Origin of the sequence: Capnocytophaga gingivalis (genome assembly GCF_002302415.1) — a bacterium.
GTDB lineage: Bacteria > Bacteroidota > Bacteroidia > Flavobacteriales > Flavobacteriaceae > Capnocytophaga > Capnocytophaga gingivalis.
On record NZ_CP022386.1, the window covers coordinates 171,662 to 287,004 of the forward strand.

At 39.4% G+C, this 115,343-nt stretch carries 103 protein-coding genes and 1 tRNA gene (2 of these 104 running past the window's edge); 57 read left to right on the forward strand and 47 right to left on the reverse strand.

Annotated features, from left to right (window positions below):
• The 5 genes from CGC50_RS00905 to CGC50_RS00925 all read right to left on the reverse strand — a co-directional run.
• Positions 1-1,033 carry the 5' portion of a sensor histidine kinase gene (locus tag CGC50_RS00905; RefSeq protein ID WP_002670164.1) on the reverse strand. 47 nt of this gene lie to the left of the window's left edge, so only the first 1,033 of its 1,080 coding nucleotides appear in the window; its start codon is at positions 1,031-1,033; its stop codon lies beyond the left edge, outside the window.
• Between the two features lie 20 nt (positions 1,034-1,053).
• Positions 1,054-1,641 (reverse strand): outer membrane beta-barrel protein, encoded by a 588-nt coding sequence (locus CGC50_RS00910; protein WP_002670232.1) that lies wholly within the window; start codon positions 1,639-1,641, stop codon positions 1,054-1,056.
• A gap of 93 nt (positions 1,642-1,734) precedes the next feature.
• The gene (locus CGC50_RS00915; RefSeq protein ID WP_002679268.1) at positions 1,735-2,370 is read right to left on the reverse strand and encodes a porin family protein; all 636 of its coding nucleotides are present in this window, start codon (positions 2,368-2,370) and stop codon (positions 1,735-1,737) included.
• A 259-nt stretch (positions 2,371-2,629) separates the two neighbouring features.
• Positions 2,630-3,220, reverse strand: a complete 591-nt coding sequence (locus CGC50_RS00920) for a porin family protein (protein WP_095909308.1) — start codon at positions 3,218-3,220, stop codon at positions 2,630-2,632.
• A 96-nt stretch (positions 3,221-3,316) separates the two neighbouring features.
• A complete protein-coding gene (locus CGC50_RS00925; protein ID WP_095909309.1) occupies positions 3,317-4,252 on the reverse strand; it encodes a DUF6268 family outer membrane beta-barrel protein in 936 nt (311 codons plus the stop codon).
• Between the two features lie 335 nt (positions 4,253-4,587).
• On the opposite strand from CGC50_RS00925, the gene lon reads away from it, so the two are divergent.
• The 10 genes from lon (at position 4,588) to CGC50_RS00975 (ending at position 16,618) form a co-directional block, all read left to right on the forward strand.
• Positions 4,588-7,071, forward strand: coding sequence for an endopeptidase La (lon, locus tag CGC50_RS00930; protein ID WP_095909310.1), 2,484 nt, complete (start codon positions 4,588-4,590; stop codon positions 7,069-7,071).
• Positions 7,072-7,186: 115 nt separating this feature from the next.
• Positions 7,187-7,483, forward strand: a complete 297-nt coding sequence (locus tag CGC50_RS00935) for a sll1863 family stress response protein (RefSeq protein WP_095909311.1) — start codon at positions 7,187-7,189, stop codon at positions 7,481-7,483.
• A gap of 74 nt (positions 7,484-7,557) precedes the next feature.
• Entirely contained in the window at positions 7,558-8,892 is a 1,335-nt protein-coding gene (gene ffh / locus CGC50_RS00940) for a signal recognition particle protein (RefSeq protein ID WP_095909312.1), read from the forward strand.
• Positions 8,893-8,933: 41 nt separating this feature from the next.
• The gene (locus CGC50_RS00945; RefSeq protein WP_002669717.1) at positions 8,934-9,386 is read left to right on the forward strand and encodes a DUF2750 domain-containing protein; all 453 of its coding nucleotides are present in this window, start codon (positions 8,934-8,936) and stop codon (positions 9,384-9,386) included.
• A gap of 216 nt (positions 9,387-9,602) precedes the next feature.
• A complete protein-coding gene (locus CGC50_RS00950) occupies positions 9,603-10,070 on the forward strand; it encodes a hypothetical protein (RefSeq protein WP_002669750.1) in 468 nt (155 codons plus the stop codon).
• 24 nt (positions 10,071-10,094) lie between these two features.
• Positions 10,095-11,570: an RNA polymerase factor sigma-54 gene (gene rpoN / locus CGC50_RS00955; RefSeq protein WP_095909313.1), complete on the forward strand. Its 1,476-nt coding sequence runs from the start codon at positions 10,095-10,097 to the stop codon at positions 11,568-11,570.
• A gap of 2 nt (positions 11,571-11,572) precedes the next feature.
• Complete coding sequence (locus CGC50_RS00960; protein ID WP_095909314.1) at positions 11,573-13,318, forward strand: ABC transporter ATP-binding protein; 1,746 nt, start codon at positions 11,573-11,575, stop codon at positions 13,316-13,318.
• A 73-nt stretch (positions 13,319-13,391) separates the two neighbouring features.
• On the forward strand, positions 13,392-13,937 hold the full coding sequence (locus CGC50_RS00965) for a hypothetical protein (RefSeq protein WP_095909315.1): 546 nt from the start codon (positions 13,392-13,394) through the stop codon (positions 13,935-13,937).
• A 42-nt stretch (positions 13,938-13,979) separates the two neighbouring features.
• The gene (locus tag CGC50_RS00970) at positions 13,980-14,441 is read left to right on the forward strand and encodes a hypothetical protein (protein WP_095909316.1); all 462 of its coding nucleotides are present in this window, start codon (positions 13,980-13,982) and stop codon (positions 14,439-14,441) included.
• Positions 14,442-14,506: 65 nt separating this feature from the next.
• On the forward strand, positions 14,507-16,618 hold the full coding sequence (locus CGC50_RS00975) for a glycoside hydrolase family 97 protein (protein WP_095909317.1): 2,112 nt from the start codon (positions 14,507-14,509) through the stop codon (positions 16,616-16,618).
• 88 nt (positions 16,619-16,706) lie between these two features.
• Here CGC50_RS00975 and dusB read toward each other — a convergent pair whose 3' ends face one another.
• The 4 genes from dusB to CGC50_RS00995 are packed head-to-tail and all read right to left on the reverse strand — an operon-like array spanning position 16,707 to position 21,458.
• Complete coding sequence (dusB, locus tag CGC50_RS00980) at positions 16,707-17,681, reverse strand: tRNA dihydrouridine synthase DusB (protein ID WP_095909318.1); 975 nt, start codon at positions 17,679-17,681, stop codon at positions 16,707-16,709.
• A 6-nt stretch (positions 17,682-17,687) separates the two neighbouring features.
• Positions 17,688-18,515, reverse strand: a complete 828-nt coding sequence (locus CGC50_RS00985; protein ID WP_095909319.1) for an HAD family hydrolase — start codon at positions 18,513-18,515, stop codon at positions 17,688-17,690.
• A gap of 22 nt (positions 18,516-18,537) precedes the next feature.
• Positions 18,538-19,947, reverse strand: coding sequence for an alkaline phosphatase (locus CGC50_RS00990; RefSeq protein ID WP_095909320.1), 1,410 nt, complete (start codon positions 19,945-19,947; stop codon positions 18,538-18,540).
• A 41-nt stretch (positions 19,948-19,988) separates the two neighbouring features.
• A complete protein-coding gene (locus CGC50_RS00995) occupies positions 19,989-21,458 on the reverse strand; it encodes a sensor histidine kinase (protein ID WP_095909321.1) in 1,470 nt (489 codons plus the stop codon).
• 233 nt (positions 21,459-21,691) lie between these two features.
• Between CGC50_RS00995 and CGC50_RS01000 the strand changes: the two genes are divergently transcribed.
• A complete protein-coding gene (locus CGC50_RS01000; protein WP_095909322.1) occupies positions 21,692-22,813 on the forward strand; it encodes an N-acetyltransferase in 1,122 nt (373 codons plus the stop codon).
• Here the strand turns inward: CGC50_RS01000 and CGC50_RS13725 are convergent.
• Positions 22,803-23,396, reverse strand: a complete 594-nt coding sequence (locus CGC50_RS13725) for a hypothetical protein (protein ID WP_095909323.1) — start codon at positions 23,394-23,396, stop codon at positions 22,803-22,805. The two genes, CGC50_RS01000 and CGC50_RS13725, sit on opposite strands and share 11 nt — an antisense overlap.
• A gap of 7 nt (positions 23,397-23,403) precedes the next feature.
• Positions 23,404-24,924, reverse strand: a complete 1,521-nt coding sequence (locus CGC50_RS01010; protein WP_095909324.1) for a helicase HerA-like domain-containing protein — start codon at positions 24,922-24,924, stop codon at positions 23,404-23,406.
• Positions 24,925-25,140: 216 nt separating this feature from the next.
• On the opposite strand from CGC50_RS01010, the gene thiL reads away from it, so the two are divergent.
• The 6 genes from thiL to guaB all read left to right on the forward strand — a co-directional run bounded on the left by thiL (position 25,141) and on the right by guaB (position 32,413).
• Positions 25,141-26,181, forward strand: coding sequence for a thiamine-phosphate kinase (gene thiL, locus CGC50_RS01015; RefSeq protein ID WP_095909325.1), 1,041 nt, complete (start codon positions 25,141-25,143; stop codon positions 26,179-26,181).
• Between the two features lie 79 nt (positions 26,182-26,260).
• Positions 26,261-27,937, forward strand: coding sequence for an SPOR domain-containing protein (locus tag CGC50_RS01020; RefSeq protein ID WP_095909326.1), 1,677 nt, complete (start codon positions 26,261-26,263; stop codon positions 27,935-27,937).
• Positions 27,938-28,052: 115 nt separating this feature from the next.
• Positions 28,053-28,817, forward strand: a complete 765-nt coding sequence (locus tag CGC50_RS01025; protein ID WP_095909327.1) for an alpha/beta fold hydrolase — start codon at positions 28,053-28,055, stop codon at positions 28,815-28,817.
• Between the two features lies 1 nt (position 28,818).
• On the forward strand, positions 28,819-29,421 hold the full coding sequence (gene yihA / locus CGC50_RS01030; protein ID WP_095909328.1) for a ribosome biogenesis GTP-binding protein YihA/YsxC: 603 nt from the start codon (positions 28,819-28,821) through the stop codon (positions 29,419-29,421).
• 7 nt (positions 29,422-29,428) lie between these two features.
• Entirely contained in the window at positions 29,429-30,733 is a 1,305-nt protein-coding gene (locus CGC50_RS01035) for a phenylacetate--CoA ligase family protein (RefSeq protein WP_095909329.1), read from the forward strand.
• A 201-nt stretch (positions 30,734-30,934) separates the two neighbouring features.
• Positions 30,935-32,413, forward strand: a complete 1,479-nt coding sequence (guaB, locus tag CGC50_RS01040) for an IMP dehydrogenase (protein WP_095909330.1) — start codon at positions 30,935-30,937, stop codon at positions 32,411-32,413.
• A gap of 216 nt (positions 32,414-32,629) precedes the next feature.
• On the opposite strand, the gene CGC50_RS01045 is transcribed toward guaB, so the two are convergent.
• From CGC50_RS01045 to prfB, 6 genes are all read right to left on the reverse strand, one after another.
• Positions 32,630-33,214, reverse strand: coding sequence for a PD-(D/E)XK nuclease family protein (locus CGC50_RS01045; RefSeq protein ID WP_095909331.1), 585 nt, complete (start codon positions 33,212-33,214; stop codon positions 32,630-32,632).
• Positions 33,215-33,235: 21 nt separating this feature from the next.
• Positions 33,236-34,312: a hypothetical protein gene (locus tag CGC50_RS01050; protein WP_095909332.1), complete on the reverse strand. Its 1,077-nt coding sequence runs from the start codon at positions 34,310-34,312 to the stop codon at positions 33,236-33,238.
• A gap of 56 nt (positions 34,313-34,368) precedes the next feature.
• Positions 34,369-35,295, reverse strand: coding sequence for an RHS repeat domain-containing protein (locus CGC50_RS01055; RefSeq protein WP_095909333.1), 927 nt, complete (start codon positions 35,293-35,295; stop codon positions 34,369-34,371).
• 79 nt (positions 35,296-35,374) lie between these two features.
• Positions 35,375-35,701: a DUF805 domain-containing protein gene (locus CGC50_RS13730; protein ID WP_095909334.1), complete on the reverse strand. Its 327-nt coding sequence runs from the start codon at positions 35,699-35,701 to the stop codon at positions 35,375-35,377.
• A 396-nt stretch (positions 35,702-36,097) separates the two neighbouring features.
• Complete coding sequence (gene topA, locus CGC50_RS01065) at positions 36,098-38,638, reverse strand: type I DNA topoisomerase (protein WP_095909335.1); 2,541 nt, start codon at positions 38,636-38,638, stop codon at positions 36,098-36,100.
• A gap of 191 nt (positions 38,639-38,829) precedes the next feature.
• The gene (gene prfB, locus CGC50_RS01070) at positions 38,830-39,930 is read right to left on the reverse strand and encodes a peptide chain release factor 2 (RefSeq protein ID WP_002668128.1); all 1,101 of its coding nucleotides are present in this window, start codon (positions 39,928-39,930) and stop codon (positions 38,830-38,832) included.
• 521 nt (positions 39,931-40,451) lie between these two features.
• Between prfB and CGC50_RS01075 the strand changes: the two genes are divergently transcribed.
• Genes CGC50_RS01075 through dnaG form a run of 4 tightly spaced genes read left to right on the forward strand, consistent with a single transcriptional unit; the run spans position 40,452 to position 44,237 of the window.
• Positions 40,452-41,075: an L-threonylcarbamoyladenylate synthase gene (locus CGC50_RS01075; protein ID WP_002667984.1), complete on the forward strand. Its 624-nt coding sequence runs from the start codon at positions 40,452-40,454 to the stop codon at positions 41,073-41,075.
• Positions 41,076-41,095: 20 nt separating this feature from the next.
• Positions 41,096-41,818, forward strand: a complete 723-nt coding sequence (truA, locus tag CGC50_RS01080; protein WP_095911245.1) for a tRNA pseudouridine(38-40) synthase TruA — start codon at positions 41,096-41,098, stop codon at positions 41,816-41,818.
• A 43-nt stretch (positions 41,819-41,861) separates the two neighbouring features.
• On the forward strand, positions 41,862-42,248 hold the full coding sequence (gene gloA2 / locus CGC50_RS01085; RefSeq protein WP_095911246.1) for an SMU1112c/YaeR family gloxylase I-like metalloprotein: 387 nt from the start codon (positions 41,862-41,864) through the stop codon (positions 42,246-42,248).
• A gap of 21 nt (positions 42,249-42,269) precedes the next feature.
• Positions 42,270-44,237, forward strand: a complete 1,968-nt coding sequence (gene dnaG / locus CGC50_RS01090; protein WP_095909336.1) for a DNA primase — start codon at positions 42,270-42,272, stop codon at positions 44,235-44,237.
• Positions 44,238-44,244: 7 nt separating this feature from the next.
• On the opposite strand, the gene CGC50_RS01095 is transcribed toward dnaG, so the two are convergent.
• The 4 genes from CGC50_RS01095 to CGC50_RS01110 are packed head-to-tail and all read right to left on the reverse strand — an operon-like array spanning position 44,245 to position 49,237.
• Positions 44,245-45,426 carry an aspartate aminotransferase family protein gene (locus tag CGC50_RS01095; RefSeq protein WP_095909337.1) on the reverse strand — a complete coding sequence of 394 codons (1,182 nt, stop codon included), beginning with the start codon at positions 45,424-45,426 and terminating at the stop codon, positions 44,245-44,247.
• Position 45,427: 1 nt separating this feature from the next.
• On the reverse strand, positions 45,428-46,108 hold the full coding sequence (gene aat, locus CGC50_RS01100; protein WP_095909338.1) for a leucyl/phenylalanyl-tRNA--protein transferase: 681 nt from the start codon (positions 46,106-46,108) through the stop codon (positions 45,428-45,430).
• A gap of 44 nt (positions 46,109-46,152) precedes the next feature.
• Positions 46,153-48,087 (reverse strand): putative porin, encoded by a 1,935-nt coding sequence (locus CGC50_RS01105; RefSeq protein WP_095909339.1) that lies wholly within the window; start codon positions 48,085-48,087, stop codon positions 46,153-46,155.
• 46 nt (positions 48,088-48,133) lie between these two features.
• Positions 48,134-49,237 (reverse strand): formimidoylglutamase, encoded by a 1,104-nt coding sequence (locus tag CGC50_RS01110; protein ID WP_095909340.1) that lies wholly within the window; start codon positions 49,235-49,237, stop codon positions 48,134-48,136.
• Positions 49,238-49,478: 241 nt separating this feature from the next.
• Here CGC50_RS01110 and CGC50_RS01115 point away from each other — a divergent pair, with 241 nt between their 5' ends.
• From CGC50_RS01115 to CGC50_RS01130, 4 genes are all read left to right on the forward strand, one after another.
• Positions 49,479-50,300: a universal stress protein gene (locus CGC50_RS01115; protein WP_002668122.1), complete on the forward strand. Its 822-nt coding sequence runs from the start codon at positions 49,479-49,481 to the stop codon at positions 50,298-50,300.
• Positions 50,301-50,455: 155 nt separating this feature from the next.
• Entirely contained in the window at positions 50,456-51,622 is a 1,167-nt protein-coding gene (locus CGC50_RS01120; RefSeq protein WP_095909341.1) for a porin, read from the forward strand.
• Positions 51,623-51,646: 24 nt separating this feature from the next.
• Positions 51,647-52,816: a porin gene (locus tag CGC50_RS01125; protein WP_095909342.1), complete on the forward strand. Its 1,170-nt coding sequence runs from the start codon at positions 51,647-51,649 to the stop codon at positions 52,814-52,816.
• A 22-nt stretch (positions 52,817-52,838) separates the two neighbouring features.
• Positions 52,839-54,002: a THUMP domain-containing class I SAM-dependent RNA methyltransferase gene (locus tag CGC50_RS01130; RefSeq protein WP_198541617.1), complete on the forward strand. Its 1,164-nt coding sequence runs from the start codon at positions 52,839-52,841 to the stop codon at positions 54,000-54,002.
• 2 nt (positions 54,003-54,004) lie between these two features.
• Here CGC50_RS01130 and CGC50_RS01135 read toward each other — a convergent pair whose 3' ends face one another.
• From CGC50_RS01135 to CGC50_RS01145, 3 genes are read right to left on the reverse strand one after another with little or no spacing between them, the layout of a single operon-like run.
• Entirely contained in the window at positions 54,005-54,715 is a 711-nt protein-coding gene (locus tag CGC50_RS01135) for a class I SAM-dependent methyltransferase (protein WP_095909343.1), read from the reverse strand.
• 33 nt (positions 54,716-54,748) lie between these two features.
• Positions 54,749-56,182 (reverse strand): LptF/LptG family permease, encoded by a 1,434-nt coding sequence (locus CGC50_RS01140; RefSeq protein WP_095909344.1) that lies wholly within the window; start codon positions 56,180-56,182, stop codon positions 54,749-54,751.
• Positions 56,183-56,209: 27 nt separating this feature from the next.
• On the reverse strand, positions 56,210-56,851 hold the full coding sequence (locus CGC50_RS01145) for a LolA family protein (protein WP_095911248.1): 642 nt from the start codon (positions 56,849-56,851) through the stop codon (positions 56,210-56,212).
• Positions 56,852-57,090: 239 nt separating this feature from the next.
• Between CGC50_RS01145 and CGC50_RS01150 the strand changes: the two genes are divergently transcribed.
• From CGC50_RS01150 to CGC50_RS01175, 6 genes are all read left to right on the forward strand, one after another.
• Complete coding sequence (locus CGC50_RS01150) at positions 57,091-57,810, forward strand: ABC transporter permease (RefSeq protein ID WP_095909345.1); 720 nt, start codon at positions 57,091-57,093, stop codon at positions 57,808-57,810.
• A complete protein-coding gene (gene gldG, locus CGC50_RS01155) occupies positions 57,807-59,468 on the forward strand; it encodes a gliding motility-associated ABC transporter substrate-binding protein GldG (protein WP_095909346.1) in 1,662 nt (553 codons plus the stop codon). The genes CGC50_RS01150 and gldG overlap by 4 nt, the downstream gene beginning before the upstream one ends.
• 76 nt (positions 59,469-59,544) lie before the next feature.
• Entirely contained in the window at positions 59,545-60,666 is a 1,122-nt protein-coding gene (dnaN, locus tag CGC50_RS01160) for a DNA polymerase III subunit beta (protein WP_040359841.1), read from the forward strand.
• A gap of 81 nt (positions 60,667-60,747) precedes the next feature.
• The gene (locus CGC50_RS01165; protein ID WP_095909347.1) at positions 60,748-62,019 is read left to right on the forward strand and encodes an aspartate kinase; all 1,272 of its coding nucleotides are present in this window, start codon (positions 60,748-60,750) and stop codon (positions 62,017-62,019) included.
• A gap of 158 nt (positions 62,020-62,177) precedes the next feature.
• Positions 62,178-64,688: a DNA gyrase subunit A gene (gene gyrA / locus CGC50_RS01170; protein WP_095909348.1), complete on the forward strand. Its 2,511-nt coding sequence runs from the start codon at positions 62,178-62,180 to the stop codon at positions 64,686-64,688.
• 34 nt (positions 64,689-64,722) lie between these two features.
• A complete protein-coding gene (locus tag CGC50_RS01175) occupies positions 64,723-65,985 on the forward strand; it encodes a tetratricopeptide repeat protein (protein ID WP_095909349.1) in 1,263 nt (420 codons plus the stop codon).
• Positions 65,986-66,141: 156 nt separating this feature from the next.
• Here CGC50_RS01175 and CGC50_RS01180 read toward each other — a convergent pair.
• A tRNA-Ser gene (locus tag CGC50_RS01180) sits at positions 66,142-66,226 on the reverse strand.
• Between the two features lie 226 nt (positions 66,227-66,452).
• Between CGC50_RS01180 and pncB the strand changes: the two genes are divergently transcribed.
• From pncB to CGC50_RS01205, 5 genes are all read left to right on the forward strand, one after another.
• Positions 66,453-67,643, forward strand: coding sequence for a nicotinate phosphoribosyltransferase (gene pncB, locus CGC50_RS01185; protein ID WP_095909350.1), 1,191 nt, complete (start codon positions 66,453-66,455; stop codon positions 67,641-67,643).
• Positions 67,644-67,652: 9 nt separating this feature from the next.
• Entirely contained in the window at positions 67,653-67,844 is a 192-nt protein-coding gene (locus tag CGC50_RS01190; protein ID WP_002668395.1) for a hypothetical protein, read from the forward strand.
• Between the two features lie 35 nt (positions 67,845-67,879).
• A complete protein-coding gene (gene gap, locus CGC50_RS01195) occupies positions 67,880-68,881 on the forward strand; it encodes a type I glyceraldehyde-3-phosphate dehydrogenase (RefSeq protein ID WP_002668264.1) in 1,002 nt (333 codons plus the stop codon).
• An 88-nt stretch (positions 68,882-68,969) separates the two neighbouring features.
• A complete protein-coding gene (locus tag CGC50_RS01200; RefSeq protein WP_095909351.1) occupies positions 68,970-69,830 on the forward strand; it encodes an N-acetylglucosamine kinase in 861 nt (286 codons plus the stop codon).
• 21 nt (positions 69,831-69,851) lie between these two features.
• On the forward strand, positions 69,852-70,901 hold the full coding sequence (locus CGC50_RS01205; RefSeq protein WP_095909352.1) for an NAD(P)/FAD-dependent oxidoreductase: 1,050 nt from the start codon (positions 69,852-69,854) through the stop codon (positions 70,899-70,901).
• 144 nt (positions 70,902-71,045) lie between these two features.
• On the opposite strand, the gene CGC50_RS01210 is transcribed toward CGC50_RS01205, so the two are convergent.
• Positions 71,046-73,088 carry an HD family phosphohydrolase gene (locus CGC50_RS01210; protein ID WP_095909353.1) on the reverse strand — a complete coding sequence of 681 codons (2,043 nt, stop codon included), beginning with the start codon at positions 73,086-73,088 and terminating at the stop codon, positions 71,046-71,048.
• Between the two features lie 27 nt (positions 73,089-73,115).
• The gene (locus CGC50_RS01215) at positions 73,116-74,024 is read right to left on the reverse strand and encodes a dimethylarginine dimethylaminohydrolase family protein (RefSeq protein ID WP_095909354.1); all 909 of its coding nucleotides are present in this window, start codon (positions 74,022-74,024) and stop codon (positions 73,116-73,118) included.
• Positions 74,025-74,130: 106 nt separating this feature from the next.
• Here CGC50_RS01215 and CGC50_RS01220 point away from each other — a divergent pair, with 106 nt between their 5' ends.
• Genes CGC50_RS01220 through CGC50_RS01230 form a run of 3 tightly spaced genes read left to right on the forward strand, consistent with a single transcriptional unit; the run spans position 74,131 to position 77,429 of the window.
• A complete protein-coding gene (locus CGC50_RS01220; RefSeq protein ID WP_095909355.1) occupies positions 74,131-74,835 on the forward strand; it encodes a porin family protein in 705 nt (234 codons plus the stop codon).
• Between the two features lie 9 nt (positions 74,836-74,844).
• Entirely contained in the window at positions 74,845-75,555 is a 711-nt protein-coding gene (locus tag CGC50_RS01225) for a hypothetical protein (RefSeq protein WP_095909356.1), read from the forward strand.
• A gap of 20 nt (positions 75,556-75,575) precedes the next feature.
• Positions 75,576-77,429, forward strand: a complete 1,854-nt coding sequence (locus tag CGC50_RS01230) for a DNA topoisomerase IV subunit B (RefSeq protein WP_095909357.1) — start codon at positions 75,576-75,578, stop codon at positions 77,427-77,429.
• 300 nt (positions 77,430-77,729) lie between these two features.
• On the opposite strand, the gene CGC50_RS01235 is transcribed toward CGC50_RS01230, so the two are convergent.
• The 5 genes from CGC50_RS01235 to CGC50_RS01255 all read right to left on the reverse strand — a co-directional run bounded on the left by CGC50_RS01235 (position 77,730) and on the right by CGC50_RS01255 (position 81,937).
• Positions 77,730-78,260 (reverse strand): hypothetical protein, encoded by a 531-nt coding sequence (locus CGC50_RS01235; RefSeq protein WP_095909358.1) that lies wholly within the window; start codon positions 78,258-78,260, stop codon positions 77,730-77,732.
• 205 nt (positions 78,261-78,465) lie between these two features.
• Positions 78,466-79,257 (reverse strand): leucine-rich repeat domain-containing protein, encoded by a 792-nt coding sequence (locus CGC50_RS01240; RefSeq protein WP_095909359.1) that lies wholly within the window; start codon positions 79,255-79,257, stop codon positions 78,466-78,468.
• 192 nt (positions 79,258-79,449) lie between these two features.
• On the reverse strand, positions 79,450-79,929 hold the full coding sequence (locus tag CGC50_RS01245; protein ID WP_095909360.1) for a hypothetical protein: 480 nt from the start codon (positions 79,927-79,929) through the stop codon (positions 79,450-79,452).
• Positions 79,930-80,100: 171 nt separating this feature from the next.
• On the reverse strand, positions 80,101-80,670 hold the full coding sequence (locus CGC50_RS01250; RefSeq protein ID WP_095909361.1) for a hypothetical protein: 570 nt from the start codon (positions 80,668-80,670) through the stop codon (positions 80,101-80,103).
• Between the two features lie 157 nt (positions 80,671-80,827).
• Positions 80,828-81,937 carry an adenylate kinase gene (locus CGC50_RS01255; RefSeq protein ID WP_002668425.1) on the reverse strand — a complete coding sequence of 370 codons (1,110 nt, stop codon included), beginning with the start codon at positions 81,935-81,937 and terminating at the stop codon, positions 80,828-80,830.
• 136 nt (positions 81,938-82,073) lie between these two features.
• Here CGC50_RS01255 and CGC50_RS01260 point away from each other — a divergent pair, with 136 nt between their 5' ends.
• The 5 genes from CGC50_RS01260 (at position 82,074) to CGC50_RS01280 (ending at position 86,584) form a co-directional block, all read left to right on the forward strand.
• Positions 82,074-83,435 carry an exonuclease domain-containing protein gene (locus CGC50_RS01260; RefSeq protein ID WP_095909362.1) on the forward strand — a complete coding sequence of 454 codons (1,362 nt, stop codon included), beginning with the start codon at positions 82,074-82,076 and terminating at the stop codon, positions 83,433-83,435.
• 61 nt (positions 83,436-83,496) lie between these two features.
• On the forward strand, positions 83,497-84,045 hold the full coding sequence (locus tag CGC50_RS01265; RefSeq protein WP_095909363.1) for a TlpA family protein disulfide reductase: 549 nt from the start codon (positions 83,497-83,499) through the stop codon (positions 84,043-84,045).
• Between the two features lie 31 nt (positions 84,046-84,076).
• A complete protein-coding gene (locus CGC50_RS01270) occupies positions 84,077-84,808 on the forward strand; it encodes a PASTA domain-containing protein (RefSeq protein ID WP_198541619.1) in 732 nt (243 codons plus the stop codon).
• Positions 84,809-84,907: 99 nt separating this feature from the next.
• Positions 84,908-85,399 (forward strand): hypothetical protein, encoded by a 492-nt coding sequence (locus CGC50_RS01275; RefSeq protein ID WP_095909364.1) that lies wholly within the window; start codon positions 84,908-84,910, stop codon positions 85,397-85,399.
• Between the two features lie 6 nt (positions 85,400-85,405).
• Entirely contained in the window at positions 85,406-86,584 is a 1,179-nt protein-coding gene (locus CGC50_RS01280; RefSeq protein WP_095909365.1) for a sigma-54-dependent transcriptional regulator, read from the forward strand.
• A 67-nt stretch (positions 86,585-86,651) separates the two neighbouring features.
• Here the strand turns inward: CGC50_RS01280 and CGC50_RS01285 are convergent, their stop codons facing one another.
• Together CGC50_RS01285 and CGC50_RS01290 are read right to left on the reverse strand one after the other, a co-directional pair.
• A complete protein-coding gene (locus CGC50_RS01285) occupies positions 86,652-88,283 on the reverse strand; it encodes an OmpP1/FadL family transporter (RefSeq protein WP_095909366.1) in 1,632 nt (543 codons plus the stop codon).
• Positions 88,284-88,310: 27 nt separating this feature from the next.
• Complete coding sequence (locus tag CGC50_RS01290) at positions 88,311-89,309, reverse strand: hypothetical protein (protein WP_095909367.1); 999 nt, start codon at positions 89,307-89,309, stop codon at positions 88,311-88,313.
• A 136-nt stretch (positions 89,310-89,445) separates the two neighbouring features.
• Here CGC50_RS01290 and proS point away from each other — a divergent pair, with 136 nt between their 5' ends.
• From proS to CGC50_RS01310, 4 genes are all read left to right on the forward strand, one after another.
• The gene (gene proS, locus CGC50_RS01295; RefSeq protein ID WP_095909368.1) at positions 89,446-90,924 is read left to right on the forward strand and encodes a proline--tRNA ligase; all 1,479 of its coding nucleotides are present in this window, start codon (positions 89,446-89,448) and stop codon (positions 90,922-90,924) included.
• A 181-nt stretch (positions 90,925-91,105) separates the two neighbouring features.
• Complete coding sequence (locus CGC50_RS01300; RefSeq protein ID WP_095909369.1) at positions 91,106-91,858, forward strand: polyprenol monophosphomannose synthase; 753 nt, start codon at positions 91,106-91,108, stop codon at positions 91,856-91,858.
• Between the two features lie 74 nt (positions 91,859-91,932).
• A complete protein-coding gene (locus CGC50_RS01305) occupies positions 91,933-93,024 on the forward strand; it encodes a hypothetical protein (RefSeq protein ID WP_095909370.1) in 1,092 nt (363 codons plus the stop codon).
• A 4-nt stretch (positions 93,025-93,028) separates the two neighbouring features.
• On the forward strand, positions 93,029-93,622 hold the full coding sequence (locus CGC50_RS01310; protein ID WP_095909371.1) for a hypothetical protein: 594 nt from the start codon (positions 93,029-93,031) through the stop codon (positions 93,620-93,622).
• A gap of 22 nt (positions 93,623-93,644) precedes the next feature.
• Here the strand turns inward: CGC50_RS01310 and CGC50_RS01315 are convergent, their stop codons facing one another.
• The 5 genes from CGC50_RS01315 to CGC50_RS01335 form a co-directional block, all read right to left on the reverse strand.
• A complete protein-coding gene (locus CGC50_RS01315; protein WP_095909372.1) occupies positions 93,645-94,076 on the reverse strand; it encodes an RrF2 family transcriptional regulator in 432 nt (143 codons plus the stop codon).
• 38 nt (positions 94,077-94,114) lie between these two features.
• The gene (locus CGC50_RS01320) at positions 94,115-94,462 is read right to left on the reverse strand and encodes a heavy-metal-associated domain-containing protein (RefSeq protein WP_095909373.1); all 348 of its coding nucleotides are present in this window, start codon (positions 94,460-94,462) and stop codon (positions 94,115-94,117) included.
• Between the two features lie 80 nt (positions 94,463-94,542).
• Positions 94,543-94,971 (reverse strand): hypothetical protein, encoded by a 429-nt coding sequence (locus CGC50_RS01325; protein WP_002668108.1) that lies wholly within the window; start codon positions 94,969-94,971, stop codon positions 94,543-94,545.
• Between the two features lie 241 nt (positions 94,972-95,212).
• The gene (locus CGC50_RS01330) at positions 95,213-95,806 is read right to left on the reverse strand and encodes a lipoprotein signal peptidase (RefSeq protein WP_095909374.1); all 594 of its coding nucleotides are present in this window, start codon (positions 95,804-95,806) and stop codon (positions 95,213-95,215) included.
• Between the two features lie 89 nt (positions 95,807-95,895).
• On the reverse strand, positions 95,896-96,336 hold the full coding sequence (locus tag CGC50_RS01335) for a type I restriction enzyme HsdR N-terminal domain-containing protein (RefSeq protein WP_095909375.1): 441 nt from the start codon (positions 96,334-96,336) through the stop codon (positions 95,896-95,898).
• A gap of 32 nt (positions 96,337-96,368) precedes the next feature.
• Here CGC50_RS01335 and holA point away from each other — a divergent pair, with 32 nt between their 5' ends.
• Positions 96,369-97,370 carry a DNA polymerase III subunit delta gene (holA, locus tag CGC50_RS01340; RefSeq protein ID WP_095909376.1) on the forward strand — a complete coding sequence of 334 codons (1,002 nt, stop codon included), beginning with the start codon at positions 96,369-96,371 and terminating at the stop codon, positions 97,368-97,370.
• Positions 97,371-97,419: 49 nt separating this feature from the next.
• On the opposite strand, the gene CGC50_RS01345 is transcribed toward holA, so the two are convergent.
• The 3 genes from CGC50_RS01345 to CGC50_RS01355 all read right to left on the reverse strand — a co-directional run bounded on the left by CGC50_RS01345 (position 97,420) and on the right by CGC50_RS01355 (position 101,441).
• A complete protein-coding gene (locus CGC50_RS01345; protein ID WP_095909377.1) occupies positions 97,420-98,724 on the reverse strand; it encodes a hydroxymethylglutaryl-CoA reductase, degradative in 1,305 nt (434 codons plus the stop codon).
• A 21-nt stretch (positions 98,725-98,745) separates the two neighbouring features.
• Entirely contained in the window at positions 98,746-100,020 is a 1,275-nt protein-coding gene (locus tag CGC50_RS01350) for a M64 family metallopeptidase (protein WP_095909378.1), read from the reverse strand.
• A gap of 164 nt (positions 100,021-100,184) precedes the next feature.
• Entirely contained in the window at positions 100,185-101,441 is a 1,257-nt protein-coding gene (locus CGC50_RS01355; RefSeq protein WP_095909379.1) for a sigma-54 interaction domain-containing protein, read from the reverse strand.
• 131 nt (positions 101,442-101,572) lie between these two features.
• On the opposite strand from CGC50_RS01355, the gene CGC50_RS01360 reads away from it, so the two are divergent.
• The gene (locus tag CGC50_RS01360) at positions 101,573-102,433 is read left to right on the forward strand and encodes a YicC/YloC family endoribonuclease (protein ID WP_198541620.1); all 861 of its coding nucleotides are present in this window, start codon (positions 101,573-101,575) and stop codon (positions 102,431-102,433) included.
• A 114-nt stretch (positions 102,434-102,547) separates the two neighbouring features.
• Here the strand turns inward: CGC50_RS01360 and prfA are convergent, their stop codons facing one another.
• From prfA to CGC50_RS01375, 3 genes are all read right to left on the reverse strand, one after another.
• Positions 102,548-103,621 carry a peptide chain release factor 1 gene (gene prfA, locus CGC50_RS01365; protein WP_095909381.1) on the reverse strand — a complete coding sequence of 358 codons (1,074 nt, stop codon included), beginning with the start codon at positions 103,619-103,621 and terminating at the stop codon, positions 102,548-102,550.
• 687 nt (positions 103,622-104,308) lie between these two features.
• Complete coding sequence (locus CGC50_RS01370; protein WP_095909382.1) at positions 104,309-106,012, reverse strand: PspC domain-containing protein; 1,704 nt, start codon at positions 106,010-106,012, stop codon at positions 104,309-104,311.
• A 2-nt stretch (positions 106,013-106,014) separates the two neighbouring features.
• Entirely contained in the window at positions 106,015-106,347 is a 333-nt protein-coding gene (locus CGC50_RS01375; RefSeq protein WP_002668548.1) for a PadR family transcriptional regulator, read from the reverse strand.
• A 358-nt stretch (positions 106,348-106,705) separates the two neighbouring features.
• On the opposite strand from CGC50_RS01375, the gene CGC50_RS01380 reads away from it, so the two are divergent.
• The 3 genes from CGC50_RS01380 to CGC50_RS01390 all read left to right on the forward strand — a co-directional run bounded on the left by CGC50_RS01380 (position 106,706) and on the right by CGC50_RS01390 (position 109,879).
• Entirely contained in the window at positions 106,706-107,734 is a 1,029-nt protein-coding gene (locus CGC50_RS01380) for an acyl-CoA reductase (protein ID WP_095909383.1), read from the forward strand.
• Between the two features lie 123 nt (positions 107,735-107,857).
• Entirely contained in the window at positions 107,858-108,922 is a 1,065-nt protein-coding gene (gene serC / locus CGC50_RS01385) for a 3-phosphoserine/phosphohydroxythreonine transaminase (protein ID WP_095911250.1), read from the forward strand.
• 9 nt (positions 108,923-108,931) lie between these two features.
• Positions 108,932-109,879 carry a D-2-hydroxyacid dehydrogenase gene (locus CGC50_RS01390; protein WP_095909384.1) on the forward strand — a complete coding sequence of 316 codons (948 nt, stop codon included), beginning with the start codon at positions 108,932-108,934 and terminating at the stop codon, positions 109,877-109,879.
• A 4-nt stretch (positions 109,880-109,883) separates the two neighbouring features.
• Here CGC50_RS01390 and CGC50_RS01395 read toward each other — a convergent pair whose 3' ends face one another.
• Positions 109,884-110,831 carry a sugar transferase gene (locus CGC50_RS01395; protein ID WP_095909385.1) on the reverse strand — a complete coding sequence of 316 codons (948 nt, stop codon included), beginning with the start codon at positions 110,829-110,831 and terminating at the stop codon, positions 109,884-109,886.
• A gap of 240 nt (positions 110,832-111,071) precedes the next feature.
• Between CGC50_RS01395 and lpdA the strand changes: the two genes are divergently transcribed.
• The 4 genes from lpdA (at position 111,072) to CGC50_RS01415 (ending at position 114,720) form a co-directional block, all read left to right on the forward strand.
• Positions 111,072-112,469: a dihydrolipoyl dehydrogenase gene (gene lpdA, locus CGC50_RS01400; RefSeq protein ID WP_095909386.1), complete on the forward strand. Its 1,398-nt coding sequence runs from the start codon at positions 111,072-111,074 to the stop codon at positions 112,467-112,469.
• Positions 112,470-112,606: 137 nt separating this feature from the next.
• On the forward strand, positions 112,607-113,485 hold the full coding sequence (gene folD / locus CGC50_RS01405; protein WP_095909387.1) for a bifunctional methylenetetrahydrofolate dehydrogenase/methenyltetrahydrofolate cyclohydrolase FolD: 879 nt from the start codon (positions 112,607-112,609) through the stop codon (positions 113,483-113,485).
• Between the two features lie 3 nt (positions 113,486-113,488).
• Positions 113,489-113,941 (forward strand): 6-pyruvoyl trahydropterin synthase family protein, encoded by a 453-nt coding sequence (locus CGC50_RS01410; protein WP_095909388.1) that lies wholly within the window; start codon positions 113,489-113,491, stop codon positions 113,939-113,941.
• Positions 113,942-113,958: 17 nt separating this feature from the next.
• Positions 113,959-114,720 (forward strand): type III pantothenate kinase, encoded by a 762-nt coding sequence (locus CGC50_RS01415; protein ID WP_095909389.1) that lies wholly within the window; start codon positions 113,959-113,961, stop codon positions 114,718-114,720.
• A 77-nt stretch (positions 114,721-114,797) separates the two neighbouring features.
• Here the strand turns inward: CGC50_RS01415 and uvrC are convergent, their stop codons facing one another.
• On the reverse strand, positions 114,798-115,343 hold the 3' end of the coding sequence (gene uvrC, locus CGC50_RS01420) for an excinuclease ABC subunit UvrC (protein ID WP_198541621.1). It continues 1,242 nt past the right edge of the window; 546 of the gene's 1,788 nt are visible here — the last part of the coding sequence; the start codon falls outside the window, past its right edge; the stop codon is at positions 114,798-114,800.

Consider the following 115,343-nt stretch of genomic DNA (forward strand, 5'->3'; position numbering starts at 1 on the left):
CTTGCGACAAGCTAAAACGCTCGCCATAGAGCAATTCCAATCGCCGATTTAGGTTGGGTAAGCCTATGCCACTACACTTGTGTTTGCGATGAGGCTCTAAAGGTACCGAATTGCGTACTGAAAAGTGTAGAAGCCCTTCTTTTTCCTCACATTTCATATAAATATAAGTAGGGGAGAGGGTGTCAACACTGTGTTTTACGGCATTTTCAGCTAAGATAAGCAGAATATTAGGGGGGATTTGTATGCCTTGTAGGTTTTTTTCGCTGTAAGTAAGCTCATAAGTAAAATCATCGCGACGCATTGCTTCCAAAGAGAGATAATCGTTTAAAAAACGCAGTTCCGAACTGAGAAAAACCTGTTCTTCGTGCGTTTGATACAGCAAATGTCGCAAGAAATCGGATAGTTTTGTAATGGTATAAGAGGCTTTTTCGGGGTCGATATACAACAACGTGTTGATACTGTTGAGCATATTGAACAAAAAATGCGGTTGTATTTGGCTTCTTAGGGCTTGCAGTTCACTTTCGGTGGCTTGTCGCTCCAATTCTTGCATTCTTTCGCTATCTTTTACCCATACTTGAAAGATTTTGATAAGCGTAGAAGTCATTATAAAGGGTACTATATATACCATACTAGAAAAAATTGCTACAGAAACAGGAATTTCTGATGCTATTTTGATTTCTTTCCCAATCATATAGTCTTTCCATAGTACAAAATTGAGATAATAGGTAGAGCCCAACATAAAAAGTACCCATAGCGTAAGGAGGATGATATAGGTAGCGAGCTTCCCTTTGAAGAAAAAGCGCGGAATGAGCACATACATATTTAGGTAAAAAGTAGCAGTAATCCCCAGCCATTTCTCTATCCAATCCCAATAATCTATCATTCCTTCGTAATCACCCCATTGTCTGCCCAGTATGAAAAATAGCAATAATGAGCTACAAGCCACAATATGCCGATAGATACGAAATCTATCGGCAATAAGGAACTGCAAGAAGAAATTATTCTTTAAAAATATGTATGGATTTTCATTCATTAACCATTAATCATTATTCATTAAAATCTGTATCCTACTCCTATAAGGATAGAGCGTGTGCGCAAATAGTCACTACTGTGGCGAGGATCTTTGGTGAGGAGATTGGCTAATCCTAAATAGAAATTGGTTTCTATAAAGTACTTTTCATTGAAGTTGTATTCCAAACCGAAGAGCGCCCCATAGTCAAATTTTTCAATATCCTTTCTGGTTAATGAACGGTATTTGTTTTCAAAAGAAGTAACCCCAGGTATATAACTCACATAGCCTCCTACTTTAGGACGTAACCCACTGATATCGTATTTGATAGCCAGAGGCACATCAATTCTGTGAAGCATTGTTTTTCCCTTTCCTATAGTGGAATAATTGGTATACATTGCCCCAAGATCTAACAATAATTTCTCAGAAGCAGGGATTTCAACAAAGAAACCACCATAAGAAGAGGTGCTAAAAGGCTCTTTGTCCGTTTTGTTTTGTCCTTCATATCGGTCGTCGTGAACATCTTTGCTCATCAATCCAATTCCAGCACCCGCATGGACGCCAAATTTTACTTGTGCTGTAGCCGTAGCGGTGAGTGCTATTAAGGCTATAATTGTAATAATTTTTTTCATTTTTTATATGTGTTTATTAGTGATGAGAAACTCCGAGAAGCTCAGGGCTTTCAGGGAATCTCCGATTGTTAATTATTCATTGTTTATTGTTCATTAAAATCTGTATCCCACTCCTAAGGTATAAGAAACGTTCAAAAAGTTATTGTTACTGCTTATGTTAAGGTTTCTCACAGAGGAATTAGAGGAATTAAGTGCGTTGACCAATCCTTGATTGAAACGAATATCAATAAGGAAATGGTCGGTTACATTAAATTCAGCTCCTACCACTGCTCCAAAATCAAATTTAGCAAAATCACTTCTGTCGAGTTTTACAGTACGACCGTTGAAAGTGTTTTCAAGAGAAGGTTTGTTTACCAAAATACCCCCTTGAACTCCTGCCAAAATACCTAAATTACCTATTTTAAGGCGCGCCAAGATAGGTAGGTTGATATATTGCGTATGAAGGGTGTTGGAATATTTCTCATTTCCTTGTGTAAATTCCCATTTTGCTCCATAACTACTGAAAAGTAGTTCAGTGCGCAAGTCGAGGAAAGGAAGCAACTGAGAATCACTAAAAATACCTACGTAATACCCTGCTTTGTATTTTACATTGGTATAATTGGCTTCTGTTTTTCCATTGTATCCGGTGATGCTTCCTCCACCACGAATACCAAAACCCATACTTTCATTTTGTGCTGTAGCTGTAGCAGTGAGTGCTATCAAGGCTACAAAGGTAATAATTTTTTTCATTTTTTTATATATTTATTAGTTATGAGAAACTCTGAGAAGCTCAGGGCTTTCAGGGAATTTCTAATTGTTAATTATTTAATTATGACTCTTGAGTTGTGAGAAACTCTGAGAAGCTCAGGGCTTTCAGGGAATCTCCGATTGTTAATTGTTAGTAGCCCCGACTCACTTACTCGGCAATTGCCGACAACCCCGAAGGGGGACTATCCGCAAAAGAGGTACTTATTGTTGCTACACTTTGTTAATTATTCATTGTTCATTGTTAATTGAATCTATATCCTACTCCTACAAGGATAGAGCGTGTGCGCAAATAGTCACTACTGTGGCGTGGGTCTTCTTTTAGGAGATTGGCAAGTCCTAAGTTGAAATTAGCTTCTATAAAAAATCTATCAAAGAAGTTGTATTCCAAACCAAAAGTAGCCCCACAGTCGAATTTTTTAAGGTCGTTTTTAGTAAGTGAACGATGCTCATCTTCAAAAGAAGTAACTCCAGGGATATAGCTGGCGTAGATTCCTACTTTAGGCCGGAAGCCCGAAATATCGTATTTCACTGCAATAGGCAAATTGATATTGTGCAACATAGTACTTCCTTCGCCTATGGTTACTTGATTGATATAGATAAGTCCTATATCTAAGAACCATTTTTCAGAGGCTGACACTTCAGCGGTAAGTCCTGCATAAGCCGACCCACAACTACTCGCTGATTCGCTATGAGCTTGGTTTTCATAACGGTCGGTGTGAATACTTTTACTCACGAGGCTCAAAGTATAGCCTCCACGCACTCCAAATTTCACTTGTGCTGTAGCCGTAGCAGTGAATGCTATTAAGGCTGTTAAGATAATAATTTTTTTCATTTGTTTTTATTTGTTTATTAGTTATGAGAAACTCTGAGAAGCTCAGGGCTTTCAGGGAATCTCTAATTTACTTACTCAATAATTGTTAATTGTTAATTATTTAATTGTGACTCCAGCAGCAAAATACAAAGCAGGATTGAACTGACTGGAGCGAGAACTGCCGTCTTCATTTTTAGCTTCTGAGGCAAACATAGCACTGAGTTTGCGCTCTCTATAACGCCCTGAACGGATAAAACTTCCTCCTACAGTAAGTGGAATACTCACGTGTTTACCTATCTTGAACTCAGGTTGCAATCCTACAACAAAAGTCTGCTGACTGAATATTTCCTTTTCTCCATTGCGCCTGAGGTAAGCGGAATAACCTCCCATATTAGCTATTAATTTAAAGTCGAGGTTTTCGCGGTAGTTATACCCTAAGGCTACTTTTAGCCCATCAATACTCCCCACTTCAATAGTAAATTTATCGCTAAAAGCACCGTTGTATTTAAAATAAAATGCAGGGAACACCATAGGATACCCAAAAGTATTGTTCAGCGCCACCCCACCACCTATTTCGATATTAGGTCGCCAGTGCCATACAAGCACAAAAGCGCCATTAGCTACCACATTTTCACCCATATGAATAGACGAAAGACGATTTTCAGGGGTATAACTTCCTGCACCGAGTGCCATCAGCATAGACCAACGTTCTTTTAACGGACGCAAATGCAGGAATGTAGCCCCAAGGTTCATCACCTGCGAGGGAAGTTCTTTTCCCATAGGGAAGTGATGGTTGTACATCTGTACAAAAGAACCATTAAGCCCTACGCCCCACAGGGTAGGTCGCTGGTAAGGGTCGTCTTCCTCAGGGGCTTTCATCGAAAGGGGCACCAAAGCTCCTACTGAGTAAATCATCGCTGAGCCGTCGCCTATATTGCTATCACTTACCGCATCGTAGAATTTGGAATTGCTGATGTATTCCGTTTTTACGCTAATTTGCGCAAAAGAATTCACTCCCAAAAAGAGGGTTATAAAGGTAAATATTTCTTTCACTGTAATGAAGATTAAAGTATTACAGTGGCAAAAGTATAGAGAAAAGGAGTTATAAGAAGAATAAAAGGTGTTTTCTATACTAAAAGCAGAATTTACTATACCAAAATTGAGTGAAGTACCAAGATATGGAGAATTACTATCTCTTAATTCCAAAAAAGAGGAAACTGTTCACAGCTCATTAATTTTTGGCATACATCTTGCCTATATATCTCAGGTCGGTTTGTCCCGAATACCTACATAACTAAAAACCAATAGGTTAATTTTTTCTTGTAGTAAAAAAAATAGAGAGAGTATGACAAACTGACAGTATTGCATAATAATAAGGAACTAAACTTATGAAAATAGGAAATTTTGACATTTTTTCTTCGGAAGAAGAACCTGAAATACACATGGAAGTAATTCCTATCTCTTTGTCAGAAATGGCTAAGGATGTTTCCAAAGACCAAGAGGAGAGCGAGGAGGAAGAAGATCCTTTCCCAGAGCAGCTCCCGATTCTTCCTGTTAAGAATATGGTACTTTTCCCTGGAGCACTCTCCTCTATCACTATTCGCAGGGATAGTGCTCTTGAGTTGATTAACGATGCCCGTGATTCTCGCTTGATTGGGGTAGTCAGTCAGCGTAGCAATGAGGAAGAAGCCACTCCAGAGAATCTCTATTCTATAGGAGTAGTAGCACATATAATTAAGGTATTGAAAACCCCTGAGGGGACAACCCATATATTGGTACAAGGGCGTGATCGTTTCCAAATAGAATCTTTCACAGCTACCACCCCTTATATAGTAGCTAAGATAAAGGAAGTTCCTGAAATCGTTCCTAAGGAAGATGATCAAGAGTTTCTCTCCTCGGTAGAAGTAGTCAAGGATATTTCCTTAAAATTAGCCAAAGAACTCCCTGAGGGAAATCAGGAGATAGCTTTTACTATACAGAATATAGAAAACAACTACTTTTTACTCAACTATGTAGCCTCTTCCTTTCCTTTATCTGTGACAGAAAAACAGGAAATTTTAGAACAGGATAGTCTACTTACCCGTGCTTGGACTATTATCAAATATCTTGGAGTAGAGCTACAGAAGGCTTCTTTGAGAAAGGAGATACAGAAGAAAGTACATATAGACTTTGACAAACAACAACGGGATTATTTCCTTCACCAGCAGATACAGACCATTCAAAAGGAATTGGGCAATGAGTCTTTTGAGGCAGATATAGAAAAATTCAAACAGCAGGCCAAGGAAAAGAAATGGAATGAGAAAGTACAAAAACATTTTGATAAGGAATTGGCCAAACTTCAGCGCCTAAATCCTCAGATGCCTGACTATGCTATCCAGCGTAACTATATTGATTTACTTTTAGACTTGCCTTGGGGAGTGTACTCCAAGGATAAGTTTGATCTGAAAAAAGCCCAAAAGATCTTGGACAAAGACCATTATGGTTTGGAAGATGTTAAGCGCCGTATCATAGAATATTTGGCAGTACTGAAACTCCGCAATGATATGAAGTCACCTATTCTATGTCTCTATGGACCTCCTGGTGTGGGAAAAACCTCCTTAGGTCGCTCCATTGCCAAGGCTTTAGGTCGTGAGTATGTGCGTATGGCTTTAGGAGGCTTGCGCGATGAAGCTGAGATACGTGGACACCGCAAAACTTATATTGGAGCGATGCCTGGGCGTATCCTCCAGCTAATCAAAAAGGCAGGCACTTCTAATCCAGTTTTTGTCCTTGACGAACTCGACAAGCTTAGCATTGGCTATGGAGGAGATCCCTCTTCAGCTATGCTGGAAGTGCTCGATCCTGAACAAAATAATGAGTTCTACGATAATTTTTTGGAGATTGGTTACGACCTCTCCAAAGTGATGTTTATCGCTACAGCTAATGATCTTAGTACCATACAGCCTGCTCTGAAGGACAGAATGGAGATTATCAATATCTCTGGATATACCATCGAAGAAAAAGTAGAAATAGCCCGACATTTTCTTCTTCCTAAAGTGCTTAAAGAACATGGCATGATAGACAAACATATTCAACTGGGTAAGAAAGAGATAGAACGTATTATCGAGGGATATACCCGAGAGTCGGGGGTGCGTAATCTGGAAAAACAAATCGCTAAGATAGTGCGCTATATAGCCCGTGCCATTGCGATGAAGGAAGAATATAACCCTAAGATATCTCTTGAGGATATCCGTAAGATACTCGGTATCCCTTCCGAACATGACAAGTATGAGGACAATGAAGTAGCAGGAGTAGTTACTGGATTGGCATGGACAAGTGTAGGGGGAGATATTCTCTTTATAGAATCAACTTTCTCCAAAGGTAGTGGAGATCTTTCTATCACGGGAAATATAGGAACTGTGATGAAGGAATCAGCAACAATAGCCTTGGAATATATCAAATCACATGCTCAACAGTTTGGCTTGGATACGCGTATTTTCGAACAATACAAGATACATATGCACATTCCAGAAGGAGCAACACCTAAGGATGGTCCCAGTGCAGGAATCGCGATGCTTACCTCTATTTTCTCTGTACTTACCCAAAGGAAAGTAAAGAAGAACTTGGCCATGACTGGAGAGATTACCCTCAGAGGGAAAGTACTCCCTGTCGGAGGACTCAAGGAGAAAATACTTGCGGCTAAGCGCGCCGGTATCAAGGAAATTATCCTTTGTAAGGAAAACGAAAAAGATATCAATGAGATAAAAACCCAGTACTTGGAAGGACTTACCTTTCACTATGTTACAGACATGCAGGAAGTACTGCAACTGGCTGTGACACAAGAAAAAGTAAAAGATGCTAAGGAATTCAGCTTTGAAAAAGTGAAAAGTTAAGAGTGTCTTCCCTACTCCTTGTTATTGGTATTAACAATTAACAATTATTTGGCGTTTTATTTCGTGAAAACAGTGTATTTTTGCACGTTTTAAAAATATAATATTTAGATAGATTATGGATAAAGAACAATTCCTAAAGGATGCACAAGATAAGATCAGTGCCCTTACCGAGAAAATCAGCTCTTTAACAGAGTCCTTAGGACTACAAAGTGGCGACCTTAAGGCGAAAGCTCAAGAGGAAATTAACAAACTTCTTGAGAACAAAAGTGCGCTTACAGAGAAGTTTGAAGCCCTAAAAAGTGTTCCAGAAGATAAGTGGGAAGAAGCTAAAAAGGCTTTCAATGAACTTCTTTCTGGTAATACAGAAGGTCTCCTTCAAAAAGGTATCGATGCTGTAAAAAATTTATTTTAATTTTAATCTGTAAGGGCGAATAATTATTCGCCCTTACAATAATTAGGAGATTCGTCTCTACAACAATAACTAAAATGTTTGATAACTTAAGTAACAAATTAGAGAAAGCGCTACATGTCCTCAAAGGGCATGGTCAGATTACTGAAATCAATGTCGCTGAGACTCTCAAGGAGGTACGCCGTGCCCTCTTGGATGCCGACGTGAACTATACTATAGCTAAGGAGTTCACAGCCAAGGTGAAAGCCAAAGCCTTGGGGTCCAACGTACTAACTACCCTACAGCCTGGACAGTTGATGGTCAAAATAGTTCATGATGAACTTACTGAACTGATGGGGGGCGACGCTACAGGAGTAAATCTCAGTGGAAATCCCTCTGTGATTCTTATGTCGGGCTTACAGGGGTCTGGTAAGACAACTTTCTCTGGAAAGTTAGCCAATTTTTTCAAAAATAAAAAAAATAAAAAACCTCTGTTGGTAGCCTGTGACGTATATCGTCCAGCAGCGATTGACCAGCTACATATTGTAGGGCAACAAATCGGTGTCGAAGTTTTCTCAGAGAAGGAGAACCGTAACCCAGTGGATATTGCTCAAAAAGGATTGGCTTATGCCAAAAGTAACGGCTACAATGTGGTAATCATAGATACTGCAGGGCGCTTGGCTGTAGATGAGCACATGATGAAGGAGATTGCGGACATACACCATGCTGTAACTCCTCAGGAAACACTCTTCGTGGTTGATGCCATGACTGGACAGGATGCTGTGAATACAGCCAAAGCCTTCAATGATGTTTTGAACTTCGATGGAGTAGTGCTTACCAAGCTCGATGGGGATACTCGTGGAGGGGCAGCCATCTCTATCAAATCGGTAGTGAACAAGCCTATCAAGTTCGTCGGTACTGGGGAGAAAATGGATGCTATTGACATCTTCTATCCCTCACGTATGGCAGATCGTATCTTAGGAATGGGCGACGTGGTTTCCTTGGTAGAGCGAGCTCAAGAGCAGTTTGACGAGGAGCAAGCACGAAAACTACAGAAGAAAATCGCTAAGAACCAATTTGGTTTTGATGACTTCCTTTCTCAGATACAGCAGATTAAGAAAATGGGGAGCATGAAAGACCTCTTGGGAATGATTCCAGGAGTAGGTAAGGCTGTCAAGGATTTGGATATCAGCGATGATGCTTTTAAGTATATTGAGGCGATTATCTATTCGATGACCCCAGAGGAGCGTAGCAACCCTGCTATTATCAATACTTCTCGCAAAAATCGTATTGCTAAGGGAAGTGGACGTAATATAAGTGAGGTAAATCAGCTTCTCAAGCAGTTTGACCAAATGAGTAAAATGATGAAAATGATGCAAGGAGGAGGAGCCAAACAAATGATGCGCATGATGCAATCCATGCCAAGAATGTAAAATTCAAAAGTTAAAACATAAAATTCAAAACGTAATAAAAAATGCAACAAGAATTAATAGATAGTTACTATCATTTTGTAAGAGAGGTAGTAGCCAAAGGTGTTGTCTATTGTCTTAAGGATGAGAAAGAATATGTTGCTTCTTGTATATCCTCTCAGTTTACCACAGAGGATGATGAAGAAGTAGGAGTCCTTGCTTTCTGGTCAGACAAAGAAGGTGCCGAAAACTGCAAACAAGAAGAATGGGAGGGGTATCACCTTAGTGAGATTCCTTTAGCTGAATTTATGGAAAATTGGTGCTTAGGTATGGCTCAGGAGGATATAGTAGCTGGTATAGACTTTGACAGTACTCTGTTTGGCTATGAAGAAGCTCCTTTGCGTCTTTTGAGCTCCCTTATTGAAGAAGTCGAAGCTAATGACGTGAAACTTACCTTTAACAGTTTTTCCTCCCTTGGAGATATTAAAGAGTATATCAAAGAGTTAGAAGAAGAATAGAAAAGTGCTTTATTCATAAAGATTTAAGTTTTTCATAATTATTTGATTTTTCCGATAGGTGTTCCTGATGCCTATCGGATTTTTTGTAGAGCGAATACTCTTGGAAACAAAAGGACATTTAGTCTACTTATTAAGAATGTTAAATTTCACTTTTTTTCTTGTTTATTTAAAAAAAAGCAGTAACTTGCGCATTATTAATCGTAATAGTACTGTTATATGAAAAATTTTTTCACCTTAGTCAGTATATTGTTTTGCTTCGCTCTACAAGCACAAGAAGCTCAGAAAGCCTCAGCTCAACGATTTATAGAGGCTGTGATCAATACCTCCGAGGAAGATTATCCTGTACTATATCCTATGCTCAAGATTTCTAAGATCATACCCCCCGAAGAAGGAGGTATGGCTAAGCTCAGCCAGGTGTTCTCTGTTCTAAAGAATCAGTTGCAAAATCATGATTTTGTAATCTATTCTTCCGAAGAGGCCTTGGATCTCATCAGTCGAGAGACTGGGAATTATAGGGCTTCAGATATACTCACTTCTGAAAAAGGAGTAGTGTTCTATGTGTATTTGCCCCGATACAAGCGTTTTTTAGTGCGTTTTCCTATTGTCGTAAATGATAAAAACGAGATTATAGCTATCAATATAGACTACTGTAAGGACAATACCATCTGTTTACAGTACTTGTAATCTACCGTTTTCTTAAAACAAATTATGTTAAAACAACAGTTACAACTCAAGCTTACCCAAAAACTATCCCCACAACAGATACAGCTCATGAAGCTCGTACAGCTCCCTACTGTAGCTTTTGAACAACGAGTGAAAGAGGAGTTAGATGAGAATCCTGCCTTGGAGCCTTCTGACAACGAGAATTGGGACGAAGAAGAAGATTATGAAGATCCTTTTGACACAGGTGAAGAGGCTTTTGAGGATAGTCAGATCATACAGGCAGACGCTATCAATGTAGATGAGTATCTCAGTGATGATGAGATACCTGATTATCGTCTCTACTCCAATAGTTATAACAATTCTGATGAGGAATATGGGCAGCCCTATCGTGAGGAACTCTCTTTCCATCAGTACCTCTTAGATCAGCTCAGTACTTTCCGTCTGGATGAACGGCAGCATGATATAGCCGAATTCCTTATCGGGAGTATCAATGACAACGGATATATACGCCGTTCTATGCGTGATATAGCTGATGACTTGGCTTTTACCCAAAACTTATATACTACAGAAGAAGAGGTTGAGCGTGTACTGAAGACAGTCATTTTCCAAATGGAACCCGCAGGTATTGGCGCCCGTAGCCTACAAGAATGTCTTATTATTCAGCTCAAGCACAAGCCTCAAACAGCTATTACTGAATTGGCCATTCGTATTCTTGAGGAAAATTTTGATCTCTTCAGTAAGAAGCATTATGATAAGCTCACTCAGCGGTATGATATCTCTGAAGAATACCTCAAAGAGGTTATTCAAGAGATAGAGAAGCTCAATCCCAAGCCCGGGAGTTCTTATTCTGAAGGAGGAAAATATTCTGAACAGATAGTACCTGACTTTACTATTACGGTCAATGATGGTCAATTGGAACTGTCCCTGAATGGTCGTAACACCCCCCAGTTGCATATCTCTCAGGAATATACTGAAATGTTCAAAACTTATCGTGATTCAGCAGAGAAGGACAAACAAAAACAGAAAGAAGCGGTTGAGTTTATCAAACAAAAACTCGATGCAGCTAAGTGGTTTATCGATGCTATCAAGCAACGACAGAATACCCTATTGGTCACTATGAATGCCATCATGCTCCACCAGAAGGAATATTTCCTAACTGGTGATGAGACTAAGATAAAGCCTCTTATTCTCAAAGATATAGCTGAGAGTATAGGTATGGATATATCCACTGTATCACGTGTGGCTAATAGCAAATTTGTCAGTACACCCTATGGTACCAAGCCTGTCAAAGCTTTCTTCTCAGAAGCAATTAAGAATGACGAAGGTGAGGATATCTCTACCCATGAAGTCAAGAAGATTCTCCAAACTATTATTGAAGGAGAGGATAAGCGCAAGCCCTACACCGATGATAAGCTCATGGAGCTACTCAAGCAGGAGGGCTACCCCATCGCACGCCGCACTATTGCCAAGTACCGAGAACAATTGGATATACCGGTGGCGCGTCTTAGAAAAGAACTATAAGAATGAAACACTTAACCTACATAAACAAATATTTTTACAAATACCGCAAGCAGCTTATCTGGGGGGTACTCATTACCATTATTGCGCGACTTTTTTCTTTGGTCATGCCTAAAAGTGTGCAATATGCCATTAAAGCAGTAGAGGATTATCTCGCTTCGCCTACTTCTGAAAAAAGTATAGGGAGTGATCTCCTACTATATTGTTTGGTTATCATAGGAGCTACCCTACTTTCAGGTTTTTTTACCTTTTGGATGAGACAGCTTATTATCAATGTATCTCGTTATATAGAGTATGACATGAAGAATGAGGTATATCAGAAATATCAAGTGCTCTCTCAGCAGTTCTATAAGCAACATCGCACTGGTGATCTGATGAACCGTATCAGTGAAGATGTAGGAAAGGTACGTATGTATACTGGCCCTGCACTGATGTATAGTGTACAGACAATTACTCTCTTTTTATGTAGTATTCCGCTGATGTTCTATACCTCCCCTACTTTGGCTTCTTATGCATTGTTACCTTTGCCTATATTAGCAGTATTGGTATACTTTATTAGCCGAAAAATCAATGTAAAAACCCTTGAGGTACAGCGCTTTCTATCGGATATTTCTTCTTTCTCTCAGGAGACTTTTTCTGGGATTCAGACGATCAAAGCTTTTGCTTTGGAAACTCCTACCCAAGAACGTATGAAAGCACTCAGTAGGGAGGGACGTAAGAAGAATTTGCAACTATTGAGGATACAAGCTTGGTTTTTTCCTATTATGATTTTTCTTATTGGTATTAGTGTCATTTTTGTTATTTTTATAGGAGGACGCTTGTATATCAAGGGAGAGATTGATTCTATCGGGGTTATTACCGAGTTTACCATTTATGTAATGATGCTTACTTGGCCAGTGGCTACGGTAGGTTGGGTAAGTAATATTGTCCAACAAGCGGAAGCCTCACAAGGACGTATCAACGAGTTTCTACAGGAGAAGCCTCATATAGAAAATACTTGCCTCTCTTCTACTCCTATTTTTGGAGATATACGTTTTGATCATGTCACTTTCACTTATCCCGATACCCAAGTGACAGCACTTAAGGATATTTCTTTTCATATTCCTAAGGGAAAAAGTATCGCTATTATAGGGCGTACAGGCTCTGGAAAATCAACTATATTAGAGCTAATTACTCGTATGTATGATGTAGAACAGGGACAGATTCTTATAGATGAAAGAAATATTAAAGAGCTGAATCTTAATGATTTGAGAAAGTCCATCTCTGTCGTTCCTCAGGATTGTTTCCTTTTCTCGGATACGATAGCACACAATATTAAGTTTGGCAAACCTCAAGCAAGTGAAGCCGAAGTTATTCAAGTGGCCAAGCTGGCACAAGTACATGACAATATCATGGATTTTAAGGATAATTACCAAACAGTACTGGGAGAGAGAGGTATTACCCTTAGTGGTGGTCAGCGTCAACGAGTATCCATAGCCAGAGCTTTGCTCAAGGAAGCTCAGATATACCTCTTTGATGACTGTCTCTCAGCGGTAGATACTGATACGGAGGAAAAGATTCTTCAGAATCTCTCACAAGTAGCCCAGCAAACCACTCGTATTATTGTTAGCCACCGTGTATCGGTAGCTCGAAATGCTGATTATATCCTATTTTTAGACCAAGGACAACTCATAGGTGAAGGTACCCATGCCAAACTATACCAAGAGAATGAACAATATCGAAATTACTATGATACCCAAGTAGTTGAGTAAAGGAAAGTGAAGAATGAAAGGTGTCTTCCTCTCATATTCAGTTCCTAACTCCTAACACCTAAATTAAAGTTCAATGAGAAAATACATTATTCTTTTAGTGGCTTTTTTAAGCCTTACGGCTTGCTCTGATGGCAAGCTTACTCCCTCTCAAGCTAAGGACTTGGTAGAGGAATCTCTTGAGGGCAAACCTCTGTATGAAACTGCTTACATCACTCTGGGAGAGGTGAAGCTGCGTACCCAAAAAGATGGAGAGAAAATTAAACAAATTAAACGTTTGGAGGACGAGGACTATCTTTCTCTGGAAGAAATAAAGATGAAAAAGAAATGGCTCTCCAATGATAGCGTGTGGGTAGTCAATATCAAGTGTACAGATAAGGCACTCCCTTACATCATAGAACTGAAAGAAACACGTGCCAAGGTGAAAACCCTTGAGTACACGCTTTCCGACGAGGTGACTGTAGAACAAAAAGGAGAGAAAACAGCTACCATTACGGCTACATTATTGAAAAAAGAAACTCCTTTTAGCTTTCTTAACAAAAAAGCAGGTGGACAGGATTTTATTCAGAAGAAGTATAAAGCCAAATATCGGGAAAAAGAGGGATGGACACTCTCTAAGTAACCCTTTATTCCTAGTAATTTTATAAATCTTTTTCCTTAGAAAATGAAAAAAAGTACCTCCATATTGCTCTTTCAAGGGCTTATTTCGGTAGTCTCTGGTATTCTTATTACCCAAATGTCATTGTTGGGACGTATTGGTATTCATACTATGTACCGACAGTTCTTAGTATTCCGTTCTTGGTGGAAGACTGCCTTATTGCTTTTTGCTGTACAGTGCCTACTTTTAGCACTACTCTATGGAGTACGCAAGGCAATGAGCCTTTCCTCTGCTAAAAAAGTGGCTTGGATATTGCTCCTTGTTGGAATTTTAGGGGCGGGGGCTACCTATTGGGATTTCTCCCACACTATGCACAAAGTGATGAAAGCTAAGTTTCACTTTGGTTTCTATCTCTTCTGGTTGGGATGGGCTGTAAGTTGTCTGTACTTTATCTCTGTTAAAGACGAAGAGAGAAAAGTAACGAACGAAGAGATAGAGAAAATTAAGGAAGTGAAAAATGAAGAGTGAAAAGCAAAAAATGCAACCAAGTGAGGAAACTTGGTTATAGGATAAACGAAAAATTCAAAACTAACATGAAATCATTTATTTTAACTTTGTCTGTATGGCTATTTGCCTATACATTTTCTCCTGTGAAAGCACAGGAGTTGGCTTCTCCCAATGGAAAAGTAGTTCTTTCCTTCTCTCTTACTAAAGAAGGTACTCCTTCTTATAAGATTAGCTATAAGAACAAATCTGTAATCAAGGAAAGCACTTTAGGTTTTCTCTTGAAAAAGGGGGAATCTCTCAACGCTCATTTTAAGGTAGTTGATAGTAAAAGAACTACTTTCAAGGAAACATGGCGCCCCGTGTGGGGGGAGGAAAGTGATATCCTCAATCACTACAATGAGTTATGTGTCTTTCTGGAACAAAACACTACTCACCGAAAGATGAATCTACGCTTTCGTGTATACAATGACGGAGTTGGTTTCCGCTATGAATTTCCTGAGCAAAAGGAGCTCACCTACTTTGTGATTGCTGAGGAACTAAGTCAGTTTGCCATGGCAGGTGACCATACCGCTTGGTGGATTCCAGGAGATTACGATACCCAAGAGTATGACTATACCCAGAGTAAGCTCTCCCAGATACGTAGTCTTATGCCTCAGGCAGTGATTAAGAATGTATGTCAGACTCCCTTCTCCCCTACTGGAGTGCAGACATCACTCATGCTCAAGAGCCAAGATGGTTTGTATATCAACCTACATGAGGCAGCTCTGGTGAATTATCCCTGTATGCACCTGAACTTAGACGAGCAACACCTAATCTTCCAATCACACCTTACCCCTGATGCTAAGGGAGATAAGGGGTATCTGTACACTCCCTGTCATACCCCTTGGCGTACTATAATGGTCAGTGATGATGCTCGTGAGATCTTAGCCTCCCGCCTTATCCTGAACCTCAATGACCCTTGTGCACTCTCCGACACTTCTTGGATAAAACCTGTTAAATATATAGGGGTATGGTGGGAAATGATTACAGGTAAGTCTTCTTGGGCTTATACCAATGATTTTCCTACTATTGATTTAGACAAGGTGAATTACACCAAAGCCCGTCCCAATGGCACCCATGCTGCTAATAATGAGAAAGTACGTCGCTATATTGACTTTGCTTCCCAACATGGGTTTGACCAAGTCCTTGTAGAGGGCTGGAATATAGGTTGGGAGGATTGGTTCGACAATTCCAAGGATTATGTCTTTGACTTTGTGACTCCTTATCCTGACTTCGACCTCAAAGGGCTCAATGCTTATGCTCATAGTAAAGGCGTAAAACTGATGATGCACCATGAAACCTCAGCTTCCTTACGCAACTACGAACGCCACATGGAAAAAGCCTATCAACTCATGAATGATTATGGGTATAATTCTGTAAAAAGTGGTTATGTAGGCAGTATCATCCCTCGTGGAGAATACCACTATGGACAATGGGCTGTAAATCACTACCTTTATGCCATTAAAGAGGCTGCCAAACATAAAATAATGGTCAATGCTCATGAGGCTATACGTCCTACAGGGCTATGCCGTACTTACCCTAACCTCATAGGCAACGAATCCGCTCGTGGTACAGAGTATGAAGCTTTAGAAACTATAAAGCCTTTCCATACAACTATCCTTCCTTTTACTCGTCTGCAAGGAGGCCCTATGGATTATACTCCTGGTATCTTCGAAACAGATATCTCCAAGGTCAATCCCCAAAACCCTCATAAGCTCAGTAGCACTTTGGCTAAGCAATTAGGCTTATATGTAACCATGTATAGTCCCTTACAGATGGCCGCAGATCTTCCTGAAAACTATGAAAAATTCTTAGATGCTTTCGAGTTTATTAAAAAAGTACCTGTAGATTGGCAGAAAAGTCTTTATCTAGAAGCTGAACCAGGACAATATATTACCATTGCTCGTAAGGATAAGCATAGTAATAATTGGTTTGTAGGCAATACTAGTAATGAGAATGGACATACATCTGTAATTTCTTTAGATTTCTTGGACAAAGGACATGTATATGAGGCTACGATCTATGCAGATGCTCCTGAGGCTGACTTCCAAAACAATGCCAAAGCCTATACAATCACTAAGAAAAAAGTTAATGCTAAAACCAAGCTAACCCTGAAAGCCGCTCGTGGTGGAGGATATGCAATAATGATCAATTATTAAAGATTAAAAAATAATGATCAATGATTAATAGATACTTGTGTTAGTATCATCATTAATCATTGATCATTATTTTAAACTATCTTACTCTTCATTCTTCACTTTTCACTTTAATAAGGATTTCTTTGAGAGCTTCGAGATCGTCAAGGGTAACTAATTGTTGTTTGTACTCCTTGAAGTGAGGAATCCCCTTGAAGTAGTTGCTGTAATGACGACGTGTCTCAAGGATTCCCAAGCGCTCTCCCTTCCACTCTACTGCCCAGAGTAGGTGTTGTAGGGCTGCTTCAGCTCTTTCGGATAATGTAAGAGGGGGTAATAGCTCCCTTGTAGCCATGTAGTGCTTGATCTCTTGGAAAATCCAAGGATAGCCTATAGCGGCACGACCTATCATGATACCATCTACTCCATATCGTTCCTTGTACTCTAGGGCTTTCTCGGGAGAATCTATATCTCCATTACCAAAAATAGGAATATGGATACGAGGGTTGTTCTTAACCTTGGCTATATACGACCAGTCGGAATGACCTTTGTACATCTGTACACGAGTACGGGCATGAATAGAGAGGGCTTGTATACCCACATCCTGTAGGCGCTCGGCTACCTCTTCTATGTTAATTGTCTCACTATCCCAACCCAATCGCGTTTTGACTGTTACAGGAAGGTGAGTGCTCTTCACTACCGCTTGCGTAAGGCGTACCATCAGGTCTATGTCCTTGAGCACTGCAGCTCCAGCCCCCTTGGCTACTACTTTCTTGACTGGACAGCCAAAATTAATATCCACTACATCGGGGGAAACAGTCTCCACTATACGAGCCGAAAGTGCCATAGCTTCCTCATCACCACCAAATATTTGTATACCTACTGGGCGCTCATCATCGAAGATATCGAGTTTTTTACGGCTTTTTATTGCATCGCGAATTAGCCCCTCGGAAGAGATAAACTCACTATAAAGCATATCCGCTCCATACTTTTTACACAATCGGCGAAAAGGAGGATCACTTACATCTTCCATAGGAGCCAAAAGTAAGGGAAATTCCCCTAAGGTAACATTACCTATCTTTACCATATATCATTATAATTCTATATCGAACATTTTAGCCAAGTAGCGAGCTACCCCGTCTTCCTTGTGGTGATGGGTAGTATCATTGGCTACAGCTTTTACCTCGTCACGGGCATTGGCTACAGCTACCCCCAGACCAACGGCCTGAAGCATTTCTTGGTCATTATAATTATCCCCAAAAGCAATAGCATCTCCTAGGCTTATTCCCTTTTGGTGAGCTAAAAAAGCCTCTATACCTGTGAGCTTGGAAACACCCTGTAGAGTGATTTCTATATAGGTATTCTTTGCTCTATAGAGCTGGAGTTGTCCTGTCATTTCCCTTTGCAGCACTTGCCACATTGCCTCTACCAACTCCTCTTCGCCCATGAGCATAAGCTTGTGAGCACCTCTGTTCTGGAAACCCCATAAGGAAAGCACCTCTTGGTTGGTTTTTACCATAGGGGTGGTGCAGGTATTTCGCTCTTCACGCTGTGCCCACTGGTCTGCTTTGGGAACATACCACTCATCGAAATGATAGAAACTGATATGTAAATTTCCTCCTGTATATTGTTGGTTGAGTGCCACAATCTGCTGACAAAGAGAAAAAGGTATTTCTGTAGAGCGAAGTACTTTCCTATCTTTATCTATAACTAAGGCACCATTGTAGGCAATCAAGGGCATCCCCAATATACCTGCTTTCTCTTGTAAATAATGCATCTGTATAGGCATACGTGAGGATATCAGCACTATAGGAAACTGATACTTTAGGTGAGAGAGTACCTTAATGGTCTTCTCTGAGAGAGTTCGCTCAGCATCCAGCAGGGTGCCATCTATATCCGAAAAGAGAATTTTATAAGCCATAACCTGATTGATTCGTATGCTATTAATATTTCTCCAACATATCCACCTCTGCGGCTTCGAGTAGGAAGTTGTGCATTTTATAGTTTTCTATAAAAGGAGGCAGGTTTTGGCTTCCAGGACCATACATAGCCAGTTCAGTATAATCAGAGGAGTGATCCATACTGATCCAGCCTACTGAAGTATGTTTCTTCTGTATCTCAGCTAAAAGACGATAAGGGAGTTTCTTGTAGTTGTAGAGTCCATCTTCTTGCTTACCTTCGGTATAGAAAGAGAGGATTTCCTTGGCTTCTTCCTGAGAAAAAGGAATATTTCCAAAATTATGTGTAAGCAAGTCTCTCACTTGTGATACTGAGTCTGTCAGGTTAATACTCTGCAAAGTAAAGTCATTGGTATGGAGAAAATGAGCCAAATTGTCAAAGTTCTTATTACATTCTTTTCCGTAGATAAGCCCAGGGTTTGCATTGCCATGATCGGAGGTAATAACAACCAAAGTGTTGCCATCTTTTTTGGCAAAGTCTATTGCTACACGTACAGCATCATCAAAAGCTAATTGGTCAAAGAGCAAAGCACCTATATCATTGCCATGAGCAGCCCAGTCTACCTTTCCACCTTCTACTTGTAGTACAAAACCTTGTTTGTGGTCTGCCATCATATCAATGGCCTTTTGAGTCATCTGTGCTAAGGTAGGTATGGTTGCATTCTTCGTTGTGTTATTTTCATCAAGGGTATAGGGCAATGCGTCTTTGTCAAACACTCCAAGTAGGGGAACATTCTTAGGGGCGGCATTCATTTGGCTTACATTTTTCACTACAGTAAAGCCTTTTTCCAGATATTTGACATACATATCCTGTTTGTCCTTGCGCTTTCCTGCATTGAAATAGTTATCTCCTCCCCCCATCATGACATCAAAGCGAAGGTCAAGGTAGTTTTCTGCTATTTTAGGCTGTGCTTTTCGCTCTTTGCTATTGGTACAGAAGCCTGCGGGAGTGGCATGGGTGATAGGTACCGTAGTTACACAGCCTACTTTTTTGCCTGCTTTTTTGAATTTCTGTAAGATAGGGGTATATTGTTCTCCATTAACCCCTACATTGATCATACCATTGATGATACGGTGTCCAGATCCCCATGAGGAGCTGGCTGCTGAAGAGTCCGTAACTACAGAACTGGCAGACTGCATATCCATAGAGGCTTTCACTGCCAATTTCTGTTCATAAAGGCTAAACCAAGCACTACTACGCCCTAAAATACGCTTAGAATATAGATCGGCCATTACTAAGGTACCAATACTCATTCCATCACTAACCAAGTAAATGATGTTTTTGGCTCTTTTACGACCAAAAGACTCAGAAGCTTGAGCTTGTGCCACAGAGGGAACCAATAGGGAGCCCAAGCCTGCTAAAAGAGAATTCTTCAAAAAATTTCTTCTTTCCATTGTAATATTTTTAAGTTTTGAATTTGTTAGGTTTTCGGTTTTTAGAGATTAGTTTCTTGTCCAACCCCTGACAGCTTAATTGTGAAAGAGGCTCCTTTTCCTACTTCAGAGCTAAGAGTTATCTTCCCAGCATGAGCACTAACGATATGCTTAACCATCGCTAGACCAAGGCCAGATCCTGCTGTATTCTTAGTGGTAAACTTAGGTTCGAAAATACGTTCCTGAAGTTCTATAGGCACCCCTGAACCATTGTCCTTCACTACAATATAAGCATAATTTCCTTCGATGAAGGAAGTTACTTCTATCAAAGGAGTAGGGGTGCTATCGGTAGCATAAAGTGCATTCTTGAGTAAATTAGTAAGCATGCGATTCATCTGGTTTCTGTCCACACAGAGTTCAATAGTCTCTTGCGAGCTCTCAAAATGGATATAAGGTAGGTCAAAGACCGCTATAGTGCGACGAATAATTGCATTGATGTCGGATAGCTCCTTCTTCTGAGCTGGCATCGAAACAAAAGAGGAAAACGCATCGGATATATCCGAAAGGGTGTCAATGTGCTGTAGGAGCATCTGGGTAAAATTGGCCACTTTTTCCCTACATTGAGGATCCTCAGGGGTGAATCTGCGCTCAAAGTTCTGCACACTCAGTCGCATTGGGGTAAGTGGGTTCTTTATTTCATGAGCGATTTGTTTGGCCATATCCTTCCACATCTTCTCCCGCTCTATTTTAGCCAAGGCTTTCTTGCTCTTCTCTATCTCATCCACCATTTCATTATAGGAAAAGATCAATTCTCCTATCTCAGTAGTGGTATTCTTCACATTTATTTTTTCATTCTTCCCTAAGAAATGAGTGGTTCTTAGCCTATGTTGTATCTCCTTGAGTGATCGGGTGATATAACGAGAAATGACCAAGGCAACTACTATTGTGAGTAATAATATGGCTCCATAGGCACTTCCTAAGTTATACAATGAGTCCTGAAGAAACCCTTCGTTGAAGGTATCATTCTCAAAATGAGGGATATGTACAATAAGCAAAGGCTTATATTGTAGATCATTGACATACGAATAAGAATATTGATAGCTTCCCCCCTCCTCTGGAGCCTGGAAGACCAAGCGCTTATCCACAGATGAGGATAAGGCAGTGAGGATACTATCAGGAATACAATGTAGTTCCTTGTTTTCTCTTAGTCCTGCTTGAGAGCTGATCAGGAATGTACCATTGATAGTATATAGATTGAAATTGATATTCTCTATATCGGCAATACGATATATTTCTTCTCTGAAAATTACTGGGATATACTTATCTTCCACAGGAAAAGTAGTCTGAGAAAATACATATCGCAGTTGCATAGCCAATTGTTGTTCCTTACGTAATAAGCGCTCATTGTGATATATGCGCGACTGATTGCGATATTGGTAGATAGTTACTATCGCTATGGTGATAAAGGATAGTATTGTAATACCAATAAGGCTCACAAAAATACGAAATCTTAAGGAATGAAAAGCGCTCAATTTTAATGATTAATATTATTAAGGAATCCTAACTACTGCTCATTGTTCACTGACAACTGCTTACCGCATTACTATTCTCAGACAACTGTTCACTGAAATAAAGCGCAAATGTACAAAAAAATAGTGATAATCAATCAATTTTATTCCAATCTTTTCTAAAATGTTAATTAATTATTAATCATTCTTTCTTTAGTCTTTATTTCGTATTTTTGCAAGCGATTAACACATCACGAATGATTACTGTAAAAAGAGTAGATAATACCAAGGGAATGCTTGACTTTGTGAAGTTCCCTTTTTTCTTATATAAAGATAGTAAAACTTGGGTACCTCCTTTGATTTCAGAGGAGTTGGCTACCTTTGACCCTAAAAAAAATCCTGCTTTTGAGAATTGTGAAGCCACTTTTTTCTTGGCTTATAACGAAAAAGGAACTATAGTAGGGCGTATTGCTGTCATTATTAATCATTATGAAATCAATCGTGGAGTACGCAAAGTACGTTTTGGATGGTTGGACATGATTGATGATCTGAAGGTTACTGATGCCTTGCTAAAAAAAGCTTTGGACAAAGCACACGAACTGGGACTTTTGTATGTAGAAGGTCCTATGGGCTTTTCTAATATGGATAAGGTAGGGATACAAACTTTCGGTTTTGAGCATATCGGAGGTATGGCTACTTGGACTAACTATCCCTACTATGCACAACATTTAGAAAAACTTGGTTGGGTCAAGGAAAAAGGTTATATAGAATCCTTTTTCTATCTTAAAGATGTTGATTTCGAACCTTATAAAAAGGCAGGTGATGTAGTAGAGCGCCGTTATGGCCTTAGCTATGCTCCTATCAAGACCAATAAGGACATTCTCCCTTATGTAGATGAAATGTTCGATCTTTTCAATACTTCTTATGCGAATCTTTCCTCCTTTATCCCTGTATCAGATAAGCAAAAGGAATACTTTAAGAAAAAATATATCCCTTTTGTCTTGCCTGAATTTATTAAATTCATTTTAGACAAAGAGGGAAAGATTATTTGCTTTGCTATCATGATTCCATCTTTCTCAGAGGCGCTACAGAAGGCCAAAGGAAAACTGTTTCCCTTTGGGTTCTATCACCTATGGAAAGCTCGAAGAAACCCCAAAGTATTAGAGTTCTACCTTATTGGAATCAGTCCTGAATATCAGTCTAAAGGTATTCCTGCTATGCTCTTTAGGGATTGCTATCTGCTCTTCAAAGAGAAAGGAGTTGAGCAGTGTATCATCACTCCCGAGTTGGAGGATAATATCCTAGTACAGAAGCTATGGAAAAACTTCAACCCAACCACTTTCTCCCGTAGAGCTACTTACAAAAAAACTATTGAGTAGGAGAGGTCCCCTCAGCCCAATTGAGCAATAAACGCTTTACCTTAGCCGTATCAGGAATACTCTCTATAGTATAGGTGTCGTCCAGAGCGGGCAAGAGTTCTTTTTGATCAAATGCAAAATAGAGATTGCTCCCTTTTGGCATGACAATAACTGTGGAGAGTAGTTGCTCAAAATCAAATTCTTTGTACACTTTCTTTATATCCCCAAAAGTACTATTGAGAGATATCCCTTCCTTGGTAGTATAGCGATCGTCCAAGACTTGTACTCCCTGTATATACTGAGGGCTTCCATCCAAAGGAATATTGGGTGTTAGCTCCAAAAGTTGCTTTTTCTCCTTACCCCGCTCATAGATAAGGAAACGTTCCTCACTGATATAGCGAAACTCTCCTTCTAAAGAGGTTTTCACCAAGGAATCTTTCTGATAGAGGGAATCCAACTGGGTTATTTTTGTTCCACGGGTAAGTAGCCCTACACTACTATCTGTGATAAGGAATTTTTTATCAACTTGAGAGCATCCTACCAATAAAGAAGTTATACCTGCCAAGAAAAAAGCAGGGGGGAATATATGTTTTTTCAGTTTCATTACATTTCTATTTTTTCATTAGCTTGCTAAGAACTCCAAATACCCCACGTACAAAGGTAGCACTGGTGAGCATCTTTATAATAGGATTTTGTGCGGTACTCTTTTTGGGAGCAGAAGAGGTCTTGGGAGCAGTGCTTTTGGTTTCTGTTTTCTTAGAAGCATCTTCCTTAGGAGCTTCATTTGCAATCTTAGCATTGAGTATCTCATAGGCACTTTCTCGGTCTATGACTTCGTTGTATTTTGCCTTGAGGACGGATTTGTCTAAAAGAGCTTTGATCTCGGTATCTGTAAGAATATCCATACGGCTCATAGGGGCACGCATCATAGTAGCTACCAAAGGGGTAGGGCGTCCCTTACTGTCCAGAGCGGTAACAAAAGCCTCACCTGTACCTAGGGAAGTGAGGTATTCTGGAACATTGTAAAAGCTTGTCTCAGGGTAGTTCTGTGCGGTGAGTTTGATGGCTTGACGGTCTTTGGCTGTAAAGGCACGCAAAGCATGTTGTATCTTGAGTCCCAACTGGGAGAGTACAGCATCAGGAACATCGGTAGGAGTCTGAGTACAGAAGATCAGTCCCACTCCCTTGGAGCGTATGAGCTTGACAATATTCTCCAATTGATTGAGCAAGGCTTTGGAGGCTTGGTTGAATATCAAGTGAGCTTCATCTATGAAAATGACCAACTTAGGTTTCTCCTGGTCTCCTATCTCAGGAAAGGTATTGTATATCTCAGCCAAGAGACAGAGCATGAAGGTAGAGAACATCTTAGGACGATCCTGTATGTCGGTAAGGCGGATGATATTGACCACTCCCCTACCCTTTTCATCAGTGTGAAGGAGGTCTTCGGTTTCAAAACTTCTTTCTCCAAAGAAGAGTTCAGCTCCTTGGTTCTCCAGCTCTACAATCTTGCGCAAAATAGCACTGGTGGAAGAAGCGGCTACACGTCCGTACTCTGATTCGAACTCACTTTTGCCCTCTTCGGTAGCGTATTGTAGTACTTTCTTGAGGTCTTTGAGGTCTAAAAGAGGATATTGGTGGTCATCACAATACTTGAATACTACAGCCAGTACCCCTTCTTGTACATCGGAGAGGTCTAAGATACGAGAGAGCAATACGGATCCAAACTCAGAGACAGTGGCACGCATACGCACTCCATCTTGTTTGGATATGGTCAGAAGCTCCACGGGGAATGCCTCTGGTGTATAAGGTAGGTTCATCTGAGTGTGACGCTCTTTGATAAAAGATTTTTCTTCTCCTATGGCTGCAATTCCACTGAGGTCACCCTTGAGATCCATCAGAAGGGTAGGTACTCCCTCCTTGGAGAGATTCTCGGTGAGGGCTTGTAAGGTCTTGGTTTTCCCTGTTCCCGTTGCTCCTGCAATAAGCCCATGACGGTTAAGATTTTTCAAGGGAATATTGACAAACAAATTAGCAATGGCCTTGCCTTCATACATAGCACCACCTAAGGTGATATATTTTCCAGAAACGGTATATCCCGCCTCTATCACTTCTTTGAATTTCTCTATACTCATATTTCTCTATTTTTCTTGAAAAAGACACTATAAAAATTTATTGGGTGCAAATATACTTCTTTTTAAGCAAAAAACAGGGGATTAACGAAAATTTATTAACTGAAAGAGCCTCCTCCAAAGAAAAGTGAAAAAAGAGGAATTATCCTCTTTGTCAATCTTGATTTTTCTAGATAAAAAATTCGTATCTTTGCGCGGAATTAGTATACCCAACAAAGTATGTTAGAAGATAAAAACACCCATAGAACAGACCTCTCTCAGTTGGGAGAGTTTGGCTTGATAGACCTGCTTACTCGTGATTTTCCGCTTCATAATCCCTCTTCGCTCAAGGGAATAGGTGATGATGCAGCAGTGATAGACTTCGGGGAGGAAAAGGCAGTTGTTTCCACCGATTTGCTTATCGAAGGCGTACACTTCAACTTAGCTTATATGCCTCTAAAGCACTTGGGGTACAAGGCTATCATGGTCAATCTCTCAGACATCTGTGCGATGAATGCCCTTCCTACGCAGGTGACTGTCTCCTTGGCTGTTTCCAACCGTTTTCCGGTAGAGGCTTTACAGGAGCTATACGAAGGCATACGCCTAGCCTGTGATATCTATAAGGTAGACCTTGTCGGGGGCGATACAACCTCTTCCACTCGTGGGCTTATCCTCTCAGTTACAGCTCTAGGCAAGGCTCCCTTAGAGAAAATTGTCTACCGAAATGGCGCCAAAGAGAATGATCTTATTGTCGTTACGGGCGACTTAGGAGCAGCTTATATGGGGCTTCAGATACTTGAAAGAGAAAATGAGGTTTTCAAAGTAAATCCAAACCTTCAGCCCGACTTAGAGCCTTATCAATACCTTATCGAGCGACAGCTCAAGCCTGAAGCACGTAAGGATATTATCTCCCTACTTGAAGCCTTAGAGGTACGTCCTACCTCCATGATGGATATCAGCGATGGCTTATCCTCCGAATTATTACATATATGTAAGCAATCCCATGTAGGATGCCGCCTAATGGAGGACAAAATCCCCTTGGATCCTACCCTAATCAATGTATGTGAGGAATTTGCCCTAAGTAGTACCATGGTAGCCCTCAGCGGAGGTGAGGACTATGAACTGTTGATGACTATTGCTCCGGCTGATTACGATAAGATTAAAGGAAATCCAAACCTCACAGTCATTGGATATATCACCGATGAGAGCTTAGGGTGTAACCTTATCACCCGTGCCAATGAGGCGATCCCCCTAAAAGCACGTGGCTGGAATGCTTTTTAACAAAAATATAGCGCTATTTCTGGGAGAATTTATTTTTTTTCCGTACATTTGCCACCGAAATTTTTATCAAACTAAGCTTATGAGAATTCTTTGTAGCCTACTATTCTCACTCACCTTGGTAAGCCCTCTTATGGCACAAGATAGTGATACGCTAACGACCCGTTACAAGGTACTTTCCAAAGGAAATATCTTTATTACGGGGAATAATATTTTGAGCCGTCAGGAAGGGAAAAACAATTCTAATACTCCCTTTAACGATCTGGTGGGAGGTGACAAGCTCAACGATAGCCAGAATATGCAATATATTGATATTGACAAAGATAAAAAAACATTTTCCTCCAGTAGTGCAGGGGTATCCCTACCTAAGAACAGCAGAATCCTCTTTGCGGGGCTCTACTGGGCAGCTACCTATCCTTTTGAATTGGGAGAGAGCAGCGGAGGCAAGATCGTAGTGAAGGATGACAAACGTGAATCAGTAGAGGAAGTACTTCTAAAGCTCCCTAAGGAAAAGTATGTTCCTATAAAAGGAGAATTTGTCTTTGATGGTAGTACTGATTCCCGCTATATGGGCAAGAATGCTCCCTATGTAATGTTTGCCGATGTGACCAAACTCCTACAAGATGCTAAGCGCAAAGATGGAGAATATACTGTAGCTAATGTAAGAGCTGCAGGAGGTGCTATAGAAGGAGGTTCTTGTGGAGGATGGACTTTGGTGATTGCTTATGAAAACCCTCAGGAACCCTTGCGAAAAATAGATATCAAAGATGGTTTTCTTTCAGTAAAAGGAAGTAAAAATATTAGCTTTACTAACTATAAAATCCCTTCTGTAAAAGAGGCCTTCCCTCGATTAGTAGGTGGCGTACTCGATGCGGATTTTAATCAAGGAGAAAACAAGTTGGGTATCTTCTCTGAAAAAGTAGGCTTCTATGCAGAAACCAAAACCCGAAGTGTAAAGAACTTCTTCAATAGCTCTATCACTTATTTGGAAGACTATGTCAAGGAAAGAAAGCCTAATAGTAAGAATACCTTAGGCTTTGACATCTTCTCTATTGTGGTACCTAACTATGATTTTGAAGTCTTTCCTGTAGGTAATGAGTACTTAAGGGTCAACTTCTCCTCTACTACAGATACTTATTATGCTTTTCTTTTAGGATTGGCGATAAATACCGAAGAAAATACCACCCTTCGCGATGCCGAAGTAGATAAGCTTTTAGGAAAAAAAACAGCAATAAAACCACAAACAGCTGTCACAGGACAAGCTACAACCACTCCTCAGGGACAAGTGGCTGCTACCCAAGGAAAAACAACTACTACACCTGTTCAAAGTGGACAAAATGTGACCACTCCTCAAGGGCAAGTGGCTGCTGCCCAAGGAAAAACAACTACTATACCTATTCAAGGTGGGCAGAATACGACCACTTCACAAGGACAAGTGGCTGCTACACAACCTACTGCTGGAGTACCCGACAATGTGCGTAAGATCAATGCAGAGAATGTCAAAAAAGGATTCTACCTAATTCTAGGAGTATACTCAAACAAGCAAAATGCAGATAAGTATATATTCGGATTACGCCAGAAAGGTATGCGTGCAGAAGGCTCCTTCCTATATCCGGCTAAGAACCTCCACTATGCCTATGCGGCCTATGTAACAGACTATGAAACGGCACTAAAGAAACAGCGTGAAATCAATAGTGCGAAGAGCCAAAACCCTGAATTGCAGAAGGTGAAAGATGTATGGATTCTTATTGTGGAATAACGTACTGTTACTTAATTACTTACAAATAAATAATTTTTCGCAAAAAAAATTAGTGATAATGACTACTATGTGATAAATATTTATTATTTTTGTAGTCGCAAGAATTGGATATAAAATGATAAATCTTTTTCGTAAAAAAGAAGACAAATTTTCCTATATAGAAAAGGGCGAAGGCACTCCTATCATCCTCTTACATGGGCTAATGGGAGCATTGAGCAACTTTGAGAGTACCATTGATTTTTTCTCAAAAAAATACAAAGTGGTGGCTCCCGAGCTCCCTATCTATGATCTTCCTTTGCTCTCCAGTACTGTAAAGAGTCTGACCAATTGGTTGGCGCGCTTTATCACCTACAAAGGATTTGACCAAGTAATTCTCTTGGGAAATTCCTTAGGAGGACACATAGGTCTGCTCTATACCAAGCTTCATCCGAAAAAGGTGAAAGCACTCATCCTTACTGGAAGTTCTGGGTTGTACGAAAGTGCTATGGGGGATAGCTACCCCAAGCGTGGTAGTTATGAGTTCATCGAAAAGAAATGCCAAGATGTATTCTATGACCCTAAGACTGCAACCAAGGAATTGGTCGATGAAGTCTTTGCAATAGTCAATGACCGTACTAAAGTTATCAAGACCCTTGCTATTGCCAAGAGTGCTATCCGCCATAATATGGCCAAGGACTTACCTAAGATGACCCTGCCAGTTTGTCTTATCTGGGGAAAGAACGACCCTGTAACTCCTCCGAGAGTAGCTGAGGAATTCAATGAGTTGTTCCCTAATGCTACTCTGTACTGGATAGATAAGTGTGGGCATGCCCCCATGATGGAACATCCTGAAGAGTTCAACAAAATACTAAATAACTGGCTCACAGACAAAGACTTGTAGCATGGAAATCAAACAAGCCACATTTGTAGTAAGTAATACTCAGGTAGCTAAGTGCCCTACGCACAAGCTACCTGAATACGCTTTTATTGGTCGCTCTAATGTAGGAAAATCTTCCCTAATCAATATGTTGACCAATCACAAAGGATTGGCCAAAACCTCCTCAAAACCAGGGAAAACACAGCTGATCAACCATTTCCTTATCAACAAAGAATGGTACTTGGTAGACCTACCTGGCTATGGCTATGCGAAAGTATCCAAGCAATCCAAAAAAACCTTCCAACAGTTTATCATCGACTATTTCAAAAAGCGTCGAGAGCTTGTCTGTGCCTTTGTCTTGGTGGATATACGTCACGAGCCTCAGAAAATAGATTTAGAGTTCATGCAGTGGTTGGGTGAGAATGCCATTCCTTTTGCTATTGTCTTTACCAAAGCCGATAAGCTTACTGAAAAACAAATTCAAGAGCATGTAGCCTCTTATAGTGAAATCCTCCTACAGCAATGGGAGGAAATGCCCCCTTATTTTATCACTTCTTCAGAAAATAGACTGGGAAAGGAAGACCTCCTCTCCTATATAGAAACTATTAACCAATCCCTGAAAGCCTAATTCTGTTATGTCCTTTCCTATTCCTGTTATAGAAACACAAAGTAAAGATGCTATTCGCCTTTTTCAAGAGGAAAAACTCCGAGAACTCTTGCAATATCTGAAAGAAAAATCCCCTTATTACCAGCGTCTATTTCGAGAAAACAACATAGATATCACACAAATACAGCATCTGGAAGACCTTCAGAGATTGCCAACAACCTCCAAGGATGACCTTCAGCGCTACAATGATGACTTTCTCTGCGTACCTAAGGAAGCGATAGTAGACTATGCCTCTACCTCAGGGACCTTGGGCAAGCCTGTTACCTTTGGGCTTACTGATAGGGACTTAGATCGCTTGGCTTACAACGAGGCAATTTCCCTCTCCTGTGCAGGTATTTCTCAGGGAGATGTAGTACAACTGATGACCACTATAGATCGTCGCTTTATGGCAGGATTGGCCTATTTCTTAGGAATACGCCACTTAGGAGCAAGTATTGTACGTATAGGAGCAGGTATCCCAGAACTACAATGGGACTCTATCCTATCCTATCACCCAACCTACCTCATTGCAGTACCTTCCTTCTTGCTCAAGCTCATAGAATATGCCGAGAAGAATGGCATAGACTACCGCCATTCATCAGTGAAAGGTGTGGTGTGTATAGGAGAGACTCTTCGTCAGCAAGATTTCTCACCTAACTTACTGACTGATAAGATTATGGAAAAATGGCCTGAACTTAGGCTATACTCCACCTATGCCTCTACAGAGATGAGTACCACCTTTACTGAGTGTGATGCTCTGCAGGGGGGGCATCATCATCCGGAGCTCATCATCACTGAGGTATTGGATGATGAGGGGAATCCCCTCCCCTATGGACAATTGGGAGAGCTGACCATTACCACCCTTGGAGTAGAGGGAATGCCTCTGTTGCGCTTCCGTACTGGAGATATGGTGACCCTACATGATACTCCTTGTTCTTGTGGAAGAAATACCCTCAGGGTAAGCCCTGTGGTGGGGAGAAAACAGCAGATGATCAAGTACAAGGGAACTACCCTATATCCACCAGCACTGATGGACTTACTCACCGAATTTGCCCAGGTAGAGAACTATATTATAGAAATTAGTAGCAATGAGATCCTCACTGATGAGATTCTGATCAAGATAGGCACCTGTGAACCCTCTGAAGCACTAAAAGAAGAAATAGCCAATCACTTTCGCGCTAAAATGCGAGTAGTCCCCAAGATAGAGTTTTACCCTGTGGATACTATAGAAGAACAACTCTACCCCAAGGGCAGTCGTAAACCCGTAAAATTCATTGACCGGAGAGGGGAATAATGAACAGAGGGCAGTAAGCAGAGATCAGAGGGCAGTCGTCAGTTGTCAGTCGTTAGTGATCTCTACGCTGGTTTTCTCTGTCTCTTGTTGTCTATTCTTTATCCCTTAATCTCCGTTCTCTAATTAAAAATTAATGTTAAAAATCAGAGATTTTATTTTTAAAAATGTAACTTTGTGTCCTTATTCCAAAACGTATCATTTATGAATTCCCACAATCCAAAAATTATCAGTGAAGGGCTTACCTATGATGATGTATTGCTCGTTCCTCACTACTCAGAAGTGCTTCCCCGCGAAGTCTCTATTCAATCTTTTTTTAGTAGAAATATTCCGCTGAATGTACCTATTGTCTCAGCAGCAATGGATACTGTTACCGAATCGGCTATGGCAATAGCTATCGCACGAGAAGGAGGAATAGGGGTACTACACAAGAATATGACTATAGAGGAACAAGCGCTACAAGTGAGAAAGGTAAAACGTGCTGAAAGTGGTATGATCATAGACCCAGTGACCCTCTCTCTTACCTCTACAGTAGGTGATGCCAAGCACTGTATGAAAGAACACAGTATAGGAGGAATCCCCATTGTAGATGAACAAGGAATTCTCAAAGGGATTGTCACCAACCGCGATTTGCGTTTTGAGCGTGACAACACTCGCCCTATCACCCAAGTGATGACCCATGAGAACTTAGTCACAGCCCCTGAGGGAGTCTCTATGAAAGATGCTGAGAAGATACTGGAAAAAAATAAGATAGAAAAACTTCCTGTGGTAAACAAAGACCACAAACTTGTAGGGCTAATTACCTTCCGCGATATAGCCAACCTACAAAGCAAATCCATTTCCAACAAAGACAACATCGGTCGCCTACGTGTAGCCGCCGCCCTTGGAGTAACGGTTGACGCCGTAGAACGAGCAGAAGCCTTAGTACACGCCGGAGTGGATGCCGTGGTGATAGATACCGCGCATGGACATACCCGAGGGGTAGTTTCCGTACTGAAGAAAGTCAAAGAACACTTCCCTCAGCTTGATGTGGTAGTAGGAAATATAGCCACAGCGGAAGCCGCTTTATATTTGGCAAAAGCAGGAGCCGACGCTGTGAAAGTGGGAATAGGTCCAGGCTCTATCTGTACCACCCGAGTAGTGGCAGGAGTAGGTTATCCTCAGCTTTCTGCCGTGATGCAAGTAGCAGCGGCACTTAAGCAACAAAATATTTCCATCCCAGTGATTGCAGATGGAGGTATCCGATACACAGGAGATATTGTAAAAGCTATAGCGGCAGGAGCTGATTGCGTGATGCTCGGTTCCCTACTGGCAGGTATCAAGGAATCCCCAGGGGAAACGATCATCTTCGAAGGAAGAAAATTCAAGTCCTACCGTGGTATGGGCTCTGTGGAAGCCATGCAACATGGTAGCAAGGATCGCTATTTCCAAGATGTAGAAGACGATATCAAGAAGCTTGTCCCAGAGGGCATCGTAGGGCGTGTACCCTATAAGGGAGAGCTACAGGAAAGTATGCACCAGTTTATCGGAGGCTTACGCGCTGGTATGGGCTATTGTGGTGCTAAGGACATCGCCACACTCAAGGAAACGGGTAAGTTTGTCCGTATCACCGCCAGTGGTATTGCAGAGAGCCATCCACACAATGTGACTATCACTAAAGAAGCTCCGAATTATTCAAGATAATGAGCAATGATCAATAATAAAGAAAGCGAAATTTTTCTCAAAATTTCGCTTTTTTTGTTGCTATAAAAATAATTAGATTTTGGCAATTTATTTGTTTTATTGCCGAAATCTAACTGATTTAATAACTTCTCTTTTCACTATAAAAAGCACCTCTACAAAGACTATAAAATTCATTAGTACTTTATAGAGGTGATATTTTCTATTATTTCATTCTTCCTATCCCCAATTGCTAAGCCAAAACTCATCAAATAAGGCGTTACCTGTAAAATCCCAAGTTTGATCGCCCTGCACTAAGTCAAGAACTTCATTCATAGTATAAGCTCTATAACCAGCGGCAGCACATTGTTCTTTTTCCCAATCACTTAGAGTATCCTTACAAGAGAAATATACATATTCTAAGAAAGTGTCTTCTCCCTCATAATCCTGTTGGAAAAGTTGCTTATAGTTTTCCAATTGATTGTCGTGTATAGAAGTATATACCTTATTTTCCAAAAGAAGTGCATACTTTTCCTCCTTTTGAGTTTCTTTGTTGAGCAAGTAAAATTCCGCACAGAGGTCTACTCGCTTCCATTGGAGCCACGTTTTCACTTGTTGGACTTCATACTGATTAAGTTTCTCTACATCTCCGAAAAGTAATAGGGAGGTTATACGTTTGCAATAAACCTCTAACTTAGGATTTTGGTAATCCCTTTCCTTATGGGTAATACAACGAAGTGTCCAAGAGAGAAAGAAATCCACTAAACTTTCCTTTTTAGAGGTTCCATTCTCATCGTGCATAAAGAATGATTTTTTGATATCCATTTTTATTAGTGTTTAAATAGGTTAATTTTCTTCTATATTCTCTATATGATTATTGTTAAGTTTAAATGTATAATTTTCAGGAAAATATCCAGATAATCCTAAATCCGATGTATTAAAGCCTATTTCTGAGATAAGAGAATATCCTTTTTTATTCAAATTTACTATCTCTATGTCCTCTAGTTCTCCTTTAGCATCGTTATAAGAACCTATTTTAATAGTTATTGGAAAAAAATATCCATCTTTAAGTATCCATTCTTCTATATTTCTTGAAAATTGAGGATTACCATATGCATGAATACTTTCACTATGTTCTTCGCATATTTCTTTTAATTTAATAGCTTTTTCTCTTTCTATTTTAGCTTCAGTTACTATTGAAATTTTTGGATTATTAAAATTATAATCTCCTGTATAGTTTTTATATACTAATTTTTTATAAAGTTCCTCTTCTGTTTTATAACTATAAAATCCAATCTTTTTTTCTATAATCATAGGATATATTTCATTATCCGCATCATACATTCCTAATTTAATATCAAATTTTAATTCATTATCAAATATATAATCAATTTCATAAAAACTAATCTTTTGTAATTGATTTCTACTTTCTTCTGATAGTCTTTTATTAAATTCATTTGTAGTCTCAAATTCTCCTCTCTGAGCCCATTTTATAAAACTATCTTTGATTCTTACTTTTGTTCTAACAATATCAGATGTTTTTTCTATATCTTCCTCTCTCTTTTTCTTTTCCATAATTTCCCTCTGCTGTTTTTCTTTTTTTTGCTGAGCTATTCTTTTTTCGATTTCCTCTTTTTCTTTCTTTAGTTCAGCTGGCGTTTTAAGTTTTTCAGCAGCATTCATCTCTTTTAATATCTTAATTAAAATAAGACCAGCATCTACATTTCCATGAGTTTTACCATAGTTTTGTATCTTTTCGTATAGTAAAGCCTCTACAGCAGCATTTCCTAATTCTTTATCTTTTCTTAATTGGTTGATTCGAGAGAGAGAAACTCCATATTTTTGTAAATATTTATTTTGAATTTCTTCTATCTTTTTTTGATAAGCCGTTTTCTGTTGTGCAAAAATAGGAAAAGAACACAATAGAAATAATAAAAATATTTTCTCATCGTTTTTGATATTTTAATTTTGGTTATACTTTAGTAATATTCTATGGTTCTTAGAGTGATAGATATAGGATCTGTATCTTGAAATCTAATACTTTTTATCCAATTCCCTTTATCATCCGATTCATATCGTATGTATTCTGAATCTATCCATTTCATTTCTCTTTTTGTAGTAGTATATCGTTCTCCAATAAGATTTCCTTTGCTATCGTATTCATAATAAGATATATTTTCTCCTACTTTTACATCAGGGATAGGATCTCCACTATATTCATCACTTATAATAGGCCCTCTAAGTTCTATTAACTGATTCCTATCATTATATTTAAGATATACATTAGCTATATTTTTATATCCATCATATCCTATAACTATAATATTACCTCTTGCATCGTATTCATAATTTTCTTCCGAGAAAATAGCATCTTCTCCACCTATATTTTTTTCTATTCGAATTAGTTGTCCGTTAGAATTGTATTTATAAATAATTTCATCTCTTATTTTTCCATTGGGTAAAATTATTTTTTTCTTAGTTTTGTATCCTTTATTATCATATTCATAAATAAAAGATTTTCTTTTTACAGCTGATTTATTATCTGTATAATATTGTTCATACTCTTCTTTTATAAGCTTTTTTCCATCATATATATAGATAGTTTTAGTGTTAAACTCTCTTCCAGGGAGTGGTTCAGAGGTAGTTATTTCTATCATATTTCCATTTTTGTCAAATAGAATTTTTCCTTTATAACTAAATTTTCTAGTAGCACAGAATTTTCCTTCATTAGCTACAATTTCTCCTGATTTATCTATGGCTTCATAGGTAGCATATTCAAGGGACTTTACATTCCCTTTTAGTTCATATTCTCGCAAATCTTCTGTTTGTTTTCCATTTCCTTGTTGAAAGGATTGTCCACAAGCTATTTGTAATAATAAGCTTGTAAGTAATATTATTTTTTTCATTTTTTTAATATTTTAAGTAAAGTGGAGTATATTAATTGATACTCCACTATATAAAGTAATTTTCAATATCTTTATCAGATTAATCTAAGTATTCACCATATTTATTATTCGCTTTCTCACTCGGAACAAATAGAATAATAAAATTATTAAAAGGAAGAAGAATGAACCATCCAGAATTTCCTATATCGTGATTCCTTTTTGCTCCTTGTGCGAGAGCAAAATATATAGCAGGAATTAAGCTTAATAAAAGTACTAAGAAAGCGGTTCCTACATCTTCAAAAGATTGAAAGAGATAATCAATTAGATAGTTTCTAATCAATAAAAGATAGGCAATATAGATTAAAACACTAATAAAATATTCTAACATACCTATACGTCCTTTAAATGAAAAAGGTGATTTAAACATAATTTAAAAAATTAATCTTCTTCCCTACTCTATTACAGGCTTTTCGGGTTTCGCCTTATATAAACACAGCCCTTCGGATAGCTGTTTTATTTCTGACTGCAAAGTTAAAGTGCAGAGTGGTCAAGCTACGACCGAATTGTTATTTTAACATAACAAAAAAGCAAACCTACTCACGAAAAAATTTCGTAAGCAGGCTTGCTTTTCTCAAATATTTTTATATACGAATTGCTTAAGCTAAGACATAATAAGAGCTTGCGTTGCGTTGCGTTGCGTTGCGTTGCGTTGCGTTGCGTTGCGTTTAACTCTTAAAATATTCATAATTTTATTATCTTATTTGCTACAGCAAAGATAGTAAAAATTATGATAGTACACTAATTCTATTTGTTAAATTTTAAATTATTTCTTCACTGTTTTCTTTGCAACAGTCTTAGAGGCTTTGGCGGGGGCTTTCTTGGCAGTGGTCGCCTTCTTAGTAGCAGGGGCTTTCTTAGGTTTTTCCTTAGTGGCCAAAAGGCTTTGGGCTTCGGCTAAGGTAAAGGCTTCTATATCTGTATCCTTGCTGAGCTCTACTTTGGTCTTTCCTTTAAGGAGGTGGTAGCGCCCCCAGCGGGCTTTTTCTATATGGATACCTTCCTCTGGCCATTCCTTGACTACTTTCTCGGATTCTTTCTTGAGTTTCTCCTCTATCAAAAAGATGATATCACTCTGGGAGAGGTGCTCAAAATCATACTTCTTGCTTACGCTGATGAACATATTGTTCCACTTGATAAAAGGGCCAAAACGCCCTGTTCCCTTGGTAACTTCCTTACCATCGTATACAGAGATGGGGGCATCGGCTTTCTGTTTTTGGTCGATAACTTCCTTAGCCTCGTCAAAGGTTATGGAAAAGACATCCAAGGACTTATCCAAGGAAATAAAGGTATCACCAAAGCGGATATAAGGGCCAAAGCGGCCTATGTTGGATTCTACTTCCTTACCCTGATATACGCCCAACTTACGGGGGAGTTCGAAGAGCTTCATAGCTTCCTCGAAGGTGATACTATCAATGGTCTGGTGAGGCAAGAGGCTAGCAAAGCGTGGTTTTTCCTCATCCTCCACAGTACCAATCTGCACCATAGCACCATAGCGACCAAGGCGTACACTCACAGGCTTACCAGTGGCAGGATCGGTACCTAAGATACGCTCTCCGGTCTCGCGCACTGCATTTTGCTCTACATGGGCTACCGTAGGATGAAAAGTATCGTAAAAACGGCCAACCATTTTTGCCCAGTCTTCTTTGCCTGAGGCAATATCATCGAACTCTTCTTCGACTTTGGCTGTAAAATTGTAATCCACAATGGTAGCAAAGTGGGTGATCAAAAAGTCATTGACGATCATACCTATATCGGTAGGAATGAGTTTACCCTTATCAGCACCTACATTCTCTGTGAGTTTCTTTTCCTTGATTTCATTTTTGATCAAGGAGAGCTGTAAGTAAGGACGGCTTTCGCCCTCCAAGCTACTACGCTCTACATAGCCTCGGTTCTGTATGGTAGAGATGGTAGCCGCATAGGTAGAAGGACGGCCAATACCCAGCTCTTCCAACTTCTTGACCAAGGAGGCTTCTGTATAGCGGAAGGGCGGACGGGTAAAGCGCTGGGTAGCTGTAATATGTTTGCTCGTGAGGGACTCCCCTACTTTCATAGCAGGTAGCATGCCTTCGTCTTCCTCCTCTTCGTCGTCCTTACCCTCGAGATATACCTTGAGGAATCCGTCAAATACGATCACCTCGCCACTACCTATAAAAGGCTCTGTGTGGGTAGAAGCATTGACCTTCACCTGAGTACGTTCCAAAGAGGCATCACTCATCTGAGAGGCAATGGTACGTTTCCATATTAGTTCGTATAGGCGTACTTGATCAGCTTCTGCTCTTACAGTATGCGCGGCCATATCGGTAGGGCGGATAGCCTCATGGGCTTCCTGAGCCCCCTTGGAGTGGGAGGTATATTGGCGGGTCTTACTGTAAGCTTCTCCATAAGACTTGACAATCTCCTGCTTGGCAGCAGAGAGTGCCTCAGGGGATAGATTTACACTATCGGTACGCATATAGGTGATAAGCCCTGATTCGTAAAGGCGTTGTGCCAGTTGCATGGTTTTGGATACAGAGAAGTGGAGCTTGCGGGCGGCTTCCTGCTGTAGGGTAGAGGTAGTAAAGGGAGGTGCTGGAGATTTCTTAGCAGGCTTGGTCTCGAGACTTCCCACAGAAAAAGTAGCACCTATATTCTTCTCTAAGAAAGCTTTGGCTGCCTCTTGGGTAGGAAAGGACTTATGAGTATAGGTCTTGATCAGCTTTCCTTCCTTAGTAAGGAACTCAGCAGTGATCTTATAAGAGACTTCACTTTGGAAATCCTGTATCTCGCGTTCGCGCTCTACAATAAGGCGTACCGATACGGACTGTACACGCCCTGCGGAGAGCCCTTTACGGATTTTCTTCCACAATACAGGGGATAGTTCATACCCTACCAAGCGGTCAAGTACACGGCGTGCCTGCTGGGCATTGACCAAATTATAGTCAATTCCTCGAGGGTTCTTTATAGCATGCTCTATGGCGGACTTAGTAATGGAGTTGAAGACAATACGCTTGGTCTTTTCTTGAGAGAGTTTAAGCTCTTCAGACAAATGCCAAGCTATGGCTTCTCCCTCACGGTCTTCATCGGAAGCCAACCATACAGTATCGGCTTTCTTCACTTCTTCTTTGAGGGCTTTTACAAGGTTTCTTTTATCGACAGCGACCAAGTACTGAGGCTTGAATCCATGTGCTACATCGACCCCTAATTCCTTATCAGGGAGGTCGGCTATATGTCCGTAACTGGACATCACCTTGTAATCACTGCCCAAAAACTTCTCAATAGTTTTTGCCTTGGCAGGAGACTCTACAATTACTAAATTTTTCGCCATCTTTATTAATTGTTAATTGTCAATTGTTAATTATTAATTTTCTAAGTTATCTATGTTTTATATAGTTGATATTTAGTGTTTTAGTTAATTTATTTTTTATTTCCGGACAATCTCGATCCTAATAATACTTATGCCCTTTTTCGAAAAAGAGTATAAGTTAGAAAGACTAACTATTAAGCATTGACAATTGATCATTGATCATTATTTTGTTGTCCCATAAGCATAAGATATGCTTTTAGGAAATCGTCCAATTCACCATTCATAACTGCATCTACATTGGTAGTTTCATAGCCAGAGCGTACGTCTTTGACCAATTTATAAGGATGCATGACATAGTTACGTATCTGACTACCCCATTCTATCTTCATTTTATTAGCCTCAATCTCGTCACGCTTGGCTTGGCGTTTTTTAAGCTCTATTTCATAAAGTTGTGATTTGAGCAATTGGAGAGCCTTATTCTTGTTGTCCAACTGGCTGCGGGTTTCAGAGTTTTCTATGATAATGCCTGTAGGGTGGTGACGGAGACGTACAGCCGTTTCTACCTTATTGACATTCTGTCCTCCAGCCCCACTAGAGCGCATGGTCTCGAAGGAAATATCAGCTGGGTTGATCTCTATCTCTATAGTATCATCTGCCAAGGGGTACACATACACCGAAGCAAAAGAGGTATGTCGCTTAGCATTGCTATCAAAAGGCGAGATACGCACCAAGCGATGTACACCATTCTCCCCCTTGAGATAGCCAAAGGCAAATTCGCCATCTATCTCTAAAGTTACAGTCTTCACCCCTGCTACATCCCCCTCTTGGAAGTTGAGTTCCTTGACAGAAAATCCCTGTCTGTTAGCCCACATCATATACATACGCATAAGCATAGAAGCCCAGTCACAACTCTCAGTACCTCCTGCTCCTGCGGTGATCTGTAGCACAGCACTAAGAGCATCCCCTTCATCAGAAAGCATGTTGCGAAACTCCAAGTTCTCTATATGAAGCAATGTCTGCCCATAGAAATCCTCTACTTCCTCGGCGGAAATAGCATTCTCCTTGTAGAAGTCCAGCATGATCTGGAGTTCTTCGACCATCTCAGCCGATTTTTCGTAATCAGTCACCCATTTTTTCTGGGATTGGAGCTTCTGAACCAATAGCTGTGCCTGCTTAGGACTATCCCAAAAATCAGGAGCCAACGTCTTCTCCTCCTCATTGGCAATCTCTATTTTTTTCTTGTCAATCTGGAGGTATTTCTCTAAATTCTCTACTCGCTGGCTAAGTTCTTTAAGTTGCTCTATAGTTACCATTTACGAAAATTTCGGCAAAAGTACGACTTTTTATCTATTATTCATGACTTCACTATTTATTTTTTATCTAAATATTTCAAGATAATATTAAAATATCATTTTAAAAAATTGATTTACAATAATTTACGGTATACAAAATTTAACTTTTATTAAGAATACATTTTTTTATAGAAGGAAATAGTGTGATTTTCATTATTTTATTGTATTTTTGCGGGCAAAGAGGGAGAAATAAAAAATGAAGAATGTCCTTAATATTTAATATATTTTGAGACACATGTATAGGGGCGAATTGCAATTTGCCCTCATAAAGTATATGAATAATTCACCCTTACGAAGTATATGAATAATTCGTCCTTAAGAAGTTCGCGAACTTTCTAAGATGCAATAAATTGCGTTTCTACCCTAACGCTGACTAAGATAACTACAGATAAGTGTATTCATCCGTAGAGATACAATTTATTACGCCCTAATGAATTAACCCTTAATTCTAATATCTAACCCTTAAAACCTAACACCTAAGAATGGCTAAGTTTATAAAAATATATCCAGAGAACCCTAATGAGAGGGAGATACAGAAAGTGGTAGACTGTCTCAGAGAAGGAGGCGTGATCATCTATCCTACCGATACGGTATATGGTTTGGGCTGCGATATCACCCACAGCAAAGCCTTGGAGCGCATTGCACAGCTCAAGGGAATAAAACTTGACAAAGCCAATTTTTCCTTTATCTGTGCCGATTTGAGCAACCTTTCGGACTATGTAAAACAAATAGATACCACTACCTTCAAGCTCCTTAAGCGAGCCTTGCCGGGAGCTTATACCTTTATCCTACCAGGGAGCAACAACCTACCCAAGGAGTTCAAGAAGAAAAAAACAGTGGGGATTCGTATTCCTGACAATACCATTGCACGTACTTTGGTAGAGAAATTGGGCAACCCTATAGTCTCCTCGTCCATTTATGATGAGGATGAGGTCTTGGAATATACCACTGACCCCGAGCTTATCTTTGAAAAATGGCAAGACAAGGTGGATATAGTCATAGATGGAGGATATGGAGATAATGTAGCCTCCACTGTGATCGACCTTTCCTCAGGAGTGCCTGAGCTTATTCGCCAAGGAAAGGGCAGTATAGAGGGACTTTGGTAGCAAACTATATAGACAGACTCGTGCGTTATTTCATACAACTATCCTATAACGGAAAAAACTACTGTGGCTGGCAGCGGCAGCCCCATTCCCCTTCTGTACAGGAGGAATTAGAGGAAGCTATGTCCATGCTTCTCAAAAAAGAAATAGCTCTGGTAGGAGCAGGACGTACCGATACGGGAGTACACGCTAGGGATTATTATGCCCATTTCGATAGTGATTCTCCCCTACCTGATCGCTTAGTGGAAAAACTCAATTCCTTTCTGCCTAAGGAAATTGCCATAAAGCAGATATTTCCAGTCAAGAACGATGCACATGCGCGGTTTGATGCCTGCTCTCGTACCTATCAGTATTTCATAGCTCTTGAGAAAAATCCTTTTCTATATGAACAGAGTTACTATATACATTTCCCTCTGGATCTCTCCCTGATGAATAAGGCAGGCGAAATACTATTACAACATACAGACTTTCAATGTTTTTCGAAAGTAAATACCGATGTAAAGACCTATAACTGTCAGCTAAAGGAAGCTTATTGGCGGAAGGAAGGGAACTTGCTTATTTTCAGGATTACTGCGGATAGGTTTCTACGCAACATGGTTCGTGCTATTGTTGGAACAATGATAGAGATCGGGCGAGGAAGGTTATCTTTGAAAGACCTTCAACAGATTCTTCTGAGCAAAAACCGTTCTAAAGCAGGCTATTCCGTACCTGGACATGCGCTGTTCTTGGAAGAGATCATTTATTAATGATTAATCCTCAATGATTAATGCTCCCTTATTAAAGTCTAAAATGGAAATAGAAAAAATACATCATATAGCGATTATCTGTAGTAATTATGAGAAATCTAAGTATTTCTACACAGAAATCTTACCTTTTACGGTACAGGCAGAACATTATAGAGCAGAGAGGCAATCCTACAAATTGGATTTGTGTCTCAACGGAGAGTATATCTTGGAATTGTTCTCCTTCCCTACCCCGCCTAAGCGTCTGAGCCATCCTGAGGCTTGTGGAGGAAGGCATCTGGCATTGGCCGTTAAGGATTTAGAAACGTCCATTACTTACTTGGAAAGTCAAGGGGTCGTGTGTGAGCCTATTCGCACCGATGAGTACACCGGTAAGCGCTTTACCTTTTTGGAAGATCCCGATAGCTTTCCGATAGAATTATATGAAATATAGAATAAATAAACAATCAATTAAGTGATTACCAAAGAAAGCATAGACAAAGTATATGATGCCATTCGTGTAGAAGAAGTCATAGGCGATTTTATCCAGCTCAAGCGTTCAGGTTCTGGATACAAAGGCCTAAGCCCCTTCACCAATGAGCGTACCCCGAGCTTTTCCGTATCCCCAGCCAAACAGATTTGGAAGGACTTCAGTAGCGGAAAGGGAGGGAATGCTATTGCTTTTCTTATGGAACACGAACATTTTTCCTATGTGGAGGCCATCCGTTATTTGGCCAAAAAATACAATATAGAATTAGAAGAGACCCAGCAAAGTGAGGAAGAGAAAAGCAAAGCCAATGAAAAAGAAGGATTGTACTTTGTCAGTGAATATGCTCGTGACTATTTCCATAAGACTCTTTTAGAATCCGAAGAGGGCAAGGCCATAGGAGGAACTTACTTCAAGGAACGTGGTTTTACCCCAGAGATGATTGAGGTTTTCCAACTGGGCTACTCTCCCGATAGCTGGAGTGCCTTCACCGATGAAGCCCTAGAAAAAGGGATGAATCTGAGCCATTTAGAAAAAACAGGGCTGACAATTGTAAAGGAAGATAATCGTAAAATAGACCGCTTCAGAGGGCGAGTGATGTTCCCCATTCTCTCCATGAGCGGACGTGTATTGGGTTTCGGTGGGCGTATCCTCTCCAAGGAAAAACAAAAGGAAGCTAAATACCTGAACTCTCCAGAGAGTGATATCTACCATAAGAGCCAGATACTATATGGTATCTTCCAAGCTAAGCCTTTTATCGCCAAGGAAGACAGTTGCTACTTAGTAGAAGGGTATACCGATGTGATACAGCTCTACCAACGAGGTATTAAGAATGTAGTGGCCTCCAGTGGTACAGCCCTCACCCAAGAACAGATACGGCTTATCCGCCGCCTTACCCAAAATATCACCATACTCTACGATGGAGATTCGGCAGGTCTTAGAGCCGCTATTCGAGGTGTGGATATGATCCTTGCCGAAGGAATGAATGTTCGTATCTGTACCTTTCCCGAAGGAGAAGACCCCGATAGCTTTGCCAAAAGCAATTCTTTGGAAGAGATCCAAGAATATTTTAAAACAAACACTCAGGACTTTATCCGCTTTAAGGCTTCCTTGCTCATGTCCGAAACCAAGGATGACCCTCTAAAGCGCGCCGATACCATTCGCGATATGATAGAGAGTATCTCGAAGATCACTGACCCTATCAAGAGCGAAATCTATGTAAGAGAGTGTGCTCAGATCATGGAAATTTCGGAGGATGTACTCTTTGCTTCGCTTTCACAAATCAACCAACGAGAGCTTATCAAAGCACAACAAGAGCTCAAGAAAGCAAAGAAAGAAACAGCCTTAGCCCCAGTACAACCCGTAGAAAGAGTCTCCCCTATCATGGTCTTGGAAAGGGAATTAATCAAGTATCTTCTACTCTATGGTACTAAGGAATGTGTTTTCTATGAAAATTTCTTGTATTATGACAAGGAAACAGGGGAAGAAAAAAACCAAGAGCTCTCCCAAAGGATGAAGGTATATGAAAAGCTCTTTTTGGAGTTGCAAGCCGATGAGATAGAGCTTACCACACCTGAGTTCAAGGAGTTTTACGACTTTTTCATCCGAAAATACCAAGAAGGATTGGAAGATTTTTCGAAGATCGTCCACGAACTTTCCCCACAGATGGCCTCATTGGTAGCGACCTTCCAAGCGGAAGAAGAAAAAATACGTTTGCACAACTGGGGCAGAAAAGATGTGGTTGTCAAAAGCATAGAAGAGGACTTGGCTGTGGCTATCAATTCGCTTATACTGAACTTCCGCAAGATGCTCATCAATAAAAAAATAGAAGAACTTCGTGAAAAAGTAGCCTCCATAGAATCCCAAGGAGAAGATCCTATGGAGGAATTGCAAGAGGTAGTTACCTACAATAGCTTAAAAATTATTATAGGAAAAAAATTAGGTTGGAATCTATAAAAAAAGGTTATTTTTGATAACACTCAATAGCCTCTATAATCATAGCACAAGCCTTTTCTATCTCCTCATAGCTAATGGTCAAAGGAGGAGAGATTCTCACTGCTCTGAGTTCAAAAAGCAACCAAAAGAATATACACCCATGCTCATGAGCATAGAGAATTACATGATTGGCCAAATCTTCATCTTCCATAATGGCTGCCAGCATGAGCCCCTTGCCATGGACAGCTTTTATCTTAGGATGTCTCAAGAGCTTGCGGAAGAGCTGCTCCTTCTCCAGAATCTGTGCCATAAGGTCTGTAGAGAGTAGTTCCCTAAGAGTGGCCAAGGAAGCCGCTGCCACCACTGGATTACCGCCAAAGGTAGTGATATGCGACATCTTAGGCTTATCTGCCAAAAGGTGCATCAGCTCATAAGAAGCCACAAAAGCTCCACAAGGCAAACCACTGGCCATTCCTTTGCCAATGGCAATGATATCGGGGACTACATTGTAGTTTTGGAACCCAAAGAGTGTACCAGTACGTCCAAATCCTGGTTGTATCTCATCCAAGATAAGCAGTGCCCCAACCTCCTCACAGCGCTTTTTTACCTTTGCCAAATAGTCATTCTCTGGAGTGATAAAGCCTGCTCCTCCTTGTATAGTTTCCAGTACAACCCCCGCTGTACGGTGGGTAATCTTCTGTAGCTCTGCCTCATTATTGAATTCAATCCAAGCCACATCAGGTATCAAAGGACGAAAAGGCTGTTTGCGCAGCTCATAGTCCATGATACTCAGTGACCCCTGTGTATTGCCATGATAGGCCTTGCGTGCGGCAATAATCTGAGAGCGGCCTGTAGCACGCTTAGCCAGCTTGATACTTCCCTCAATCGCCTCCGTACCAGAATTGACCAAATAAGTAGTTTCCAGTGGCTTAGGAAGATTTTCGGCCAAGAGCTTGCAATACTCCACAGCTGGAGACTGGGCATACTCCCCATAAACCATCACATGCATATACTTGGCTGCTTGTTCCTGTATAGCCTTGACTACCCTGGGATGACAATGCCCTAAGGTACACGCCGATACACCTGCAACTAAGTCCAAATAAGCCTTGCCCTGAGTGTCGTAAATGTAAGATCCTTCTGCACGAGCAACCTCCAATCCCAAAGGATATAGAGAGGTAGGGGCTTGGTATTGTAAAAAATCTTCTTTCATACTATTTTGTCTGTTTCAATTTTTTTACTCTCAGTGAGATATTTCCTTTCAATAAGATCTGCATAAACTCTGCCCGAGGGATTTCGAAAGCCCCCAAACTGGCTAAGTGGTCATTGTATACCTGACAGTCCAAGAGCAGGTAGTTTTTTTCCTTGAGCTCCTGCAAGAGCGTATAGAAGGCCACCTTGCTTGCGTTGGAAGACTTGGTGAACATACTTTCTCCACAGAAGATGCCATTGCCTATATCTACTCCATAGAGTCCTCCTACAAGCTGGTCGTCCTTCCAAACCTCTACCGAACGAGCCAACCCTAATTCGTACAAACGAGTGTAAGCATCGATAATTTCTTGGGTAATCCAAGTACCCTGCTGGTCCTTACGATAGATATCCTTACAAGCGATTATCACCTGCTGGAAAGCCTTGTTAAAAGTTACTGTATATTTGTGTTGGTTGAATACATTGCGCATACTTTTATGCATACTATAATGTTCGGGGTAGACCACCATACGCTTAGGCGGTGCCCACCATATGATAGGTTCATCCTCATTATACCAAGGAAAGATTCCACTTCTGTAGGCCAAGAGCAGTCTTGGGACAGACAAATCGCCCCCTAGGGCAAGTATCCCTGTTTTGTCAGCTTCTTCTACTGGAGGAAAATAAAGATTTTGGGTTACTAAATACATTGAAAAATTAAGTTGTAAAAAAATAAAATAAAAAAGTAATATTCCTATTTGAAGAAATACCATATAATACCCAATCGTACTTTCCAATCGCGATAAGGTTGGTTGGGTGCAGCGTAATAATTATATTTTCCCAGTAGTGCCTCGAGGTGCTCTACAGTGAAAAAAATACGCATAGTCCTTACTTTGGCATTGAGGAAAAAATCAGTCACTGAATAATTTCCTATTTTCTCCTGAGTTTGTAGCTGAAAGTCCGCCAAGAGAGGGTTATACTCATAAGCATAATAGTTAGTAAAATACTTGAAAGTAAACCCTGTCTGGAGGAACATTGCCTTTTTGAACATAAAGGTAGTAAAGTACAAAGTATTGCGAGTGGTTAGCGAAGGGACATTGAACACATTAGCATTGTCCTGCAATACCTGTTGATACATCAGAGTATTCTCCAATCCCCACTTACCCAAGCGGAATTCTCTTTCCCCTACGAGCTTCAAGTACTGAATATTTCCAGTATACTGCGCTGGCTTGGACTGGTTTTTCTCCCCAGAGGAAGCCGGCTGTAGCTGGAAATAAGTGTAATTATTGATATTGGTAATATCCAAAGAGAGATTTCCCCATTGTGTATAAGCCGATCCATAGATAGTTTGAATATTTTCCTTAGAAAAATCATCTAAGTGATACCAATTATAATTCTTATAATCGCTTTGGTAAAGCAAAAAATTGAAATTAGGCATCTTAGAAGTGACATTCACCCCAGCAATCACCTTGTTTTTCTCATCAAAAGTATAAGAAAGATCTCCTGCTATCTCTGTACCTAAGAGCTTTCCTAAGATCATTTGCTCTCCTTGAGCATTGATAGCAAATCCCTTATAATTCTTCTTCCACTGTACCCCTATACCATAATCCGTATTCTTTATCTGGTGAGGAATAAAGTTTCCATTGTTATCTACGAAAATTCCCTTAGCAAAATAATTGTAGAAATAAGATTTCCCATAGAGAAAAGTCTTCCCTAAATAAGGTAGAGAGAGCTCTGCTCCTAAGCGATTCGTTAGCTCCCTAAGTGAGTGCTTATCCCGAAGACTCTTTAGAGTAAAACTCTGTCCTAAGACCCCATTGGAGGCCATCTCCGACTGAGAGTGATAATAGTTTCTACTCTGGTATTCTACTTGGTGTTTGAGCAATATTTCCGAGCCACCTTCCCGATGAGAAGCAGGCAAAAAATTATACTGATGTTGTAAGAAATAGCGCTTTAGGTTTTCCTCTGAATTGACCCCCGATAGAGCAACATCTAACCTAGCACGATTGCGGAATTGGTCATCCCCTTGGCCAAACTGTTCTGGATAGAGTAAGCCCCCATTCTCCTGACGATTCACTTCCTCATTGGCATAATGTGTCATAGCCAAGTATTTTTTATTCTTTGAATAATAAGAGAATCCCGCTGAAAAGCTCCCCACAGAAGAAAGAATATTCTTATAATCCCCCAGCGAACGCAAAGCATTGTAACGAATAAAGAGATTAAACTCAGGGGTAAGATTGGCTGAGAAAAAAGACTGCAACATCTGTCCTTGAGAGATACCAGACTTAAAGGAAAACTCAATCATAGGTGTAGGCAGATAGAAATAAGGAATCTGCTGTGCCTGAGAAAAATAGAAACGATTCCCCCTCATACCAAAATCAGGAGAAATCCCTACACTTCTATAATCATAGGCTAGCGATGTATAAGTCTGTCCCATATTCTGAAAAGGCACATAAGCGAACATATCCCTTCTGATAGGATTCTGTCGGTACATAGCCTTAAGCGTAAGAGTGGTATCCACCGCTGTGGTATCTCTGAAAATGGAAATACGCTTATAATCTCGGGAAGTGAGGGTAATACTATCCTTTTTCTTAGGCTTAGGTCTTATAGACTTAAAGCTAATACTATCTTGAGCAAAAAGGCCTATTGAGAAGAAAAAAGATAGGAAAAAAAGCAGTTTTCTGAGCATACTTTTAGTTCTTCTATTTTTTGATAATTGTCTGTTATTACGCTTATTAGCTAAGAGATCTTTGATGAAGATTCCACCAGCGAAGAGGGATAGTTCCCTCGAGCGCTTTTTGATAATCTCTTTCTGTACAAGGCAGCATAAATGCTCCTTTGGAAGCCTCACTGGGGAGTATCCACCAGCGACCAGTGCGGTTACTTTTATAGAACTCAATGGTAAAATCATCCAAGAGAACGATATGCTTGGTGTAATTCTTATCCTCTATAGTAGGGAACTCCTTGATACGGTAATTAACCCCTTCGATAAAGTACCAGATCACCTCACCTATAAGCATGCGACCCCTGACAGAAGTAGGTACATTGAATAGCCCCAGTACAGCTGTCTGAGAGCTAAGCCCTGCATAGCGACTAATGGCACAGATCTCACGTGCCGAGAAACCATTGACATACCCTTGAGACATATCAATATCTGCGGCCTGTACTCCAGCCATATCGATACTTACCAAGTCTGTATTGCGCAAGATAGGCTCTACCTGCTCCATATAAGAAGTAATTTCTCCCAAGCGATAGCTCTCGAAAAACATTTTATCCAATAAGTCCTTAGATTCCTGAGGGTTGTAGTAAGTTTGATAACCTATGTTGGAAAAGTGGTTCAGATGTGTAGGCGTCTCCATCAGGATACGGCTCATATAACTATCCTCTGAGAAGATTTCATACTCATCCCCAAAACCAAAAAGTGGGCTCACACAAGCGAGATTGACCATTTGCTCCATGGAGTCAAAGGCACGATAAAGTGCATAAGTATTCTCCACCCCTGAGGCTAAGAAGACAGGAATAATACCCTGTTTCATCAGAAAGGAAACCGTCTCGCGAATAGCTATAAAAGTATCCTCTTGTGTAGTTCCCTCGGGGATATTGCCCAAATCAGCCAACACAAGATCCCAATTTCCATAATAAAGACTGTAGAAATACTCTCTAAAAGAATTTTTGAGTATATTCTCACTATTAGAGAGAGAAAAAACAGCGATTTGTACCCCTTCCAATGAGGGCAATCCTTCCTTGCGGGTATGCTTAAGTATTCTACCGCCAATGGTTTGTGGAATATAGTTTTTTTGAGTAAAGAAATCCTCTATAGGGTATAAAAAATCTAACACGTGTATAAAAATTACTAATTAATAGAGATTAAATCTTGTGCAAAAATACATATTAAAAGCGGCACTCTAACAAAATTGGGATAATTTGTGAGTTATCATCTTTTATTTTTATATTTATTAATATTTATTTTTTTATTATTTAGAAAAAAAGTGTGAGCGAAATTTGTTTTTTGTGAAATAAAAACGTAATTTTACGGCGTAAAATAATTCAAAGATTGTCTAATATAAAACTGTTATTATCATGAAAAACATTCTCGTACCCACTGATTTTTCGGAACATTCTATCTATGCGGTAGATGTGGCTGTAGATTTGGCCAAGAAGAATGGAGCTACCATTTTTCTATTACATTGTGTAGAGCTACCCCAGCGATTCGTTACAGAATCTACTTCTGTACTTCCTGAAGAACTCTTCTTCATGAGAGAGGCTTCGAATAATGTAAAGAAGCTCTCCTTAGAGCTCCAAGCCAAAGGAGTAGAAGTGAAGACTGTGGTAGAAACCAGCACTCTTACCAATTCCGTAAAAACCCTTTTGGAAAAAGAATCCATTGATTTTATCGTCATGGGCTCCACAGGAGCTACTGGATCTAAGGAACTTTTCTTAGGATCTAATGCCGAGAAAATCGTTCGCACTTCTTCTGTACCTGTTTTAGTGATTAAGGACAAGACAAATATCAATGAGGTGAAAAAGATTGTTTTCGCCTGTGATTTCTCTCAGAAATACATAGATGCTTTCCAGAAAGCAATATCTTTTGCCCAAGTATTAGGCGCTAAGATTGATTTTGTATATATTAATACTCCTTACCACTTCAATTCAAGCAGAGAGATAAAAGTACTCATTGACAGTTTTTCTACCGAACACAAGGAAATACTATCCCATAATATCCATATGTACAGTGATTTCTCTATAGAAGAAGGTATTATCCATTTTGCTGAAGATCATCAGAGTGACCTGATCTGTATGTTCCCTGCACGACAGAGTGTGCTTATGCATCTGTTCAATGGAAGTATTAGTGAAGATATAGTGAACCATTCTCAAAAGCCGGTACTCACTATCAAACTATAATTTTTGGTTTCGTTTTTTTAATTTTTTAGGGGACTGCTCTATGGGGCTGTTCGAAGTATCCTGATTTTTAGTAAATGAATAACTCCTATAATGGGACTGAAAAACATCGGACAGCCTCGTAAGGCAGTTTGTTTTTATATTTTTTAATTTTCCTTATGAGGAAGTACTTATTATTTATATTTTTTTTAGTTAGTTTTTTTAGCTTTGCACGAGTCTCCCACACAGAAGAGACAGATACACTTTCCGCTCCTTCGTCTGCTCAAAAACTATTATTCAACTTCTATATCAATAGTAATTTCAGTGCGGAGAAACACACTCATATACCTTCATCGGCCGCTTTTCGTATAGAAGATGCTCGGCTCAACCTACAAGGCTCCTATGATGATAACCTATCCTATCGCATACGTATGCGCCTGAATCGCCCTTTCACTCCTACTTCTTCAGACAACGCCTCTGTAGGATTGGATTTTGCTTTTCTTACCTATACCTTTGGAAAAGAGCATCAATGGGAAATGCGTATAGGAAGAGCCTATGGCATGATAGGTTCTTACGAATTGGATATCAACCCCTTATATGAATATATCTTCTCAGACCATCTGAACTATGTTGTCAATGGTTTTGTAACTGTGCTGCAAGCAGGGTACAGAATCAATAACCGACATCAGATAGGTATACAAGGGCACAATACTCTGAATGAATCCTTTGGCACACACCTTGCCAATAATGGGTTTGTTCCTGGAGATTTCAAGGCCTCAAAGACTCCTTTGGGAGTTTATCTATACTGGATGGGAACTTTCTTCGAGAACAAACTTCACACCTATTACTCTTATGACTTCTCCCAATTTGTCCAAGGATATTACACCCATTCTATTTCCTTAGGCAATCAACTGACAATAGGAAATCACTCAGCATACTTAGACCTTATATACTCACATATGGGAGCTGATTATGCCCTTTTGGGCTCCAAAACCCTAAACCAATTCGAACAGGTAGTCCCTGCGAACTATACCATGCGCAAGAATATGGTATACAAGGGACTCATCTCTCGTTACCAATATCAATTCACGGATCATTGGAGTATAGCAGCCAAGGTAGGAGTAGAGTTCTCTGGCAATCAAAATATCCTAAGTGAACACCATCGTACCAATTATATCTACTCTTGTGCAGGGCAATATGAGCCCTTTAGGACAGAAGATTTCCGCTTCTATGTGGCTTATATAGGCAATACTATTGATTATAAAAAAGAACTCAATATCCCATTAGAACAACTCCATCGTATTGCCTTAGGAATGGCCTATACCCTACCCCTTTATAAGAAATAATAGAAATTAGTATAATACACTATCATGACAAAGAAAATAAGAAACCTGTTCTTTCTTCTATTCCTCTTAGGACAGGTTTTGTTTGCAAAAGAGGAGAAAGACAGTCTCTCTGAGTCTCTTTCTGCAAAAAAACTTAATGTAGAACTTTATTTCAGAGGAGGAGCTATCTCTGATTATCATAGTCAAGAAGCTCTCTCAGGTTCTCATTTCAAGATAGACAATGCTCGGATCAATGTGCAAGGAGACTACAATGAGTTCCTCTCCTATAGAGTACGTTTTCGATTGAACAAAGCCTTTTCTCCGACTTCTCAGGACAATGCTTCCGATGCGTTAGATTATGCATATATAACCTATCGTTTTGATCAGGAGCATCGCTGGGAGGCCACAATAGGGAAACAACTTTCGGTTATGGGCTCCTTCGAACAGGATATCAACCCACTATACGAATACATCTTTACCGACTACCTCAACGGAGTCTATGCCAATATATTCTTGGCTGGCCTACAACTTTCCTATCAGCTTACCCCCCAGCACAAAGTAGGAATACAACTCCACAATACCCTAAATGAGTCTTTTGCTAAGCATTTGGAAAATAACCTCTTCACCACCGAAGGGTTTACTGCTTCCAAAGCACCTATAGGAGGGTATTTGTATTGGAATAGCTCTCTATGGGATGGAAAATTCAAGACCAAGTATTCCTATAACCTGTCCCAGTTTGCCAAAGGATACTATACCCATTCTGTTTCCTTAGGTAACAAGCTACAAATAGGCAAACATACTGCCTATTTGGATTTGGTATATTCGTACATGGGAGCCGATTTTGGACTAACCTCATCAAAATTGTTAAGTATTCACAAAGGCCTCGCAAAAGAAGCATACCTCATGCATAAGAATATAGTCTACAAATGTGCCGTCTCTCGCTATGATTACCAAATCACTGACAGATGGAGTGCTACCACCAAGATAGGAATAGAGACTACAGGAAGCCGAAAAGAACTAAGTGAATCCCTACGTACCAACTATATCTATTTCTTAGCAGGTCAATATGCTCCCCTACTGAGCCAAGACTTACGATTCTATGTGGCCTATGTAGGCAATACCCTTCACTATGACCAAGCCCTAAGGAAGGATAATGAGCAGCTACATCGCATAGCTATTGGCGCCTACTATACTCTACCTATATTTAAAAGATAAAATTGCAAATACCCTATATTTTATGGAAAATTTCCCTATGGTAGCCAAGACTTTCTTTGGCTTTGAAGAGATTTTAGAAAAAGAGCTACAGATCTTGGGTGCCACCCAGATACAAAAAGGAGTACGTAGTGTCTCCTTCTCAGGAGATAAAGGCTTCATGTACAAAGCTAACTTATGCTTACGTACAGCCCTGAAGATACTCAAGCCCATCCATTCGTTCCGTGTACGTAATGAAAAGGATTATTATCAAAAGCTCTATCAGTATGATTGGGAGCAGCTGCTCTCCCCTACCCAGACCTTTGCTGTAGAAGTTACTTTGGCCACTGATCTGTTTCATCATTCCCAATATATGACCCTCAGAGCCAAAGATGCTATAGTAGATAAACTAAGAGCTACCACCGGGAAACGCCCCAATGTAGATACACTACATCCTGATATGCAGTTATTTATACATATACAAAGTGATAACCAAGTGATTGTATCCTTGGATACCTCTGGTGCTTCACTTCACCACAGAGGGTATCGTACCCAAACCAATATTGCTCCTATCAATGAAGTATTGGCTGCTGGCATCTTATTGCTGAGTGGTTGGAAAGGACAGAGTGATTTCTTAGATCCTATGTGTGGTAGTGGAACCTTCCTTATAGAAGCTGCTATGATAGCTTGTAATATACCAGCTTCACTCCACCGAAAAGAATTTGCCTTTGAGAAGTGGGCAGACTATGATGTAGACCTTTTTGAAACTATCTTTGACAGTTCCCTCGCCAAGGCCAAAGAGTTCAACTATCACTTATATGGATACGACAAGGCCCCTTCCGCTGTTACTAAAGCCAAAGAAAATATAAAAAATGCTCGACTTACAGAATATATAACAGTAAGCCAACAGGATTTCTTCAAAACAAAAAAGGAGAAAGAAACTTCTCTATTCATGGCTTTCAACCCGCCTTATGGAGAGCGTCTTGAGATCAACCCTCAACTATTTTACAGTCAAATAGGCAACACCCTCAAGCAACACTATCCTAATACAGAAGCTTGGTTTATCACCTCTAACTTAGAGGCTCTCAAGCATGTAGGGCTACGCCCTTCGCACAAGATAAAACTATTCAATGGGAAGTTAGAGAGTCGCTTGGTGAATTATTCTATCTATGAAGGAAGTAAAAAGGCGAAGCATAATCTTAACCAATAAGGTTATGCCTCCCGCCTAAGGCGAGCTAGATAGTTATAGGCCTCTCCTTCGGCGATAAGTTCACAGAGAAGTCCGTTGTGATGAGCGGCATTTTGCAAGGTATTATAATCTATAAAAAGCCAAGGGAAGGACTCCTTCTCCCCCTTATAAGTAATAGTATAGGTGAGCTCCCCATAGTAATCCGTATCCTCAAAGACAGGTACTAAGTAACTACCATCCTCGTCTTGGTCGAACATATAGATAATATCAGTAGAGGTCAGCAATATTTGTCCGTCAGGAGTTAGTAGTGTCTTTAATTTTTGCAAATATGTATCCAAAAGAGAAAGTTTCTGACATAATCCAATGCCATTCATTAGCATCAGGATAGTATCAGCTTGTCCCTCATACTGCAATATATCACAGCAGATAGCCACCCTCACCCCTCTTTGCTTACATATCTCAATGGCCGAAGGAGAGATATCTAAAGCTATTGCTTCTATTCCCTTCTCTTGTAAGTATAGCACATGAGAGCCTGTACCTGCTCCCACATCCAAAGTACGACCTTGAGAAAGAGTAAGTGCTTGTTGCTCTATAGGAATCATCTGAGAGAAAGAACGAAAAAAATGAGCTCGAGAGAGATACTCTCTATGGGAAATATTTGTTTGTACATATACATCCGAAGATCGATCTCCGTTTTGATAATCTAATAAGGAACGGCCTAATAAATCAAGCATAGTCAGTAACGTGATTAGTTGGTGAAATAATAGCTAACTTTTTCTGAAAACCTTTTGCTTAATCCAATGGAATAATCCAGCGATATTACCTATAGGCTTGTCCTCATTGACAAGAATAGTAAGGTATACCCCCAAAGGCAACAAGAAGAAAGTAGGCACCCAAGGGGCTATATAAGGGTTTATATTCCCATTAGTTGCCATATTTTTAGTCAATAACCCTGAAAAATAGTAAGATAAAAACAAGCCTATGGCCACTACCAAGGGCATACCTATCCCTCCTTTCCTTATGATAGCTCCCAGAGGAGCTGCTACAAAGAAAAGTACAAAACAAGTGATTGCCAAAGCTATCTTATCACTTAGAGTAAGACGATATACATTGATGAGCTTTTGCTGATATTCTACATTATCCTTGTTATTATCCAAACTATTGACCAGCGAAGTAATATTATCCTTAGCTAAGCTATATAGCTGAGGTAGGCTTCCTTTAGTTTTATAAGCCTCTTTTAGTTGCTGCATATCCGTGATAGGAGCTGAGGGAATGACTTCTTTTTCTGGTTTTTCAGCTATATAAGCAATTCCTGTTCGGCGATAAAAGTTTTCCCCAAAATCCTTAGTTTCTTGTTGGTAGTTCTGTACAATAGAATCCAGAGCATGAGAGAGTTGACTGATATTCATTGTCTTATAATAATCCCTCTCTGCATTCTCATCATAAGTAATATCGGCATTGAGAGCACTAATATCTATATTGAGAACATGAGTTTCAAACTTGGCCTTAACAAAAGGAAAAGTGATATCACTTTTATCATTATATACATCTTCATAATAGGACCCATCTTTGAGAATCAGTTGCAGTACATCCGAACCTTTTTTATGTCCTGAGAGTTCTCCATTTTTAGCTTTTATGACCGTACGAGTATCCCCGTTTATCCCTACTTTATGGATAACAATATCGTGTAAATATTGTTCATTCTCCCCTGTTTTCTTAGCTACTTTGATAGAAAAATCCTGTACATTGTTAAAGATTCCCTGACTGATGGCCAGCGAAGGTTGTTTGTTCTTGATACTATCCCTAAGGGCTACAAACTTCCTATTAGACCAAGGTTGTAGATTGTTGAAAGTAAAGAAAACCCCTATACTGAGAAGCACCATGAAAAGAATCAGCATACGGGTAGCCTTGAGCAAAGATACCCCAGAGGCCTTCATAGCAGCCAACTCATAACTCTCCCCAAAGGCACCTAAGGTCATGATAGAAGAAAGTACCACCGTAAGAGGAAGAATTAGCGGAATGAGGTTGGGTAACATCAAGGCGATAAATTTTATCACCACAAGAAAACTCAGCCCTCGCCCCACCAGTTCATCCACATAGAGCCATATCGTCTGGAAGATGAAAATCACCATGATGATAAGGAAAGAACTGATGAAGTTAAAAATAAAACGGGATAATATGTAGCGGTCTAATATCTTCATGTAAGATAGAATTTTTCTATAATAGGACTATTTGTTGATATAGTAACCTAATTTTTTGTATTTAGCTTCATTGAAAATAAACTCATTACCACTCAGAGGCTGATTAGTTTTGAACTCATTGATGGTAATAGTCGTTTTTGCTTCATTTTTCCCTATCTGGATAAGGTTATAAATGTGCTTAGTAGTGGTATCTATTCCTAAAAGAATAAGCTTGATATCAGAGGCCTGTTTGGTAGGCTTAAGCTCTATATACTGGATCTTACGTCCTTTGACCTGCTGTACTATATCCCACTTATAGGAAAAATCCTTTTTGTAAAAAGTCAGCATCTGAGAAGGCATGATCATTTGCTCATCCTTATTCTCAGCTCCCTCTATGGTAACCTCTTCGTTTTCAGGAATGATAGTATATATTTTTTTCCCATCAAAGATTTTGGTCACTCCCATATAGTTCAGTAAATACTTTTCCCCACTGAGGGTTACATTTCCCCGAGTATCCTGTTTGATACGTTCTTTGGAGTTCTCGAACGAATAGCGAAAATCTATATAGATATTCTTATATGAAGTCACTTTTTTATATACCTCATCTAAGTAAGCTTTTGCCTTATCAGCATTCTGTGCTTGAGAAAAAGATATTGTAAAAGCAAAAATAAATAAAAAGATTTTTTTCATTTCCATTGTATATTTAATTATATTTCTTGATTTACAAGTGCTCTGGTATGCAATAATTATGCCAAATTACTCTTTATCACTCACTAAATATATGAATTTTGTAAAAAACTTTTTTGTAAGACCATTCTTCGGGTATTTCTTCCTATAAAAAAGTCATTATATCAAAAAATAGAAAAATCTTTGTCAGGAAAAAAAATAGTTGTACTTTTGACCCAAATTTCGTTAACTCATTTTCAAGAATGAAGGCTTTATTCAAAAAAGAAATTCGATATTTTTTCACCTCTTCCATAGGCTATGTTGTGATAGCTGCCTTTTTGCTTTTCAACAATCTATTTCTATGGATTCTCTCAGGAGATTATAATATCTTTGAGAGTGGGTTTGCCTCCCTGCAACCCTTTTTTCTGCTCTCAGCATGGATATTTGTTTTTCTTACCCCAGCGCTAACCATGCGTATTATCTCCGAGGAGAAGCGCAGTGGGATGCTTCCCTTGCTCTTTACCTATCCTATTTCCACTTGGAAGATTGTACTTGCCAAATACCTTTCTGTACTTTTTTTCATCTTCGTCCTGTTACTTTTTTCAGGTATCTATGTATATATGGTATGGCAATTAGGTATACCCAAAGGCAATATGGATATGGCCAGTACCATAGGGTCTTATATAGCCCTTTTCTTATTAGGAGCTACTTTTGTGGCCGTGGGGATGCTATCCTCTGCCCTAAGCCAAAGCCAGATTATTGCTTTTGTAATTGCTACTTTTCTTAATTTTTTCCTCTTTTTTGGATTGGACGAGATCATAACCCTCTTCAGTGACAACTTACTTTTCTCAGTAGGTTTCAAGGCACATTTTGAAGATATCAGTCGAGGAGTGATTGACACGAGAAATATTCTATATTTTCTCTGTATAACCTTGTTTTTCTTATATGTAACCCAACTCTTTTTACAAGCTGAAAAAAAATGAAATCCCTAAAAAAATATACTCTTTCTCTTTCTTTAGTGGTGATTGTCTTGGCAGCAGTGCTCTTTTTGAGTCAAATTCTCTATAAGAGATTTGACCTCACTGCGGACAAGCGCTATACCCTCTCCCCTACTACCCTACAAGTACTTTCGCAAGTGAAAACCCCAGTGAATATAAAGGTATTACTCAAAGGGAATATTCCTGTAGAATACAAGCGCTTGCAGGTAGAAACATTACAACTATTAGAGGAATACAAGGCAAAAAATAAGAATATCCATTTTGAATTTCTCAACCCTTTGGAAGGAAAAAATCCGGATGAGCAGTTACAAAAGCTAAGTATGGAGGGCTTCACTCCTCTTATGATTACCTCTTCTTCACAAGGAAAAACCTCCGAGGAATATATCCTACCATGGGCAATTCTCACACAAGGAGACAAGCAAGAACGCGTTTCCCTACTGCGCAACAAATTAGGGGCATCTTCTCAAGAGAAAGTACAATTCTCCGTACAAAATCTGGAATATGCCTTCTCCGATGCTCTGTACAAGATACTCTTAGAAAAGCAGAAAAAAATAGCTATTATCCGAAGTAATGGTACCCTACCAGATATACAAATCGCTGACTTTCTTCGTTTTGAGCAAGACTACTACCACATAGCTCCTTTTGTCTTGGACTCTGTGGCTACCTCGCCGGAGAAGACTCTCAAGCAACTATCTGACTTCAACTTGTGTATTATCGCCAAACCTACAGAGAGATTCACTGATGAACAAAAGCAAGTCCTTGACCAATATATCATGAATGGTGGGCGTGTACTTTGGTTATTGGATCCTGTAATTGCCTCCATGGAAGATATCTTCAGGCAACAAGGACATACCATGGCCATGCCACAAGATCTAAACCTGACAGATATACTCTTCAAGTATGGAGTTCGCTTGAACTATGACCTGATCAATGATTGGTACTTTACCCAAATCGTTGTAGCACAAGGTAGTGGAAGCCAGACCCAATATACCCCTATTCCTTGGGTATATTCTCCTATGATACTATCGAGTAATAATCACTTGATCAACAAAAACTTAGATGGTATTCGTATGCAATTTGTCAGCAGTATAGATACCCTAAGCAATGGCATCAAAAAACAGGTACTCTTGAGTTCCTCTCCCCTATCCAAACAAGAAGGAACCCCTAAAGAAATTGTCTTGGACTTTCCCGAGAAAACTACCCAAGGATATGACAAAGGAAATTTCCCTGTAGCAGTACTCTTGGAAGGGAGTTTCACTTCTGTCTACAAAAATAGGGTAAAACCCATTCCACAGCTCAAGGAAAAGGATGAGAGTGTTCCTACTAAAATGATTGTGGTCTCCGATGGCGATATTATCCGTAATGATGTCCAACAGGGAGAACCCATAGAATTGGGATATGACAAGTGGACAAATCAGTTCTTTGACAATAAGGCTTTCTTGCAGAATTGTGTCAATTACCTCTTGGACGATACCGCATTTCTGCAACTGAGAAATAAGAAAGTAACCCTCCCTTTTTTGAACAAAAAAACGTTAGAAAAGGAAATAACTTATTGGAAACTAATAGCTTTCATCGTTCCTCTCGTACTACTCAGTGTTATAGGAATAGGATTGAGATTTTGGTATAGGAAACATTTTTCTTAATATTTCGTGAAAAATTTTATAGTTTGCTTTTTTTGAAATACCTTTGCACATATTTTTACTAACGCAAACAACCATCATGAGATTTATAGTATCGAGTTCGTATTTGTTGAAAAAGCTCCAAATCATAGGCGGGGTTATTAATAGTAATAACACTATGCCCATTTTGGAAAATTTTCTCTTTGAATTATCCGAAAACAAATTAGTTGTATCAGCCTCTGACTTAGAGACAACAATCAAGGGTGTGATAGAGGTAGAAAGTACTGACAGTATCAGTATTGCTGTTCCTTACAAAATCTTGATTGATACTCTTAAGACTTTTTCTGAACAAGCACTTACTTTTATTATCAATGATAACAATACCATTGATATAGTTTCTAACAATGGTAAGTATACTCTTGCCTATTTGGACAGCAATGAATTTCCTTCGGTAGTGGAGATAGAGAACGCCTCACAGGTGACCCTTATGGGGGATATCTTGGCTACTGCTATACAAAGTACCTTCTTTGCTACAGGAAATGACGATCTTCGCCCTATTATGAATGGGGTATTCTTCAATTTTACTGAGGAAGGACTTATTTTTGCGGCTACAGATGCACATAAATTGGTAAAATATGAGCGTCAGGATATCAAATCAGACCAACCTGCCGCTTTCGTAATTCCTAAAAAACCATTGAACTTGCTAAAAGGAATTTTGGCAGGCAGTGAGACACAAGTAACTATCGAATACAACGAAAGCAATGCGAAGTTCTCCTTTGACCAGTTGGATTATGTATGTCGCTTGATTGATGGTACTTACCCTAACTATGAAGCGGTAATCCCTAAGGAAAATCCTAACAAACTGATTGTCAACAGAAACCTAATTCTAAACTCTACCAAACGTATTTCTAACTTTGCCAGCAAGGCAACACATCAGATGCGTATCAAAATTGTTGGGAACTCTCTACAAATCTTTGCTGAAGATATAGAGTACAACAATAGAGCTAATGAGACAATTCCTTGTAATTATGAAGGAGATGATATGGAAATAGGATTCAATTCTAAGTTTTTTATAGAAATGCTAAGCAATCTCTCTTCCGATGAAATTCTTTTAGAAATGTCCTACTCCAACCGACCTGGAATCCTAACTCCTGCCGACGGATTGGATGAAGGTGAAAAAATATACATGCTCGTGATGCCTACTATGCTTTCCAATGCATAATAGCACACTCTTATCATCAAAAGCTGTCTTTGTAAGATAGCTTTTTTTGTCCTTATTCCTAATTATTATAATTCTTTTTTTATGCAGATATACAAATTTGGAGGCGCTTCTGTAAAAGATGCCGATAGTATCCGCAATGTGGCATCCATTCTTGAAAAGAACCCAAGAAAAGATATACTTATTGTCATCTCCGCCATGGGAAAGACTACCAATGCTTTAGAGGAAGTCGTAGAAAATTATTTCCAACAGAATCAGGAAGGTCTTGCTCAAAGTATTGACAAAGTAAAGGATTTCCATTACCAAATCATCAACACACTTTTTGAAAACAAAAATCACCCTATTTACTGGAAAATAGACGGGCTTTTTGGAGAGATTTCCTCTTTTTTGGAGAGAAACAAATCTCCTAAATATAGCTTTGTATATGACCAAATTGTAAGCTTCGGAGAGCTAATCTCCACTCAGATCATCAGCCATTACCTCAATGACAAGGGCATACGTAACACTTGGCTTGATGCGCGTAACCTAGTAAAAACCAATAGTAATTACCAAGAAGGAGAAGTGGATTGGCAAGAGACAGAACGTAGCATTCGAGAGAGCATCAACCCTTCACTGATGTATGTCACCCAAGGATTCATAGGCAGTGACCCCAACTATTTCACCACAACCTTAGGAAGAGAAGGATCTGATTATTCTGCAGCTATCTTTGCCTATTGCCTCAAGGGAGAAAATGTCACTATCTGGAAGGATGTGGCAGGAGTGCTCAATGCCGATCCGAGATACTTTTCACAGACCCAGCTATTGGAGAAAATTCCCTATCAGGAAGCTATAGAACTGGCCTTCTATGGGGCTTCTGTAATTCATCCCAAAACCCTACAACCTCTCCAAAGGTTGGATATTCCGCTGAATGTGCGTTCGTTCCTACACCCTGAGCAAGCAGGGAGTTCTGTATGCAATGTCAAGGAGCTATCTCCTAAGATTCCTTGCTACATTCGCAAGCAGTACCAGCACTTACTATCGCTCTCCTCCTTGGATTTTTCTTTTATCGCAGAAGAGAATATCAGTTTTATTTTCAATCTTTTAGCTACTTATCAGATCAAAGTAAGTCTGTTACAAAACTCAGCTATTAGTTTCAACCTGTGTATAGAAGACAAGTATAAAAATCTTTCCTTCCTATTGGAAGATCTAAGTAAGCGCTTCAAGGTCAGTTGTACTGAGAATGTAGTCCTATACACCGTACGCCATGCCCAGCAAGATAGTTTTGACTTCTTAGGGCAGGACAAAGAAATACTCTTAGAACAGTTTGCCCAAAACACCCAACAGAAGATTGTCCGTGATGAAACCCTCATCCTATAGGGGCAAAGTCCGCATCAGGAGAGTAGATTAGATAATTCGTTTTATAAATTGTAAAATAATGTTAAAAATTTATTTTTAGCATTATTTTCTTGTTTTTATTTTTTCATATCAAAAAAAGGTCGTAAATTAGCACCTTGAAATAAAAAGTAAATTTTACAATGGTTGAAGGAGAAAAACTCATTCCTATTAACATAGAAGACCAGATGAAGACAGCCTACATTGACTATTCAATGTCAGTGATTGTCTCAAGAGCTTTGCCCGATGTACGCGATGGGCTGAAGCCTGTACATCGTCGTGTACTCTTTGGAATGCACGAGCTTGGCGTACGTAGCAACACCGCTCATAAGAAATCAGCCCGTATCGTAGGGGAAGTACTCGGTAAGTACCATCCACACGGCGATTTTTCCGTATATGACACAATGGTACGTATGGCACAATGGTGGAACATGCGCTATATGCTTGTAGATGGGCAAGGTAACTTTGGTTCTATCGATGGAGACTCTCCGGCAGCTATGCGTTATACCGAGGCGAGAATGAGAAAAATGGCCGAGGATATGCTGATAGATATCGAGAAAGAAACAGTAGATCACAGTCTGAACTTTGACGATACCCTACTCGAACCTACTGTATTGCCTACCCGTATCCCTAACCTACTGGTGAATGGGTCTTCGGGTATTGCTGTAGGTATGGCTACTAATATGCCACCTCATAATCTTGCTGAAGTAGTTGATGGTATAATTGCTTATCTTGAAAATCAAGATATTACCATCGATGAACTTATGGAATATATCAAGGCTCCTGACTTCCCTACAGGTGGAATCATCTATGGCTATGATGGAGTAAGAGAAGCCTTCAAGGCCGGACGTGGACGTGTAGTAATCCGCGCCAAGGCTCATTTTGAAGAAGTTAATGGTCGTGACTGTATTGTCGTAACTGAAGTTCCCTATCAAGTGAACCCAGAGACGATGCGTGAACAGACTTCAAACCTTGTCAAAGAAGGCAAACTCGAAGGTCTAGCTGACATCGTAGATCAAACAGGTAAAGGAGGAATGCGCATCGTATATGAACTCAAAAAAGATGCTATTCCCAACGTAGTGCTGAATAACCTCTTCAAACACACAGCATTACAATCCTCCTTCAGTGTCAATAATATCGCCTTGGTCAATGGACGCCCTCAGCAGCTGAACCTCAAGGACTTAATATATCACTTTGTAGAACATCGCCACGATGTAGTATACAGACGTACTGAGTACGAACTCAAAAAAGCCAAAGAACGTATCCATATCTTGGAAGGGTTCATGAAGGTGATGGCCACAGAAGACACTATGGGCAAAGCTATTGAAATCATCCGTTTTCATGACAAGCCCAAAGAGGATTTGATGACCGAGTTTGAGCTTACCGAAATACAAGCTGAAGCTATCTTAGCCTTACAGCTACGTCGTATCAATAAGCTATTAATCCTTCAAACCAAAGAAGAATATGAGCAATTATTAGCACAAATTATTGATTTGGAAGATATCCTTGCTCGCAAAGAACGCCGTACCGAGATTATCAAAGAAGAACTCTTGGAAATAAAATCCAAATATGGAGACGAACGTCGTTCTGTCATAGAATATGCAGGGGGTGATATCTCCATTGAGGATATTATCCCTGATGAGCAAGTGGTTATTACCATTTCCAACGCAGGTTACATAAAGCGTACTTCTGTCAATGAATACAAAACCCAAGCACGTGGTGGTGTAGGACAAAAAGCCTCTGCTACTCGTGATAAGGACTTCATAGAGCATCTGTTCATAGGTACCAACCACCAGTATATGCTGTTCTTTACAGAGAAAGGTAAGTGTTTTTGGCTCAGGGTGTATGAGATTCCAGAAGGAGGTAAAAATACCAAAGGACGCGCCATACAGAACCTTATCAATATCGAACCCGATGACCTTGTTAAGGCAGTCATCTGTACCCATGACCTCAAGGAAAAAGACTATACCAATAGTCACTATGTCATCATGGCTACTAAAAAAGGGATTATTAAGAAAACCAGCTTAGAACAATATTCACGTCCACGCCAGAATGGTATCGTTGCCATCACTATCAAAGAAGATGATGAGCTATTAGAAGCACGTCTTACCTCAGGCAACAGCCAAATCATGCTAGCTGTCAAGTCTGGAAAGGCTATTCGCTTCCCAGAGGACAAGGTGAGAGCTGTAGGGCGTAGTGGCTCTGGAGTACGAGGTATCTCTTTGGATAGTGACAAAGATGAGGTAATCGGAATGATTGCCATAGAAAATCCTTTGGAAGAAACCGTATTGGTAGTTTCCGAGAATGGTTATGGTAAGCGTACCTTTATCGATGAACCAGAGACAGGAGAAGCGGTATATCGTATTACCAACCGTGGAGGAAAAGGAGTCAAGACTATTTCTATCACAGAGAAAACTGGTAATCTGGTTGCGATCAAGTCAGTTTTGGAAGAAGACGATCTGATGATTATCAATAAGTCGGGTATGGCTATTCGCCTCCCTGTAAGTGGACTCCGTGTGATGGGACGTGCTACTCAAGGAGTACGCCTTATCAATATCAAAGGAAATGACTCTATTGCGGCAGTAGCAAAGGTTATGAAAGAAGATGAAGATGAAAATACTACCGAAGAGATAGAAAACCCAACAGAAGAATAAATAATTATAAGTTAAATATAAAAATTAAGTTACAATGAAAAAAAGTGTTTTATTAATAGCATCATCACTTTTGGTGGCTACTTCTTTTGCTCAGAAGAAAGAGCTTAAAGAGATAAAGAAAGCCATTGAAAAGGATAATTTCTCAGAAGCAGAACGCCTATTAGAAAGCAACAAAAGAGTTGCTCTCTCTACTAAAAAAAGCACTGCAGAGTACTATTACTTAAAGGGAGAATTAGGAATCAAAAAAGCGCTTGCTGGAAAAAATGTAGCTACTTCTCTCAAAGAGGCATCCGAGGCTTTGGCTGAAGCAAGAAAGATAGAGAAAAAGACTCCTGCTGAATTAGAAAGCCTAACAGCTAATGTAGCTCGTTTGGCTGCAGATAAAGGGCAAGAATACTACCAAAAGAACGACTTCAAGAATGCAGCTATTGCCTTTGAACAGGTATATCGTTTTAGCCCTAAGGATACCCTATTCCTATACAATGCAGCAGAATATGCTACTCAAGCAAAAGAAAACGAGATGGCTCTACAGTTTTTCTTAGAGCTAAAAGACCTTAAATATGATGGTGCAGAAACACTCTATACAGCTAAAAACAAAGAGACAGGATTGGTAGAAAAATCGGTAGATAAGAACACTCGTGATATGAAGATGAAGACAGGGAACTACACCAATCCATCTCAAGAGAAAGTACCTTCTAAAAAAGGAGAAATTATCCGTAAGATTGCTTACCTATATGTAGAACAAGGCAACAAAGAAGAAGCACTCAAGGCTTTTGCTTTTGCTCGTAAGAACTACCCTAAGGATCCTGAACTAATCATACAGGAGGCCAATGTACACTACCAATTAGGAGATCATGCTAAGTTCGAATCTCTTATGAGAGAAGCTGCTGACCTTCAGCCTGAGAATCCTTATGTACAATATAATATCGGGGTGATGAGTCTACAACAGGGAAAACCTGCTGAGGCAAGAAAATTTTTCCAAAAAACACTCAAATTGGCTCCTGATAATGCCGATGCTGCACTGAACTACGCTTTCACTTATACCGAAGAAGCCAATGGCTTAGTAGACCAAATGAATGCTCTTGGAAATACAGCAGAAGACATCAAGCGATACAATGAGCTGAAGGACAACAAAGACAATCTATTCAGATTAGCAGCTGAATCCCTCAATGAGTATGTCAAGAACAATGCTAAAAATCCTAACAAGGAAGTTTTAGAAAATCTCAAAAATATATACTTAGCTATCAATGATATAGAAAACTATAAGAGAATTAAAAATATCCTTGATAAAAAGTAAAATAAGCTTTACTAAAACTATACAGCCTGAGAAGAGAATCCTCTCAGGCTGTTTTATTTTTAGGGAGTACTAAGTAGCTTAGCCTATCCTAAGGCAATAAAAAAAGAGATTGCTTTTTGGACAACCTCTTTTTGTTACTAAACATTATGCACTATGCGGAGAAAGAGGGATTCGAACCCCCGGAGGTGTTACCCTCAACGGTTTTCAAGACCGCCGCATTCGACCGCTCTGCCATTTCTCCAAATGAACCAACCTGTTGTTGAATTCGGGTGCAAAGATACAACATTTTCTATACACTACAAAGAAAAATCTTACTTTTTTGCATGATTTTTTTACTATTTTATTTATTAAATTGATTTTCAACATATTACAAATGTATAGAAAAAATATTTTAGGAAAATGTTTTTTTATTCAAAAATAAATGCTTAACTTTGTATGGTTTTAAAAGTAAAAAATAATTGACAATTATGGGAGTAACAGACTTTTTCACTATATTCAATTCTATTTTAGATAATGATTTCTACAAGTTCACCATGCAGTGTGCAGTAGTAAAACTTTTTCCTGCAGTAAAAGGGCGGTATGAGTTTATCAATCGAGGAGGGCATGAGTTTCCCGAGGGTTTTGCCAAAGCCATGCAAGAAGCGGTCAATCATATGAGCCAGCTAAAACTCTCTAAGGAAGAAAAAAAATTCTTAAAAGCCTCTTGTCCTTACCTGAATCCTGCTTATATTGACTTTTTGGAAGGATATAGGTATGACCCTTCTGAAGTGCATATTTCACAGGAAGGAACTGAGCTTAAAGTAAGTGTAGAGGGATATTGGTATAGGACTATTCTCTGGGAAGTTCCTCTTTTGGCAACTATCAGTGAGCTCTACTATAAGCTCACTCATGCAGTAGCTTGGGACGATCAGAAGATAGAGGAGGTGACCTCCCACAAGATACATGATTATGAATCCTTGGATGTTATTTTTGCTGAGTTCGGCACGCGAAGAAGGCATTCGTATCATGTACACGATGTAGTGATGCGTACTCTAACCAAATCACACAGACACAACTTTTCCGGAAGTAGCAATGTACACTTTGCTATGAAGTACCAAGTAAAACCTATTGGTACCCACGCCCACGAATGGTTCATGTTCCATGCCGCCGAATATGGCTTCAAAATGTCCAATGCAATGTCCTTAGAGCATTGGGTGGATGTCTACAGAGGAGACTTAGGAGTAGCTCTATCTGATACTTACACTACGGACGTCTTCTTCAAACAATTCGACACTAAGTTCGCCAAGCTCTTCGATGGCGTTCGCCACGATAGTGGAGATCCTATAGAATTTGCCAATAAGACCATAGAGCACTATAAGAAGTTTGGCATCAACCCCCTTTCCAAATATATCATTTTCTCTGATGGACTCACTCCTGAAAAGGTAGAGGCCATCACCAAGGCTTGCCGAGGTAAAATAGGCTTCTCCTTTGGAATAGGCACCAACCTTACCAATGATGTAGGTTTGCGCCCTATGAATATTGTCATGAAGCTGACCGAAGTACTTACCTCCGACCACGAGTGGGTCAAGACCGTTAAGCTATCGGATGAACCCAAGAAACATACTGGAGACCCACGAATGATAGAATTGGCTAAGGAGTTATTACGCATTCACTCATAAGAGAAAAATATGAGCTTTTTAAAGAAAACAAATACCGTTGCTTATACCCTGATGATTATAGGTGTGACACTGCTTTACCTACAGTCCAAAAAGGAATATCGATACTTTCAAGAACAATATGTACTCATGGCAGGGCTTATCCTCGTGGTGATAGGTATCTATATGTTGTCCAAGAAATTATCCTCAAGAGAACACAAATAAGTTAATCGTTTATAATAATTAAAAAACTAAAATTTATGTCAGTATTAAAAATTGGAATCAACGGATTCGGACGTATTGGCCGCTTAGCTTTCAGAGCTATTTCAAAACGTGCCAATGTAGAAGTAGTAGGAATCAATGACCTACAAGAAGTAGATTATATTGCCTATTTGCTTAAGTATGATTCTGTTCATGGTACTTTCCCTTCAGAAGTAAAAACAGAAAATGGAAACCTTGTAGTAGATGGAAAAACCATTCGTATCACTGCTGAAAAAGATCCTAACAACCTAAAATGGAATGAATTAGGAGTAGATGTAGTTCTCGAATGTACAGGACTTTTCACTACATTGGAAAAAGCGCAAGCACACCTGAATGCAGGAGCTAAGAAAGTGGTAATCTCTGCTCCTTCTGCTGATGCACCTATGTTCGTAATGGGAGTAAACCATAAGAGCGCAAAAGCTACCGATACTATCGTATCCAACGCTTCTTGTACTACCAACTGTTTGGCTCCTATTGCCAAAGTTATCAATGACAGTTTTGGTATAGAAGAAGCTCTTATGACTACTGTTCATGCTACTACTGCTACTCAGCTTACTGTAGATGGCCCTTCTAAAAAAGACTGGAGAGGAGGACGCTCTGCTCTTATCAACATTATCCCTTCTTCTACAGGTGCAGCCAAAGCGGTAGGTAAAGTAATCCCTGAACTCAATGGTAAGCTCACTGGTATGGCCTTCCGTGTACCTACTGCCGATGTCTCTGTAGTGGATTTGACCGTGAAGACTAAAAAAGCAACTTCTCTTAAAGAAATCAACGAAGCTATGAAGAAAGCTTCCGAAGGAGAACTTAAAAATATCTTAGGTTATACTGAAGAGCTTGTAGTATCTCAAGATTTTGTAGGCTGTACCAACACCTCTATCTATGATGCAAAAGCAGGTATCGAGCTTAACGATCACTTCTTCAAGGTAGTTTCTTGGTATGATAACGAAGCTGGCTATTCTAACAAATTGGTAGATTTAGCTCAACATGTAGCTTCTCTATAATTTATTAAAAAAGACGTATGCTTTCAAGAAAAAAACATGCGTCTTTTTTTAAATCAAATAAGATATAATTAACTAAATACTTTTAAAAATGATTTTTATAGTAGATAGTGGTGCTACCAAAGCCGATTGGACAGCACTGAACGAAAAAGGAATGAAAGAGTTTGGCACCCAGACTCTTGGTCTTAACCCAGAGGTACTTACCGAGGAAATTGTTATGGAGCGACTCACTACTAATGAGCAACTCAATGATAACCGTAAGCGTGCCCGCCATGTATATTTCTATGGAGCGGGGTGTGGTACAGAGCGCTTGTGTACCTTCCTTCACGCTATTTTACAACGCTTTTTCTCCAATGCTACCATTGTAGTTAAGGAGGATACTTATGCCGCTGTACATGCTACCACTGCTGACGGAGAAAAGGCCATTGTAGGAATCTTAGGAACAGGAGCTAACTGTTCTTACTGGGATGGAAAAAAACTCCACCAAGCAGTGGATTCTTTGGGCTATTCCCTTATGGACGAATGTAGTGGGAACTTCTTTGGAAAGAGGCTAATTGTAGACTATTATTTCAAAATTATGCCAGAGCACCTCAGAAACAAGTTCGAACATGAATATGAGCTCAACTCTGATGTAATCAAGTCTCATCTATACAAATTACCTAATCCTAATAGCTATCTAGCTACTTTTGCACGCTTCTTGGTAGAGAACAAGAATGATGGTTATTGTCAGAAAATTATCCGCGAAGGACTGCAACTCTTCATTGATCACTGGGTGGTACAATATGAAGCTCGTAAGGAAGTACCTATCAATTTTGTAGGAAGTATTGCTTTCTATCTACAAGAAATTGTAAAAGAAGTATTTGCTCAGAACAACCTCAAGATAGGTAAAATACTTCGTAAGCCTATAGACGGATTGGTGGAATATCATCTACTTCACAAAAAAATCAAATAAATACCAACCTCAAAATCAATAATGAAAGATTATATTATTGTAGGATTCGGTTTTGCAGGTAGCTCTTTGGTACACTTGCTTGAGAAAAACCAGAAATCCTTTGTTGTATTCAATGATAATCCTGCTCCTGTAACCACCGTTGCAGGAGCTATGTTCAATCCTATAATTCTCAAGCGCTTCACTCCTGTATGGAAAGCTCAGGAGCAGATGACCTTACTCTTACCTTTCTTCCGTGAAATAGAGAAAAAATTACAGACCTCTTTTCTCTATAAGGTACGCGTGTTGAGAAAATTCACCTCTGTCGAAGAAAAAAATAATTGGTTTGTAGCCTCTGATAAGCCTATTCTCTCAGAATACCTCTCCACAGATATTTTACAAGAGGTATCTCCTTACATAAAAACTCCTTTTGGTGTAGGAGAAGTCCTACATACAGGCATGGTTAATACCCGAATTTTGATTCCTGCCTATAGGGAAAAGCTACTCAAGGAAGAGAAACTTTTAGAAGAAAAATTTGATTATGATGCCTTAGAATTTTTAGAAGAAGGGGTACGATATAGAGGAATTACAGCCAAGCGTATTGTCTTCTGCGAAGGATATGGTATGGTAGAAAACCCTTTCTTTAGGGCCTTACCTATGGTTGGCAGTAAAGGAGAATTGTTAAATTTTGAAGCCGATATGCTACAATTGGAGGGTGTAGTGAAGTCCGATGGCTTTATTGCTCCCTTAGGAGGAAATGCCTTCAAAATAGGCACTACCTATGACAATGATGACAAAGACCCCTCCCCTACTTCTGGAGGTAGAGAAATCCTAGAACAGAAACTACGCCAGCTCATTTCCTGCCCCTATCATATTACAGGACAAGTAGCTGGAATTCGCCCTACTGTAAGGGATCGCCGTCCTTTAGTAGGAGTACACCCCAGGTATAAAAATTTATTCATACTTAACGGATTGGGAACACATGGAGCTCTCTTAGCTCCTTATACAGCTACAGCCCTCTATGACTTTATAGAAGAAGGAAAGCCTTTGGACAAAGAGATGAATATTGTTCGCCATTATCATTACTTCGAATGAGTAAATACAAAAATAAAACAAGAGGCTGTTTTTTGGGGACAGCCTCTTGTTTTTTTTAATGAAGAATGAAAAGTGAAAAATGTACCCAAGAAAACACTCATTGTTTTTCATTCTTCTCTCTTCGTTCTTCTTTTTTCTGTAAAACTACTTAGGATAAGCAATTCTTAAGTGGTATATATTAAAGAGTTTTTCCTTAAGAACTTTCTTGATCTTCTCAATATCCTTGAAAGTAATATCTGCATTGAGAAACTGACGTTCTTCTATCTGTCTTTTTACGATATTCTCCACTAGGGTATCAATGGCATCAGTGGTAGGATTGACTAAACTCTTAGAGGCGGCCTCCACCGAATCAGCCATCATCAGAATAGCCGTTTCCTTAGAGAAAGGAATAGGTCCTGAATAGCGAAAATCTTCCTCAGCAAAAGATTCTCCAGAGTCTATTTGCTTTTTGTAGAAATAATAAATCAAGCTATTGCCATGATGAGTACGGATAAAATCGATGATACGATCAGGAATATTATTCGCCCGAGCCATTTCTATCCCATCTATGACATGGTTTTTGATGATCTTGGCACTCTCTATAGGTGTGAGTTCATCATGGGGATTGACAGATGTTTTCTGATTTTCAGTAAAGTAGAGAGGATTTTTCATCTTTCCTATATCGTGATAAAGAGCCCCTACCCTCACCAGCATCGCATTAGCACCAATCGCCAATGCACTGGCCTCGGCTAAGTTGGACACCTGCAAAGAATGTTGGAATGAGCCAGGTGCCTTTTCTGAAAGCTCCCTCAATAACTTATTATGGGTATCGGAAAGCTCCAGCAGAGAGACATTGGATACCAAACCAAATATTTTTTCATACAGATATGTGAGAGGCTGTACGAAGAGCGTCAAGAAACCATTAAGAATAAAAAGCCCCAAGGTAGGGTAATGAATATCCCGTAAGCTACCGGTAGAGATCATCAGTTGGCATAGATATGTCACTATATAAGCTACCACTATATAGGTAATCATCATAAAAAGATTGATTCTATAATGCATCCCCTTAGTATCAAGCAGAAGTACGCCTGCTACAACCACATTGGTATAGATAAATTGGAAGCTATTAGGTACAATAAAGCCAATAAGAATCAACGTGATTATGTATAGGAACATTCCTACACGCTGGTCAAAAAAGGCTTTCATCACTATAGGAAAAATACATATAGGCAATGCATTGATATAATCTGCATTGATCCTTGCTGTCCACGAAACACCTGCTACAAAAAGCAATACAGTGGTGAATATAAGCGTCACTATATTATTGTTGGTGAACATTTCCTCTTTGAAGTGATACAAATAAAGCAAGATCATACTCACCAGCATAGCCACAATAAGGACATACCCCATAAGAGAGAATATTGTAAGATTCTCCGAACTATTTAGTGCATATTCTTTCTGTAAAGAGACAAGCATCGTGAGCCTATCTTCTGTGACAAGTTGTCCCTTTTCTATAATGAGCTGTCCTTGCTTTACCACCCCACGCGAATGGACAATCCTCTTGAGGTTCTCCTCCAGTGCTCGCTGCGTAAAATGCTCATCTACGAATATATTTGGCAGGATCACTTCCGAGAAGATAGCATAATAAGTATCCAAATGCTCTTGGTAAAATGCCCCCTTAAAATAGTTATGAATTTCCTCCTTGGTCTGATTGAGAAAGAAGAAATCATGTATACTAAAAGTAAACACCTCATTTCCCTCTACCAAGAATATCTTCTTATCAGTAACCTCCTGAGAGGAGTAGAAAACCCCATGATGATAGGCCTTTTTTAAGAAATCTTCCCCTTTTTGTAAGAGTTTTTCTCGCTGAGGAGCCTCCACTGTAGCGAAATAAGAAAGTGCTTTCTGGTAGTAATTCTTCCGAGCAGCCCCCAGAAGGGTGGTATCCTTAAAGAAATAAGTAGGCGATTGCTCCTTAATTAGTTCTTTTTCTCGAGCCAATTCCTCATTGGTCTTCTTTAGGGTAAAGTCGAAGGGAGCATATAAAGAAGGGTGTAGCCATGGTTTGCCCGCTTGGAACTCATAGGAGAACTTGCTCCCTTTGGGCAGAAGAAGGACAATCACAGCCACTACAACTATTGCCAAAAAGAGCTTGTATAGTAGCCCTTGTTTAGCATAGAGTTTGTACCAAAAATGCTTTATTTCCATAATATAAGTGAGATTAGAATGTATGGGTTAATCTCTTAATAGTGGCAGAGTGGAACAACGTAGAAGTCCCTCCTGCTTAGAGATTTCTGCATATGGAATTCGCTCTACAGTGAACCCATTGGCCTGAAGCCACTCATTCAAGCGAGTAAAGTTTCGTTCTGTCACCACTACATCTGGTGCTATGGAGAAGACATTGCTGAACATCTGATACATTTCTTCTCGTTCTATATGAAAGAGATTTTCACGCCCAAAAAGTTCTACCAGATACTCATAGTCCGCCTCCTGACGGAAACCTCCCTTGTAAATAATCCCTTGGTGAGTACCTACTGGTTGGAAACAACAATCCAAGTGAAGAGCATTGTCTCGAGGATCTTTGGACTTGACTAAGTCAAACTCTTTGACTATCTTGTTGGGGAACAACTCTTTGAGAAATTCCACCCCAGCCATATTGGTACGAGCAGTTTTATATTCTTGATAATCAGATCCTTTGTAAGTTCCTACTAAAATATGGTCATTCCAAGGCATCACATCACCCCCTTCTATATGTACCTGTGTAGGAGGTACTACATAGGAAGCTGCTGGGATTTGCTTTATGATGTACTCAATGGCTTGGAACTCATTTTCACGTTCTGGAAGGATATTAGCCTTGATGAATTTGTCTTCTATGACAAAGCCAATATCACGGGTAAAAATCTGGTTACAGTCCTCTATAAGTTCAGGGCGATATACCTCTACCCCATACTTTGTGAGTACTTGAGCAAAAGCCTCCATTTCAGTAACCATATCAGCCTCAACCGGATAAGTACCCGCAAGTATGTGTTCTAAGGACTTAGGGTCATATGCCTCCTGGGCAGTAGGGGTAGGACCATTGCTCTGAGCGGTACCCAAGACAACCGCTCGTAGGCGATTCGTCTCGTTCTTTACTTGTATTTTCATCATGGTTAATTTTGGTGCAAATATACGGAAAATATATGAGAATATTTATTTGGTGAAAAAAAGAAAAAATTATATCTTTGCTGCCTAAACAATAATTTCCAATATCGTGAAAAAATATATTACTTTACTATTGCTATTGCTCTCTTGCACTGTGAGTATGGCACAAATTGCTGTTGGGATAAGGCTCAATAATCCATTAGTCTATGGTTCTTCTATTTCTCCCTTATATAATGAAGATGGGAAAAAATTCAACACCTATGGGAATTGGGGCGTTTTCAATTCAGGCGTCTTTGCTCGGATTCCTCTCAAAGAAAAGCATTGGGTATTACATACTGAACTTCTATATAAGAATGAGGGAACTCATCTCAGTGGCTTTGATGTTCCCGATAAGGATAGGGGGCCTTATTATAGAGAAAGCCTCTATGAAGAAAAAAGACATTTTTCCCTCCAATATATAGATGCTCCTTGTCTGCTACAATGGGAAGGCAAGCGTATGTTTAGAGGATACCTACAAGCAGGTTTTTCTCTCAAATTCTTAACCCATGCCTCCTATACTAATGGTTGGTTTAATGCCCCTGATGAGAATGTAACCCCTCATTTTAACCGACTTGTTCTTACAGGGCAAGTAGGGGGCGGTGTGCTCTGGGACATCAAGCGAGTAATGATCACCGCCGATATGCGTATGTCCTGGAATCTTACTCCTATCACAGGCCATCTAGTTCGTGGGGTTGATTTTAGTGAAAGTATGGGCTTTTCTCTCTCGCTGATCTCCATTGGTGTAGGGTACAAGTTGGGATATAAGAAGAAATAACGCCAAACGATGAAACAACACGAAGAAGTCATCAAGGTTTTGGAAGAAAATGGAGGGTGGGCAACCCTTGGTTTTCTCTATCATAAGGTAGATACCTCTGGGTGGAAAACTAAAACACCCTTTGCCACCATAAGGCGAATTGTTCAGGACGAACGCTTCTTTTTCAAAATGAAAGCAGGACTATGGGCACTGAAAAGTCATAAAGAGCAGCTTTTAGAGAAATTTGAATTAGAAGTATCCACTAAGAAAGAACAGGATTTTTCTCATTCTTACTTTCAAGGATTGTTGATTGAAATCGGAAACCTCAAGGGATATCATACTTATATTCCTCCTCAGGATAAGAACAAATTATTCCTTGACAGAAAATTAGGTAGTGTATCTTCCTTGGATCAGATATTAGATTTTACCTACCCTGAAGTAATCAAAAGAGCCAAAACAGTAGACGTGATCTGGTTCAATGAGCGAAAATTTCCACATGCTTTTTTTGAAGTAGAACACACTACAGATATACAAAATTCATTACTCAAATTCAATGATTTACAAGATTTTTATAGTAAGTTCTACATTCTTAGTGCCTCAGAGAGAAAGCGAGAGTTCGAACAAAAAATAACCTATACTTCCTTCAAGAATATAAGAGACAGAGTATCTTTCATTGATTATGATTTTGTAGTGAACCTACATACCAAGAGTTTTGAATTAGCTAAAATAGGACAATTATAAAAAACCATAGAAAAACACACATGGAACCCATAGATTTTAACAAACCCAATACCGAATACGGAGACGATAATATACAAACCCTCGAGTGGCAGGAGCATGTACGTATGCGCCCTGGAATGTATATAGGCAAGCTCGGCGATGGTTCCTCTGCTGATGACGGGATCTATATCCTACTGAAAGAGGTCATTGACAACTCCATTGACGAATTTGTCATGGGGGCTGGCAAGCAGATAGAGGTACGTATAGAGGACAACAAGGTTTCTGTACGTGACTTTGGGCGAGGTATTCCCTTAGGCAAGGTAGTAGATGTAGTCTCAAAAATGAATACAGGAGGAAAATATGACTCTCGCGCTTTCAAAAAGTCGGTTGGGCTCAATGGGGTAGGTACCAAAGCAGTCAATGCGCTTTCGTCCTACTTCTATGTGGCTTCTGTGCGCGATGGACAGAAGAAAAGTGCATCCTTCTCCTTAGGAGTCCTACAGGAAGAATCTCCCTTGGAAGCCTCCAATGAAAGACGAGGTACCTTGGTAGAGTTTGTCCCTGATGGCACCATCTTCAAGAACTACAAATTCCGCTCAGAGTATGTAGTGAGAATGCTCAAAAACTACACCTACCTGAATCCAGGACTGGTAATCGTATACAATGGAGAAAAATTCTTCTCTGAGAATGGACTAAAAGACCTACTTTTGGAGGATAACAATGAGGAAGACTTTGCTTACCCTATTATCCACCTCAGAGGGGAAGATATTGAAATTGCTCTTACTCATAGCCAAAGCCAATACAGCGAACAATATTACTCATTTGTCAACGGACAGAATACCACTCAAGGAGGTACTCACTTAGCTGCCTACCGTGAAGCTATTGTAGCTACCTTGCGCAACTATTACAACAAACCGTACGATGCCTCGGATATTCGTAAGTCTATCATTGGGGCTATCTCTATCAAGGTAATGGAACCTGTTTTTGAGAGTCAAACTAAGACAAAACTCGGTTCCACTGAAATGGGAGATGGCTTGCCTACGGTGCGTACCTATATCACTAATTTCGTACAAAAGCACTTGGATGACTACCTACACAAGCAGCCCGAGATTGCCGAAGAAATCCAGAAGAAAATCCTTCAAGCAGAGCGAGAGCGTAAGGAGCTTTCCGGCATTCGCAAACTTGCTCGTGATCGAGCTAAAAAAGTAAGCCTGCATAACAAAAAGTTACGTGACTGCCGTATTCATCTCACTGATAGTAAGCATGAAAAAGCCCTTGAGAGTACCCTCTTTATTACTGAGGGAAACTCTGCATCGGGATCTATCACCACCTCGCGCGATGCTAATACTCAAGCAGTATTCTCCCTACGTGGAAAGCCGCTAAACTCTTTTGGAAAAACCAAAAAAATTGTCTATGAGAATGAAGAGTTCAACCTCCTACAAGCGGCCTTGGATATAGAAGATTCCATAGAAAATCTGCGGTACAACAATATCGTTCTTGCGACCGATGCCGATGTAGATGGGATGCACATTCGCCTGCTACTCATCACCTTTTTCCTTCAGTTCTTCCCCGAACTGATTAAGGAAGGACATGTATATATACTACAAACACCCCTATTCCGTGTACGCAATAGCAAAGAAACTATCTACTGTTATTCAGAAGAAGAACGTATTGCTGCCATAGAAAAACTCAAAAACCCAGAGATCACTCGATTCAAGGGATTGGGAGAGATTTCTCCTGATGAGTTCAAGCACTTTATTGGTCAGGATATGCGCCTTGACCCTGTGATGATGGATAAGGCCATGAATATAGAGAAATTATTAGATTTCTATATGGGGAACAACACTCCCGAACGCCAAGATTTTATCATCAATAACCTCAAATACGAGGTATAACTAAAGCAAATCCCCACAAGCAACTCATATATACTTGTGGGGATCTTCTTTGTAATCTTTATTCTACTTATCAATATCAATACTATCTCTAATAGGAATAAATATTCTTTCCTTTGAAAATTCAGTTAAAGTCCAGAACCTAATGAAAAAGTAAAAAAGATAGAAAACCTAACTCTCAATCCTTCCAATTACCCTAAAGTTACCGTCCCTCGTGTAATCCAAATCACCTATCGCAATGCTAATGTCATTCTTAAAGCTGTAGGATTGTCCTATTGATTTCTAAAAGTACCTCCCAAAATATTATCTTCTATGCTTTTGAAAGAAATTGAACTTTACTATAAAGTTTAATTTCTTTCTATATTGGTATATTCTTACCCCTAAAACAAATAAAAATAAAGGAATGATATTGAATAAAGAAAAAAAAGAAAACATCATACACCCTATAAGTAACAAAGGAGCATATAAAAGAAGCATTATTACATCTATTAATATAAAATAGGTTTTATCTTCTATATCATAATGATAAAAATAGGGTTTCCCTTTCTTTTCCTTATACAAAAAATAAGGAATAAGGATATATAACAATATAGAAATATAAAAATAGGTCTTGAATAGAAAAGGAATATCTATGTCTTCAAAAAACAGAGATTGTGCCAATGAATATGGAATTGCTCTAAAAAAAGCAATTATATAATGCGGGGTAGAAATACTAAACCCTCCTGTACCAGGCATCGCAACAAAAGCTGTTGTAGCCAATACACTATTATAACATAAAAATAGTAGGAGAACTATATAAATATTACATCTTATATTTATATTGAGATTTTTCATATTTTTAATTTTCAATTATGCAAAATTATTTTGAAGGATTTAAAACAATGATATCAGCAAGATAACATCTTTAACATTGATACAACACATGAATAAGTTTATATTATATAGAGAAACTCTCAATCTAAAAGCCTCTATTATTTGAAATGCACAACGGGTTAAGGATGTTATTAATATATCCAAATAAACAGATTGCTATAATAAGCTAGTTTTTATCAATTTTTAACAACTCTCTTACTTCTTTGCTCACTTTTAGCAGTTGATTATTTCCAAATAAACCAAAAGATTCTAATTTTTTTAGATGTATAAAATCATTACTATCAGCTGTTGCTATTCTACTATCCAAACTGCATTTTTTTAAATTTCCTAAGAATGATACGACACTGAAATTCTCGATTTTATTTCCTTCAATACTTAAGTATTCAAGCTGCTCTAAATTTTTTAAGAAGCTAATATCTTTCAGTTGTTTCATATAATACAAACACAATTTGCTTAGGTTTTTACATTGAGCAAGAAAGGAAAGGTCTTCTACTGCTGTACTTCTTAAGTCTAATGACAATAAAGATTTCAATGATTCCCCCTCTTTATACTGTTTCTTTTTTAAACCATAGAGCTTTAATTCTTTTAGAAAAGGTATGTCCCAAGCTGTTTCAATATTTTTCCTGTCCCAAGACAATAACACTTCTAAAAAAGGGAAATTGGAAAAATCAATTTTTGTTTTGTCTCCATTATCCAAGTAAAGTTTTTTGAGGTTATGAAGACATTGTATCTCAGAGATATCATCTATTCCTGTCCAAAAGACAAATAACTCATCAATAAAATCAAATGACTTTAATGATGGCATATAATCTCTATTCCAACCATAACTATCATCTTTTATCTGTAATTTCTTTATCCTTTTCTCCTGCATATAAGCAGGAAGTTTTTCATAATTCTCAGGAGTAAGAATTGCAAATTCTTTATGATACCCTCCGAACTTTACATCAATATTATTCATATTCCTATCCCCTATTACTACAATTTTTTATGATTTTAAAAATCATTTGGTTTCATATATTCTAAATTTGGCTTTATATAATCATACTCTTTCCTCCTTCCCGCATGGCTCATGCTTCACACCTCTATCAATTAATCTTTGGTGTTTTTGTATTTATAGATTGGTAGATCGTTGAGATTTCAAGAAGAAATTTCAAATATTGCTTGATTTTTCAATATATCTCTTTTCTACTTTTCTTCTCCAAGAAATCTTTTCTTCAAGTAAGAAATTCTGTACTTTATCTACATATTTAAAAATTTTTAGTTTAGTTAATTCATCTATAGCAAAAGCATATAATTGCTCATCATCCAATAGTTCCGCCAAAGAAGACACTACTTTAGGATTGTTTTTAAAGTAATGAAGTAGCATTACAAAACTTTCTGTACCTCTTCCGAACTTATACTCTCTTACAATTTTCAACAACTCTTCTAACAAAATATCTGTAAGAATTTTCTTTTTTGTTCTTGTTTTTCTTATATTATCAATGAGTTCAGATCCAATCATCCATATTTCCCTCTCAAAAGATTTTAAATTTTCTTTGTCATTGGAGGTGAAATATTTATCATAAAATAAACTACAAGAATTATAAAGATAATCTTTCTCCTGAATATTATTAAAATCTATTCTATTCATTGTTACAAGTTGTTTTTCCTTGATTTAAATTTCTACTTTTTAACATTATTCCCTACTGGCTTATTTTGTTTTTAGCATCCTCTATCAATTAAGTCCCAATTCTTTTCTATTACATTGATCGATAAAGAGTTGATACTTTAATAACCTATTCTACATATCACCCCTATTTAACTAACTTACTGGCGAAAAAGTAAGACCACTCAAATTCATTTTCTGCCATTCCTTTTTTATTTCTTCACAAACAAAAATACTCTTTTCACTATCCACACAGAGCAAATCTTTGGTAAGTGTAGCTATTTTCAAAGGATCAAAAACAGTATCAAGAAAAATATAACTCTTCTTCGCTTCATCTCTTATCTTAAAGTATGATTTCTCCCAATTAATACATTCTTCTGTTTGTAGGAAGTTGATAATCTTATAATTGTGTTTTATCTCTTTGTCATCAGTATTAAAGAGCTTAAAAGACAATAATTGTATCCCCTCACTTATCTTAGAATTTTGCAAAATAACATCTTGGAATCTTTCACTTAACAAGTAAATCCCAAAATAAGGAGTCATAATATCTTGATCAAAGAATAATTTTTCTTCTCCATACATCTTAAAATTAATGTAATCAAAGGATTCTTCTAATTGGATTCCATAATTGATTAACCAACGATTATCCTTAAGATCCATCATTTCCAACATAAAATTCTCTTCCGTAATATCTTTACTGTAACTTTTTATTATATAATAACTCATAAGACTATTTCTTACATTTCATTTTAGCACTCGTACCACACTCTAATACATTTCTTGTAGCTTGTCAACAAGTGGCAAATATACAATAAATTATACAAATATACAATAAAAAAATCCCTAACCATTAAGGTTAGAGATTTGTTTTTATAGATATTTCTTACAACACATCTATCACATTGGAGAGGCGTTGGGTGATTTCCTCAATAGAGCCAATACCATTGATAGGATGGTATTTGCCTTGTTTTTTATAAAAATCAATAAGTGGAGCAGTTTTTTGGTTGTATTCGACAAAACGATTGCGGATTTTACCTTCGTCTTGGTCATCGGAGCGACCGCTTACTTTACCGCGCTCTACTAATCTTTTGATAAGCTCCTCATCGTCCGCATCGAGGGCAAGGGTAGCACTGATGGACATTTGTTTGGAGGCTAAGAAAGTATCCAAGGCTTCTGCTTGAGCAATGGTACGAGGGAAACCATCAAAGATAAAGCCTCCTGCATTAGGATTCTTTTCTATTTCTTCTTGAAGTATTTTGATGGTTACCTCATCAGGAACCAACTGACCTTTGTCCATATAGGATTGAGCTAATACCCCCAACTCGGTACCATTCTTTAAGTGGTGGCGGAACAAATCCCCTGTGGAGATGTGTACCAATCCGTATTTTTCTTTTAGGAAAGCGGCTTGTGTCCCCTTTCCAGCTCCTGGTTTGCCAAACAAAACCAAATTCTTCATGTTTTCTATATTTAATTGATATATTTCAGGGAGATTTCGTCCCAGTTCATCATAATCCAATCCATATCCTACGATAAATCGGTTTGGGATAGAAAATCCTATATGATGTACTGCCAAATCCTTCTTATAAGCCTCAGGCTTGAAGAAAAGAGTTACTATCCGTAAGGATGCTACCTTCTTGTCCGCAAAGAAGTTATATATTTCCTCCAAGGTATTTCCGGTATCTACAATATCTTCTATGACCACTACATCACGCCCTTCTATGTCAAAAGGAAGCCCAAAGAGTTGCTTTACTTTGTGGGTGCTTTGTAGTCCCTCATAGGAGGAAAAACGTACAAAAGACACCTGGCAATCCCCTTGGTAAGCGCGAATAAAATCCGAAGCAAACATAAATGATCCATTGAGGATAGAGATGAAAAGGGGTGTTTTCCCTTGCATTTGTTCCTCTACCTCCTTGGCAAGCCTTTCTACCTCTGTAGCTATTCTCTGAGCTGAGAGATAGGGACGGAACTCCTTATCAAGTATCTTAATTAGCATAAATATTTTTTTAAAGCTACAAAGGTATGATTTTTTTGTCATATAATAATACTTTTTTTTATATTTTTTATTTCTGAGGAATAATTTGTTTTTACGATAGGTATTTACTAACTTTGCCCTCGCTAAAAAAACAGCTTTGTACGCAATTATAGATATAGAGACCACTGGAGGAAAGATGGGAGAAGAGGCTATTACGGAGATTGCTATCTATCGTTTTGATGGACAAAAGGTGACCGACCGCTTCATCTCACTGATCAATCCAGAGAAAAAAATAGACGATTTTGTGGTACGACTCACAGGGATTTCCAACAAAACAGTGCGCCAGGCACCTAAGTTCTATGAGGTAGCCAAGCGTATTGTGGAGATTACCGAAGATTGCATTTTGGTTGCCCACAATGCTTCTTTTGATTATCGAGTACTGAGTTTAGAGTTTCGTAGGTTAGGTTTTGATTATCAGCGTAGTACTCTCTGTACAGTGGAGATGTCCCAGCGACTACTGCCCGAAGAACCTTCTTACAGTCTGGGAAAGCTCTCCCGATCTTTAGGAATTCCTTTACTCAATAGGCATCGTGCCAATGGAGATGCTATGGCTACAGTACACCTTTTCAAGCTCCTTTTGGATAGGGATACGCAAAAGATAGCCCTCAGTGAGTTTGTCAAGCAAGACCTCTCTCCCCTACCCATGCATCTGCTTTCCATGCTCGATGGACTACCCAACCAATTAGGAATCTATTACCTATATGATAAGAAGGGAAAGCTCTTGTATATGTCCAAAAGTAAGAATATCCGCAAACGTGTCAATGAACACTTTACAGGTGAGGGAAAGAGAGATATTTTTCTACAACAGCAAGTAGGAAAGGTCATGTATGAACTTACAGGGACAGACCTAATAGCAACCCTCAAGCAGGAGGAAGAACACAAACACATAACCGTTCATTTCAAAACAAAGAAGAAGAAAAAAACCTTTCCCTTTGCCTTGGTCTCTCATAAGGATAAGCGGGGTTACTTATGCCTTTCGGTGGAATTAAGGACGCCTAAACAAGAGGCTTTGGCTATCTTTGAAAGTCAGGAAGAGGGGCTTAACCTACTCTTTGAGATGACCGAACGCTATGAGCTCTGCACCAAGCTTAATGGCTTTTCTCAGGCACGTACCTATTGTTACAACCACTCTATAGGTAAGTGTGCAGGGGCTTGTATGGGCGACGAAGCTGTAGAGGATTACAACCAAAGAGTACATCAAGCCCTTGAGCATTATACACTTGCAGGAAGAACTTTTGTCATCATGGATAAAGGGCGTAGTGTTCAGGAGCGCAGTGTTATCTACATAGAAGAAGGGCGCTTGAGAGGGTACGGATTCATAGAACTGAACTATCAGCTCTCGAAAAAAATCCTCCAAAAACTCATTCTCCCTATCGAGCACACGCCAGAGAAAGCACATCTTTTGGAATATTACCTGAGAAAGCACCCCTTTGCAAAACAAATTCCTATAAAAGATTAACATCTTTTGCCTCTGTACCATTTTTTTTATGTACCTTTGCCCCTAAAAACAACGATAACTGATGAAGAAACGTACCGTTTTGAATTTATTGCTTTTTGCTTTTATTGCGTCCTTCTTTGTAACCAACTTAGGTTATGAATCCAAGATCCTCTTACAGAGATTGTTTGCATCCTCTGTAGAGATTTTACCCAAGGACAAACAATATAGTATAGACCCTGATTGGACTCTCAAGGATAGGGATAACAAGCAGTTTCCCTTCACTCGCTCAAATGGTAAGGTGAAGTTTGTTTATTTCTTTTCCTCATGGCGAGCTATGAGTATAGCTGACCTTATTGGGGTACAAAAACTCTATAATAAATATCACCAAAAGGTTGATTTCTATATCATTACTAACGAGCTTCCTGAGCCTGTAGAGCAGAAACAACAGGATCGAAAGTTCACTTTCAAGGTCACTTACCTTATTCAAGACGTGAAAATGCCTTTTGACCCAGAAAAAATTCCTTCGGGGTATATTATAGATCAAAATAATAAAGTTGTCGCTCAGGGATTTGGCAACACCCGTTGGAATAGTGACAAGGTACATGAGTGTATTGACCATTTGCTTAACTAAAGAATTTATCAAAAACGTAAAAATACCTATTATGGAAAAAATAAAAGCCTATCTCTCCTCTTTGATGCAGAACAAGAATGTTCGCTTCTGGGGATTTCAACTTTTTTTAGCTTTCTTGCTGATCTTTGGGCTTATATATATTGCCCTTCTCTCGCTTGATAGCTGGACAAGGCATGGCGAGTTTGTCGTGGTGCCTGACCTAACACCCAAGATGAGTGAAAAAGGAGGGAAAGTAGAGAAAGTCCTTACCCTAAGTGAAGCACAGGAACTGTTAGAAAAAAATCACTTACGCTATGAAGTGATTGATTCAGCGGCTTATGATCCAAATCTTCCCAAATATGCTGTGGTAAGCCAAACCCCTGAACCCAATGAAAAAGTAAAAAAAGATAGAAAAATATACCTAACACTCAATCCTGCCAATTATCGCAAGATCACTGTGCCCAATGTGATACAAATGCCACTCTCTACCGCTGAGGATAACCTAAAATCCGCTAAGTTCCAAGTGGGAAAGATTACCTATGTCAATAATATAGGTAAGGATATGGTGCTCCAGATGTTCTATAGGGGAAAAGAAGTAAAACCCAGAACCCTCGATAAGGACGGGAAAAAAGTACTCTATGCAGGAGATAAGCTCTTGGAAAACTCCAAAATAGATATAGTCTGTGGTAATGGCTTCGATGCCTCCAACCCCGACGCAACCCTCCCCAATGGTGATACTTCCAATACAGGAGATGGAAAAGATAATGGAGGCATTGATTTTTAATTAGTTATAAAATAGTATAGGTTACAGATAAACCTTTTTTCAACATACAAAATATATAAAGAAAAAAATTGTATTTTTACCCCCTAAAAAGATAGCTTTATGAAAAAAATATTATTATCCATACTCTGCGTAAGTCTCTATGCTTGCCAAGAGAGTAAGCCCGCAGAACCCGAAGTGACTCAGGAAGAGCAAGAACAAAAAATGGCGGCAGAACGTTTTGAGGCCTTAGGAAAGGATCTGGACGAAAATCCATCCTTCAAAGAGTGTGAGGACATTGCCACTAAGGACGAAAAACTCAAGTGCTTCACTGGAAACCTCTCCAAGCTTTACCAAGAAATGCTCAACAGCCAAAAATTGGCCATCGGTGATGCACTTTCTGATACGGTTAAAGTAACCCTACTGATCAACAACGAAGGTATGATTAGTGTAAAAGAAGTCGAAATGTCCGAGAAAACCAAAGAACTTCTTCCTTCCTTAGAAGACTTGTTAAGGAGTGAAACAGAAAAGTTCCCTCCTATTATTCCAGCTAAGAAGAATCAAGTAAATGTATCCTCTGAGTTTGTACTTCCCCTGGTGATTGATGTAAAATAAAAACCTATGCCTAAAATACTACTAGTAGAAGATGAGGCTTCTATCCGACGGGTATTGGGCAGTATCCTGAGTGAGGAGGACAAGAGTTATGAGGTAACAGAGGCCAGCAATGGTCAGGAAGCCATGGAGAGAATCCGCGAAACAGCCTATGACTTGGTGCTCTGTGATATCAAAATGCCTAAGAAAGATGGCTTAGAAGTACTATTGGAAGCTAAAGCGCTCTACCCTACCCTTAGGGTAGTGATGATCTCTGGACATGGCGACTTGGAAACAGCTGTACAAGCGATGAAAATGGGAGCTTTTGACTATATAGCCAAGCCACCTGACCTGAATCGCTTACTCACTACTGTACGCAATGCCCTTATGACACCCCAGCCCCAAGAGGAAGAAAAGCCCAAAGCTACAGGGAAGACAAGCAAGAAGACCACTGCCACAGATATAATGATAGGAGAAAGTGCTCCTATCCAAAAGATCAAAGCAATGATCGAAAAGGTAGCTCCTACCGATGTAAGAGTACTCATCACAGGTCCTAATGGTTCTGGTAAAGAGCTCGTTGCCCGTGCCCTGCACCAAGGTAGTGAGCGTGCCTCACAGCCTATGGTAGAGGTCAATTGTGCCGCCATCCCTTCTGAACTAATAGAAAGTGAACTCTTTGGACATATCAAAGGCTCTTTCACTTCGGCTGTAAAAGACCGAGTAGGTAAGTTCGAAGCAGCAGACAAGGGTACCATCTTCTTGGACGAGATTGGTGATATGAGCCTCTCGGCACAAGCCAAGGTGCTACGTGCCCTACAGGAGAAGAAAATCACCAAAGTAGGAAGTGAAAAGGATATTTCAGTAGATGTACGAGTAATTGCTGCTACCAACAAAGACCTCAAACAGGAAATTGCTCAAGGACGCTTCCGAGAGGACTTGTACCACCGCTTGGCTGTTATTCTTTTGGAAGTACCTTCACTGAACCAGCGGCGAGATGATATTCCATTATTAGTTAGCTATTTCACAGATAAAATCAATGAGGAACAAGCCACCAGCAAAAAATTCCAACCCAAGGCTATAGAACAGCTCCAGCAATATGATTGGACAGGGAACATTCGAGAGTTGAGAAATGTAGTGGAACGCCTGCTAATCCTCTCCGAAGGAGATGTCACTATAAAAGATGTAAAAGCTTTTGGAGGCAAAGAATAATAAAAAAAAGCATAAAAGAGGCTACCTAAAAAAGGGTAGCCTCTTTTTCATCTATTACATCAACAAATTAAAAAAGCTTAAAAGATACGGTGAGTAAAAGGTTATCCAAAGTATTGTCTACCTTTACCCTATCACTATTGGTCGCATAGTAAAGTCCTTGTTGGTGGGTTCGTGTAGCACGGTCATAGGAGAGGTCAAAGCGCAATCCAGAGAACGATAAGCCAAGCCCCCCAGAGAATCCATAGAGGTCATCCATAGGACGATCCTGACCGAGATTTTTGAAATAACTTTTTTTATAAGGACTTTGTTCATAGCGTGTTCCTGCTCTGAAGAACAAATGAGTTGTTTTACCTACTGGTAAGCGGTATTCCGCTCCAAAACGCAAGGAAGAAGTATCGCCCAATAGATCTTGGATCACAGTGTTTTCTGACCTGAGATCATCGGTGGTAAAGCGCATATTTCCATACCCCTTATAGGTATAATCCCCACTTACGATCAGCTGCTTGTTCCAAACCCAGCTAAGCCCCACTGTCCAAGCCCCAGGGGTACGGAATTGGTATTTTTCGTAAATATTAGTTACATTTGGTGTAGCGGGATAGGTTCTATTGTCAGAGGTATTTGTCCACAGAGCCTGTGAGGTCTCATCTTGTAGCGTATACCAAGTAGGAGAAGTATAGCTAAGCCCTATACGCACTCCCTCATATACCTCAGCGATAGCTCCCAACTGCATAGAGAATCCACTCCCTGTAGTTTTAAGGTCATTTTGGAAAACAGCCGAGCGTATATTAGCAGTATTGTTAAGATATTCTTCTCTTTGCTCAGAAACTACCCTATAGTCTACCCTATGAGAGTTAAGATTGATCCCAAAGGAAAAGAAATCATAGCGTGCCCCAAAGTTAAAATTGTATTTGTTTACCCCTCCTTCGCTATATTGATTGATAGTTCGCATCGTAGTAGCCCCATCGGAGATATTTTTCTTATATTCTCTTTCGTTCAAAGCTGCATTAGCCTCTGAATCCGTTGCTGTTGGAGGGATTCCATCTGGAGCTGTCTTAGGACCAATCAAGCCAGCAGTATATCCAAGCAAGGCATCACGATATTTTTCAGGCTGAGGAGCTCTCCCCATGCGACTATAGATATTGTTCAATCCCTGAAACTCTCTTACCCATTGACCTCCTGACTTATAGTAGTTATTCAGGAAAAGATTCTGCTGGGTGATACCATTGGCTCTATTTACAAAATAATCCCCCATGTTTTTATCAGGAGTATAGGTATATCCCCAATCATTAGGGTTGAAATTATTCGTTTGTTGATAGTTAAAAGCAAAAGTCATATTTCGCCATCCTTCATCACCTAAAGGAATAGGAAATACGATCCCGAACTGGCCGAGATACACATCATTGGAAGAAATGCTATTTTTTCCATTCGCTGTGCCGCCTAAGAGAGTGGCCTTATTATCAGTAAAGGCTGTCCCTGCAGAAAAAGACAACTCTGTTCTGGTAAAAATAGAACTCCCTGCAGGATTCTGTGAGATAGAGGAAAAATCACCTCCCAAGGAGGAAAAAGCCCCACTCATCCCCTTAAAACGTGCTGTTCCGGAGAGTTCCTCCATAGAATAACGCAATCCATCAGTATGATTTTGGGCAAAGGCAAAGGTAGTTGCTAAACAAAAACCTATGGTTAGTATATTTTTTTTCATTTTCTATTTATTTTTACTTATAATTGATTAATAATCTCTTCTTGTACCTTGGTAGCCACTATTTCCACTATTCCCGCTGTTTCCACTATTTCCTCCTCCATAGCTACTGCTTTCATGATAAGAGCGGGAAGAATTATCATATGAATTGTTATAACTATTATTGTTATAGTTGCCATAGTTATACCCTCTTGAGGAATTGTTATAATTCTCATGATAAGATCGGGAAGAGTTGTCATAAGAACGGGTAGTACCTCGATCATAGTTATAGTTGTCATAACGATTACTATCTCCTCGACGTCCATTAGTAGGTGAGTACCTACGAGAAGTATTTCCATAAGGGTCTTGGTAATAGTAATTATTATTTTCCCTATCATAGCGATAAGAAGGATAATAATAGCCATATCCATAATAAGGGTAATAGTAGTTATACCCATAGTAAGGATAGTAATAATTATATCCATAATAGTAAGGGTAATAGTAGTTATACCCGTAATAATAAGGATAGTAATAACTGTCATAGTAGCGCCAGCTCCAATAAGGATCATAAGAACCTAGAGAGATACCCCAGCTCCAGCCACTACGAGGGTAGTAGTAGGAGGAAGAATAATAACCTCCCCAAGCGCCAGAGCCCCAATAGTAAGGAGAGCCCCAACCGCTGTAGTTATAGACATTCACCTGAGAGGGGCGCGCATTCTCTCCCCAACTGCCATAGGAATTGTAAGTAGGGGCCTGAGAGGAACTATCTGTGCGATAACCATCTACATTAGTCAAAGGAGTATAGGAAGGAGATGGACGCTGTACCTGATGTTCAAAGTCCTTATACTCAGCTATCTTCTGATTTAGTTGTTCGCGATAAGTACGTGGAGCACGCTCATAGTCGTCCCTCTCATAGGAAGGGCGAGGTGCTTTATCCCCATAAATACCATCATCATATCCCATACCGGTATATACCCCTGCGCAAGAGGTAAGGCCTGTAAGAGCTATCAAAGCTCCTACACCATAATTAATAATTGTCGTCTTTTTCATAGTGATGTAATTTAAAACATTTGTTTTCAACAACTTGTGTTATTTCTTAAAAAATATCATTTCCAAAGAGAACACAGTATCAAAATTATTTTGTACTTTTGCACAAATATACAATTTTTGTGCCAAACATAGTAGCATGAGTAAAAATTTAACATCAAGAGCAGAAGACTACTCTAAGTGGTATAACGAATTAGTAGTAAAAGCAGGGCTTGCCGAAAATTCAGGCGTGCGTGGTTGCATGGTTATCAAGCCTTACGGATATGCCATTTGGGAGAAAATGAAGGACATTTTAGACAAAATGTTCAAGGATACAGGACACCAAAACGCTTATTTTCCTATTTTCGTCCCCAAAAGTTATTTCGAGGCGGAGGAAAAAAATGCCGAAGGCTTTGCCAAAGAGTGTGCTGTAGTAACGCACTATCGTCTCAAGACAGACCCTAACCAAAAAGGAAAACTTATGGTAGATCCAGAGGCAAAACTGGAGGAAGAGCTTATTGTTCGCCCCACCAGTGAGGCCATTATTTGGAATACCTATAAGAACTGGATACAGTCCTACCGTGACCTTCCCTTGCTCATTAACCAATGGGCAAATGTTGTGCGTTGGGAGATGCGCACTCGCCTCTTCCTACGTACCGCTGAGTTTCTTTGGCAAGAAGGACATACCGCCCATGCCACACGTGAGGAAGCTGTGGAAGAAGCCCAAAAAATGAACGATGTATATGCTACCTTTGTAGAAAAATATATGGGTGTCCCTGTGATTCGTGGACATAAAACTGAGAGTGAACGCTTTGCTGGGGCTGATGATACTTATTGTATAGAAGCCCTCATGCAGGATGGAAAAGCTTTGCAGGCTGGTACATCTCACTTCTTGGGGCAGAATTTTGCCAAGGCCTTCGAAGTAAAGTTTGCCAACAAAGAAGGAGTCTTGGATTACGTATGGGCAAGCTCTTGGGGTGTCTCTACCCGACTTATGGGGGCCTTGATCATGAGTCATAGTGATGACAATGGCTTAGTACTACCTCCACTTTTGGCTCCTATACAGGTGGTCATTGTACCTATATACAAGGGAGAAGAGCAGCTACAAGCCATCCGTGAGCGAATTACCCCACTAATGAAGGCTCTCAAGGAACGTAATATCAGTGTAAAATTCGACGATGATGACACTCAAAAACCAGGATTCAAGTTCCATGAATACGAACTCAAAGGAGTACCTGTACGCTTAGCTATTGGACAACGTGACTTAGAAAACAATACCTACGAGGTTTCCCGTCGTGATACCCTAACTAAAGAGAGTGTATCTGGAGATAACATCATTGCACACATAGAACAACTCCTTAAGGATATACAAGAGAATATCTTCCAAAAAGCTTTAGCTTACCGTGATAGTCATATCACTGAAGTTAATAGCTATGAGGAGTTCAAAGAAATACTTGAGAGCAAAGGAGGTTTTCTTTCTGCCCACTGGGATGGTACTCCTGAGACGGAAGCAAAGATCAAAGAAGAGACACAAGCGACCATTCGCTGTATTCCTTTAGACCAAAAAGAGGAAGCAGGTACTTGTATCTATTCAGGCAAACCTTCCAAAGGACGTGTATTATTCGCAAAAGCATATTAAATAATGATTAATGTTCAATGATTAATTAACAGATGAGTACATTAATCAAAAATTGGTCTATGAAAATAGAAACACTTTTGAATTGATAAACATTTAATTGTAAGTTCTTTAATAGATTCAAGGACTATCAATTTTAACGAGAAAATAGTAATCATTGAACATTAATAATTAATTATTAAAATTGACTACTTCATTAGTAGAAATATTTTCAGACAGCTTGGTGATTATTCCCACCTACAATGAGATAGAGAATATAGAGAGTATTATACGAGTAACGCTCCTACAAGCACCTCATTTCGATATACTTATCGTAGACGATAATTCCCCCGATGGTACCGCTGATAAGGTAAGGGAGCTCCAAAAGGAGTTCCCTGATCGCTTATTCCTTACAGTAAGGCAAGAAAAATCAGGCTTAGGTACAGCATATATACATGGCTTTCTTTGGGGACTTCAGAGTGAGAAACGGTACGCTTACCTCTTCGAGATGGATGCCGACTTCTCGCACAACCCAGCAGACCTCATCCGCCTATACAGAGCCTGCAAGGATGAACATGCCGATATGGCCATAGGCTCTCGGTATATCAAGGGAGTGAATGTAGTCAATTGGCCACTAAGGCGTATTCTACTTTCTTATGGGGCTTCTTTCTATGTAAAGCTTATTACAGGAATGAAAATACAAGACCCCACAGCAGGCTTTATCTGCTATCGAAGAGAAGTATTGGAACATATTGACTTCGACAAAATCAAGTTTGTAGGCTATGCTTTCCAAATAGAAATGAAGTACAAAGCCTATGTAAAGAAATTCAGCCTTCGAGAAATCTCCATCGTCTTTACCGATCGCCTACGCGGAAAGTCAAAGATGAACCTCTCAATCATTAGAGAAGCCGTCTTTGGAGTTATTAGTATGAAAATCAGACACCTGCTAGGAAATTGAATAAAATGTTAAATTATTTGTACATATATTTATAAAATTATACATTTGCAACGAATTTCTAAAGAAAATTAAACATGAAATTAAGAAACATTGCTATTGCCTTTTTAGGTAGTATTCTTTTCGCTACTTGTGGAAAAGACGATGAGGGAGATAAAGTATATACTCCTGAAGAATCCAAAGCCATAGTAAAAAGTACTATGGACAACTTCTACAACTGCCTTAAAAAAGCCAATGATGGAGGCTTTGCTAACTTCTTCTATGATGGTCTTTTCAAAGGATTCGACAGAAATAATCCTAATGGAGAGGAGACATGGTTCAATATCTTAGGAGAAAAATTTGACAACCAACACTATGCAGATGCCCTACGAGATGGAACTAACAAATTCAAGTTTGAAGCACTCAAAGGTACTTATGTATGGAGTAAAAACAAGGAACTATGGGAAAAGACAGCCAATAGTGCTAATATTACTCTAAAATTCCCTGCTACCAAAGAAGCTACTACCAATAATGGACTACTTATCATAGACCAATATGAAGATACTTCTGTATCTTATGAAGGAGAAGAATCTTTTCTTCCTACCAAGGCTCATGGGGTTATTACTGTAGATGGTACCAAAGTATTCGAAGTAACCCTCAACAAGGCTTCTTATAAGAAGGGTACTAACTTCACCATGCCTACAGAAGTAAGCCTTTCTATCTTTACCAATCCTTTCACTACCACAATTAAGTTCAGAGAACAAGGAGCTGGTAATTTTGCTTTTGACTTTGCTTTCACTTCTGCAGAGGGTTGTACTACTGCTTTGCATGCTGATGTGAAACTCAATACAGCTGATTATGAAAATCTTACTGGTATGGAAGTAGTTGACCATATTTCTTTTGTAGCTACTCAGGGCGAATTACAGATTAAAGGAGTGGTAGATGCAAAAAGTATCAATAAGATAACAAAAGATCAAAATCACGAACTTACTCCTGATGAAATCAATACTTTTGTAAAAGCCAATCTATACAGAGGTAATAGTAAAATTGCTGATGTAAAATATGAAAAAGAAAATGGCAAAGGAGTAATCTACTTTATATACTCTGATGGAAGTCGAGAAAAAGCTGAACAATATGTCTCTGATTTTGAAAAAAGAGTAACTGAGATTTTCAAACGATTTGACAAATAATTACATGCAAAAATATTTTTTAATCGTATTATTTATGAACATTGCTCTCGCTCAAGAGAGCAATGTTGTTTTTAGTAGAGACTCCCTAAAGACAGACTCCCTAAAAACGAAGACTTTCTACCCTCATCAGATAGGAATAGGAATTTCTCGGTTCGTTAACTCTGCTTTTCCTACTGATAGCAATAGCTTTCTATTGGAATATCGCTATCTGAAATGTCCTACCATAGCATATCGTATAGCTGGAGATTACCGAGCAGAATCCAACAAAGATAGTACCTATGAGATAGCACTAAAGGTAGGAATGGATAAGCTCTTTAAGGATTATAAGAGTTGGAAATTCTACTATGGAATAGACCTATGGGGGAGATATCTATATTATAAGGATAGGAAACAACACTTTACCAGTATCGCTATAAATCCATTCCTCGGTATACAATATCAGCTAAATAAGAATTTTTCTATCTCCACAGAACCTGGATTTTTCATCAAGTATAATCTTCGCAAAGACAACAACAGTTTTGACCCCAATGCAAAGGAGCAGTGGTGGGAGAGTCGGTTGGCGAAGATAGGAAATATTCAGCTAAACTTTCATTTCTAAAAAAGCCAGAGGCCTATGATCATTATATGATCAAATAGGCCTCTCCTCTTTTTATCTTATCAGCAAAATATTCTATATTATGTCGTTCTAATTCTTGTAGGAACTCATCTCTGAAGGGTTTTACTGCATAGTGCATAGGACAAGGTGTTTCCTCCGAGCAGGATCTAATCCCAAGTAGGCAGATAGAGAACTTGTCCCCGCCATCTATATAGCGGACTATATCAGCCAAAGGAGCTTTGAGGTTTTCTGGAGTGATATAAAAGCCTCCTCCAGGACCTTTAGCTGAACATATGGCTTTCTTTTTAGCCAATATCTGTAATAGTTTGGCCAAAAAAGCAGTGGGAATATGCAGCGCTTCGGATATTTCCTTGACACCTTTTTTGCGATCTACAGAGGAATTTATGGCTAAATAAAGCACCGCATTGATAGCATATTTGCTAGAATTTGATAACATTTTTAACTATTTTACTTTACTACTATATTATAGGTCTCCTATTGAGAGATTACTTTATAAGCCTCTCCCCCATTGCTCTCTTCTATGACAGAGATAATGGATGCTTTGGAAAGTTTGGCTTTATCGAAAGAAACTACGGCTGTCTGGCTATCGAAATCAACGGTTGCCTTTTGTACTCCGTCGGTATTATTGAGATTTTTCTCAATGGTAGCCGCACAACCATGTGCACAGGTCATTCCTTCTATTTTGAGGGTTACCTCTTCCAAGTTTTCCTTGGCTACTGTTTCTTTTTGGGGAGCTGGAGAAGGGGTATCGGTCGCTTTAGGATTCGAATTTCCACAACTTACAAGTCCCCACAGCATTGCTGACAATACAAAATACTTCATGATATAATGTGTTTTTTAGAGTAACAACACAAAAAGCCCTTCACTTAGAAGAGCAATTTGTTATTGGGGTAATACATTGATTAGAAGAACAATCTTCTTCTCACTGTTTGTTGTTCTTCTGCAGATGGTACATAACTTTCTTCTACACTTCTGAAGAATTTCTCATGTAACATTTTAGTAATAGCAATATTATACTTAGTACCATCAAGGATTAGGTGAACTAAGAACTGGCGATTGCTTGAAGAGAACAATACATGTAGCTGTTCCTTAAGGGCGATTTCAATACGATCTATATTTTTATCATTAAGCCCTTCCACATATCCTAATGCTTTAGTAGCTTGTCTCAAGATTTCTACTTGAAAAGCACTTGATAAGCGGTTATCTACATTGGAGCCTGCTTCATAAGCAATGGTGTTACCATCATTTGTACTTACCACAGTGATAGAAATAAAACCTGGCACTTCTTGGTGCATAGCTTTTACATACGTTTCGAATAAATTTGTATCCATAAAATTACTATTTACTTTAATTTACTTGCTTAATTTTCGCACAAAGGTATAAACTTTTTTCTTATTTAAAAATTTTTTACTACTTTTTTTTCTTATTTTTTCATTTTTCTCTTTTTCGCCTTTTTCTCTTCTTTTTAAACATTAAATTAAAAAGTTAAAAACATGCATTTATCAATAATAATTCATAACAAAAGCAGTATTTTCATTATAAAAATAAGACATTCTTTATTCTTTTATTAATTTATTTTTTGAATGCTTGCTTATTAAAAATTATCAACAATCCAACAGCTACACTGATAGAAGTATCGGCAATATTGAAAATAGGATCAAAAAAAGTAAATCTATGTCCACCATAAAAGGGTATCCAGTCAGGAAGTGTAGTATCTATAAGTGGGAAATAGAGCATATCCACTACCTTTCCATGAAAAAGAGAGCCATAAGGATGGTCACTTAGGAAGGTAGCCACATTGTTCATACTGTGATCAAAAAGCACTCCATAGAATACCGAGTCAATGATATTCCCTAAAGCACCAGCAAAAATCAGCGCTATAGAGATGATAAGTATCTTTGAACCTTTTTTTCTTATAGTATCCCATAACCAATACCCTATTCCCACAATGGCTACCATTCTAAATAAGGTTAAGATCAGTTTTCCGTACTTTCCTGGGATACCTATCCCCCATGCCGCCCCAGGGTTTTCGACAAAGCGGATATGAAACCAATCAAATACATTTATAGATTGGTCAAGCATAAAATGGGTTTTTATATATATCTTACTTGCCTGATCGGCAATTAATATCAATAGAATGATAAGGCTGGCATGTGATAACTTCATAAGGTATAACTTGTCTTTTAGGCGGCAAAGATACGAAAAATTAATGATTATTTTTCTAATGATTAATGATTAATTTTTTATTTCATTAATTAAAATTCTGGCAGCTCCTTGAGAAAGACATAGGCTTGCTTGAGGAGATCTACTTGGTAGAAAATATGTTGCAGACCATTGGTAATCATTAGGTTTTCTGCCTGAAGTTGCATGTTATATCTTGCTATTTGGTCAAACACCTCTTGGGTGATAGCTACCTGTGGCGCCTTACACTCTACTACAAGAAAAATACTCCCATCGGAGCGGTAGATGACTATATCGTACCGCTTGGTTAAGTGATTGATATAGATACGCTTCTCTACGCTCATAAGGGACTGAGGATAGTGCTTCTCCTTGAGTAGAAAGTGTATAGTATGTTGTCTGACCCATTCCTCAGGTGTGAGTACCACAAATTTTTTTCGAATAATATCGAAAATATATCGTTTATTTTCACTACTTTTGAACCGAAATTCGCATAGCGGGAAATTCAATGTTTGCATAGGGCAAATATACAAAAATAGTACAAACTCATATGAACGAAGCAGAAAAAATTTTAGCTGATCTTCAGGCTCAAAAATATAGCCCCATCTATTACTTGGCAGGAGAAGAACCTTTTTTTATTGACCTAATCAGCAACTATATAGAACAAGAGGTGCTACGAGAGGATGAAAAAGCCTTCAACCAACAGATTGTCTATGGAAAAGATATTTCTGTAGATACCATTATCCATTATGCTCGTGAGTACCCTATGATGGCTGCCAGAAGGGTGATCATCGTCAAGGAAGCTCAAGATCTGAGTCGCACCATCTCCCAACTACTCCCTTATGTAGAAAATCCTTCTCAGACAACTATTCTTGTCCTCTGCTACAAATATGGTAAGATAGATGGCAAGACCAAGCTTGCTAAGGAACTGAAAAAATATGTATGTCTTGAGAGCAAAAAACTCTATGAGAGTGAGACTCTCAAGTGGGTAGATAGCTATCTCAAAGGCTTTGGCTATTCCATAGAGCCAGTAGCCGCTCAACTATTAATCAATTTCTTAGGGACCGACCTTAGTCGTATCGCTAATGAACTGAACAAACTCAAAATAATCCTACCTAAAGGAACAAAAATCATCCCCTTACATATAGAACAAAATATAGGTATCAGCAAAGATTTCAATGTATTTGAACTACAGAATGCCTTAGGTAAAAAGGATTTTGCCAAGGCTATGCAGATTATCAAGTACTTCAATGAGAATCAAAAAGATAATCCTATTGCTATGATCACAGAAAACTTATATAGGTATTTCAAGAATCTATTTATTTTTGCCACTAATACCAGTAAGGGAGAGAGCGAACTCGCCCGAATGATGGGAGTCAATCCTTATTTTCTCAAGGATTATCGCCAAGCCGCTGCCAATTATCCCCTAAAGAAAATTAGCTTCTGTATGGAGACTGTCAAGAATGCTGATCTCAAAAGCAAGGGGGTAGAAAGTGGCTCTATCTCCTATTATGATATACTCAAGGAAATGATCATAATGACAATTAGTTAGGCAACAATGCAAATAAAGAGTTGAAATACCAATGAGTATTCACTGAGTTCTATTCATGAGGCACTACTCCTGCTACCTTATTAAAGGCTTGTACTACCTCACTATGGGAGACTGTTTTGTCCTTGAAGTAAGCGATGATCTCCTGTTTCTGTGCTGGGGTAGCCCCTAATTGGTTGAGGATATTGGCCAAGTGCATCTTCATATGTCCTTTCTGGATGCCATAGGTTACCAAGGAACTCACCGCAGCAAAGTTCTGAGCCAAACCTACACAAGCGATCACCTTCATTAGGGTTTCTGCAGAAGGATTTTCCAGAATCTGTAGGGCTGTTTTCACCATAGGATGAAGCTTGGTTAGCCCTCCTACTGTTCCTATAGCCAAAGGAATCTCTATGCTAAAATGGAAGATATCTTCTTTTATATAGGCTTGTGTCAAGCTCTTATAGCGTCCTTCCTTAGCTGCATAGGCATGTACAGCAGCCTCTACAGCACGAAAATCATTCCCTGTGGCAATCACCACCGCATCGATTCCGTTCATCACCCCTTTGTTATGTGTCACCGCTCTGTATACATCCGCATTGGCCACAGCTATTGCACGAGTGAAATCGGTAGCAAAGACCTTACCTTCTATATCATTGAAGGACATCCTACTCACTGGAGCTGAGACCTCCGCCCTGACTAAGCACTGGGGGGTATAGTTCGAGAGAATGCTCATGAGCACCTCCAAAGCCCCATGAGAAAGATGAGTAATAGCCTCTTGCTCAATAGTCTGAGACATTTTCTCCAAGCAGGAATTGATAAAGTTAGCTCCCATCGCATCGCCTGTGAGAAAGGTGACAAAGACTTGATAATAATGCTCCAAAGAATCTGTCATATCCTTGAGTATAATAGAAGATATTCCCCCTCCCCTCTTACGCATATTCTCAGTAATTCCTTGTGTTTGTTCATACAACAAAGGCTCTATAGTACTAAAGAACTGGAATAGCTCCTGCTTGTCTCCTTCGAAGAACAAATGGATATGCCCTACCTTCTCCATACTGCGTACCTGACAGAGGAATCCTCCCTGTTCTGACCAGAATTTGGCAGCTTTGCTCACAGCTGCCACTACAGAACTCTCCTCCAGTACCATAGGTACTGTATAGTAATGTCCATCAATGAGAAAATTAGGGGCTACTGCAAAAGGCAATATATAATTCCCTATTGTATTCTCTATGAAGTCATCATGTAGCTTCTGTAGATTCTCGTCTCTAAGGTCATAGGAGGTAAAGACCTCTGCCTGGGACGGATCGCTAAGATATTGTTGGCATATCCATTGCCGTTTTTCTTCTTTAGTGAGTTTAGAAAAACCTTTAATCATACTTTTCCTGCGTTTTCTTAATTATTCTGTATAGAACTGTATCATTCTCTCTATAGCACGGCTACATACAGGACAGAACTCATTGCTTTGTATGGACTTCATTCTACAATCTTCCATAGGGCTGTACATCCCCTTGAATAGATATCCTCCTCCTTCGAAAGCACCTACCTTATTCTTGTATTGCTCGGTACGTGGTGTAGGAATAGGTGTTTGTTTTTCAACCAAATCCTTCCATTTGCTTTGGAAATTAACCAAAGTAGTGATATTAGCTTCCCAAGGTTCTACCTTGAGATTGTAGCGGTCGGCCATACCTTCTTCACCTTCATAATAGTACTCGTCGGCCAAGCCCACAAAGCCATGTCCAAACTCATGTACAAAGGTCTTTTCTGCGTATTTGTTGTCTGATACATTCAGATTGATTACATTATAGAAAGCTCCTCCTCCATATTCTTTGGTATTAACCACTACAAAGAGTTGGTCATAAGGCACTGCTGCGGCTACATCGGCAGCCTTGAATAAGGATGGGCAAGTGAGGTATCTGTCCATGCCGAACGAATAGAAATGAGAATCAAGTAACGTATTCTTATAAGTAGTAGGACTGCCCTCCATATCTGTTCCGCTCTCCTGAGAAGGTGCTAAGATAGCTTGAATATTGAAGTCCTTCTTGTGTTTGTTATAAGGAGGAGTTGCAAAAAGGTAGTCAAAGAGCCTCTTGACATCGGCGACAAACTTGTCCATTTGCTCTTGAGTATACCCTTCTGGGATCACAGCTATATCCACCTTCTTCTGTGGGGAACCATTCTGCAAAATAGGTTTGATAGGATATTTCACTGGAGCTTCCTTGACTATTCTGTAGTCTGTGGGATCTACCTTAGTGGTAAAAATCTTTTGGAAATTTCCTTCCTTAGTCCTTCTCTCAAAGGTTACCTCTACTGGTCCCTTAGGAAAAGGGGTTTGGCAAGGTATTTCAAAAAACTCAGTCTTAGTAGCATCGGTCTCCATGCCCTGCCACTCTTCCATGAGGGTAACCATTCCCTTGGAGAAGAGCACTTTTCCAGAGCCTATTTCCAATACTTGTACTCTGTACTCCCCTTGGTTGGGATGTATCAGGTGGGTATGAGAACCACCAAAAAGGGGTTCTTTCTTCATTCCTTTAAGAGAAGCATAGGTTGTACTCTTGGTACCATAAAGGTAAAAATCCAATCGCAATGCCTCCTTAGTGAAGTAAGCATCATAGCTTTGAGCCTGTACCAACACTGTCAGTAGTAAGGCCACAAGGATTATCATTTTTTTCATTTTGTAATAGAATTAATTGTTTAGCAAAAATACCTTTTTTTTTTGAAATAAACAAATATTTCTACCTAATATTACATCCGATAATCCTTTTTATTATTTTATATTAGTCTATTTATTTTTTTATAGAATAAAATATGATATTTTTCTCATAATGAAGTAAAAAATCACTCCAAATCATACTGTTTTATTTTGCGATAAAGTGTTCTTTCGGAAATTCCCAACTCCTTGGCAGCCTCTCGTCGCTTACCTTTATGTCTCTCTAAAGATTTTTGGATAAGCTCTAATTCCTTATCTTGCAATGAGATAGGTTCTTCTTCTTGGATTTCTTCAGCAAAATCATAGGCATTGTGTCCACGAGAAACAGTCGTTTTCTCTGGAGAGAGAAGCATCATAGCAGGTTCATTCTCCTCCGAAGAATAGGTAACTGGCTGAGAACCATATATTTTATGTATTAGATTTTGATTTTCCTCCTGTACTTTGGGGGTATTTCCTTCTTGGATGAGCTTAAAAGTCAGCTGTTTGAGATCATTCAAGTCATTGCGCATATCGAAGAGAACCTTGTAGAGAATTTCCCTCTCGGAGGCAAAGTCAGTTTCTCCCTTAGCTTGTACTACAGTAGCTGGCAGGTGGCTTCCCCCCTCTTGAGGCAAATATGAAAGTAAGGTCTCGGCTGAAATATCTCTTTTAGGTTCTACCACGGAGATTTGCTCCGCTATATTCCTTAGCTGGCGAATATTCCCCGGCCAACGATAACGCAAAAGCTCCCTCACAGCCCCGTCGGAGAGTTGTAGGGTAGGCATGCGATATTTCTGAGCAAAATCAGAAGCAAATTTCCTGAATAACAGATGAATATCCTCCTTTCTATCCCTAAGTGGCGGCAGGTATATCTCTACCGTATTGAGCCTATAATATAGATCTTCCCTGAAGCGTCCCTTCTTGAGAGCCTCCTGCATTTTGACATTGGTAGCAGCAACAATACGTACATCGGTCTTGCGAGGGGTGGAGTCTCCCACTCGAATAAACTCGCCATTTTCCAAGACTCTTAAGAGCCTAACCTGAGCCGAAAGAGGAAGTTCACCTACTTCATCCAGAAAAATAGTTCCTCCATTCGCTTCTTCGAAATACCCCTTTTTATCCTCCTTACCAGCATGGGTAAAGCTCCCCGCCTTGAATCCAAAGAGCTCAGAATCTATAGTACCCTCGGGAATAGCTCCACAGTTGATGGCGATATATTTGCCATGTTTACGGCTCGATAGGGTATGTATGATACGGGCAAAGGCTTCCTTCCCTACCCCACTCTCGCCAGTGATAAGTACCGAAACATCGGTGGGAGCTATACGAATGGCTTTTTCTATTGCCAAGTTCAGCTTAGGGTCATTGCCTATTATGCCAAAACGTTGTTTAACAGATTGAATGTCCATGTGATGGATTTCCTTTAAAATAAAAAACGTTGCAAATGTACAAAATAAATTTACAATACACAATTTTAAAGGATTTTTTACCTGCTTTAAAAATATATTTACTATCTTTGCCCTTAGAAAACACACCAACAATGATACAGTCTATGACCGGCTTTGGGAAAAGTACCCTTCAGCTGGAAAACAAAAAAATCACTCTTGAGATAAAGTCTCTCAATAGTAAGGCTATTGACCTGAATGTCCGTATCCCTCAGGCTTATAGAGAGAAGGAATTGTTGCTAAGGAAAGTGATTTCCGATCGCTTGGAGAGGGGTAAAATTGACTTTACCCTCACAGTGGAGAATACCTCTCAGTCAAGTGCTACCCTGATCAATACAGCTGTTGTACGAGGATATATGGAGCAGCTACAGACAATAACTCCTGAGGCTTCTTCTGTAGATCTCCTTGGAATAGCCATGCGTCTCCCCGAGGCTATATCAACTCCACTGGAAGAGGTGGACGAAGAGGAATTTGCTCTGATAGAAAAGCAACTACTTATAGCTCTGGAACATTTGCAAGACTTTCGATCTAAAGAAGGGGCTATCCTCAAGAAGGATTTCTCGCTTCGTATCTCCAATATACAAGAGCTCTTACAGCAGGTGGAAGTGCTTGATGAAGAACGATTCCAGGCCATACGTAGCCGTATGGAGCGGGCTATTGACGAAATAAGAGAGCGTGTGGATGAAAACCGCTTCGAACAAGAGCTAATTTTCTACCTCGAAAAGTTGGATATTACCGAAGAAAAGGTACGCTTGACCAACCATTTGAATTACTTTCTTGCTACCTTGGAAGAAACACAGTCCAACGGACGCAAACTTGGATTCATCGCGCAGGAGATGGGGCGTGAAATCAACACCTTAGGCTCCAAAGCCAACCATGCCGCGATGCAACAAATCGTTGTACTAATGAAAAATGAATTGGAGAAAATAAAGGAACAAGTGCTCAATATCCTTTGATAATGAATGTTCGATGATTAAATATTTAAGCGCTGGTGCGAATCGCACCAGCGCTTGAACGTTATATTGACTAATGGCTAATAACATGAAACAATAGTTATTAGGCATTGATCATTAAAAAATGTCTCCTTCTTTTAGTTTTTCGGTATTTTCAGCCAATTGAAGTTCATCGATAAGGCGCTGAATATCCCCATTCATGATATTACCCAAGTCATAGAGGGTCAATCCAATACGGTGATCAGTTACACGCCCTTGTGGGTAGTTATAAGTACGTATCTTAGCACTTCTATCTCCACTGGATACCATGCTCTTACGACGTGCAGAATCTGCTTCCATCTTCTTGGCCAGTTCCATCTCATAGAGGCGAGAACGTAGTACCTTCAGTGCTTTGTCAAGGTTCTTATGTTGAGACTTCTCATCCTGACAACGCACTTCTATCCCTGTGGGGATGTGCTGCAATTGGATAGCAGAATAGGTAGTATTGACCGATTGTCCTCCAGGGCCAGTGGAGGTGGTACGGATAATCTTGACATCCTCCATATTCAACTCTACATCGAACTCTTCAGCTTCAGGGAGTACCATGACTGTTGCCGCAGAAGTGTGTACACGCCCCTGAGTCTCGGTTTGTGGCACTCGTTGTACTCGATGTACCCCCGCTTCGAACTTGAGCGTACCATACACATCCTCCCCATTGACTTCTAGGATAATCTCCTTGAACCCACCAGAGGTACCCTCATTCATATCCATTACTGACACGCTCCATCCCTTATCCTGACAGTATTTGCTATACATACGATATAAGTCACCAGCAAAGATAGAAGCCTCATCCCCTCCCGTTCCAGCACGAATTTCCATCACTGCATTCTTACTATCTTCAGGGTCTTTCGGAATAAGTAAGAACTTGATTTCCTCCTCCAGTTGTGGAAGTCTTTCCTTAGCTTCCTCCAGCTGCAAACGTGCCATTTCAGTCATCTCAGGATCTATATTTTCCTTGATAATCTCCTCTGCTTCGGTGATATTCCCCGTTACAGTGATATACTCCTGACGCTTGTCCATAAGCTGTTTGAGCTCCTTATATTCCTTGGTGAGCTGTACATATCGCTTCTGGTCAGCGATGATATTGGGTTGGATAATCAGGTCTGAAACCTCGTCAAATCGTTGCTTTACAATATCTAAGCGTGCTAACATACTTTTCTTATTTACAAAGTGCAAAAATAATACTTTTTTTTGAATTTTTGAGTTTTGAATTTTTGAGTTTTCGGAAGACTAAGACTTAACCCTTAAAATCCTTATAAAATTGAGACTTTTAAAAATAAGAGAACAGAAGATTCACTTGCCTTAGGTAAGAGTAATGACTATTATAACTTGATTTTATAGAGTGAATAAACCTAAAAAATGATAGGAAAAAATGAATATTTTTATTCCTTATAATTATTGGTAGCTTGTGCTGATAAATGATAACAATCAATAATTTAAGTTTCGCAAGTTCTGTAAATTATTGATATTCAGAAACCTCCACCTCTTCACATACTCGCTCTCGCGACTTCCTCCAAAGGGGGAATGAGATAGTTTATGATTCTCAAGAAGTTAGAGAGAGGACTTTTTCCAGATTGAATAGACAATTTTTATCTTTTTCAACGAATTTATTCCCCCTCTAGGAGGGGATAGTCCGTGAATACATGGAACGGAGTATGTGAGGGGAGGTTTATTTTTCAATATACTGATTATTAACTAATTATAAATCCAATTATAACCTAAAAATAACCTACGGAACTTAAATCAATAATAAAAAAAAGAGATACTTCTAAGTATCTCTTTTTCATCTAATCAAATATATCTATTCCCTTTAAAAAAACAGAAGAAATATTTTCCTTTTTATAATTTTATGATACTATCATTTTCTACTTGAAAAGTTCCATTAGGAAGACCCAGACCTTTCCTCTTAGAAATCATAGAATAACTTACCACCTTCTTCCCTTTAGGAACGAAGAGCCTTATATTCACCCTTTGAAATCGATAAGGTTTTCCTTTTTGCAGAAAATAACCATCAGGAATCCACAATTGGTTATCCTTAATCTCCAAAGGAAAATCTATATTTTGAGCATGTAGCTGGGCATCATCTGTATTTTTCCCTTGGGAAGAAGTGCTTATCAGTAGAAAAGGATGTGCCTCTTGGGTGGGGTATATACCTATAAAGTGTACCTCTCCGCTTACCCCATTTCCTGCACTATCTATATTCATAGTGGAGAAGGAAGCTGTCTTTTTTTCATTAAGAAAAAGAGTATCTGTATCCGAATCTATCACTATTTTATTTTCTACGGTATTATTAGAGACAAATTTTCTACCTACACTGGAAGCAAAGGCAATTCCCCCTAATAGTGGCAAGACAAATAGTAAGACGTTAGCTAAGAACCAAGCCTTTGGCGTGTTGTAATGTCCCTTGGAAAAAATCTTGTAGCAGAAAAGTACCAATACAGAAAAGAAAAGTACAAAGACCATTCCCCAAATCACATAGAAAAGAACTTGCTCTATAGGAGAAAAAACAAATGGAAGATAGTCCAAGAGAAATACTGAAGTAATTCCACCAGCAACTCCTACTCCAAATATACTAAGTAACCCTGTTACTAATATTAAAAAGAGACAAACAAAGAAGATAGTGGCGATAAAATATCCTATTACTTTAAATAGTATACCGAAAAAGCTCCAAAAGAAGGATTTTTTATGAGGTTTCACCTCTTTTTCCCTTACAAGATCACGTTCTTCTTCTTTCTCTTCGTCTCCCTTTTCTTTCTTAAGCAAATACCATAGGACAAGGTAAAGTAGTATAGGGAAAAGCATGCCTACACTTCTGGTAGCCACCAAAAGCAAACAGAAAAGGAGGTATCCTATCCTTAGCGGTGTACTGCCTATACCATAATATACAGCCAATCCGCCCAAGACCCCTGCTATCTTTTTATCTGTCTGGCTCCTACACCATTGCTGCTTGAGGGGAGATTGTGTCTTGAAGGAAGAAATTGTATCCAAATTAGCTTCGACACCCTTCATCTCAAGCTTCTCCGTAGTAGTATTGGCCTTAGGTACCACTACCCAAAAGATGATATAGAGCAACACCCAAAAAGATGCTGACGGCAAAAAGAGTATACCATTGGCCACTAAGAGCAATAAGTAAATGATTCTCAAGAGAGTCACATCTATTTGGAAATAATGACTCACCCCAGAGAGTACCCCTGCTATTTTCTCATCCTCACCATCTCGATAGAGCCTTCTCCCTGAGAATGAGAATTTAGCCTTTTTTGAGGGGATGTCCTCCTGAGTCTCTGTATCTACATATTGTTCAGGTTGTCCCATCACTTGTATGAGATAAGCCACATCGGAGGAAGTCACTACCTCAGTATTTTGCATACGTACTCTGAGGAGCTCTGCCATGCGTTGTTCTACATCGGTGAGGATCTCGTCCGTATCGGGAGATTCCCCTAAGAATTGGCGTACCTTAGCCAAATAGGAAGAAAGTTCCTTAGCGGCATTGTTCTCTATCACGAAAGAGAAACCGCCTAAACTGATATTATGTGTTTGGTCCATGATCAAATAAGTTTGGTTATCATTGTTTGTAATTCATTCCAAGAGGCAAGGGCTTCTCGAAGAAAGTCATTTCCCTTGTCAGTAAGTGTATAATACTTTCTAGGGGGGCCTGCGGTGGATTCCCGCCAAGAATAGTTGAGCAAGGCAGCATTCTTAAGTCGTGTCATCAGAGGGTATAGCGTCCCCTCTACCACGATCATATCCGCCTGCTTGAGTGCTTCCATAATGTCTGATGCATAGGCTTCTTCTCTCTTGTGGATAATCGAAAGGATACACATCTCCAAAACACCCTTACGCATTTGGGTTTTGATTTTCTCTAAATTAATCGCTTCCATAAACATTTGTTTTGACGCTGCAAAGTTACAACTTTTTTTGGTACTATGCAAAACAAAGTAGCATTTTTTTTAAAGTAATATGTTTCATTAGGTAATAGGTAATAATTTCCCTTAGGAAGGTAGGGATAAATTGGATCACATAAAAGAGTAAATTGTACAAATACTCCACTGCATTATCTCGCGAACTTTGCCCCTACACAAGTGACACAACACTCCTACTCATTCTTCTCTCTTCACTAAAAAACATTCTTGATTTTTGCAGGAAAAATTGTATCTTTGCAACGTTTTTCAGTGACCGATGCGCAGTTCCCCCTTCGTGAGTTAGAGGAATAAACATTGATCATTAATCATTAAAAAAATGTCCAAAATACAAGCCTTCACCGCTTTAGGTACACGATTGAAAGAATATTTTTCACTAGGAGAAAAAGCTCCAATATACCCTCGCATGGAAGCTGCTCTTGAGAGAGCCTCCCTACACAATGCGTGGTTTGACCGAGATAATTGTCTCTTTGCACTTCAACATTGGGCGGAATGCCTAACTCAAGAGCAGCTTCAGAGGTGGCTTTCAGCTTATTCCTTTGAAGGGAAAACCCCTAAGCGTGTTGCTCTGATCTTGGCTGGAAATATCCCTATGGTAGGCTTTCACGACCTACTTTGTGTAATTTTATCTGGCAATAAAGCCGTGGTTAAGCTCTCCTCTCATGATACAGTATTGCTGCCCTTTATCGCCCAAGAGCTCACTGAGATAGCCCCAGAGATGGAGGAATTTATCTCCTTTACTCAGGAAAGACTCACCGATTTCGAAGCTGTCATCGCTACAGGGAGCAACAATACTGCCCGCTATTTCGAATATTATTTCACAGGGAAGCCTCATATCATTCGCAGAAACCGTAATTCGGTAGCTATACTTACCGGCAAGGAGACCCCTAAGGAGCTATATCGATTAGGCGAAGACATCTTTAGGTACTTCGGTTTGGGGTGTCGCAGTGTCTCCAAACTTTTTGTTCCAAGGGATTATGATTTTGCCCCTTTCTTCGAGGCTATCTACCCTTATCACACACTCTTAGATCACCAAAAGTATATCAATAACTATGATTATAACAAGGCAGTATATCTCATGAGCTTGTGTCCACTCTTGGAAAATGGTTTTCTCTTACTCAAAGAAGACGAGAAATATGCGTCTCCTATTGCTACTCTTTTCTATGAGAGGTATGATGACCTTACTATTCTCAGCCGGCGACTTGAGAAGGAACGTGAACTCTTGCAATGTGTTGTTGGCTCTAAGGAAATCCCTGAAGCTATTCCTTTTGGACAAACCCAAGTACCATCGCTGACCGATTATGCCGATGGAGTGGATACCTTAGCTTTCTTAAATAGTATTAATTAATTTGCGCACCTTATTTTTTCGTCCTACTTTTGCAACGTTTTTTGAAATAATGTATTTATTAGTAGATATATTTGTACTTTATTTCAATTCAACTAATTATAATTAAGTAAAATGCAACAACTTATGAAAAAACATAATTTTAGTGCAGGACCTTCTATTCTTCCCGCTTCTGTTTTTGAGAAAGCCTCACAGGCTGTATTGGAATTGGGTAATACAGGACTCTCAATCTTGGAGATGTCCCACCGTAGCAAAGAGTTTGTCGCGATCATGGAAGAAGCTAGAGCCTTGGCCTTGGAACTCTCGGGTCTTACTGGTAAGGGCTACCAAGCCTTATTTCTCCATGGAGGAGCGAGCCTACACTTCTATGCTTCAGCGCTGAACCTATTAGAGCGAAAAGGGGCATATATCGATACTGGTACTTGGTCGCACAAAGCTCTTACCGAGGCTCAGTTTGTTGGAGCTACTTCAGTGGTAGCTTCTTCTCGTGAGAACGGATACCGAAATATTCCAACCGACTTCGCCCTACCTCTAGATACTGATTACCTCCACATCACCACCAACAACACTATATATGGTACCGAATACTCCCACTATCCTGAAGTAGAAGTTCCCTTAGTAGCTGATATGAGCTCAGATATTTTCTCCAAGGAAATGCCTATGGACAAGTTTGCCCTAATCTATGCGGGCGCTCAGAAGAATATAGGAGCTGCAGGGGTTACCTTGGTTATCGTACGCGAAGATATTTTAGGAAAAGTAAGTCATAAGATTCCTACTCATCTGAACTATCAAGTACATATCAAAAACGAAAGTATGACCAATACACCTCCTACTTTCGCCGTATATACCTGCTTGCTTACCATGCAGTGGATCAAAGAGCAAGGAGGAATCAAGGTCATTGAGGAGAGAAACAAGGAAAAAGCACGTATCCTTTATGAAGAAGTAGACAGAAACCCTCTCTTCAAGGGCTATGCTGAGAACAAAGACCGCTCAAGGATGAATGTAGTTTTCAACCTTGTGGATGAAACACTTACTGACCAATTCAATGCTCTTTGGACAGAAGCTGGCATCAGTGGGATCAAAGGTCATCGAAGCGTAGGTGGCTACCGTGCCTCTATCTACAATGCTATGCCTATAGAAAGCGTACAGCTACTGGTAGAAGTCATGAAACATTTTGAAAAAACTGTATAAATATTGCTTATGAAAATATTAGCTAATGATGGTATTAGCCCTGAGGCCATAAAAACCCTAGAAGAAGCTGGTTTTGAAGTAATTACTACAAAAGTTGCTCAGAATCAGTTAGCTGATTTCATCAACAAAGAAGGGATAGAAATCCTTTTAGTACGCTCGGCTACACAAGCCAAGAAAGATCTTATTGATGCTTGTCCTTCCCTGAAGCTCATCGGGCGTGGGGGCGTAGGTATGGACAATATAGAGGTTAAATATGCTCAAGAGAAAGGAATCAAGGTTATCAATACCCCCAATGCTTCCTCGTATTCGGTAGCAGAACTGACTTTTGCTCACCTTTTCTCTGGCGTTCGTTTCCTCTATGATGCCAATCGTAACATGCCCTTAGAAGGAGACACTCACTTTGCTCAATTGAAGAAAAACTATGCTAAAGGTCAAGAGCTCAAAGGAAAGACATTGGGTATCATAGGTTTAGGACGTATCGGAAAAGCTGTTGCAGCCATAGCCCTTTCCTTAGGAATGAAAGTAATTGCCCATGATCCTCACCACAAGGAGGCGACCATTACCCTCTCTTTCTTTGACGGGCGTACCTTGGATTTTACTCTACAAACTATAGATAAGGAAGAACTACTCAAGCAATCCGATTTTATCACCCTACACCTACCTGCACAACAGGAAGCCGTAATAGGAGAAAAAGAGTTCCAACTGATGAAGGATGGTGTAGGAATCATCAATGTAGCCAGAGGTGGTGTAGTGGACGAGGAAGCACTCTTACATGCCTTGGAGCATGAGAAGGTTGCCTTTGCGGGCTTGGATGTCTTCCAAGGTGAACCAACCCCTTCCATTCGTATACTGATGCATCCGCGCATCTCCCTAACCCCTCATATAGGAGCAGCTACTACTGAGGCACAAGATCGTATAGGGAATGAGCTAGCACAGCAGATTATTGCAGCATTTTAGGATATTAATGACTATTAAGAGTGAGTACTATTTTAACGGTTTCTATAAGTACTTTGATATCAAGTCTTATAGAATACCGTTTTATATAGTATAAGTCGTATTCTAATTTTTTGAGATTATCCTCTGGAGTAGCTTTAGGTAGGTGTATTTGTGCCCATCCTGAAACTCCTGGTTTGATCATATGTCTTAGTCCAAAGAAAGGCATTTGTTCTGAATATTTTTCAACATAAGCAGGAATTTCTGGGCGAGGTCCTATTACACTCATATCTCCTTTTAAAATATTGTATAATTGAGGTAATTCATCTATTTTTGTAAATCTCAGAATTTTACCTATAGGAGTAATTCGTGTATCATTAGCCACCGTAAAGCCTCCTTCATTAATAACCATTGTCCTAATTTTGTATATCTTAAAGAGTTTACCTTCCCTACCTACCCGTACTTGGTGAAAAAAGGCACCTCCTTTAGAGGTAAATATAGTTAGTAAAACTCCTAACAATATTAAAGGGAGTGCAATAGGAGTCAAACATAATACAAAAAATAAATCAAATATCCGCTTCAATAATTTATAGCGTCTCCTAAGACGAATAGAAAATATGTTATCTCCTAAATACTTTTGTGACTCAAGACGAACAATAGGAATTCGCTTATTAATTACTTCATAAAATTCTTCTGCTTCATACACCGTTATCCCTTGTGTTCTAAGAGTTATAAGTTCCCTAATAACATTTTCACTATATTCTTTTGCTGTAGAAGTTTCTATTACTATAGTATTTATATTTAGTTTTCTAACAACTTCTGTAATAGTTCTTTTATTCTTTTCAGTATCATACTTGATAGCTCTATACAACTTAGGCATCTTAGATCCTTGCAAAAGTTTATCTAAGATTCCACCTATATTGACAAATAAACAAGGGGTAGGTTTGTTGGTGAGAATTTGATTTATAACTCCCATAAAAATTGTAATTATTACTGATTAAATTAAAAAATATCTTGTAATAGAATTTTTCACCCGCAAAAATAAGATTATTTTTTGAATTTTGAAAATGTTTTTACCGAAAAAACATTATATTTTTTAACATCTTGATTTTTAGATACTTATTTTTCAACATGTTTTTTTTTGCAAAAAATTTTTCTTTATAAAAAATAAAATTCGTAATTTCGTGCCGTTTTTCAGAACATAAAATATTTTACAATGAATAAGTACGATGTTATAGTATTAGGTAGCGGTCCTGGAGGATATGTTACTGCTATCCGTGCCTCTCAGTTAGGCTTCAAAACAGCGATTATTGAAAAAGAAAATCTCGGTGGAGTGTGCCTCAACTGGGGATGTATCCCAACCAAAGCTCTCTTGAAATCAGCTCAGGTATTCGAATACCTCAAGCATGCTGATAGCTATGGTATCAAGGTAAAAGACAAAGGTTTTGATAAGGATTTCTCTGCTATCGTAAAGCGTAGCCGCGATGTAGCAGGAACTATGAGCAAAGGGGTTCAGTTCCTTATGAAAAAGAATAAAATTGAGGTGATCAATGGCTATGGTACTCTAAAGCCTGGTAAAAAAGTAGAAGTAAAAGCCGCTGATGGCAAGACTACCGAATACAGCGCTGACCATATCATCATCGCCACTGGAGCTCGCTCTCGTGAGTTACCAGCACTTCCTCAAGATGGTAAAAAAATCATTGGCTACCGCCAAGCGCTCACTCTCCCTGAACAACCTAAAAAGATGATTATTGTAGGTAGTGGTGCCATAGGTATCGAATTTGCTTACTTCTATCACTCTATGGGTACTGAAGTGACTGTGGTTGAGTTCATGCCTAATATTGTCCCTGTAGAGGATGAAGAAATCTCCAAACAACTTGAAAAGAGCTTCAAGAAAATGGGTATCAATGTAATGACTTCTTCTGAAGTAACTAAAGTAGATACCAAAGGAAAAGGAGCAAAAGCTTATGTAAAAACAGCTAAAGGTGAAGAAATTCTTGAAGCAGACATTCTTCTTTCTGCAGTAGGTATCAAAACGAATATCGAAAATATTGGTTTGGAAGCAGTAGGTATCAAAACTGATCGAGACAAAATTCAAGTCAATGAGTTCTACCAAACCAATGTACCTGGCTACTATGCTATCGGTGACGTAGTACCTGGACAGGCTTTGGCACATGTGGCTTCTGCTGAAGGTATCCTCTGTGTAGAAAAGATCAAAGGCTTACATGTAGAGCCTATCAATTATGGCAATATTCCTGGCTGTACTTACTGTACTCCTGAAATCGCCTCTGTAGGGCTTACTGAAAAACAAGCCAAAGAAAAAGGTTATGAAATCAAAGTAGGTAAATTCCCTTTCACTGCCTCTGGTAAAGCCAATGCAGCAGGAACTACCGAAGGATTTATCAAAGTAATCTTTGATGCCAAATATGGCGAATGGCTTGGCTGCCACATGATTGGTGCTGGTGTTACCGATATGATTGCCGAAGCTGTAGTGGCTCGCAAGCTCGAAACTACCGCTCACGAAATCCTCAAAGCAGTACACCCTCACCCTACCATGAGCGAAGGAGTAAAAGAGGCCGTAGCAGCTGCTTATGGAGAAGCTATTGATATTTAATTATTAAAAAAATAGTTTTTAATAGAACAATTATTTGATGTAGGGGCGAATGCCATTCGCTCCTACATTCTTTATAAAATGTCAGTCATCAGTGATTTCTTTTCACTTTTCACCCCCACTATTAACCCTTTAAAGAGATGGAATTATTAGACGGAAAAAAAGCAGCAACTAAAGTACAAGAAGACATTGCCAAAGAAGTTGCTTATCTGAAAGAAAAAGGCCACAGAGCTCCTCACTTAGTGGCTATATTAGTCGGCCAAAATGGTGCTAGTATGACCTATGTAAACAACAAAGTCACCGCTTGTGAGCGCGTAGGTTTTGCCTCTTCTGTGGTAAACCTCCCTGAAAGTGTAACCCAAGAGGAATTACTTGGAGAAATCCAAAAACTCAACCAAGACACCACCATAGACGGCTTTATCGTACAACTGCCACTACCTAAGCATATCAAGGAACAAGAAGTGCTCTTGGCAATCAACCCCGACAAGGATGCAGATGGTTTTCACCCAACCAACTTTGGGCGCATGGCCTTGGGCTTGGAGGCTTTCATCCCTGCCACCCCCTATGGTATCTTGGAGCTTCTCTCCCAGTACCAGATTCCCACTGATGGGAAAAATGTTGTAGTTATCGGTCGCTCAGATATTGTAGGTCGTCCCATCAGTATCCTTCTCTCCCAAAAACCTTGGAATGCCACCGTTACCCTCACCCATAGCCGCACCCAGAATCTCGCTGCTCTTACTCAGAAAGCGGACATCATAATAGCTGCCTTAGGAAGCCCTAACTTCCTCAAAGCAGAAATGATCAAGGAAGGAGCAGTAATTATCGATGTGGGTATCACTCGAGTGGCAGATCCCTCCACTAAGAAAGGTTTCCGTATTGTAGGAGATGTAGATTTCGAAAATGTAAAAGAGAAAGCCTGCTACATCACCCCTGTGCCTGGAGGTGTAGGCCCTATGACTATCGCTATGCTGATGAAAAATACCCTCAACGCATATAAAAGAACGCATAAAATACAATAGCTAATGACGAAAATACGCATTACTAAAAAATTTGAATTTGAAGCTGGTCATGCCCTCTATGGCTATGATGGCAAGTGTAAGAATATTCACGGACATAGCTATAAACTCTGGGTAACGGTTATTGGCAGTCCTATAGAGGATAGTTCTCATGTCAAAAATGGAATGGTTATTGACTTCGGTGATATCAAAGAGATTGTCAATGAACATATTATCAAAGAGGCGGATCACACTATCTTCTTCAATGGGAATAGTCCTCACCGCGCCTTGGCCGAAAAACTTCAAGGAGAAGGACACCGCATCGTACTACTTCCCTACCAGCCCACCAGTGAGATGTTAATAGCCGATTTTGCCCAACGCCTACAGCAACATTTGCCTGAGAATATCTCCCTCTACAGCCTCCGCTTACAGGAAACTGAAAGCTCTTTTGCTGAATGGTTTTCTTCTGATAATCAATAATATAATTCATTGTTTACATGTTATTAGCTGTTAATATTGGCAATTCTAACATTCGCTTTGCCGTTGTAGAAGGACAACAAGTGCATCTGTCTTGGACAATTGCTACCAAGCCGTATCGTACGGCTGGAGAGTTCTATATGAGTTTTCAGTCCTATAAGGAACAGTACAAAAATGCTTTTGGAAAAATTACAAAGATAGTAGTGGGTTCTGTAGTACCTCAGCAAACACAGATTATCGCTAAGATGCTACAAAAGACTTTTTCCATAAAGCCATTCATTGTAAATCGCGATACACCCAGTGAGGTTACACACCACTCTAACCAAATGGGTACTGACTTATATGCCAATGCTGTAGCCGCACACTATCTCTACCCTGAGCAGAAGAAAATCATCATTGACTTTGGCACAGCACTCACTCTTACAGGAGTTGCTGAAACGGGACAGATGCTGGGGGTAATCATTGCTCCTGGGGTGGTTACTTCCTTACAATCCTTGGTTAACAGCACGGCACAACTACCTTATATAGAGCTGAATGAACCCAAATCAGTTTTAGGTATGGATACGGAGACTTGTATGCAGAGTGGCATGATCTATGGCTATACAGCTATGGTTGAGGGACTTATAGAACGTATCAAGCAAACCTACCAAAGTGATTTCTTAGTCATCTCCACCGGTGGCGTAGGGCATGTATTCAGTAAACTAACAGAAAAAATACAAATAGATGATAAATATCATACAATCAAGGGATTAGCCTTATTATATGATTTGCATAGGAAATAATTCTTAGCCTCTCGCCCCTCTCCTTTAGAGAGGGGCGAATTAGGCGAATTACAATTCAAGAACATTACAATTTGCCTCTATGGGTGGAAATACTCCCATACTTTCTGGGCTCTGGAGTGTCCTATACAAGCGATAATTTCTTCTTTGGAGGCTTCTTTGAGGCGCTTTACAGATTTGAATTGCTTGAGTAGAGCTTCTTGGGTCTGCTTACCTACTCCACTGATTTGCTCTAATTCAGAGTGAATAGCACTGGCACTGCGCTTCTGTCGGTGGAAAGTGATCCCAAAGCGGTGTGCCTCATTGCGCAGGTGCTGAATGACCTTGAGCGTTTCGGATTTCTTATCCAAATATAGGGGGACAGAATCCCCTGGATAGAAAATTTCTTCCAAACGCTTCGCGATTCCTACTATAGCTATTTTACCTCTCAACCCCAAAAGTTCTAACGATTTTAGAGCTGCTCCTAACTGTCCTTTCCCTCCATCGATAATAATCAACTGTGGCAGTGGTTCATCCTCATCCAATAGCCTACGGTAACGGCGATAAACCACCTCCTCCATCGAAGCAAAGTCATTAGGTCCCTCTACTGTTTTGATATTGAAATGGCGATAGTCCTTCTTACTGGG

Coding starts and splice junctions, on each gene's coding strand:
- CGC50_RS00910 (WP_002670232.1), bottom strand. CDS start 1,641: ATGAAAAAAATTATTACAATTATAGCCTTAATAGCACTCACCGCTACG.
- CGC50_RS00915 (WP_002679268.1), bottom strand. CDS start 2,370: ATGAAAAAAATTATTACCTTTGTAGCCTTGATAGCACTCACTGCTACA.
- CGC50_RS00920 (WP_095909308.1), bottom strand. CDS start 3,220: ATGAAAAAAATTATTATCTTAACAGCCTTAATAGCATTCACTGCTACG.
- lon (WP_095909310.1), top strand. CDS start 4,588: ATGAAAATAGGAAATTTTGACATTTTTTCTTCGGAAGAAGAACCTGAA.
- CGC50_RS00935 (WP_095909311.1), top strand. CDS start 7,187: ATGGATAAAGAACAATTCCTAAAGGATGCACAAGATAAGATCAGTGCC.
- ffh (WP_095909312.1), top strand. CDS start 7,558: ATGTTTGATAACTTAAGTAACAAATTAGAGAAAGCGCTACATGTCCTC.
- CGC50_RS00945 (WP_002669717.1), top strand. CDS start 8,934: ATGCAACAAGAATTAATAGATAGTTACTATCATTTTGTAAGAGAGGTA.
- CGC50_RS00950 (WP_002669750.1), top strand. CDS start 9,603: ATGAAAAATTTTTTCACCTTAGTCAGTATATTGTTTTGCTTCGCTCTA.
- rpoN (WP_095909313.1), top strand. CDS start 10,095: ATGTTAAAACAACAGTTACAACTCAAGCTTACCCAAAAACTATCCCCA.
- CGC50_RS00960 (WP_095909314.1), top strand. CDS start 11,573: ATGAAACACTTAACCTACATAAACAAATATTTTTACAAATACCGCAAG.
- CGC50_RS00965 (WP_095909315.1), top strand. CDS start 13,392: ATGAGAAAATACATTATTCTTTTAGTGGCTTTTTTAAGCCTTACGGCT.
- CGC50_RS00970 (WP_095909316.1), top strand. CDS start 13,980: ATGAAAAAAAGTACCTCCATATTGCTCTTTCAAGGGCTTATTTCGGTA.
- CGC50_RS00975 (WP_095909317.1), top strand. CDS start 14,507: ATGAAATCATTTATTTTAACTTTGTCTGTATGGCTATTTGCCTATACA.
- dusB (WP_095909318.1), bottom strand. CDS start 17,681: ATGGTAAAGATAGGTAATGTTACCTTAGGGGAATTTCCCTTACTTTTG.
- CGC50_RS00985 (WP_095909319.1), bottom strand. CDS start 18,515: ATGGCTTATAAAATTCTCTTTTCGGATATAGATGGCACCCTGCTGGAT.
- CGC50_RS00990 (WP_095909320.1), bottom strand. CDS start 19,947: ATGGAAAGAAGAAATTTTTTGAAGAATTCTCTTTTAGCAGGCTTGGGC.
- CGC50_RS01000 (WP_095909322.1), top strand. CDS start 21,692: ATGATTACTGTAAAAAGAGTAGATAATACCAAGGGAATGCTTGACTTT.
- CGC50_RS13725 (WP_095909323.1), bottom strand. CDS start 23,396: ATGAAACTGAAAAAACATATATTCCCCCCTGCTTTTTTCTTGGCAGGT.
- CGC50_RS01010 (WP_095909324.1), bottom strand. CDS start 24,924: ATGAGTATAGAGAAATTCAAAGAAGTGATAGAGGCGGGATATACCGTT.
- thiL (WP_095909325.1), top strand. CDS start 25,141: ATGTTAGAAGATAAAAACACCCATAGAACAGACCTCTCTCAGTTGGGA.
- CGC50_RS01020 (WP_095909326.1), top strand. CDS start 26,261: ATGAGAATTCTTTGTAGCCTACTATTCTCACTCACCTTGGTAAGCCCT.
- CGC50_RS01025 (WP_095909327.1), top strand. CDS start 28,053: ATGATAAATCTTTTTCGTAAAAAAGAAGACAAATTTTCCTATATAGAA.
- yihA (WP_095909328.1), top strand. CDS start 28,819: ATGGAAATCAAACAAGCCACATTTGTAGTAAGTAATACTCAGGTAGCT.
- CGC50_RS01035 (WP_095909329.1), top strand. CDS start 29,429: ATGTCCTTTCCTATTCCTGTTATAGAAACACAAAGTAAAGATGCTATT.
- guaB (WP_095909330.1), top strand. CDS start 30,935: ATGAATTCCCACAATCCAAAAATTATCAGTGAAGGGCTTACCTATGAT.
- CGC50_RS01045 (WP_095909331.1), bottom strand. CDS start 33,214: ATGGATATCAAAAAATCATTCTTTATGCACGATGAGAATGGAACCTCT.
- CGC50_RS01055 (WP_095909333.1), bottom strand. CDS start 35,295: ATGAAAAAAATAATATTACTTACAAGCTTATTATTACAAATAGCTTGT.
- CGC50_RS13730 (WP_095909334.1), bottom strand. CDS start 35,701: ATGTTTAAATCACCTTTTTCATTTAAAGGACGTATAGGTATGTTAGAA.
- topA (WP_095909335.1), bottom strand. CDS start 38,638: ATGGCGAAAAATTTAGTAATTGTAGAGTCTCCTGCCAAGGCAAAAACT.
- prfB (WP_002668128.1), bottom strand. CDS start 39,930: ATGGTAACTATAGAGCAACTTAAAGAACTTAGCCAGCGAGTAGAGAAT.
- CGC50_RS01075 (WP_002667984.1), top strand. CDS start 40,452: ATGGCTAAGTTTATAAAAATATATCCAGAGAACCCTAATGAGAGGGAG.
- gloA2 (WP_095911246.1), top strand. CDS start 41,862: ATGGAAATAGAAAAAATACATCATATAGCGATTATCTGTAGTAATTAT.
- CGC50_RS01095 (WP_095909337.1), bottom strand. CDS start 45,426: ATGAAAGAAGATTTTTTACAATACCAAGCCCCTACCTCTCTATATCCT.
- aat (WP_095909338.1), bottom strand. CDS start 46,108: ATGTATTTAGTAACCCAAAATCTTTATTTTCCTCCAGTAGAAGAAGCT.
- CGC50_RS01105 (WP_095909339.1), bottom strand. CDS start 48,087: ATGCTCAGAAAACTGCTTTTTTTCCTATCTTTTTTCTTCTCAATAGGC.
- CGC50_RS01115 (WP_002668122.1), top strand. CDS start 49,479: ATGAAAAACATTCTCGTACCCACTGATTTTTCGGAACATTCTATCTAT.
- CGC50_RS01120 (WP_095909341.1), top strand. CDS start 50,456: ATGAGGAAGTACTTATTATTTATATTTTTTTTAGTTAGTTTTTTTAGC.
- CGC50_RS01125 (WP_095909342.1), top strand. CDS start 51,647: ATGACAAAGAAAATAAGAAACCTGTTCTTTCTTCTATTCCTCTTAGGA.
- CGC50_RS01130 (WP_198541617.1), top strand. CDS start 52,839: ATGGAAAATTTCCCTATGGTAGCCAAGACTTTCTTTGGCTTTGAAGAG.
- CGC50_RS01135 (WP_095909343.1), bottom strand. CDS start 54,715: ATGCTTGATTTATTAGGCCGTTCCTTATTAGATTATCAAAACGGAGAT.
- CGC50_RS01140 (WP_095909344.1), bottom strand. CDS start 56,182: ATGAAGATATTAGACCGCTACATATTATCCCGTTTTATTTTTAACTTC.
- CGC50_RS01145 (WP_095911248.1), bottom strand. CDS start 56,851: ATGAAAAAAATCTTTTTATTTATTTTTGCTTTTACAATATCTTTTTCT.
- CGC50_RS01150 (WP_095909345.1), top strand. CDS start 57,091: ATGAAGGCTTTATTCAAAAAAGAAATTCGATATTTTTTCACCTCTTCC.
- gldG (WP_095909346.1), top strand. CDS start 57,807: ATGAAATCCCTAAAAAAATATACTCTTTCTCTTTCTTTAGTGGTGATT.
- dnaN (WP_040359841.1), top strand. CDS start 59,545: ATGAGATTTATAGTATCGAGTTCGTATTTGTTGAAAAAGCTCCAAATC.
- CGC50_RS01165 (WP_095909347.1), top strand. CDS start 60,748: ATGCAGATATACAAATTTGGAGGCGCTTCTGTAAAAGATGCCGATAGT.
- gyrA (WP_095909348.1), top strand. CDS start 62,178: ATGGTTGAAGGAGAAAAACTCATTCCTATTAACATAGAAGACCAGATG.
- CGC50_RS01175 (WP_095909349.1), top strand. CDS start 64,723: ATGAAAAAAAGTGTTTTATTAATAGCATCATCACTTTTGGTGGCTACT.
- pncB (WP_095909350.1), top strand. CDS start 66,453: ATGGGAGTAACAGACTTTTTCACTATATTCAATTCTATTTTAGATAAT.
- CGC50_RS01190 (WP_002668395.1), top strand. CDS start 67,653: ATGAGCTTTTTAAAGAAAACAAATACCGTTGCTTATACCCTGATGATT.
- gap (WP_002668264.1), top strand. CDS start 67,880: ATGTCAGTATTAAAAATTGGAATCAACGGATTCGGACGTATTGGCCGC.
- CGC50_RS01200 (WP_095909351.1), top strand. CDS start 68,970: ATGATTTTTATAGTAGATAGTGGTGCTACCAAAGCCGATTGGACAGCA.
- CGC50_RS01205 (WP_095909352.1), top strand. CDS start 69,852: ATGAAAGATTATATTATTGTAGGATTCGGTTTTGCAGGTAGCTCTTTG.
- CGC50_RS01210 (WP_095909353.1), bottom strand. CDS start 73,088: ATGGAAATAAAGCATTTTTGGTACAAACTCTATGCTAAACAAGGGCTA.
- CGC50_RS01215 (WP_095909354.1), bottom strand. CDS start 74,024: ATGAAAATACAAGTAAAGAACGAGACGAATCGCCTACGAGCGGTTGTC.
- CGC50_RS01225 (WP_095909356.1), top strand. CDS start 74,845: ATGAAACAACACGAAGAAGTCATCAAGGTTTTGGAAGAAAATGGAGGG.
- CGC50_RS01230 (WP_095909357.1), top strand. CDS start 75,576: ATGGAACCCATAGATTTTAACAAACCCAATACCGAATACGGAGACGAT.
- CGC50_RS01235 (WP_095909358.1), bottom strand. CDS start 78,260: ATGAAAAATCTCAATATAAATATAAGATGTAATATTTATATAGTTCTC.
- CGC50_RS01240 (WP_095909359.1), bottom strand. CDS start 79,257: ATGAATAATATTGATGTAAAGTTCGGAGGGTATCATAAAGAATTTGCA.
- CGC50_RS01245 (WP_095909360.1), bottom strand. CDS start 79,929: ATGAATAGAATAGATTTTAATAATATTCAGGAGAAAGATTATCTTTAT.
- CGC50_RS01250 (WP_095909361.1), bottom strand. CDS start 80,670: ATGAGTTATTATATAATAAAAAGTTACAGTAAAGATATTACGGAAGAG.
- CGC50_RS01255 (WP_002668425.1), bottom strand. CDS start 81,937: ATGCTAATTAAGATACTTGATAAGGAGTTCCGTCCCTATCTCTCAGCT.
- CGC50_RS01265 (WP_095909363.1), top strand. CDS start 83,497: ATGAAGAAACGTACCGTTTTGAATTTATTGCTTTTTGCTTTTATTGCG.
- CGC50_RS01270 (WP_198541619.1), top strand. CDS start 84,077: ATGGAAAAAATAAAAGCCTATCTCTCCTCTTTGATGCAGAACAAGAAT.
- CGC50_RS01275 (WP_095909364.1), top strand. CDS start 84,908: ATGAAAAAAATATTATTATCCATACTCTGCGTAAGTCTCTATGCTTGC.
- CGC50_RS01280 (WP_095909365.1), top strand. CDS start 85,406: ATGCCTAAAATACTACTAGTAGAAGATGAGGCTTCTATCCGACGGGTA.
- CGC50_RS01285 (WP_095909366.1), bottom strand. CDS start 88,283: ATGAAAAAAAATATACTAACCATAGGTTTTTGTTTAGCAACTACCTTT.
- CGC50_RS01290 (WP_095909367.1), bottom strand. CDS start 89,309: ATGAAAAAGACGACAATTATTAATTATGGTGTAGGAGCTTTGATAGCT.
- proS (WP_095909368.1), top strand. CDS start 89,446: ATGAGTAAAAATTTAACATCAAGAGCAGAAGACTACTCTAAGTGGTAT.
- CGC50_RS01305 (WP_095909370.1), top strand. CDS start 91,933: ATGAAATTAAGAAACATTGCTATTGCCTTTTTAGGTAGTATTCTTTTC.
- CGC50_RS01310 (WP_095909371.1), top strand. CDS start 93,029: ATGCAAAAATATTTTTTAATCGTATTATTTATGAACATTGCTCTCGCT.
- CGC50_RS01315 (WP_095909372.1), bottom strand. CDS start 94,076: ATGTTATCAAATTCTAGCAAATATGCTATCAATGCGGTGCTTTATTTA.
- CGC50_RS01320 (WP_095909373.1), bottom strand. CDS start 94,462: ATGAAGTATTTTGTATTGTCAGCAATGCTGTGGGGACTTGTAAGTTGT.
- CGC50_RS01325 (WP_002668108.1), bottom strand. CDS start 94,971: ATGGATACAAATTTATTCGAAACGTATGTAAAAGCTATGCACCAAGAA.
- CGC50_RS01330 (WP_095909374.1), bottom strand. CDS start 95,806: ATGAAGTTATCACATGCCAGCCTTATCATTCTATTGATATTAATTGCC.
- CGC50_RS01335 (WP_095909375.1), bottom strand. CDS start 96,336: ATGCAAACATTGAATTTCCCGCTATGCGAATTTCGGTTCAAAAGTAGT.
- holA (WP_095909376.1), top strand. CDS start 96,369: ATGAACGAAGCAGAAAAAATTTTAGCTGATCTTCAGGCTCAAAAATAT.
- CGC50_RS01345 (WP_095909377.1), bottom strand. CDS start 98,724: ATGATTAAAGGTTTTTCTAAACTCACTAAAGAAGAAAAACGGCAATGG.
- CGC50_RS01350 (WP_095909378.1), bottom strand. CDS start 100,020: ATGAAAAAAATGATAATCCTTGTGGCCTTACTACTGACAGTGTTGGTA.
- CGC50_RS01355 (WP_095909379.1), bottom strand. CDS start 101,441: ATGGACATTCAATCTGTTAAACAACGTTTTGGCATAATAGGCAATGAC.
- CGC50_RS01360 (WP_198541620.1), top strand. CDS start 101,573: ATGATACAGTCTATGACCGGCTTTGGGAAAAGTACCCTTCAGCTGGAA.
- prfA (WP_095909381.1), bottom strand. CDS start 103,621: ATGTTAGCACGCTTAGATATTGTAAAGCAACGATTTGACGAGGTTTCA.
- CGC50_RS01370 (WP_095909382.1), bottom strand. CDS start 106,012: ATGGACCAAACACATAATATCAGTTTAGGCGGTTTCTCTTTCGTGATA.
- CGC50_RS01375 (WP_002668548.1), bottom strand. CDS start 106,347: ATGGAAGCGATTAATTTAGAGAAAATCAAAACCCAAATGCGTAAGGGT.
- CGC50_RS01380 (WP_095909383.1), top strand. CDS start 106,706: ATGTCCAAAATACAAGCCTTCACCGCTTTAGGTACACGATTGAAAGAA.
- serC (WP_095911250.1), top strand. CDS start 107,858: ATGAAAAAACATAATTTTAGTGCAGGACCTTCTATTCTTCCCGCTTCT.
- CGC50_RS01390 (WP_095909384.1), top strand. CDS start 108,932: ATGAAAATATTAGCTAATGATGGTATTAGCCCTGAGGCCATAAAAACC.
- CGC50_RS01395 (WP_095909385.1), bottom strand. CDS start 110,831: ATGGGAGTTATAAATCAAATTCTCACCAACAAACCTACCCCTTGTTTA.
- lpdA (WP_095909386.1), top strand. CDS start 111,072: ATGAATAAGTACGATGTTATAGTATTAGGTAGCGGTCCTGGAGGATAT.
- folD (WP_095909387.1), top strand. CDS start 112,607: ATGGAATTATTAGACGGAAAAAAAGCAGCAACTAAAGTACAAGAAGAC.
- CGC50_RS01410 (WP_095909388.1), top strand. CDS start 113,489: ATGACGAAAATACGCATTACTAAAAAATTTGAATTTGAAGCTGGTCAT.
- CGC50_RS01415 (WP_095909389.1), top strand. CDS start 113,959: ATGTTATTAGCTGTTAATATTGGCAATTCTAACATTCGCTTTGCCGTT.